The 87978-nt window shown below is 69.6% G+C and carries 80 protein-coding genes, 5 tRNA genes, 1 other RNA gene and 3 pseudogenes (1 of these 89 cut by a window edge); 45 read left to right on the forward strand and 44 right to left on the reverse strand.

The features are described from left to right. Both ACIBAG_RS42175 and ACIBAG_RS42180 read left to right on the forward strand, forming a co-directional pair. On the forward strand, positions 1–627 hold the 3' portion of the coding sequence (locus ACIBAG_RS42175; RefSeq protein WP_399112975.1) for a Leu/Phe/Val dehydrogenase. 462 nt of this gene lie to the left of the window's left edge; the window shows 627 of its 1089 coding nt (coding positions 463–1089); the start codon falls outside the window, past its left edge; the stop codon is at positions 625–627. Between the two features lie 316 nt (positions 628–943). After that, positions 944–1192, forward strand: coding sequence for a DUF3073 domain-containing protein (locus tag ACIBAG_RS42180; RefSeq protein ID WP_031484400.1), 249 nt, complete (start codon positions 944–946; stop codon positions 1190–1192). Positions 1193–1277: 85 nt separating this feature from the next. On the opposite strand, the gene purM is transcribed toward ACIBAG_RS42180, so the two are convergent. The 9 genes from purM to purS all read right to left on the reverse strand — a co-directional run bounded on the left by purM (position 1278) and on the right by purS (position 10337). After that, on the reverse strand, positions 1278–2354 hold the full coding sequence (purM, locus tag ACIBAG_RS42185) for a phosphoribosylformylglycinamidine cyclo-ligase (protein WP_399112977.1): 1077 nt from the start codon (positions 2352–2354) through the stop codon (positions 1278–1280). A gap of 31 nt (positions 2355–2385) precedes the next feature. After that, positions 2386–3915 (reverse strand): amidophosphoribosyltransferase, encoded by a 1530-nt coding sequence (gene purF / locus ACIBAG_RS42190; protein ID WP_399112978.1) that lies wholly within the window; start codon positions 3913–3915, stop codon positions 2386–2388. Between the two features lie 61 nt (positions 3916–3976). Then, on the reverse strand, positions 3977–4750 hold the full coding sequence (locus ACIBAG_RS42195) for an META domain-containing protein (protein ID WP_399112980.1): 774 nt from the start codon (positions 4748–4750) through the stop codon (positions 3977–3979). 71 nt (positions 4751–4821) lie between these two features. Continuing rightward, positions 4822–5619, reverse strand: a complete 798-nt coding sequence (locus tag ACIBAG_RS42200) for a sterol carrier family protein (RefSeq protein ID WP_399112982.1) — start codon at positions 5617–5619, stop codon at positions 4822–4824. Between the two features lie 9 nt (positions 5620–5628). Next, positions 5629–6462, reverse strand: coding sequence for a M23 family metallopeptidase (locus tag ACIBAG_RS42205; protein ID WP_399112984.1), 834 nt, complete (start codon positions 6460–6462; stop codon positions 5629–5631). A gap of 32 nt (positions 6463–6494) precedes the next feature. Beyond that, positions 6495–6995, reverse strand: coding sequence for an ArsR/SmtB family transcription factor (locus ACIBAG_RS42210; RefSeq protein WP_399112985.1), 501 nt, complete (start codon positions 6993–6995; stop codon positions 6495–6497). 122 nt (positions 6996–7117) lie between these two features. Beyond that, positions 7118–9376, reverse strand: coding sequence for a phosphoribosylformylglycinamidine synthase subunit PurL (gene purL, locus ACIBAG_RS42215; RefSeq protein WP_399112987.1), 2259 nt, complete (start codon positions 9374–9376; stop codon positions 7118–7120). After that, entirely contained in the window at positions 9373–10077 is a 705-nt protein-coding gene (gene purQ / locus ACIBAG_RS42220) for a phosphoribosylformylglycinamidine synthase subunit PurQ (protein WP_399112989.1), read from the reverse strand. The genes purL and purQ overlap by 4 nt, the downstream gene beginning before the upstream one ends. Continuing rightward, positions 10074–10337: a phosphoribosylformylglycinamidine synthase subunit PurS gene (purS, locus tag ACIBAG_RS42225; protein ID WP_399112990.1), complete on the reverse strand. Its 264-nt coding sequence runs from the start codon at positions 10335–10337 to the stop codon at positions 10074–10076. Before purS ends, purQ begins: the two co-directional genes overlap by 4 nt. A 279-nt stretch (positions 10338–10616) precedes the next feature. Between purS and ACIBAG_RS42230 the strand changes: the two genes are divergently transcribed. From ACIBAG_RS42230 to ACIBAG_RS42265, 8 genes are all read left to right on the forward strand, one after another. Next, positions 10617–10934 carry an Lsr2 family protein gene (locus ACIBAG_RS42230; protein ID WP_398811952.1) on the forward strand — a complete coding sequence of 106 codons (318 nt, stop codon included), beginning with the start codon at positions 10617–10619 and terminating at the stop codon, positions 10932–10934. A 131-nt stretch (positions 10935–11065) separates the two neighbouring features. After that, positions 11066–11137, forward strand: a tRNA-Gly gene (locus ACIBAG_RS42235). A gap of 80 nt (positions 11138–11217) precedes the next feature. Next, a tRNA-Gly gene (locus ACIBAG_RS42240) sits at positions 11218–11290 on the forward strand. A gap of 127 nt (positions 11291–11417) precedes the next feature. Next, entirely contained in the window at positions 11418–12380 is a 963-nt protein-coding gene (locus ACIBAG_RS42245) for an ABC transporter ATP-binding protein (RefSeq protein ID WP_399112992.1), read from the forward strand. Continuing rightward, the gene (locus ACIBAG_RS42250; RefSeq protein WP_399112994.1) at positions 12377–13153 is read left to right on the forward strand and encodes an ABC transporter permease; all 777 of its coding nucleotides are present in this window, start codon (positions 12377–12379) and stop codon (positions 13151–13153) included. The genes ACIBAG_RS42245 and ACIBAG_RS42250 overlap by 4 nt, the downstream gene beginning before the upstream one ends. Before the next feature lie 18 nt (positions 13154–13171). Next, complete coding sequence (locus ACIBAG_RS42255; protein ID WP_399112997.1) at positions 13172–14404, forward strand: sensor histidine kinase; 1233 nt, start codon at positions 13172–13174, stop codon at positions 14402–14404. Further along, complete coding sequence (locus ACIBAG_RS42260) at positions 14401–15027, forward strand: response regulator (protein WP_399112998.1); 627 nt, start codon at positions 14401–14403, stop codon at positions 15025–15027. Before ACIBAG_RS42255 ends, ACIBAG_RS42260 begins: the two co-directional genes overlap by 4 nt. Positions 15028–15050: 23 nt before the next feature. Next, positions 15051–15126: transfer RNA gene (locus ACIBAG_RS42265), tRNA-Gly, on the forward strand. Between the two features lie 111 nt (positions 15127–15237). Here ACIBAG_RS42265 and ACIBAG_RS42270 read toward each other — a convergent pair. The 6 genes from ACIBAG_RS42270 to ffs all read right to left on the reverse strand — a co-directional run bounded on the left by ACIBAG_RS42270 (position 15238) and on the right by ffs (position 24631). Further along, the gene (locus ACIBAG_RS42270) at positions 15238–16137 is read right to left on the reverse strand and encodes a phosphoribosylaminoimidazolesuccinocarboxamide synthase (RefSeq protein ID WP_399112999.1); all 900 of its coding nucleotides are present in this window, start codon (positions 16135–16137) and stop codon (positions 15238–15240) included. A gap of 103 nt (positions 16138–16240) precedes the next feature. Continuing rightward, positions 16241–17734, reverse strand: a complete 1494-nt coding sequence (locus ACIBAG_RS42275) for a N,N-dimethylformamidase beta subunit family domain-containing protein (protein ID WP_399113001.1) — start codon at positions 17732–17734, stop codon at positions 16241–16243. A 236-nt stretch (positions 17735–17970) separates the two neighbouring features. Then, complete coding sequence (locus ACIBAG_RS42280) at positions 17971–19971, reverse strand: hypothetical protein (RefSeq protein WP_399113003.1); 2001 nt, start codon at positions 19969–19971, stop codon at positions 17971–17973. A gap of 384 nt (positions 19972–20355) precedes the next feature. Next, on the reverse strand, positions 20356–21606 hold the full coding sequence (gene purD, locus ACIBAG_RS42285) for a phosphoribosylamine--glycine ligase (protein ID WP_399113005.1): 1251 nt from the start codon (positions 21604–21606) through the stop codon (positions 20356–20358). Positions 21607–21830: 224 nt separating this feature from the next. Next, entirely contained in the window at positions 21831–24284 is a 2454-nt protein-coding gene (locus ACIBAG_RS42290) for a DNA polymerase III subunit gamma and tau (protein ID WP_399113007.1), read from the reverse strand. Positions 24285–24540: 256 nt separating this feature from the next. Then, positions 24541–24631: signal recognition particle sRNA small type (gene ffs / locus ACIBAG_RS42295), an RNA gene on the reverse strand. Between the two features lie 76 nt (positions 24632–24707). Between ffs and ACIBAG_RS42300 the strand changes: the two genes are divergently transcribed. The 3 genes from ACIBAG_RS42300 (at position 24708) to ACIBAG_RS42310 (ending at position 27707) form a co-directional block, all read left to right on the forward strand. Continuing rightward, positions 24708–24792, forward strand: a tRNA-Ser gene (locus tag ACIBAG_RS42300). 922 nt (positions 24793–25714) lie between these two features. After that, positions 25715–26560, forward strand: coding sequence for a hypothetical protein (locus ACIBAG_RS42305; protein ID WP_399113009.1), 846 nt, complete (start codon positions 25715–25717; stop codon positions 26558–26560). Between the two features lie 310 nt (positions 26561–26870). Continuing rightward, positions 26871–27707, forward strand: a complete 837-nt coding sequence (locus tag ACIBAG_RS42310; RefSeq protein WP_399113099.1) for a helix-turn-helix domain-containing protein — start codon at positions 26871–26873, stop codon at positions 27705–27707. Positions 27708–27855: 148 nt separating this feature from the next. On the opposite strand, the gene ACIBAG_RS42315 is transcribed toward ACIBAG_RS42310, so the two are convergent. The 3 genes and pseudogenes from ACIBAG_RS42315 to ACIBAG_RS42325 form a co-directional block, all read right to left on the reverse strand. After that, positions 27856–28041, reverse strand: a complete 186-nt coding sequence (locus tag ACIBAG_RS42315; RefSeq protein WP_399113010.1) for a hypothetical protein — start codon at positions 28039–28041, stop codon at positions 27856–27858. Positions 28042–28131: 90 nt separating this feature from the next. Then, on the reverse strand, positions 28132–28710 hold the full coding sequence (locus ACIBAG_RS42320; protein ID WP_399113012.1) for a hypothetical protein: 579 nt from the start codon (positions 28708–28710) through the stop codon (positions 28132–28134). 541 nt (positions 28711–29251) lie between these two features. Beyond that, positions 29252–29360, reverse strand: a pseudogene (locus ACIBAG_RS42325) (transposase); the annotation flags it as partial. A gap of 147 nt (positions 29361–29507) precedes the next feature. Here ACIBAG_RS42325 and ACIBAG_RS42330 point away from each other — a divergent pair. The 4 genes and pseudogenes from ACIBAG_RS42330 (at position 29508) to ACIBAG_RS42345 (ending at position 34477) form a co-directional block, all read left to right on the forward strand. After that, positions 29508–30269, forward strand: a complete 762-nt coding sequence (locus ACIBAG_RS42330) for a hypothetical protein (RefSeq protein ID WP_399113014.1) — start codon at positions 29508–29510, stop codon at positions 30267–30269. Between the two features lie 128 nt (positions 30270–30397). Beyond that, positions 30398–33334, forward strand: a complete 2937-nt coding sequence (locus ACIBAG_RS42335) for a phosphotransferase (RefSeq protein WP_399113016.1) — start codon at positions 30398–30400, stop codon at positions 33332–33334. Positions 33335–33371: 37 nt separating this feature from the next. Next, positions 33372–33994: pseudogene (locus ACIBAG_RS42340) on the forward strand (IS5 family transposase); the annotation flags it as partial. After that, the gene (locus tag ACIBAG_RS42345; protein WP_399113101.1) at positions 33968–34477 is read left to right on the forward strand and encodes an SgcJ/EcaC family oxidoreductase; all 510 of its coding nucleotides are present in this window, start codon (positions 33968–33970) and stop codon (positions 34475–34477) included. The pseudogene ACIBAG_RS42340 and the gene ACIBAG_RS42345, both read left to right, overlap by 27 nt. A gap of 28 nt (positions 34478–34505) precedes the next feature. Here the strand turns inward: ACIBAG_RS42345 and ACIBAG_RS42350 are convergent, their stop codons facing one another. After that, positions 34506–34742 (reverse strand): hypothetical protein, encoded by a 237-nt coding sequence (locus tag ACIBAG_RS42350; RefSeq protein ID WP_399113018.1) that lies wholly within the window; start codon positions 34740–34742, stop codon positions 34506–34508. A 237-nt stretch (positions 34743–34979) separates the two neighbouring features. On the opposite strand from ACIBAG_RS42350, the gene ACIBAG_RS42355 reads away from it, so the two are divergent. The 3 genes from ACIBAG_RS42355 (at position 34980) to ACIBAG_RS42365 (ending at position 37888) form a co-directional block, all read left to right on the forward strand. After that, positions 34980–35774 (forward strand): polysaccharide deacetylase family protein, encoded by a 795-nt coding sequence (locus ACIBAG_RS42355; RefSeq protein ID WP_399113020.1) that lies wholly within the window; start codon positions 34980–34982, stop codon positions 35772–35774. A gap of 271 nt (positions 35775–36045) precedes the next feature. Beyond that, the gene (locus tag ACIBAG_RS42360; RefSeq protein WP_399113022.1) at positions 36046–37626 is read left to right on the forward strand and encodes an alpha/beta fold hydrolase; all 1581 of its coding nucleotides are present in this window, start codon (positions 36046–36048) and stop codon (positions 37624–37626) included. 43 nt (positions 37627–37669) lie between these two features. After that, positions 37670–37888: a hypothetical protein gene (locus ACIBAG_RS42365; protein WP_399113024.1), complete on the forward strand. Its 219-nt coding sequence runs from the start codon at positions 37670–37672 to the stop codon at positions 37886–37888. Between the two features lie 15 nt (positions 37889–37903). On the opposite strand, the gene ACIBAG_RS42370 is transcribed toward ACIBAG_RS42365, so the two are convergent. From ACIBAG_RS42370 to ACIBAG_RS42410, 9 genes are all read right to left on the reverse strand, one after another. Further along, a complete protein-coding gene (locus tag ACIBAG_RS42370) occupies positions 37904–39910 on the reverse strand; it encodes a beta-galactosidase (protein WP_399113026.1) in 2007 nt (668 codons plus the stop codon). Beyond that, positions 39907–41226, reverse strand: a complete 1320-nt coding sequence (locus ACIBAG_RS42375; protein WP_399113028.1) for a glycoside hydrolase family 36 protein — start codon at positions 41224–41226, stop codon at positions 39907–39909. The genes ACIBAG_RS42370 and ACIBAG_RS42375 overlap by 4 nt, the downstream gene beginning before the upstream one ends. A 27-nt stretch (positions 41227–41253) precedes the next feature. Beyond that, on the reverse strand, positions 41254–42141 hold the full coding sequence (locus ACIBAG_RS42380) for a carbohydrate ABC transporter permease (protein WP_399113030.1): 888 nt from the start codon (positions 42139–42141) through the stop codon (positions 41254–41256). Continuing rightward, entirely contained in the window at positions 42138–43115 is a 978-nt protein-coding gene (locus ACIBAG_RS42385) for a carbohydrate ABC transporter permease (protein ID WP_399113032.1), read from the reverse strand. Before ACIBAG_RS42385 ends, ACIBAG_RS42380 begins: the two co-directional genes overlap by 4 nt. Positions 43116–43120: 5 nt before the next feature. After that, positions 43121–44434: an ABC transporter substrate-binding protein gene (locus ACIBAG_RS42390; RefSeq protein ID WP_399113034.1), complete on the reverse strand. Its 1314-nt coding sequence runs from the start codon at positions 44432–44434 to the stop codon at positions 43121–43123. 222 nt (positions 44435–44656) lie between these two features. Beyond that, positions 44657–46483 (reverse strand): copper resistance protein CopC, encoded by a 1827-nt coding sequence (locus ACIBAG_RS42395; protein ID WP_399113036.1) that lies wholly within the window; start codon positions 46481–46483, stop codon positions 44657–44659. A 213-nt stretch (positions 46484–46696) separates the two neighbouring features. Further along, positions 46697–47170, reverse strand: a complete 474-nt coding sequence (locus tag ACIBAG_RS42400; RefSeq protein ID WP_399113103.1) for a cupin domain-containing protein — start codon at positions 47168–47170, stop codon at positions 46697–46699. Positions 47171–47175: 5 nt separating this feature from the next. After that, positions 47176–47799 carry a GNAT family N-acetyltransferase gene (locus ACIBAG_RS42405; RefSeq protein ID WP_399113037.1) on the reverse strand — a complete coding sequence of 208 codons (624 nt, stop codon included), beginning with the start codon at positions 47797–47799 and terminating at the stop codon, positions 47176–47178. Continuing rightward, on the reverse strand, positions 47792–49891 hold the full coding sequence (locus tag ACIBAG_RS42410) for a penicillin acylase family protein (protein WP_399113105.1): 2100 nt from the start codon (positions 49889–49891) through the stop codon (positions 47792–47794). The genes ACIBAG_RS42405 and ACIBAG_RS42410 overlap by 8 nt, the downstream gene beginning before the upstream one ends. A 78-nt stretch (positions 49892–49969) precedes the next feature. Here ACIBAG_RS42410 and ACIBAG_RS42415 point away from each other — a divergent pair, with 78 nt between their 5' ends. The 5 genes from ACIBAG_RS42415 (at position 49970) to ACIBAG_RS42435 (ending at position 52831) form a co-directional block, all read left to right on the forward strand. Next, positions 49970–50692: a siderophore-interacting protein gene (locus tag ACIBAG_RS42415; protein ID WP_399113039.1), complete on the forward strand. Its 723-nt coding sequence runs from the start codon at positions 49970–49972 to the stop codon at positions 50690–50692. 76 nt (positions 50693–50768) lie between these two features. Beyond that, positions 50769–51353, forward strand: a complete 585-nt coding sequence (locus tag ACIBAG_RS42420; protein WP_399113041.1) for an HhH-GPD-type base excision DNA repair protein — start codon at positions 50769–50771, stop codon at positions 51351–51353. A gap of 204 nt (positions 51354–51557) precedes the next feature. Further along, positions 51558–52229, forward strand: a complete 672-nt coding sequence (locus tag ACIBAG_RS42425) for an HdeD family acid-resistance protein (RefSeq protein WP_399113043.1) — start codon at positions 51558–51560, stop codon at positions 52227–52229. Positions 52230–52315: 86 nt separating this feature from the next. Next, entirely contained in the window at positions 52316–52651 is a 336-nt protein-coding gene (locus ACIBAG_RS42430) for a hypothetical protein (protein ID WP_399113044.1), read from the forward strand. A gap of 54 nt (positions 52652–52705) precedes the next feature. Continuing rightward, on the forward strand, positions 52706–52831 hold the full coding sequence (locus tag ACIBAG_RS42435; protein ID WP_399113046.1) for a hypothetical protein: 126 nt from the start codon (positions 52706–52708) through the stop codon (positions 52829–52831). A gap of 62 nt (positions 52832–52893) precedes the next feature. On the opposite strand, the gene ACIBAG_RS42440 is transcribed toward ACIBAG_RS42435, so the two are convergent. Continuing rightward, the gene (locus ACIBAG_RS42440) at positions 52894–54552 is read right to left on the reverse strand and encodes a helicase HerA-like domain-containing protein (protein ID WP_399113048.1); all 1659 of its coding nucleotides are present in this window, start codon (positions 54550–54552) and stop codon (positions 52894–52896) included. Between the two features lie 551 nt (positions 54553–55103). On the opposite strand from ACIBAG_RS42440, the gene ACIBAG_RS42445 reads away from it, so the two are divergent. Next, a complete protein-coding gene (locus ACIBAG_RS42445; RefSeq protein WP_003999914.1) occupies positions 55104–55400 on the forward strand; it encodes a type II toxin-antitoxin system VapB family antitoxin in 297 nt (98 codons plus the stop codon). A gap of 207 nt (positions 55401–55607) precedes the next feature. Beyond that, a complete protein-coding gene (locus ACIBAG_RS42450; protein ID WP_399113107.1) occupies positions 55608–56225 on the forward strand; it encodes a LytR C-terminal domain-containing protein in 618 nt (205 codons plus the stop codon). Positions 56226–56394: 169 nt separating this feature from the next. On the opposite strand, the gene upp is transcribed toward ACIBAG_RS42450, so the two are convergent. Continuing rightward, on the reverse strand, positions 56395–57030 hold the full coding sequence (gene upp, locus ACIBAG_RS42455; protein WP_399113050.1) for a uracil phosphoribosyltransferase: 636 nt from the start codon (positions 57028–57030) through the stop codon (positions 56395–56397). A 138-nt stretch (positions 57031–57168) separates the two neighbouring features. Here upp and ACIBAG_RS42460 point away from each other — a divergent pair, with 138 nt between their 5' ends. The 9 genes from ACIBAG_RS42460 to ACIBAG_RS42500 all read left to right on the forward strand — a co-directional run bounded on the left by ACIBAG_RS42460 (position 57169) and on the right by ACIBAG_RS42500 (position 62731). Then, positions 57169–57390 carry a hypothetical protein gene (locus ACIBAG_RS42460; RefSeq protein WP_399113051.1) on the forward strand — a complete coding sequence of 74 codons (222 nt, stop codon included), beginning with the start codon at positions 57169–57171 and terminating at the stop codon, positions 57388–57390. 316 nt (positions 57391–57706) lie between these two features. Further along, positions 57707–58237 carry a hypothetical protein gene (locus ACIBAG_RS42465; RefSeq protein ID WP_399113109.1) on the forward strand — a complete coding sequence of 177 codons (531 nt, stop codon included), beginning with the start codon at positions 57707–57709 and terminating at the stop codon, positions 58235–58237. 110 nt (positions 58238–58347) lie between these two features. Further along, entirely contained in the window at positions 58348–58830 is a 483-nt protein-coding gene (locus ACIBAG_RS42470) for a nucleoside deaminase (protein ID WP_399113111.1), read from the forward strand. Positions 58831–58941: 111 nt separating this feature from the next. After that, positions 58942–59026, forward strand: a tRNA-Ser gene (locus tag ACIBAG_RS42475). Between the two features lie 170 nt (positions 59027–59196). Beyond that, positions 59197–59376 carry a hypothetical protein gene (locus tag ACIBAG_RS42480; RefSeq protein WP_031484308.1) on the forward strand — a complete coding sequence of 60 codons (180 nt, stop codon included), beginning with the start codon at positions 59197–59199 and terminating at the stop codon, positions 59374–59376. After that, complete coding sequence (locus ACIBAG_RS42485; RefSeq protein WP_399113052.1) at positions 59373–59666, forward strand: Dabb family protein; 294 nt, start codon at positions 59373–59375, stop codon at positions 59664–59666. The genes ACIBAG_RS42480 and ACIBAG_RS42485 overlap by 4 nt, the downstream gene beginning before the upstream one ends. 176 nt (positions 59667–59842) lie before the next feature. Then, entirely contained in the window at positions 59843–60727 is an 885-nt protein-coding gene (locus tag ACIBAG_RS42490; protein ID WP_399113054.1) for an RNA polymerase sigma factor SigF, read from the forward strand. A gap of 268 nt (positions 60728–60995) precedes the next feature. After that, complete coding sequence (locus tag ACIBAG_RS42495) at positions 60996–61916, forward strand: RNA polymerase sigma factor SigF (protein WP_399113056.1); 921 nt, start codon at positions 60996–60998, stop codon at positions 61914–61916. A 56-nt stretch (positions 61917–61972) separates the two neighbouring features. After that, complete coding sequence (locus tag ACIBAG_RS42500) at positions 61973–62731, forward strand: hypothetical protein (RefSeq protein WP_399113058.1); 759 nt, start codon at positions 61973–61975, stop codon at positions 62729–62731. 45 nt (positions 62732–62776) lie between these two features. On the opposite strand, the gene ACIBAG_RS42505 is transcribed toward ACIBAG_RS42500, so the two are convergent. Then, on the reverse strand, positions 62777–62977 hold the full coding sequence (locus ACIBAG_RS42505) for a hypothetical protein (protein WP_399113060.1): 201 nt from the start codon (positions 62975–62977) through the stop codon (positions 62777–62779). A 206-nt stretch (positions 62978–63183) separates the two neighbouring features. Here ACIBAG_RS42505 and ACIBAG_RS42510 point away from each other — a divergent pair, with 206 nt between their 5' ends. The 6 genes from ACIBAG_RS42510 to ACIBAG_RS42535 all read left to right on the forward strand — a co-directional run bounded on the left by ACIBAG_RS42510 (position 63184) and on the right by ACIBAG_RS42535 (position 69387). Further along, on the forward strand, positions 63184–63633 hold the full coding sequence (locus tag ACIBAG_RS42510; protein WP_399113062.1) for a MarR family winged helix-turn-helix transcriptional regulator: 450 nt from the start codon (positions 63184–63186) through the stop codon (positions 63631–63633). A 77-nt stretch (positions 63634–63710) separates the two neighbouring features. After that, positions 63711–66212, forward strand: a complete 2502-nt coding sequence (locus tag ACIBAG_RS42515; RefSeq protein WP_399113064.1) for an MFS transporter — start codon at positions 63711–63713, stop codon at positions 66210–66212. 92 nt (positions 66213–66304) lie between these two features. Next, positions 66305–67129, forward strand: a complete 825-nt coding sequence (locus ACIBAG_RS42520; RefSeq protein ID WP_399113065.1) for a YceI family protein — start codon at positions 66305–66307, stop codon at positions 67127–67129. Positions 67130–67208: 79 nt separating this feature from the next. After that, positions 67209–67820 (forward strand): class I SAM-dependent methyltransferase, encoded by a 612-nt coding sequence (locus ACIBAG_RS42525; protein WP_399113067.1) that lies wholly within the window; start codon positions 67209–67211, stop codon positions 67818–67820. Next, on the forward strand, positions 67817–68836 hold the full coding sequence (locus ACIBAG_RS42530; RefSeq protein WP_399113068.1) for an HNH endonuclease: 1020 nt from the start codon (positions 67817–67819) through the stop codon (positions 68834–68836). Before ACIBAG_RS42525 ends, ACIBAG_RS42530 begins: the two co-directional genes overlap by 4 nt. Positions 68837–68916: 80 nt before the next feature. Further along, positions 68917–69387 (forward strand): PPOX class F420-dependent oxidoreductase, encoded by a 471-nt coding sequence (locus ACIBAG_RS42535; RefSeq protein ID WP_399113070.1) that lies wholly within the window; start codon positions 68917–68919, stop codon positions 69385–69387. A gap of 9 nt (positions 69388–69396) precedes the next feature. Here ACIBAG_RS42535 and ACIBAG_RS42540 read toward each other — a convergent pair whose 3' ends face one another. The 8 genes from ACIBAG_RS42540 to ACIBAG_RS42575 all read right to left on the reverse strand — a co-directional run bounded on the left by ACIBAG_RS42540 (position 69397) and on the right by ACIBAG_RS42575 (position 78633). Continuing rightward, positions 69397–70161, reverse strand: a complete 765-nt coding sequence (locus ACIBAG_RS42540; protein WP_399113071.1) for a TetR/AcrR family transcriptional regulator — start codon at positions 70159–70161, stop codon at positions 69397–69399. A 62-nt stretch (positions 70162–70223) separates the two neighbouring features. After that, positions 70224–71735, reverse strand: coding sequence for an MFS transporter (locus tag ACIBAG_RS42545; RefSeq protein ID WP_399113073.1), 1512 nt, complete (start codon positions 71733–71735; stop codon positions 70224–70226). Between the two features lie 102 nt (positions 71736–71837). Further along, positions 71838–74042: an ArnT family glycosyltransferase gene (locus tag ACIBAG_RS42550; protein WP_399113075.1), complete on the reverse strand. Its 2205-nt coding sequence runs from the start codon at positions 74040–74042 to the stop codon at positions 71838–71840. Continuing rightward, positions 74039–75502: a glycosyltransferase gene (locus ACIBAG_RS42555; RefSeq protein WP_399113077.1), complete on the reverse strand. Its 1464-nt coding sequence runs from the start codon at positions 75500–75502 to the stop codon at positions 74039–74041. Before ACIBAG_RS42555 ends, ACIBAG_RS42550 begins: the two co-directional genes overlap by 4 nt. Positions 75503–75516: 14 nt before the next feature. Then, entirely contained in the window at positions 75517–77136 is a 1620-nt protein-coding gene (locus tag ACIBAG_RS42560; protein WP_399113079.1) for an ATP-binding protein, read from the reverse strand. Then, positions 77133–77873 carry a response regulator transcription factor gene (locus tag ACIBAG_RS42565; protein WP_399113081.1) on the reverse strand — a complete coding sequence of 247 codons (741 nt, stop codon included), beginning with the start codon at positions 77871–77873 and terminating at the stop codon, positions 77133–77135. The genes ACIBAG_RS42560 and ACIBAG_RS42565 overlap by 4 nt, the downstream gene beginning before the upstream one ends. A gap of 162 nt (positions 77874–78035) precedes the next feature. Continuing rightward, on the reverse strand, positions 78036–78188 hold the full coding sequence (locus ACIBAG_RS42570) for a hypothetical protein (protein ID WP_399113083.1): 153 nt from the start codon (positions 78186–78188) through the stop codon (positions 78036–78038). Positions 78189–78195: 7 nt separating this feature from the next. Then, entirely contained in the window at positions 78196–78633 is a 438-nt protein-coding gene (locus ACIBAG_RS42575) for an ATP-binding protein (RefSeq protein WP_399113085.1), read from the reverse strand. Between the two features lie 268 nt (positions 78634–78901). Between ACIBAG_RS42575 and ACIBAG_RS42580 the strand changes: the two genes are divergently transcribed. Both ACIBAG_RS42580 and ACIBAG_RS42585 read left to right on the forward strand, forming a co-directional pair. After that, the gene (locus ACIBAG_RS42580; protein WP_399113086.1) at positions 78902–79741 is read left to right on the forward strand and encodes a helix-turn-helix domain-containing protein; all 840 of its coding nucleotides are present in this window, start codon (positions 78902–78904) and stop codon (positions 79739–79741) included. A 2-nt stretch (positions 79742–79743) separates the two neighbouring features. Further along, on the forward strand, positions 79744–79932 hold the full coding sequence (locus ACIBAG_RS42585) for a DUF397 domain-containing protein (RefSeq protein ID WP_399113088.1): 189 nt from the start codon (positions 79744–79746) through the stop codon (positions 79930–79932). Here ACIBAG_RS42585 and ACIBAG_RS42590 read toward each other — a convergent pair. Together ACIBAG_RS42590 and ACIBAG_RS42595 are read right to left on the reverse strand one after the other, a co-directional pair. Beyond that, a complete protein-coding gene (locus tag ACIBAG_RS42590; RefSeq protein WP_399113090.1) occupies positions 79918–80271 on the reverse strand; it encodes an antibiotic biosynthesis monooxygenase family protein in 354 nt (117 codons plus the stop codon). The genes ACIBAG_RS42585 and ACIBAG_RS42590 overlap by 15 nt on opposite strands. A 281-nt stretch (positions 80272–80552) precedes the next feature. After that, complete coding sequence (locus ACIBAG_RS42595; RefSeq protein ID WP_399113092.1) at positions 80553–81482, reverse strand: DUF1266 domain-containing protein; 930 nt, start codon at positions 81480–81482, stop codon at positions 80553–80555. Between the two features lie 48 nt (positions 81483–81530). Here ACIBAG_RS42595 and ACIBAG_RS42600 point away from each other — a divergent pair, with 48 nt between their 5' ends. Further along, on the forward strand, positions 81531–81950 hold the full coding sequence (locus ACIBAG_RS42600) for a hypothetical protein (RefSeq protein WP_399113093.1): 420 nt from the start codon (positions 81531–81533) through the stop codon (positions 81948–81950). 599 nt (positions 81951–82549) lie between these two features. On the opposite strand, the gene ACIBAG_RS42605 is transcribed toward ACIBAG_RS42600, so the two are convergent. The 3 genes and pseudogenes from ACIBAG_RS42605 to ACIBAG_RS42615 form a co-directional block, all read right to left on the reverse strand. Continuing rightward, positions 82550–83038 (reverse strand): hypothetical protein, encoded by a 489-nt coding sequence (locus tag ACIBAG_RS42605; protein ID WP_399113094.1) that lies wholly within the window; start codon positions 83036–83038, stop codon positions 82550–82552. Positions 83039–83171: 133 nt separating this feature from the next. After that, on the reverse strand, positions 83172–83633 hold the full coding sequence (locus tag ACIBAG_RS42610) for a hypothetical protein (protein ID WP_399113096.1): 462 nt from the start codon (positions 83631–83633) through the stop codon (positions 83172–83174). A 751-nt stretch (positions 83634–84384) separates the two neighbouring features. After that, a pseudogene (locus ACIBAG_RS42615) lies at positions 84385–87978 on the reverse strand (DUF6531 domain-containing protein); the annotation flags it as partial.

Consider the following 87978-nt stretch of genomic DNA (forward strand, 5'->3'; position numbering starts at 1 on the left):
TCCGTGCTCACCGCCTTCGGCGTCTACCAGGGCATGCGCGCCTCCGCCCAGCACCTGTGGGGCGACCCGTCGCTGCGCGGCCGCAAGGTCGGCATCGCGGGCGTCGGCAAGGTCGGCCACCACCTGGTGGAGCACCTGCGCGCGGAGGGCGCCGAGGTCGTCATCACGGACGTGCGCGAGGAGGCCGTCGGCCGGATCCTCGCCGCCCACCCGACGGGCGTCACGGCCGTCGCCGACACCGCGACCCTGATCCGCGTCGAAGGTCTCGACATCTACGCCCCCTGCGCGCTCGGCGGAGCCCTGAACGACGACACCGTGCCCGCGCTGACCGCCAAGATCGTCTGCGGGGCCGCCAACAACCAGCTCGAGCACCCGGGCGTCGAGAAGGACATCGCCGACCGCGGGATCCTCTACGCGCCCGACTACGTGGTGAACGCCGGCGGTGTCATCCAGGTCGCCGACGAACTGCACGGCTTCGACTTCGACCGGTGCAAGGCGAAGGCCGCGAAGATCTACGACACCACGCTGGCCATATTCGCACGTGCGAAGACGGACGGGATTCCGCCGGCCGCCGCGGCCGACCGGATCGCCGAGCAGCGGATGGCGGAGGCGCGCGGCGGGCGCTGACCCGGGGAACCGATCCAGCCGCAACCCCATAACACGGGTTTGGCCGGTACCCGCCGGTGGGCAGTTGGAGAGAACTCTCACTTCTACCGGCGGGTCGACCGCCGATAAGTGGTTAAAATCGCGGTTGACCAGCGAGGACAGGGCGCCTCGAAGGTCCTGGGCACACGCCTGTGCTGCGGGCGACGTACCGTATGGGCGCGGGCTCAGGTACCGTGGAAGCCCTACGGACCGGCCTCTCCACGGAGAGTCCGTTCCGGATCATGAACGCGTGTCAGACTCTGGGGCCGTCGAGCCCCGTCGTTGAGGGGGTCGAGCCATGGGGCGCGGCCGGGCCAAGGCCAAGCAGACGAAGGTCGCCCGCCAGCTGAAGTACAACAGCGGTGGGACGGACCTCTCACGCCTGGCTGAAGAGCTGGGCGCATCGACATCGAACCAGTCGCCGAACGGCGATCGCTTCGAGGACGATGAGCAGGACGACGATCTGTACTCCAAGTACGCCGACCTCTATGAGGACGACGACGAGGATCAGGACGAGGACCCCTCGGAGCAGCGTCGCGGCGCTTGACTTTGCATTGAGCACTCACCCGGTCGGTGACCTCGGTCACCGACCGGGTTCTGTGCTGCCTGCAAGTCCTCAGCCGGCGGCGCGCTTAATGTGAATACGTCCCGACGAGGGCCGCGCCCGTCTCGTGGTCGCCCCTGTCCGTGATCTCGCCCGCGACCCAGGCGTCCACGCCTCGGTCGGCCAGCGTCGCCAGCGCCACGTCCGTGGACTCCTCCGGCACGATCGCGATCATGCCGACGCCCATGTTCAGGGTCTTCTCCAGCTCCAGGCGCTCGACGGAGCCGGTCTTGCCGACGAGGTCGAAGATCGGGGCCGGGGTCCAGGTGGAGCGGTCGACGATCGCGTGGAGGTTGTCCGGGATCACCCGGGCCAGGTTCGCGGCCAGACCGCCACCCGTGACGTGGCTGAACGCGTGCACGTCCGTGGTGCGGGTGAGGGCCAGGCAGTCCAGCGAGTAGATCTTGGTCGGCTCGAGCAGCTCCTCGCCGAGGGTGCGGCCGAGGTCGTCGATCTGCGCGTCCAGGGCGAGACCGGCCTGGTTCAGCAGGACGTGCCGGACCAGCGAGTACCCGTTCGAGTGAAGGCCGGACGCCGCCATGGCGATCACCGTGTCACCCGTACGGATGCGATCGGCGCCCAGCAGCCGGTCGGCCTCCACGACGCCCGTACCGGCGCCGGCGACATCGAAGTCGTCCTCGCCCAGCAGACCCGGGTGCTCGGCCGTCTCGCCGCCCACCAGGGCGCAGCCGGCCAGCACACAGCCCTCCGCGATGCCCTTGACGATGGCGGCGACCCGCTCGGGGTGGACCTTGCCGACGCAGATGTAGTCGGTCATGAACAGCGGCTCGGCGCCGCACACCACGATGTCGTCCATGACCATGGCGACCAGGTCATGGCCGATGGTGTCGTAGACGCCCAGCTGGCGCGCGATGTCGACCTTGGTGCCGACGCCGTCGGTGGCGGACGCGAGCAGCGGGCGCTCGTAGCGCTTGAGGGCGGAGGCGTCGAAGAGGCCGGCGAAACCGCCGAGGCCGCCGAGGACCTCGGGGCGCTGGGTCTTCTTGACCCACTCCTTCATCAGCTCGACCGCGCGGTCGCCCGCCTCGATGTCGACGCCGGCAGCCGCGTAGGAAGCCCCGCCGGGCACAACAGTCTCAGACATTGCCTGGGATCTTTCGGGTTGGTTACGGGGCTTACGGGCGACGGATCGCGTCGACGGCAGCCGGGGCGGCCGTACCGGCCGCGAGCTCGGTCTCCAGGAGCTGCTTGCCGAGCAGCTCGGGATCCGGGAGCTCCATCGGGTACTCGCCGTCGAAGCAGGCGCGGCACAGGTTCGGCTTGGCGATGGTGGTCGCCTCGATCATGCCGTCGATGGAGATGTACGACAGGGAGTCGGCGCCGAGCGAGGTGCCGATCTCCTCGATGGTCATGCCGTTGGCGATGAGCTCGGCGCGGGTGGCGAAGTCGATGCCGAAGAAGCAGGGCCACTTCACGGGCGGCGAGGAGATCCGGATGTGGACCTCGGCCGCGCCCGCCTCGCGGAGCATGCGGACCAGGGCGCGCTGGGTGTTGCCGCGCACGATCGAGTCGTCGACGACGACCAGGCGCTTGCCCTTGATGACTTCCTTGAGCGGGTTCAGCTTCAGGCGGATGCCGAGCTGGCGGATGGTCTGCGAGGGCTGAATGAACGTACGGCCGACGTACGCGTTCTTCACCAGACCCGCACCGAACGGGATACCGCTCGCCTCCGCGTAGCCGATGGCGGCCGGGGTGCCGGACTCCGGGGTCGCTATGACCAGATCGGCCTCGACCGGGGCTTCCTTCGCCAGGCGGCGGCCCATCTCCACGCGGGAGAGGTAGACGTTCCGGCCGGCGATGTCGGTGTCCGGGCGGGCCAGGTACACATACTCGAAGACACAGCCCTTGGGCTTCGCTTCCGCGAATCGGGAGGTGCGAAGGCCATTCTCGTCGATGGCGACGAACTCGCCCGGCTCGATCTCGCGGACGAAGCTGGCGCCGACGATGTCGAGGGCGGCGGTCTCGGACGCGGCGACCCAGCCGCGCTCCAGGCGGCCGAGGACCAGCGGGCGGATGCCCTGCGGGTCGCGGGCGGCGTAGAGAGTGTGCTCGTCCATGAAGACGAGCGAGAAGGCGCCCTTGACCTGCGGGAGGACCTGGTGGGCGGCCTCCTCGATGGTCAGCGGCTTGCCGTCCTCGTCGACCTGGGCCGCGAGGAGCGCGGTCAGCAGGTCGGTGTCGTTGGTGGCCGCGACGCGCGGGGTGCGGCCGCCTTCCTGCTTGGGCAGGTCGGCGACCATCTCCGCGAGCTGGGCGGTGTTGACGAGGTTGCCGTTGTGGCCGAGCGCGATGGAGCCGTGCGCGGTGGCGCGGAACGTCGGCTGGGCGTTCTCCCACACGGAGGCGCCGGTGGTCGAGTAGCGGGCGTGACCCACCGCGATGTGACCCTGGAGCGAACCGAGCGAGGTCTCGTCGAAGACCTGGGAGACCAGTCCCATGTCCTTGAAGACGAGGATCTGGGAGCCGTTGCTGACCGCGATTCCCGCGGATTCCTGGCCCCGATGCTGGAGGGCGTAGAGCCCGAAGTACGTGAGCTTTGCGACCTCTTCACCCGGAGCCCAGACACCGAAGACGCCACACGCGTCCTGGGGGCCTTTCTCGCCGGGAAGCAGATCGTGATTGAGTCGACCGTCACCACGTGGCACGCCACCGAGTGTAGGCGAGATCGACCACTGGTCCGAATTGGGGATACGCGCCCGTAAAGGATCACTCGGCGGCGGCCGCGTTCACACGCTCGCCGTTTTCGCTGGTCAGAGTGAGATTGCGGTGTTCGAGCGTGTACTTCACCGTGCCGTCGAAGAGCTTCAGCAGGCTCTTCTCGGTATTCATGAGTGAGGTGTCGCACATCATTCGGGTGGTGGACGCGGTGCCGAGCGTGATACTGCCGTCGCTCACCGTCGCCGTGGCCCTCACCTTGTTGCAGCCGAGGCTGCCGCTGACCATTCCGGTCTTCTCGTCGAAGGTGAGGTGGGCCTTGCCGTCGGTGTCGGGGCTGGTGATGGTCCACTTCGTGCCCTTGAGGGGGGCGGCCTCCTGCTTGGTGAGGGCGACGCGGTCGCCGTCCGCGGTGGTGAGGGTGAGCTTGTCGCCCTTGACCTCGGCGGTGAGGTCGCCGTCGGAGAGGGTGCTGGCGAGGGTCGTCTCGAAGTTCGGGGGGACACCCTCGCAGGCCATCTCGGTCGCCCCCATCTTGTCGAAGGTGACGTGGCTGTCCTCGAAGGCGGCTTCGGCGCCGAAGGGGTTGCAGCCGAGGTTGCCCTCGACCTCGCCGCCGTCGGCGACACGCAGCCAGGCGCTGCTCGGAGCGGCGCTCTTCTTGCCGTCCACGGTGATGCCGTCGACGGCCCAGTGGACGCCGGTGACGGAGGCCGCGGCCCCCGCGCCGACGGTGTCGCTGCCCGCCTTCTCGTTGCCGCAGGCAACGGCGAGCGGGAGGAGGGTGAGTACGGCGAGAGCGGTCAGGCGCTGCGGTTTGTCCATGCCGAGTGTGTCCATGCCGGTGGGACGGGAGGGACACCGGACCGGTTCCGCTCGGTTCCGCTTGTCGCCCGTCACCCCATGAGCGGCAGCAGCCCGCCCAGGTCGGCCCGCTCCCCGCTGGCGCTCACCTTGGCCTCCGCGACGGCGTCCTGCCACGCCACCCGCCCGGTCGCGAGCCGGATCCAGGTCAGCGGGTCGGTCTCGACGACGTTGGGCGGGGTGCCCCGGGTGTGCCTCGGCCCCTCGACGCACTGCACTACGGCGTACGGCGGGATCCGCACCTCGGTGGAGCCGCCGGGTGCCTTCGCGGCGAGGGCGTCGGCGAGGAGCCGGGTGCAGGCGGCGAGGGCCTGGCGGTCGTACGGGATGTCGAGGCCGGGGACGGCGGCGTTCAGGTCGTCGGTGTGGACGACGAGTTCGACGGTGCGGGTGACCAGGTAGTCGGCGAGGGTCATGGCGCCGGTGCGGGCGGCGAGGAGGCGGTCGCCGGGGGCGGCCGCCAGCTTGCGCGTCAGGCGTTCCCCGACGCGGGCGTAGAGGGCGTCGAGGTCGGGGTTGGCCGCGGCGAGGTCCCGGGTGCCGTCGGCGATGTCCCCGGCGCGGGCGGCGGTGGCGAAGGGCCAGTCCAGGAGGGTGAGCTCGGCCTTCGCCGGTTCATCGCGGTCGAGATTGCGGCTGACGGTCTCCACGGCCATGGTCACGTGCGCGGCCAGGTCCCGTACGGTCCAGCCCTCCAGGCGGGTGGGGAGGGCGAGTTGCTCGTCGGTGAGGGTGTGCAGGGCCTGGCGTACGTTTCCGAACTGGGTGAGCACCGCGGTGCGGATCCTGTCGGGGTCGTAGGTGCGGGCACGCTTCTTGGCCGGGGACATGGCGGAAGCCTATGCGGGCTGCGGCCGCGCCGCGGGCGCCTCGAACGACTCGCCGTTGCGGGGGATGCCGAGACCGCGCCAGGTGAAGGGGAGGCCGCGGGCGGTGTCCGGATCGGGGCCGTCCATCAGCTGGAAGTGCACATGCGGCTCACTGGAGTTGCCGGAGTTCCCGCACCGGGCGAGCACCTGGCCGGCGCGCACGCGGTCGCCCTCGGCGACGGCGAGCGAGCCTCGGCTCAGGTGCGCGTAGAGAGCGTGGGTGCCGTCGCCGAGGTCGAGGACGAGGTGGTTGCCGACGATCCGCCGGACGCCGGCCATCTCGCGCACCGACCCCTCGACGAGCATCAGATACAGCAGCCCGGGCAGCGAGGTGCGGCTCAGATGGTCGCGCTGCCGGTCGTCGGCCCGTACGACCGTGCCGTCGGCCACCGCCAGCAGCGGGGCACCGAAGGCCGGGAAGTCGGAGCTCCGCCGGGCGAGCGGCCACAGCGCGCTGAACCCTGGGCGGGCGCCGGGCTCGGGCTCGGCGACGATGTCGATGGCGTAGGTCTGGCCGTAGGCGTGCGTGCCGTGGCTCGGGGTGCGGTCGGCCGGGCTGTTGAGCGCCGACCAGCGGCCGGTGACGGGCGGTTCGACCTCGATCGGCTCGCGTTCCTTGGGCGGGCCGTCTGGTGTGCGGCCGGTGCGGTTGACGACGGCGACGAGGGTGAACGCCAGCACCAGCGGCAGGAAGTTCCACCAGTGCGGATAGTCGAAGTGGAGCCAGGCGTCGGCGGTGATCACGGCGAAGAAGGCCATCAGCAGGAGCCGGAAGGCGATCATGGCGAGCTTGCGTGCGGACATGGTTTCCCCCTGTTTCGATGACTCTCGATGAGTTACGGCCGGGCCGCCGCCAGCGCCACCAGCAGCGGGACGACCCGCCCCGGCGGCACCTCGTAGCGACCGCGTCCGGTGGTGTGCAGCCAGCCCACGGCGGTGAGTTGGCGCAGGTGGTGGTAGATCTGGCCGGTCGTGCCGATCTGCTCCAGTTCGGCGAGCTCGGCCGCGGTGCGCCGGCCGCCGATGACCTCGCGGAGCAGCCGCAGCCGTACCGGATGGCCGAGCGCCGCGAAGACGTCGGCGGCCTCCGGCCAGTCGTCGTCGAGCAGGTCCTCGACGAACGCGGTCTGCTGCCAGGAGTACTGCTCCTCGGTCGGCAGCCGTACCGCGCCGGTGAACAGGACGCCCCCGTCCACGACGCCCGCCTGCGACAGCTGCTCCTTCAGGGTCTCCAGCGCCCAGAAATCCCCGTCGCCGACACGGGGAGCCGGCCGGTCGGCCGCTTCCAGTGCGGCGAATCGGCGTTCCAGGTCTGCGACTCGCTGTTCGAGGTCCACGACCCACAGATTACGGAACTACGTAATTACGTGCAACCGTGAGAGGCGGCGGTCGGTCCACCGCACGACGAAGCCCCCGCCCGGCGGACCGGACGGGGGCTTCGGAGCCGTAAGACCGCTGACTACTTGAGCAGCGCCGGGATCGTCGCCTCGTGCGCCTCGCGCAGTTCCTCCAGCGTGAGCGCGAACTCGCCCTGGAGGTCCACCGAGTCACCGTCGACAACACCGATCCGGGTGACCGGCAGGCCCCGCGCACCGCACATGTCGTTGAAGCGGACCTCCTCGGAGCGCGGCACGGCGACGACCGCGCGCCCCGCCGACTCGGAGAAGAGGAAGGTGAAGGCGTCCAGACCATCCGGGACGATCAGGCGCGCGCCCTTGCCGCCGAGCAGCGCCGACTCCACGACCGCCTGGATCAGGCCGCCGTCGGACAGGTCGTGCGCGGAGTCGATCATGCCGTCGCGGGAGGCGGAGATCAGGATCTCGGCGAGGAGCCGCTCGCGCTCCAGGTCGACCTTGGGCGGCAGACCGCCCAGGTGGTCATGGACCACTTGCGACCAGGCCGAACCGCCGAACTCCTCACGCGTGTCGCCGAGGAGGTACAGCAGCTGGCCCTCCTCCTGGAAGGCGACCGGCGTGCGCCGGGCCACGTCGTCGATGACGCCGAGGACCGCGACGACCGGGGTCGGGTGGATGGCCACCTCGCCCGTCTGGTTGTACAGCGAGACGTTGCCGCCGGTCACCGGGGTGCCCAGTTGCTGGCAGGCGTCGGCCAGGCCGCGGATGGCCTCCGCGAACTGCCACATCACCGCCGGGTCCTCGGGCGAGCCGAAGTTCAGGCAGTCGGAGACCGCGAGCGGCTTGGCGCCCGTCGTCGCCACATTGCGGTAGGCCTCGGCGAGGGCCAGCTGGGCGCCCGCGTACGGGTCCAGCTTGGCGTACCGGCCGTTGCCGTCGGTCGCGATGGCTACGCCGAGGCCGGTCTCCTCGTCGATGCGGATCATTCCGGAGTCCTCGGGCTGGGCGAGGACGGTGTTGCCCTGCACGAAGTGGTCGTACTGAGAGGTGATCCACTTCTTGGAGGCCTGGTTCGGGGAGGCCACCAGCTTCAGGACCTGGTCCTTCAGCTCCTCGCTCGTCCCCGGCCGGGGCAGCTTGTTCGCGTCGTCGGCCTGCAGCTCGTCCTGCCAGGACGGGCGGGCGTACGGGCGCTCGTAGACCGGGCCCTCGTGCGCCACGGTCCGCGGGTCGACGTCGACGATCTTGCCGCCGTGCCAGTAGATCTCCAGGCGGTCGCCGTCGGTCACCTCACCGATGACGGTGGCGATGACGTCCCACTTCTCGCAGATCTCCAGGAAGCGGTCGACCTTGCCGGGCTCGACGACCGCGCACATGCGTTCCTGCGACTCGCTCATGAGGATTTCCTCGGGCGAGAGCGTCGAGTCGCGCAGCGGGACGTCGTCCAGGGTGACGCGCATGCCGCCGGAGCCGTTCGAGGCCAGCTCGGACGTGGCGCAGGACAGACCCGCCGCACCCAGGTCCTGGATGCCGACGACCAGCTTCTCCTGGAAGGCCTCCAGGGTGCACTCGATGAGGAGCTTCTCCTGGAAGGGGTCGCCGACCTGGACGGCCGGGCGCTTCGAGGGCTTGGCGTCGTCGAAGGTCTCGGACGCGAGGATCGAGGCACCACCGATGCCGTCCCCACCGGTCCGGGCCCCGTACAGGATGACCTTGTTGCCCGCGCCGGACGCCTTCGCGAGGTGGATGTCCTCGTGCCGCATCACACCGATGGCACCCGCGTTGACCAGCGGGTTGCCCTGGTAGCAGGCGTCGAAGACGACCTCGCCGCCGATGTTCGGCAGGCCCAGGCAGTTGCCGTAGCCGCCGATGCCGGCGACGACGCCCGGCAGGACGCGCTTGGTGTCCGGGTGGTCCGGCGCGCCGAAACGCAGCGGGTCCACGACGGCGACCGGGCGCGCACCCATCGCGATGATGTCGCGCACGATGCCGCCGACGCCGGTCGCGGCGCCCTGGTAGGGCTCGACGTAGGAGGGGTGGTTGTGCGACTCGACCTTGAAGGTGACCGCGTAACCCTGGCCGACGTCGACCACGCCCGCGTTCTCACCGATGCCCACCAGCAGGGCGTCGCTCTGCGGGGCCTTCTTGCCGAACTGGCGGAGGTGGACCTTGGAGGACTTGTACGAGCAGTGCTCGGACCACATGACCGAGTACATGGCGAGCTCGGCGCCGGTCGGGCGGCGGCCCAGGATCTCGACGATCCGCTCGTACTCGTCCTTCTTCAGGCCGAGTTCGGCCCAGGGCAGCTCGACGTCGGGGGTCGCGGCCGCGTGCTCGACCGTGTCCAGAGGCGTCCGGCTCATGCGTTGACCAGCTTCTTGAGGATCGAGGTGAAGAACGGGAGGCCGTCGGTGCGGCCCGACCCGATGAGGGGCTCGACGGCGTGCTCCGGGTGCGGCATGAGGCCTACGACGTTGCCGGCCTCGTTGGTGATGCCGGCGATGTCGTTGAGCGAGCCGTTCGGGTTGCCGTATCCATCAGCGGCTTCGCCGCGGGCGAGGTACCGGAACGCGACCCGGCCCTCGGCCTCCAGCTTGTCCAGCGTGTACTGGTCGGCGACGTAGCGGCCGTCCATGTTCTTGAGCGGGATGCTGATCTCCTGACCCTGCTCATAGTCGCTGGTCCAGAAGGTGCTGGCGTTCTCCACCCGCAGCTTCTGGTCCTTGCAGATGAAGTGCAGATGGTCGTTGCCGAGCATCCCGCCCGGGAGGAGGTGGGCCTCGGTGAGGATCTGGAAGCCGTTGCAGATGCCGAGGACCGGCAGACCGGCCTTCGCCTGCTCGATGACCGTGTCCATCACCGGCGAGAAGCGGGCGATGGCCCCGGCGCGCAGATAGTCGCCGTACGAGAAACCGCCGCACAGCACCACGGCGTCGACCTGCTTGAGGTCCTTGTCCTTGTGCCACAGGGCAACCGGTTCGGCACCCGCGAGGCGGACCGCACGCTGCGTGTCCCGGTCGTCGAGAGAACCCGGGAAAGTGACGACGCCAATACGAGCGGTCACTTCGTGGCCTCCGCGACTTCCTCGACCCGGACGGTGAAGTCCTCGATCACGGTGTTGGCGAGGAAGGATTCCGCAAGATCGTGGATGCGGGCGAGCGTGGCCTCGTCGACCGGCCCGTCAACTTCCAGTTCGAATCGCTTTCCCTGACGTACGTCCGAGATGCCTTCGAAACCCAGCCGCGGCAGTGCGCGCTGCACCGCCTGGCCCTGGGGGTCGAGGATCTCCGGCTTGAGCATGACGTCGACTACGACGCGTGCCACGTGCACTCCCGGTGGTGTGGTGCTGAGCAGGTTCCTGCAGGTGGTTTCAGACTACCCGCACAAAATTTCTACGCGCGTCGACTTGTAGGAAACTACGTGATGGCCGTCACTGGCGGGGCCAAGGGCAGGGTTCGGCGAAAAGTTCCGGAAAAGATCCCGGATCGACACCCGATACCTATTGCGCTCGGACACGCGGAAGGATTTAGTCGAGCTTCACATCGCATTGTCGGGCACTGTACAAATGAATTGTCACCGTGCCGTACGAAGGGACCGATATTCGTGGCGCAGAAGGTCGTGGTCACGCTCTTTGACGACATCGACGGCTCAGAAGCGGCGGAAACGATCGCCTTCGGACTCGACGGCAAGTCGTACGAGATCGACCTGAATGAAGCCAATGCCAAGAAACTGCGTAAGGCGCTCGCGCCCTACGTGGAGGCCGGCCGCAAGCGGTCGAAGTCAGGCAAGGCGTACAAGCAGACCGAGGTCGCCCCGGACCCGGCGGCCGTCCGGGCCTGGGCACAGGCCAACAAGATGGAGGTGCCGGCGCGCGGCCGGATCCCCAAGAAGGTGTACGAGGCGTTCAGCGCGGCGCAGTGACGCCGACGGCCGGGTGGGTCAGGGCCCGTCAGCGGGCCCTGGCGACAACCGACTTGCGCTACCCCCCTGCCGATCAGCTAATGTCTGGGACACGCCGCCGGGCGGGGCAGAAAGCCCAGCTCGGGGAGCTTGCGGGTGTAGTTCAGTAGCAGAACATCCCCCTTCCAGGGGGAAGGCGCAGTGTGCAATTCCTGTCACCCGCTCTGCATCGCCGTACGAACCACTCATGTGGATCAGGTAGGCTGGTGCTCGCACCGATCAGTGAGAGCTGGTCGGGAGCAATGCGGACGTAGCTCAGTTGGTAGAGCGCAACCTTGCCAAGGTTGAGGTCGCGAGTTCGAGCCTCGTCGTCCGCTCTTGATACAAACCCCGGTCCTGTGGACCGGGGTTTTTCATGTACCCACGCGTCCGCCTGACATTTGTCATGCGGAGTGGTGACAGCGCGCACTGCTGCCGGGCCCGCGTCGCCGGGACGCTGAAGTCATGAACATCGACGAACACGAACACGTGATTGAGGTCAGTGACCTGCGGCGTGTGTACGGGGGCGGGTTCGAGGCGGTGCGGGGCGTCACCTTCTCCGTGGACCGCGGGGAGGTTTTCGCGCTGCTCGGCACCAATGGGGCGGGCAAGACGTCCACCGTCGAGTTGCTGGAGGGGCTCGCCCGGCCGGCCGGGGGAAGCGTGCGGGTGCTCGGGCACGATCCCTACGCCGAGCGGGACGTCGTACGGCCCCGGACCGGGGTGATGCTGCAGGAGGGCGGGTTTCCGTCCGAGCTGACCGTCGCCGAGACCGCGCGGATGTGGGCGGGGTGTGTGAGCGGGGCGCGGCCCGAGGGGGAGGTACTCGCGCTTGTGGGGCTGGCCGGTAAGGCCGGCGTACGGGTCAAGCAGTTGTCCGGGGGTGAGCGGCGGCGCCTCGACCTGGCGCTCGCGCTGATCGGGGATCCCGAGGTGCTGTTCCTGGACGAGCCGACGACCGGCCTTGACGCCGAAGGGCGCCGTGACACCTGGGAGTTGGTGCGGGAGCTGCGCGAGGCCGGTACGACCGTGCTGCTGACCACGCACTACCTGGAGGAGGCCGAGGAGCTCGCCGACCGGCTGGCGATCCTGCACGAGGGGCGGATCGCGGCCACCGGCACTCCGGCCGAGGTGACCGCGGCCCATCCGTCGCGCATCTCCTTCGAGCTACCCGAGGGCTACTTCCTGGGGGATCTGCCGCCGCTCGGTGAGCTGGGCGTGACCGGGCACCAGGTCGACGGGCGGGTCGTACGGCTGCGGACGCGTCAGATGCAGCGGGCGGCGACCAGGCTGCTGGTGTGGGCCGAGGGGGCCGGGGTCGAGCTGCGCGGGCTGGATGTGCGGTCGGCCTCGCTGGAGGAGGCGTTTTTGGGGATCGCGCGGGAGGCGGCCGGCGATTCCGTGGATGCGAAGGAGTACGCGGCATGAGCGGTACGGTCACCACCCCGGCGGGCCGGATGACGGCGCTGGCCCGCGCCGAGCTGACCCTGCTCGGGCGCAGCAGGGGAACCCTCGTCGCCGCCCTGTTCGTGCCGCTCGTGCTGCCGTTCAGCGTGTGGTCCGCGACCAAGGACATGGACCTCGAGAAGTCCGGCCTCACCGTCGGCACCGTCGTCCTGCCCGCCGCGATCGGTTTCTCGCTGCTCTTCGCGGTGTACGGCGCGCTCGTCGGCGTCTTCACCGCGCGGCGCGAGGAGCTCGTGCTCAAACGGCTGCGCACCGGTGAGCTGCGGGACACCGAGATCCTCGCCGGGTCGGCGCTGCCGGCGGTCGCCACGGGCCTTGTGCAGTCCCTCCTTCTGGCGGTCGGCTGCACGGTCCTCCTCGACGTCCCCGCACCCCGGGCCGCCCATCTCGCCGTACTGGCTCTGCTGCTGGGCCTCGTGCTGTGCGCCTCGCTCGCGGCGGTCACCTCGGCGTTCACCCGCACGACCGAGAGCGCCCAGGTCACCACGCTGCCGGTGATGCTGGTCTCGATGCTGGGCTCCGGCATGGCGATCCCGCTGGAGGTGCTGCCCGACCGGGTGGCGTCGGTGTGCGAACTGCTGCCGCTGTCGCCGGTGATCACGCTGGTGCGAGGCGGGTGGACCGGTGAGCTTTCGCTGTACGAGACGGTGGGCCCTGTCATGACCGCGCTGGCCTGGACGGCCCTGGGAGTGTTTGCTGTACGGCGGTGGTTCCGCTGGGAACCCAGGCGCTGACGTACGGGGAGCGGGAACATGCGCAGAGCGGGGGGATGGTGGCGGCGCAAGAGCACGCCGGCGAAGGTGGAGACGTACACCCGGGGTTCGTTCCACTCCTTCGCGGTGATCGAGGTGCTGGCGGTCGGACCGCCCATGGCCGGCGCGGTCGGTTCCCAGCTGGGCGGCTGGTTGGTGCTCATGGTGTGCGCGCACGCGGCGCTCTGCGCCCTGACCGTGTCACGGGCGCTGGACTGGGTGCGGGGTCGCCGTGAGCAGCCCGTCCGGCTGCTGTGGACGCTGGGTGCCGTCACCGCGGCGATCGCCGTCACGGCCCTCGTCATCTCCGAGCACGGTCCTGACGGTGACGACGTCGACTCCGCTGCGGGCGGGCTCTTCGGCGTCGTACTGATCTATGGGGCGGGCATCGTCGCGCTCGGGGTGCGCAGTCGGCGGCGCGTCTACGCGATCGTCGGGGGCTTCGCGGCGGGCGCCGGACTGGTGGGCTTCCCGCTGGGCGTGCCTGCCCCCGCCGCCCTGCTCAGCGTGCTTGCCGTGCTGGTCGGCGGCGGGTTCATGGCCTTCAGCGCCGTCTTCTCCGTCTGGCTCCTCAACGCCGTCTACGAACTCGACGAGGCCCGCGAGACCCGCGCCCGGCTCGCCGTCGCCGAGGAGCGGCTGCGGTTCGGGCGGGATCTGCACGACGTGATGGGGCGGAACCTGGCGGTCATCGCCCTGAAGAGCGAGCTCGCCGTGCAGCTGGCGCGGCGCGGGCGGCCCGAGGCCGTGGAGCAGATGATCGAGGTGCAGCGGATCGCGCAGGAGTCGCAGCGCGAGGTGCGGGACGTCGTGCGCGGATACCGGGAGGCCGACCTGGGGGTCGAACTCGCGGGCGCGCAAGGAGTGTTGACGGCGGCCGGGATCGAGTGCGAGGTGACCGGGGAGGCGGCCGGGCTGCCGGCCGGGGTGCAGTCGGCGCTGGCCTGGGTGGTGCGGGAGGCCACCACCAATGTGCTGCGGCACGGAGATGCCGGGCGGTGTCAGGTGGGAGTGCGGGTGTCCGAGGGGCGTGTGGTGCTGACGGTGGAGAACGACGGGGCTGCCGGAGCCTCCGACGGGGGTGGCGGCTCCGGGCTCGCCGGGCTGCGGGAGCGGCTGGCCGCGGTGGACGGCACGCTGGAGGCCGGCCGGGTCGGTGAAGGGAAGTTCCGGCTGGTGGCGCAGGTGCCGCTGGCGGGGGCTTCATCGGACGTGCGGGAGGTCGCCGCATGACCGACCGGACGACCGGGGCGGTACGGCTGCTGCTCGCCGACGACGAGCATCTGATCCGGGGCGCGCTCGCCACGCTGCTCTCGCTGGAGGACGATCTCGTGATCGTCGCCGAGGCGGCGAGCGGGACGGAGGCGCTCGCGATGGCACGGGCGCACGAACCGGACGTCGCCGTACTGGATCTTCAGATGCCCGGGGCGGACGGTGTGAAGGTCGCCACATCCCTGCGCGCCGAACTGCCCGGCTGCAAGGTGCTGATCGTGACCAGTCACGGCCGGCCCGGGCATCTGAAGCGGGCCCTTGCGGCGGGTGTGCGCGGGTTCGTCCCGAAGACCGTCAGCGCTCAGCGGCTCGCCGAGATCATCCGTACCGTGCACGCCGGAAACCGTTACGTCGACCCCGAGTTGGCCGCCGACGCGATCGCCGCCGGGGACTCGCCGCTGACCGCGCGGGAGGCCGAGGTGCTGGAACTGGCCGCCGACGGGGCGCCCGTCGCGGAGATCGCGGAGCGGGCGGCGCTGTCGCAGGGGACCGTGCGGAACTATCTGTCGTCCGCCGTCTCCAAGCTCGGGGCGGAGAACCGGCACGCCGCGGTGCGTCTCGCACGCGAGCGAGGTTGGGTATAGTTGCTCTCGCGCCACGGCGCAGTGCGGACGTAGCTCAGTTGGTAGAGCGCAACCTTGCCAAGGTTGAGGTCGCGAGTTCGAGCCTCGTCGTCCGCTCCAGTGCGAAGCCCCCGGTTCCGGCCGGGGGCTTTTGCGTTGCCTCCGGCCCGCTGTCGTCCGGGGGCTTTCGCGGTGGCCCCCGGACGTCCGTCGTCGCCGGGGGCTCTCGCGCTACGACCAGCTGGTGCCGGTCAGACGCTCGTACGCCTCCACGTACTTCGCCCGCGTCGCCTCCACGACCTCCTGCGGCAGCGGCGGCGGGGGCTGCTCGCTCTTCCTGTCCCAGCCGGACTCCGGCGAGGTCAGCCAGTCGCGGACGAACTGCTTGTCGTACGACGGCTGCGCGCGGCCCGGCTGCCACTGGTCGGCCGGCCAGAAGCGGGAGGAGTCCGGGGTGAGGACCTCGTCGGCGAGGACCAGCGTGTCCCCCTCGAAGCCGAACTCGAACTTCGTGTCGGCGAGGATGATGCCGCGATCGCGGGCGATGTCCCGGCCGCGGGAGTAGACGGCGAGGGTGGCCTGGCGCAGCCGGGCGGCGGTGTCGGCGCCGACCTGGCGGGCGACCTCCTCGTAGGAGACGTTCTCGTCGTGCTCGCCGACGGCCGCCTTGGTGGCCGGGGTGAAGATCGCGGCAGGCAGTTCGCTGCCGTCGACCAGGCCCTCGGGGAGGGCGAGGCCGCAGACGGTGCGGGACTCGTTGTACTCGACCAGGCCGGAGCCGGTGAGATAGCCGCGGGCCACGGCCTCGACCGGGACCATCTGCAGCGATTTGCACACGAGGGTGCGACCCGCCCAGTCGGCGGGGGCGCCGGCGGGCACCTCGGTGCTCAGGACGTGGTTGGGGATCAGGTCGGCGAGCTGATCGAACCACCACAGGGAGAGCTGGGTGAGGACGCGGCCCTTGTCCGGGATCTCGGTGGGGAGCACCCAGTCGTAGGCGGACATGCGGTCGCTGGCGACCATCACGAGGTCGCCCGCCTCGTTCTGGTACAGCTCGCGCACCTTGCCGGTGTGCAGGTGCACCAAGCCCGGAACCTGGATCGGCTCGGGCTTTTCTACGAATCCGGACACGGTTCCTCCCCGTGGTTCTGTCCAAGTGGAATCGATTCTCCCGTATGTCGGGGATCGGTCACGGACGGGGGTGGTTTCAGCAGGGCTCCGTCACGTTTGCGGTTCAGTCACGTTTGCAGATGCGGTCCAGGAGGTTCGCGGTGGCGCGCTGGACACGGGCGTCGACGTGGCCCGGGCGGTCCAGTGCCGGGGACCAGGCGAACGTTCCGGACGCGAAGACCAGGGCGCCGGAGGGGGCGCGGTAGAGAGACGTCTCCTGGTGGCGCAGGACGCCCTCCTTGTCGGTGTACGGGGAGTGCGCGAGCAGGATGCGCTCCTCGTGCTCGGGCAGCGGGGTGCGCGGGAAGTAGCGGTCGGCCTCGCCCGCGACCAGGCCCGCGATCTCGTCGCCCTCGTGGGCGCCGGTCGCCTCCCACAGCCAGTGGTCGGCGTTGCGGACGATCAGGGGGTGCGGCTCGGGGACCTGGCCCGCGTACTGGATGCCGATCACCTCCTGCTCGGGGCGGTCGATCTCCCGCCAGAGCACCGGGCGGCCGGGGCCCTGGCGTTTGCGGCAGGTCATCAGGCGGTCGGGGACGCCGGACGGGGAGGGCCCCAACTCGACCTGCCAGTACATGGAGTTGGCGGAGAGGAAGACGAGGGATGTGCCGTTCTCGCGGGCGAGCTCGACGGTGCGGCGCATGTTCGCCGACCAGTACTCGTCATGGCCGGGGAAGACCAAACCGCGGTAGCGGGTGGGGTCGACATGGCCGCCGTGCAGGTCGCGGGCGTCGGCGTAGGCGATGTCGTAGCCGTAGCGCTCCGCCCAGCGGATGAAATCGTAGGCATGGCCGACGTGCAGGGGCAGGCCCGCGCCCGCGTACGGGCGGTCGAAGGAGACGGTCGTGGCGGCGTCGGCCTCGCCGAGCAGCCGGCCGTCCTCGTCCCAGGCGTGGTAGAGGCTCGCGCCGGTACGGCCGTCCTCCGGGTAGAGGTTGTAGGCCTGCCAGGTGACGTCAGGGAGGAGCAGGAGCAGGTCGGCGGGGTGCTTGTCGCGGACGGTGAAGGGGATGTGGGAGCGGTAGCCGTCGGCGGTGGTGAGGACGGCCACGTACGCGCCGATGCTCCAGAAGCTCGGGACCTGCAGGCGCCAGGACAGCCACCAGTGGTGACAGGAGACCGTGCGGTCGGCGGTGAGCGGCGGCGGCTGGACGATGCCGGAGAGGCGGGGGCTGGTGGTGATCTTGGCGGCGCCGTCACCGCCGTAGTGGCCGATGCGGTAGATGTCGACGGCGAACTCCTGCGGCGGGTCGACCGTGATGTGGAAGTCGACGGCCTCACCGGGAGCCACCGCGCCGGTCGAGGTGAAGCCCTTGATCTGGCGGTGGACGTCGTCGGCGGAGCGCGGGCCTCCGGCGGAGCGCGGGCCGGGGACCCTTGGGGTGCCCGCCGTCGGGGGGTGGGCCTGGCCGTCGACGTACCAGGGGACGACCTGACCGGTGTCGTCGAAGTACGTCACATTGCCGCGCAGCCAGGGGACGGGGCCCTGACCGAAGGGGTCCGTCACGGCGTGCGCGAGTGCTCCCGACTCCCAGCGGCGGATCTGCTCCGATCCCATGGCCGTACCCCTCCCTCGTGCCCCCGTGGTGCCGCCCTGAGCGTTGTGGGTGATGCGGGCGGTTCTGCGCTTGCGGTTCCTGTCGCGTGGCGTGGGCGTTTCTGTGGCTGTCGTATGTCGTAAGCCCTTGCCATATGCGCTATCGATCCCAGCACATCACATTACGCACGCATCCTGTCACTATTCGTTGCGAATTGGCCGAAAGTGGAACCGGGGGCTCCGACCTGGTACGGACGTCAGACCAGGCGGACCGGCTTCTCCGGGCGTATCCCCGACTCCACCAGCCAGGCGCGCAGGGGCGCGGGGTCACCGTCCTCGATGAGGCTGAGGACCCTCGGAGTCAGGTCGGCCGCCCGCTCGCCGTCGATGAGGAGCGTGGGGCCGTCGAGCCAGTCCAGGCCGGGGGTGGCACCGGCGGTGTCCATCGCGGCGCAGCACACCATCGCCGTCACGTGGTCGGTGAGCAACTCGCGGGCGGTGCGGGGCGGCTGGAGCGGGAAGAGGGGGAGCGCGCCGATGTCCAGGAAGGTCGTGCCGAAGTCGGGGGATGCCTGCTGCTGGGCGGGGGGCGCGACTGTGGCGACTGTCGCTGCTTCCTCGCGGGCCAGTTCGGCGGTCAGGCCGGCGGCGAGGGCGGAGCTGCGTTCGGTCTCCTGGCCTTCGTCGTCCTCGGGGGGGACGTCTTCGGCCATGGACTCGTGGGAGGCTTTGGAAGGCTTTGGGGTGTTCAGGGGTTTTGAGGGCTGTGGAAGCTCGGAGGGCTGTGGAAGCTCGGAGGGCTGTGGAAGCTCGGAGGGCTCGGGAAGCTGGGAGGGCTGGACGGCTTCTGAAGGATGGATGGGCTCTGCAGGCCGGACAGGTCCTGAAGGCTGGACAGGTCCTGAAGGCTGGACAGGGGTGCCGGCGGCGGTGGGGCCGGGGGCTGTGGACGTCGGTGGGGTCGAGAGGTGGTCCAGGACTCGGGACAGGGTCGGACCGTCCGTATCCGGGGGCGGGCCGTCGGTGGTGCGACGGACGCCGAGGGTGTCGAGGACACGGTGGAGGCGGGCCGCGTCGGTACGCCATTTGCGGTCCACGACCTCCTCCGGGTACTCGTGCCAGTCCACCGGGGACCAGTCCGGGCCGGGCTCGGCGGGGCCGCCGTGGAAGAGGCGGGCGGCCAGGAGTGAGGCGGCCTCGTCGATCACACCGGGCTCTTCGAGCAGGTCACAGGCGGGTCGCTCGCCCAGCCGGGAGGCGAATCCCTCGGCCAGACGGTCCCGGCGGGACAGTTCGGTGAGCGCCGCGACGACGCCCGCGTCCAGCCGGGACGGCCAGCGGCCCATCCGCCAAGCGGGCAGCGCGACCCGGGTGAGCAGCCGGTCCCAGCCCGCGTACGCCAGTCCGACCTGTTCCTGGGCGACGATCCGCAGTCCGTAATCCACAGCCTGTGCACGCTCGGCCGCCGCGGCGGCCACCCCCCGCTCCATCTCGGCCGCGTGATCCCGGCAGCTGCGCAGCATGAGTCGCGCGACCCAGCCGATGCCCGCGCACACCGCCCGCGACCCCGGGCAGCGGCCACGCGTCGAGGCGACGGCGACGGCGGCGTCCAGGCCCCGGACGAAGCGCCGGGCCTGGGCTATGTCCGGGTGCGCCGAGGGTCCCGTACCGGCGACGACCGGGGCGAGGACCGCGCGCAGCTCGCCGACGCGCATCCACCACAGGAACGGGGAGCCGATGACGAGGACGGGGGCGGCGGGCGTACGGCGGTGGGTGCCGCGCGGGCTTCCACCGTGCAGGCCGTTCAGCCCGTCCTCGTCGCGTCCCTCGGCCGGCGGCGGGCCGTGGGACGGGTGCGTGCGGTCCTCCAGCCAGCTGTCGCAGTCCGGGGTGAGCGCTATCGCGGACGGGGCGGGGACGTCGAGGCGGTCGGCGAGGTCGCGCACCATCCGGTACAGGTCCGGGGCCTGTTCCTCGGCTATCGGGACCGTCGGGCTGACCGCGGGGCGGGCGCGGGCGACGACCAGGGCGATGCCGGCGGCGGCGAGCAGGACGAGGACGGCGAAGGGGGTCACCACCCAGCGGGCGGCATGCCAGCCAGGGCCGACGAAGTGGCCGGTGGAGGCGCCGACGAGCAGCACCACGGCGACCGCCGCGGGCAGCAGTGCCACGGCGAGCGCCCGACTGCGGATGCGCAGCACGGCGAGGGCACGGGCCCGCGCGGCCTGCGCACCCACCTCCACACCCATACCGGTCACGGCCGGACCTCACCCCCTCCGCGCTGCCCTGGCTGTCCGAACTGTCCTGGCTTTGCTCACTCCCCCACTGTGGCACCCACCACTGACATCGCAATGCCGGTGGGCCAAGTGCCGGAACGCTTGCGCCGCACCCTAGTTGGGGCTTCGACCCACGTCAGCCGGATGGGGCATCGGTCACTCGATGGAATGGCTTTGGGGAAAGGTGGATGACGGAAAGCGAGGATCAGGCCCCTGATCCGGGCGTCCCGGTCGGGCAGGACCCGGCATGGATCAGGCCCCGAATCCTGAGACGGATTCGGGGCCTTCGGGGTTTATCGAGGGCGGGGATTTACGGGAGCGCCCGGGGCATGGAAGGGAGCGCGAGCGGCCGCGGTACGCCCTCGGTTAAGCGCCCGCCGCCTTCGCCGCGATGTCCGTGCGGTGCTGGGAGCCGTCGAGCTTGATGCGGGCCACTGCCGTGTAGGCGCGGTCGCGGGCCTTGGCGAGGTTCTCGCCGGTCGCCGTGACGGACAGGACGCGGCCGCCGGCGCTCACGACCGCGTCGCCGTCGCGCTTGGTGCCCGCGTGCAGGACGTAGGCGTGCGGGGCGTCCTCGGCGGCCACCTCGTCGAGGCCGGTGATCGGGTCGCCGGTGCGCGGGGTGGCGGGGTAGTTGTGCGAGGCGACGACGACGGTGACCGCGGCGTCCTCGCTCCAGCGCAGGGGCGCCACGTCGGCGAGGTCGCCCTTGGCGGCGGCCAGCAGGACGCCGGCCAGCGGGGTCTGCAGGCGGGCCAGGACGACCTGGGTCTCGGGGTCGCCGAAGCGGGCGTTGAACTCGATCACCCGTACGCCGCGCGAGGTGATCGCCAGGCCGGCGTACAGCAGGCCGGAGAAGGGGGTGCCGCGGCGGTGCATCTCGTCGACGGTCGGCTGCAGGACCGTCTCCATGACCTCCTCGACCAGCTTCGGGTCGGCCCACGGCAGCGGCGAGTACGCGCCCATGCCGCCGGTGTTCGGGCCCTCGTCGCCGTCGAGCGCCCGCTTGAAGTCCTGGGCGGGCTGGAGGGGGACGACCGTCTCGCCGTCGGTGATGGCGAAGAGGGAGACCTCGGGGCCGTCGAGGTACTCCTCGATGACGACGCGCTCGCAGGAGTTGGCGTGCGCCCTGGCCGCCTCGATGTCGGCGGTCACGACGACGCCCTTGCCGGCGGCGAGGCCGTCGTCCTTGACGACGTACGGGGCGCCGAAGGCGTCGAGTGCCTCGTCGACCTCGGCGGGGGTCGTGCAGACGTAGGAGCGGGCGGTGGGCACGCCGGCCGCCGCCATCACGTCCTTGGCGAAGGCCTTGGAGCCCTCGATCTGCGCGGCCTCCTTGGAGGGCCCGAAGACCGGGATGCCCGCCTCGCGCACGGCGTCGGCGACCCCGGCGACGAGGGGCGCCTCCGGACCGACGACCACGAGGTCGGCGCCGAGCTCCGTGGCCAGCGCGGATACGGCCGTGCCGTCCAGGGCGTCGACCTGGTGCAGCTCGGCGACCTCGGCGATGCCGGCGTTGCCGGGAGCGCAGTGCAGCGCGGTGACGTCGGGGTCGAGGGACAGGGAGCGGCACAGGGCGTGTTCGCGGGCGCCGTTACCGATGACGAGGACCTTCACGGGGGTCAGCCTAACGGGGTTTTTGTGCGAGGCGCCGAGGGGCCGGGGGGTTGGTGACCTGTACGTTCCTCCAAGAGGTGGCCCGGCGCCGGGGCTGCCGTCCCGGGGGGCTCGCAGCCCCCAGACCCCGCTTCGGCCCTGAAGGGGCCTCGTCCCCGAGTAAGGGCCTCGCCCTCGAACGCCGGACGGGCTGAACTTGCTGAACCGGCATCGGCCCGGTCCCGCTACTCGTTCATGAACTCCTCGACCACCGTCGCCCCCAGCTCCCGCACGATCAGCTCGTGTCCGGACAGGGCCGACTCGTTGAGGTCGGGATCGTCGTCCTCGGGGACGTCGTCCTCGGGGGCGACATGCGTCGGTGGCTCGGGGGCGGCGGACGGCTGGGGAGCCGGGGTGGGCGCGGCGGACGGTGCCGCAGTCGCCGAGGCCGTGGGGGGCGGGGTGGGTGCCGTGGGCGTCGGCTGGGGCGGGGCCGGGCGCTGGGCGGTCGTACCGCCACCGCCGTAGCCACTGCTGCCGCCCGCGCCGTAACCGCCGGCGCCGCCTCCGCCGTAGCCACCGCCTCCGCCTCCGCCGAAGCCGGAGGAGCCGCCTGTCGGTGGGGCAGCCGCGCCTCCGCCCGACGGGTCGATGATCGCCTCGATCTTCCACTGGACGTTGAACTGCTCGGCCAGCGCCTGCCTCAGGACGTCCTCGCTGCCGCTGCTCGCGAAGTTGTCGCGCGCTCCGGCGTTGACGAAGCCGAGCTGGAGGGTGGTGCCGTCGAAGCCGGCCACCTGGGCGTTCTGGCTGAGCAGGATCCAGGTGAAGCGGCGGCGGTTCTTGACCGCCTCCAGGATGTTCGGCCAGAGCATGCGGGGGTCCAGGCCGCCGCTCGGGGGTGCGTAGGCGGGTTCCGCCCCTTGGGAAAGGGCGGGTGTGGGCACTGCCGGCTGGGCGGCGGGCGCGGGAGCCCCGCTCGGGGGGGTCGGGGGCTGGGCGCCGCCGCCCGCCGGGGTGGCCGTGGGCCAGCCGCCGGGGCGGCGTCCGCTGCCCGCGGGAGCGGCGGTGGGCCAGGCGCCGGGGGCGGAGGGCGGGGGCGGCGAAGGGCTCGCGGCGGCGGGAGCAGGGGCGGTGGGGGTCGGTGCGGGTGCGGGAGCAGGGGTTGGCGGGGTCTGGGGCGGCTGAGGCTGCCGGCCGCTCTGCGGCGCGCCGCCGGAAGCCGCCGGGGCGGAGGGCTGGGCGGGCGGGGAGGCGGGCTGGCCCAAGTGCGCGCCTTGGCCTGCGGGGCCCGCCGGGCCTGCCGGAGCCGCAGCGGTCGTACCGCCACCGCCAGGACCGCCGGGACCGCCGGGACCGCCAATGCCGGAGGCGGTCGGCGCACCCGCGCTCTGCCCCGCCCCGGGCGCCCCGGAAGCCCGTACGGCCGCCCGGGCCGCGGCGGCTCCGCCACCCGGTGGAACGGGCGCGGCGGCCGCACCATGGGCGTCCGGACCGGGCACGTACCCCATCGCGGGCATGCCGGCACCGGCCGAGAAGTTGACGCCCCGCTCCAGCCGGTCGAGCCGGGCCAGTACGGAACGCTCGTCCCCGTAGGCCGCCGGGAGCAGCACGCGCGCGCAGATCAGCTCCAGCTGGAGCCGGGGTGAGGTGGCGCCCCGCATCTCGGTCAGTCCCTCGTTGACGAGGTCGGCCGCGCGGCTCAGCTCGGCGGCGCCGAAGGTGCCGGCCTGGGCCTGCATGCGCTCCAGGACGTCGGCGGGGGCATCGATGAGCCCCTTCTCGGTGGCGTCCGGCACGGCGGCCAGGATCACCAGGTCCCGCAGCCGCTCCAGCAGGTCGGCGGCAAACCGCCGGGGATCGTTGCCCCCCTCGATGACACGGTCCACGACCTCGAAGGCGGCGGTTCCGTCACCCGTCGCGAAGGCTTCCACGACGGAGTCGAGCAGCGAACCGTCGGTGTACCCGAGCAGGGAGGTGGCCATGGCATACGTCACACCCTCCTCCCTCGCTCCGGCGAGCAGCTGGTCCATGACGGACATGGAGTCACGCACGGAGCCCTGGCCCGCGCGGACGACGAGCGGCAGCACGCCCTCTTCGACCGGGATGTTCTCGCGGCCGCAGACGTCGGCGAGGTAGTCGCGCAGGGTGCCCGGCGGAACGAGCCGGAAGGGGTAGTGATGGGTCCGCGAACGGATGGTCCCGATGACCTTCTCGGGCTCGGTGGTGGCGAAGATGAACTTCAGGTGCTCGGGCGGCTCCTCGACGACCTTCAGCAGCGCGTTGAAGCCGGCCGACGTGACCATGTGGGCCTCGTCGATGATGTAGATCTTGTACCGGCTGCTGGCCGGACCGAAGAAGGCCTTCTCGCGCAGCTCACGGGCGTCGTCCACACCACCGTGCGAGGCCGCGTCGATCTCGATGACGTCGATGGAACCGGGCCCGTTGCGGGCGAGGTCCCGGCACGACTGGCACTCCCCGCAGGGCGTCGGCGTGGGTCCCTGCTCGCAGTTCAGGCACCGCGCGAGGATCCGTGCGCTGGTCGTCTTGCCGCAGCCGCGCGGACCGCTGAACAGGTACGCGTGATTGACCCGGTTGTTCCGCAGCGCCTGCTGCAGCGGGTCGGTTACATGCTCCTGCCCGATGACCTCGGCGAACGACTCCGGGCGATAGCGGCGGTACAGCGCGAGAGACGACACGCATACGAGGTTATAGGCGCCCACTGACAACGCGGACCGGCCGGAGCGGGAGGGCCGGGAGGTCCCGGGAGGGCAAGGAGGGCCTGCAGGGCCCGGAGAGCCTGGAGGTCCTGGAGAGACTGGAGGTCCTGGAGAGACTGGAGGGCCTCGACAGTCTGCAGGGACTATCGAGCCAGAGGGGCCACGGGGTCAGGAGGCCGAGGGAGTCAGGAGGGCCCCGAGGAATCATGACGTGCTCGGTGGCAGCCGGGAAGCACAAGACCCCTCACGCACCCGCCAGAGCCAACCTACCCTTGCTGCCTTCCGGCCCTGGGGGAGTTCAGTCAGATAGCGCCGCGTGAGGGGCTGAGCCCCAGCCTACCCGATCGCCGGGCGCCCGAACGAGTTCGCTAGCACCCTCCAGCGTCATGTAATGTTTCCGGCGGAGGATTCGCCTAGAGGCCTAGGGCGCACGCTTGGAAAGCGTGTTGGGGGCAACCCCTCACGAGTTCGAATCTCGTATCCTCCGCAGCCGCCCACCTGGGCAAACGAAGGCTCCGACCAGATCTCGGTCGGAGCCTTCGTTGTTCTGTGGTGACAGTTCCCATGCTCCGTACACCACCCGCACGAGATCATGCTGGGCCGGCTGCCAGCGTGGCCGCGCAGGCTCAGGACCACAGGGAGAGGGCGGTGTCCGCACTGGCACTCTCGCCAGTCGTGGCGGGCAAGGCATTCGAGTAACTGCACGTCACGGTCGGTGACCACCTCCACCAGGACGGCCACCCGGATCTGCGGGAACGCCTCCCTGTCCGGGCCGGGGTGATGCCCGGACGCCCGAAAGCCTTCTTGTTCGCCAAACTGTCGGCCGCACCCCAGCACGTGCCGTCCAACGCCATCAGCCGCAGTCCGCGCCAGAGCACTCCCAGGGTCCGCTCATCGGCCAGCAGCCCGGCTGTGGCCGCGAAGCACCCCCTTCGACGCCTGCCCGACCTCCAGCGGCTCGTCAGGCACAACCTCATGAACAGCCCTGTTAATGGATGAGGTGACGTAATACCGGGACACTGCCCCCCGCGCTCAGAAGACCCGCGAGGACTGCCCCGGGCACCAGCGTGCCATTGAGGTAGCTCAGGCCGCCGACGGCCAAGCCGATGACGAACGCCACCAGGAGCACCACAGCGGTGTGTAGTGGCAGGAACGGCTTGGGGTCGGGCGGGTCCGGTGGTGCAACAGGTGCGGAACTCACGTTTGTCTCCTGTGCGTTGGTGTGTCTCGCAGACCGCTCCTACGTCCCGCCGGGCCCGGCAGCCCACGGAACTCCTCCAACCCGTATGCCTGCAATAAATCTTGGGAGGATCCGTGGGGTATGGCGCCGCTCTCTACCTACAAGGGGGGCGACGTAGGCAACCTCCTCCGCGTGAGAGAGAGCCGAAGACAAGCGGAGGGGAGAGGACATGCAGGGCGACGTCGCGGACGAGCAGTCCGCCGCAGCGCTCGCCCGGGACTTACAACCTCCAGAACACCGTGCGAAAAGCGATTTCAGCGCGCCGGTGTCCGAGGACGACCTGCGTCGAATGGACGTACGGCATGGACGGGTAGCCCAGCGGCTGCAGGCGAACGTCGACCGGAGGCTGAGGGACCGACAACTCGTTGTGGTACTGGCCCGCTGCGGCTTCCAGGGACAGGAGTACGACCACTTCGTCGAGGAGCTGGTTCGTTACGGGGTTTCAGTGCTGCGCGGCTGGATGCACTCCGGATACATCTTCCGGTTAGTGGCTGATCGCGGCTTCGGTCTTACACCGCACGAACTGGACCTGGAGGAACTGGCCTCGGACAGCGATCTTCGCGAGGACCTGGCGACGATGACCGTGGCGCGCGCTCTGCCTCCCTTCCGTCAGAGGGCCCTTGTAGAGGGCCGCTGGGCCTATGAAGGAGGCGCAAGCATCACCACATACTTCATGGGTGCCTGCCTGTATGCCTTCCCCAACGAGTTCCGCCGGCATCGCGCGACCAAGGAACGCCAACGTCGTGTACTGCAAGGGCAGCTGGCCGTCTACGAAGGTCCGGTCCATCCATTCAGCACTGCCGACGAGGTGGCGAGCAGGCAGCAGGTACTTGAGGAGCTGAGGGCCATCAAAGACCGGCGGACGCAGGCGGCGGTAGCTCTGACCGTGGATGGCTACACGCAGGAGGAAATCCGGGAGCTCCTCGACGAGAAGTCGGCCCGGGTCATCGAGGGCCTGCTGTATCGGTGGAGGAGGAAGGCACAGCGGCGTCAGGGGGGTGAGCAGTGTGGGTGACCAGAACCATGACTTCGAAGTGTTGCTCGAGAGTTCGTCTCTGGGCTCGCCCGCCGCCCAGCTTCTACGCGAGCGAACCTCCCGCAGTCAGGCCCGTGCCATTCGCAGGATCGGAGAACGGCGAACCGAGATCACCGATGATGGCGGGCGTGCAGACCCTCTCGTGGGTGTCTTCTGCAGCCGCGTGCCGGAGTCCGAAGTGCTCAGCGGACGGACGCCCACAGGCGCCGTCAAGGTCGCGGGTGCTGAAGAAGCGGCCGCGGGGCCCGGCACGGTTGTCCAGGACCTAGGTGCCGGACGGCCCGGTCCGGTGGTGCGGCGCATTCAGCTGGGGTCACAGCTGAGGCAGTTGCGTCTGGCCAGCGGAATCACCCTTCAGATGGCTAGTCACTCGTTGCGCGCCTCCGAAACGAAGGTGAGCCGGATGGAACTGGGCCGGGTCGGCTTCAAACGGTGGGATGTCGAGACCTTGCTGACGCTGTACGGCGTCGCAGACGAAGAAGTACGCGCAGCGATCTTGTCGATGGCCCAAGAGGCCAACGCCCCAGGTTGGTGGCAGCGATACTCCGACATCTTGCCCAACTGGTGGTCTACCTATCTGGGCCTGGAGAGCGCGGCTTCATTGATCCGCGCCTACGAAGTGCAGCATGTGCATGCGCTGCTGCAGACCGAGGAGTACGCGCACGTGGTGTGCCGGCAGTCGACGCCGGGTGCGGGACAGGCTGATGTGGATCGCCGGGTAGCACTGCGTCTGGAGCGGCAACAGGCTCTGATCGCCGATGATGCATGCGAACTCGAGGTCACTCTGGATGAGTCGACGCTGCGGCGCACGTACGGCAACCGGGCCGTGATGCGCAGGCAGCTCCAATATCTGCTCGACCTTTCCGAGCGGCCCAACGTGCGGCTACAAGTCATGCCCTTTCACTCGCCGGGGCATCCGGTCGCGTCCGGGCCTTTCACCCTGCTCAGCTTTTCTGAGGAGGGACTGCCGGACATTGTCTACGTGGAGCAGCTCACCAGCGCGCTTTATCTCGACAAGCCCGCAGACGTCGCCGAGTACGCGCAGGTCCATGGGGAGCTGCAGCGTGACAGCCCAGCTCCGCAAGGTAGCCGAGACCTACTGCGGAGCCTCCTCATGGCCGCCTAGGAGTGGTCGTCGAGTGTCACAGGCATATCGGCAGGCTGCGCGCGTCACTAACAGTGCATAGAGCGTCACAAGACGCGGCAAAACCGGCCCCCGCCAGTGCGGAGGCCGGCTCCAGGTACATCAGCGGATCACCAACCGGGGCAGGTGGTCAGCGACGCCTCCTTTCCCAGAGCCACGTGATCGCGGCCACCGTGGCACAACCGATCACCTGCTCCGCCTGGGTGCCGGCACCGGCGGAGTAGCCTGCGGCATAGCCGACAGCAACAGCCGCCACGAATACCTCAAGCCTCGGCGGACGCTCGCCTTCAGCCCGAAGCACACGCATACTGGACATGGTCCTTCTCCTCATTCGACGGGTTGGGCCATCCGCCGGAGCCCGGAGATCTGTGGAAGGTGACACGGGGTCCGGCGGAAGTCTTTGTACTCAGGAGTTTGTGCTGCTGTCGGCCTCCGCCAACTGGTCAGAGAGCTCGGAACTGATCAATTCGCCCAGCCGAATCGTCATGTCGCGGCGCTGTCCTTCGGACAGGCTACGGAAGGCACGCCATGCGAGTTCGACGCGCGAACTCGGGCGGTGCCCCATGGCAATCCAAGCCATCAGGAGTGACCTCTCAGTCGAGGAGAGATCTTCCAGCTTTCCCCAGACGGCTTCCGGATCAGGTGGGTTTCGGACCTGTAGTGGTTCCGCGAACCGCAGGCGTAGTTCCTCCGGCCTGCGTGGCGAACGCCGCGTGCCCGGCTCCCAGACAGGTTCGCCCGCACGCACAAAGCGGACTTCGTGAGGCGCCAGGGCCGGGTCATCCCGGTTGGTATCGAGCACCCACCCATGCGTTCGGAGGTCCCTGGTGCGCCTGTCGATCTGCGCGACGTTTGGGAACGCCCTTCGCAACTGATCCTTGGTGTAGACGTTCCCCTCGCCTACCTGCGTCATGAGCCATAGACCAGCGCGAACCATGCTTCCCATCTTCTCGTTCGTCCAGTCAGGCAGCTCGGGTTCCGACACTGGGCACACCTCCTTCCCTGATGACAGTAAACCACGTTCGGCGAACTTCGGCGGAGTCCGGCGGAGTTCGGCGAACTTTTCGGCGAACGTCGGCAAGTAGCCAAGACGGGCGAAGCCCGGCGGAGCCTCGACCTGTCGTCAACGCCCCGCCGGGCTTGTCAGTAGCACAGAAGACCTACGCCTACCCCGAGGTCAACGACGGCCGTCCCCGCAGCTCTTTCCAGTGGTCACCGGGCTGATCGACTCCGCCGACGCGGGATACGCGGCAACACTCGCACCGTGGCCGACAAAACAAACGTGCCGGGTGGAACCGGCCTTCCTCCGCAAAATGCCCCCAGGCCAGGAGAAAGGACGGCCGACCGCACCGGGCACATGCGGCTCCAGTTCTGGCGCTAGGTGCTCGCGCCTCGGACGACGCGGCAGGCCCGCCGCCTGGCAGCCGAGTTCGGGCCGGGCATGGATGCCCGCACCGCCTGGGCCATGGCACGGCTGGCACGGCACCCGGACGAGCTCCCCCTTGCGATGCGGCACACCTGAACGATGTTGCCCTGCTCCTTGTGGCTGGGGTGGTCCGTGCCGCCGAGACCGAAGTATCGCAGGGCGGTGAACTGGGCCTCGATGCGGTTGAGCCAGGAGCTGTTGATCTGAGTCTCCAGATTCTTGGAGGCGATGTGGAGTATGCGCCTGATCGTCCCCGAGGAGCAGGACACGGACCAGTCGCAGTCCGGGCGTTCGCTCACTGAGCGGTGCACGGCGTCGGTAAATTGGCGCGTAGACACCAGGCAGAGGGGGCCCCAGTGGTCGAGAAGATCGTCGGCGGGCTCATTCTGGCCCTGCTCACCTATGTGGGCCGTACCCTCTGGCAGAACCGGCGGCATCTGAAGCTGCTGCTGGTCCTTCTCACACCGAGGCGCCGGACACGGGTGTCAGTAGCCGTGCTGTTGCGGGTCCATGAGGAGGGTCAGTTCATCCTCTTCGCCACGCCTTCCCGCCCCGGCGCCTTTGGCCCGCCGGGCGGAGTGGTGAAATACCGTGAGACAGCCCATTCCGACCTGGAGCGGCTGGGCTTCGAACCCGAACAGCGCGACCGTGCCGTAATGCGGCTCGATCTGCGGGGCTTCCTTTCCGGCAGCGGGGTCCTCGCGTTCGCCCGCTGGCTGCACCGCGGGGACGGCCGGGAGCCAGCGACCGAGTGCCTGCGGCGTGAACTCATCGAGGAACTGGGTGAGGTCGGGCACGAGGAGCTGGAGGACCTCGCCCAAGCCGTGGCGTTCCAGCATGTCCGGCGCGTCATCGACGGCCCCATGAAGGTGGCGGGGGAGACATACCGACAGCTTCGGTTCCTGGAGGTGTATGACCTCCTGACGGATCGGCCCGAGGCCGAGGAACTGCGTTCCGCACTTGTCGCCCTCGCGAACGAGCAAACGGAGACTGGGGTCATCGGTGCCACCCGCAGGGAGATAGCGCTCGGCCGGGCGGGAGCCCATGTGGTGCTGCCGCAGTCAGCCTTCCTGGTCGGTGACCGGCGCTACCGCGAGGATCTCCACCCCGCGAGCTGACTCCGCGGGTGCTTTGTCCGAACTGATGGCGGCGGCTCCGCCGCTCTGCTGGGATATGGCGACCAAGACGTGCTCGACGTCAACAAGTCGTGCGCATGGATTTTGAGGGGGCGCAGGTGACCGGCGGTGTGACCAGGGAAGTTCTCCAGCACTCGGCAGACACGCTGGAGAGGGCGCTGGATGACGCGCTCCAGGCGATGCCGTCGCGGGAGGTGCACCTGCGCAAGGCGCGCGAGGGTCTACTCAGGACGCGCGAGCAACTCGCGAAAGGTTACCCGTACGTTCCCGGGTACCGCATCGCGAACGGCGCGTCGACCGTGGCCGAGTACTACATGCGGACGGACGTCGCACGAGCACGTGAATTACTCGAACTCGCCGTCTTGCTCCTGGAGTCCGAGCGGAACGACGACGGCCGGTACACACCGACGATCGAGAAATGCCAGGAGCGGCTGGAACAGCTCGGTCCGGTGCCCGCCCCGACTGTAGGGACAGCACCGGCACCAGGCCCCGGAGCGAGTTCCGGTCCGGCCTCCGCGGACCGGCTGCCGCAGCAGGCCCCCGCTCCAGGCGGCGGAGATAGCCCCGCCGTGGCGGTCTCCGCCGCCACGGCAGCGGTCGCCCCGGCCACGGTATCCGAGGGCGGCGCCACCTCAACGGCGGCAGCGGCGGCGGACGCCGGGGGCGGCGTCGCCGTCTCGGTGGCCGCCAGGGGCGAGACGGCCACCGTCGGCGTCGCGGCCTCCCGGTTCCCCTCGCAGATGAACACAACCCGGGATTGGGACACGCTCCTCGGAGACTGGCGGTCCGGCGAGCCGGACGAGGGCACGGTTCGGCAGCTGGCGGCGGAGCTGGGGGCGCGCATCACCGAACTGTTCGGCAAACACGCCTCCGTCCCCTCCGCGTCGCTCCTCCCGGTCCTCGAGGAGGACCTGCAGGAGCTGCCCGGCCTCCTCGCCTTCGTCTCCGTACCCGGCGACGACGCCCAGGCACTGCACCAGCGGGCCAAGGACGCACGCAGCACTTGCCGTTCGGAGATGCTGTCGTACGCCAAAGGCAACACGGTGGTCGACGTAGGGGCGTTGCGCCAGCATTGGCTGGCCAGCGCGCTCTGGAACTACGCCGTGGAAGGCCACTGGCACTCCAGCGGCTACCAGACCCTCGCCGATATCCTCGGCTATCTCCAGCTCATCCAGATCTCCTTCCGGTACCACGAGGCCAAGCGCGAACAGCTACTGGACGTCACCGAGACGGCGGTGCTGCTGGCACTCGGCGAGCTGCGCGACCCCGAGTTGAACCGCGTTCCGTACGTCTACGGCTGGCTGCGGCACGCCATCGGCATCCATCTACTCGTGGGCGGCCCCGACCCGACCGCCCCCAAGGAGCTGCGCTTCAACGAACTGATCCAGGACCCCAGATTCGCAGACCGGCACATCTATGCCGAGTACTGGGCGGCCCGGGTCCTCAACCGCTGGACCGAGGAGAACCAGCACCGCAGCAGCGTCGCGCTCACCCTGCTCAAGCTGTCCGGCTGGAAGGCCGACCGGCTGGACCGCCTGCTCGACCTGCTGTACTCCTCCACAGCCTACGGCGACACGGAGACCCCCGAGGAGCGGCAGGAGGCGCTCGCCTTCTGGCGCAAGGCGAGCCGGGACATGCTGGCCACGATCCGCATGGTGCGGGTCGCCAGGAACCCCTGGGACTCCGGTGGCGCCACGACCGCCGGCCTGCTGTCCATGGGCGACCAGGACGCGTCCGTACAGGTCTCTAACCGCCTGCTCCAGGGCATCGCCGCCGAGCTGGCCCCTGGCCCGCAGGGCACCATGGTCCAGGGCGCGCTGTTCGCCGGACGGCCCGTGCCGACCTTCCTCGCCCTCGACAGCTTCGGCCCGGTCGGTGTGCTGAAGATCGACGAGGTGGCCAAGGTACGAAGGGAGAAGGAGAACTTCGACCGGTTCGCGGAGGCGTATCTGCGGCCGGTGTACCGGGCAAGCAAGTGCGTCGTGGGCAGCACCACCATCGCCAACAGCAGCAACGGCGATCTCTACCAGGGCATCTTCACCTCTTACGTCTTCCGGCACCACGACGAACCGAGGACACTGCGGGATTGGGTGCGCACCGCGGACCCGGACGCGCTCCAGCCGGTCATCAAGGAAGTCTTCATGGACGCGCTCGGCCCGTGGCTAAGCCAGGCCCAGCGGACCATCGGCGACCTGCGAGGGGAGTATCCGGCCCTGCGTCCGGCCGCTTTCGAGCTGACCAGCTACGCGCCGGGCAAGAACGCGGAATCCGAGCTGGAACACTTCCGGTTGCCCGAGGTCGCCGACATCTTCGGCATCGACGGCGGACTGCCGTGGCGGCACCGCAGGCTCGGGCACCTGCTGGAGAACTCCGCGCTCGGCTCCAGCCCGTTCGCCGCCGCTCCCGGCTACGAGTCGGTCACGAACCCGCTGTGGCTGGTCGCCCACATGGCGGAGATTGGCGAGCGGGACGCCGGGACCGGCGCCCTCTTCGAACGGCTCCTGTACGACCGGCAGTACGGTGTCACGACGGCCTCCTATCTAACCTGTGTCTGCCACGGCGATCTCCACGGCGAGAACGTCCTGGCTAGCGGACCGGACGGCCGGCATCCCGATCTCTACGTCATCGACTTCGAGACCACCCACCAGGGGCACATCTGCAAGGACTTCGCTCGCCTCGAGTCCGCCCTGTGGTCACGGACGTTCTCCTGGAATCATGAGCAACTCCTCCAGGTGCGCTCCTGGTTCGTCGGGTCGCTGCGCGGCACGGCCATGTGGGAGCCGGACATCCCGGGTGACGTGGACCCCGACGTGCGGCGGGTGCTGCTGTGCATCGCACAGCTGCGCGCCATCCTCAAGGGCTGCGAACAGAAGAACTGGCCATTCGGCGAGGCCGAGTACCAGTGGGCCCTGCTGGCATCCCTGCTGCCGTTCGCCCGCTACCGCGACCACGAGGACCAGGTGAACCGGCACCTGCCCTTCCTGCTAGCGGCGGATGTCGCCGATGTGCTGGTGGAGCATGCCGAAGGCGCGGCCTCCGGCAGCTAGAGTGTGTCTCTTTGATCGGCTGGTCAGTTGATCGGATGTGTCCGTCCGGTTAGTGATCACTGATGCGATGTGGGACCGGATCGAGCCGCTGATGCCGGCCGATCCGGTCCGCGGACGGCGGTGGGCCGACCATCACCGAACCCTTGAGGCCATCGCTTGGAAGTACCGCACCTGCTCACCCTGGCGGGATCTGCCGGACGAGCTCGGCTCCTTCCAAACTGCCCACAAAAGGCTGTTCCGATGGGCCGTGGACGGCACTTGGGAACAGATCTTCGCCGCCGTCTTGTCAACAGCGGACGACGGCGACGATGTCGGCTGGACCGTCTCGGTGGACTCCACCGTCTGCCGAGCCCATCAGCACGCTGCTGGAGCCAGGAAAAAGGGGCGCCAGAAAGAAGCGAACCCGAAGACCACGGACTCGGACGGTCCCGAGGCGGTCTGAGCACGAAAGGCCACTTGGCCAGCGACAGCCATACGCGGCCGCTGGCCATCCGCGTCACCGCAGGCCAGGCGGGCGACGCACCAGCCTTTGACGCCGTCATGGCCGGCATCCGCGTTCCGCGAAGCGGGCCCGGAAGACCAAGGACCAGGCCGGATGCCGTCCTGGCCGACCGTGCGTATTCATCCCGCGCGATCAGGAGCCATCTTCGCCGGCGCGGGAAACCGAGATCCGCGAACTCTTCGAGGTACTGCAGGACCTGGACCGAAGGGGACTCCGCCGCGTTCGGGCGGCTGTTCACCAAGGACGCCGACTATGTGTCCTACGACGGCAGCTGGGCGGCCGGCGCGACGCGGCTGCAGGACAACCACGACAAGCTGTTCCGCGGTGTGATCGCCGGATCGGCGATGGTCGGCCGGATCGAGTCGCCGCGCTTCATCACCGATTCCGTGGCCGTGCTGGTGGGCAACGGATCGGTTCTCATGCCCTGGCGCAGCAAGCTGCCGAAGCGACGGCTGTCGCGGCAGATCATCGTCTGCGTCCGTACGCCGGACGGCTGGCGGATAGCGGCGATCCAGAACGGCCGGCAGCGACCGGTGACCATCCCGGAGCCGGACTCGATGCCATCGAAGATGTCACAGGCCCTGACGCGGCTGGCACAGCGCTTCGGCATTGGCCGAGCGCGCGAGATCGCACTGCCGTGACCGCATCGACCAGGGCCCGCCTCTCCGGTCACGATCGGAGCCAGAGGAGGAGTGCGGCGGCGGTGACGGTGACGGTGACGGTGCCCAGGAAGACGTATCCGCGCTCGGCATAGCGGGTGGCGACGAACCTGAACTGTTCAGGCCGCCCGCCGCCTGAACCCCGGCGCAGGCGGGCGGCCGCGTGGTCTTTCTTCTCCGGGACGCACCTGAGCTTCCGCCGTGCCTCGCGCGAGGTCCGGTGGGACGACTGCCGTCTCTTCGTCAAGTCGTTGTGCCAGCGAGCGACTTGACTCCTTGAGAGGGCCGAACGGCCAGGAGGGTTCTTTCACGACCGCGACCTCGACCGCTACCGCTACCGCTACCGCGACCCACCGGAGCACCCGCCGCCCATCGCCGCATCCCTGCGGAATTGTCCGTGATCGGTAACAGACGCATCCCTCGGCCGCTTTCCCCCCTCTTGCCGGACGCAGAGGCCCCACAGCGACGGCAAGGAACGGAAGACATGGTGCGAAGCGGCGGACGGGGATGGTACGGCAAGGTGCTCGCGGCGGCACTCGGGGTGACCGCGGTGGCCGCCCTGACCTCCCTCTGGGGCACGCAGCTGGGCGCCGGAGGGGGACGGCCCGGCCAGTCGGGCGTCTCGGCGGCTCCGTCCGAGCCGAACCCGCAGGCGCAGGGCCGCAAGGCCGCGCCGGTGGCGGCGGAGATCGCGCACGCCTCCGAGGGAGGTCCCCGCAGCGTCAACATCACCATCGACGACGGGCCCGACCCGGTCTGGACCCCGCAGGTGCTGCAGGTGCTGCGCGACAACGGCGTGAAGGCCACCTTCTGCATGGTGGGCACGCAGGCGAGCGCCCACCCGGACCTGGTCAAGGACGTGGTGGCGGCCGGGCACCGGCTCTGCGACCACACGGTCTCCCACGACGTCACCATGGACCGCCAGTCGGAGGCCTACCAGTCACAGCAGATACTCGACGCCGAGCGCATGATCACCGAGGCGTCCGGGGGTGTCCGCCCGATGTACTACCGGGCCCCGGGCGGTGCCTTCACCCCCCACAGCCGCGACCTCGCCGCGTCCCGTGGGATGCGCCCGCTCGGCTGGAACATCGACTCCAAGGACTTCGAGCGCGCCGGCACGGCGGCCATCGTCGCCACCGTCAAGAGCGAGATCTCCAACGGTCCGACCCTCCTCTTCCACGACGGAGGCGGCGACCGCTCCCAGACCGTGGCCGCCCTGCGCGAACTCCTGCCGTGGCTGAAGGAGCAGGGACACACCTTCGGCTTCCCCGTGCGCTGACCGCCGGACTGTGACAACGGCGTCTTCACGGCAATTCACGGCGCCTTCGACTGCTCAGCGCCTGGCGCCGGGCCCGAGCAAGAGCGAAAAGCAGAGCACTTGAGCAAGACGGCGCCGAGCCGGTCCTGGTTGTGCGACTTCGGGACCGTCCGGCGCGCCCGCCGTCCGTCCAGGGTCGGAGAGATTCCGTCCCCCTGGTGGATTCGCTCAACTCCTGTGCACGAAAAGGTTGATGGGTCTCATACGCATCAACCACAAGGACTTTCCCCACGTGCGCAGTAGTCGAATAGCCCTTTTCCTGGCGGCCGGTACGGTCGCCACGCTGGTTCCCGCACTCGCACCTGCCACGGCGTCCGCCGCGGGGAACCCCCTGAACCCGTACCTCCAGCAGCGGCCCGCGTGGCACCGCTGTGACAGTTCGACGCCGGCCACCTTCCAGTGCGCCACGATCAAGGTGCCGCTCGACTACAGCCGCCCGGGCGGCAAGAAGCTCGACCTCGCGATATCGAGGCTGCGGACGAGCGTCACGAGCGAGCGCCGTGGTGTGCTGCTGCTCAACCCGGGTGGCCCGGGCGGTACGGGCGTCGACCTGCCGCAGCTGATGGCGAGCGAGCTGCCGAAGTCCGTGAAGAACAAGTACGACCTCATAGGCTTCGACCCGCGAGGCATCGGCCAGAGCTCTCCCGTCGGCTGCGGACTGACCGACGGGGAGCAGAACTGGGAACGCGCGTACAAGGCCGAGACGTTCGCCAGGGACGTGAAGTGGGCCCGGACCGTCGCCGAGAAGTGCGACGCCAGGCAGGGCGCCAAGCTGCGCCACATCACCACCCGCAACACCGCCCGGGACATGGACGTGATCCGTGCCGTGCTCGGCGAGAAGAGGATCTCCTACCTGGGGTACTCGTACGGCACCTACCTCGGCGCGGTCTACACGCAGCTGTTCCCCAGGCGCACCGACCGCTTCGTGCTGGACAGCGCCGTCGACCCGGCCCGCGTCTGGCGCGGCATGATCCAGGTCTGGGCGGAGGGCACCGAGCCCGCCTTCACCAGGTGGACCGAGTGGACCGCACGCCGCGACTCCACGTACAAGCTGGGGAAGACTCCCGAGGCGGTCCGCAAGACCTTCTACGACCTCGTCGCCCGGGCCGACCGCAAGCCGATCGACCTCGACGGCACGAAGCTGACCGGCGACGACGTCCGCGCCGGCCTGCGTGCCACGTTCTTCAGCGTGCGCGAGGCCGCCGAGGCGGTCGTGGAGCTGAAGAAGGCCGCCGAGGGCCGCGCCCGGTCCGCCGCCCCGGAGTCCGGGACGCCCACGCCGGTTCCGCCGTCGTTCGCCCGAGCCGTGCCCGCGGACAACGGCAGCGCCGGCTTCTGGTCCGTCGTCTGCGCCGACACGCGCAACTGGCCGCGCGATCCCGAGCGGTACCGCGCCGACGCGATCCGGGACAAGGCCAGGTATCCGCTGTACGGCGACTTCGTCTCCAACATCATGCCGTGCGCGTTCTGGAAGCAGAACGGCGGTGAGGCGGCAACGAAGATCGACAACAAGGTTCGCGCGCTGATCCTGCAGAACGAGTGGGACTCGCAGACGCCGCTGACCAGTGGTCAGGGCCTGCGCCGGGTCATGAAGGGCTCGAAGATGGTCACCGTCGCCGGGGGCGTCGGACACGGCATCTACGGCACCAAGTCGTGCGCGGACAAGACGGCCACGGACTACCTGACCACCGGCAGGCTGCCGGCCACGGACATCACCTGCAAGGCCGCCCCGGCGGCGCGCGAGCGGGGCGGTGTCAACCCGCTGCCGCTGCCCACGCCGCCCGGGATCCCGGGCCTGGACAGCCGTTTCTGAGCCCGGGGCGCGGGATCGTAGGGAATCGTAGGGAATCACAGGAATGGAGCACGGGGTGCGTCGGCCGGCCGGCCTGATGATGGTGATCGCGGCCATGGGGTTCGCGTTCTGGTTGGCTCTCGGGCCGGCAGCCGACTGGGAAGGCTGGGTGAGGATCGTGCGCCTCGCCCTCGTGCTGAGCTGTTTCGGGGTGATCGGCCTTGGCGCGCGGCTGATCTACCCCGACAGGTCCGAGGACGAGCCGGGGCAGATCGGCGAGTGAACCGAAGCCGGTTCCTCAGTCCCCGCGCGGTTCGCGTACGACCGCCACATCCCCCGCCGGCACGCTGACCGACCCCGGCAGCGCCTTGCCCGTCAGCAGCTCCGTGGCGTCCTCGGCGACCGCGACGTGCGCGGGCCGGTCGGTGTGGTTGATCAGGAAGAGGTAGTCGGCGTCCGGGCCGCGCCGCAGGGCCGCCTCGACGCCCTGTGGGGTACCGCGTACCGGCTCGACGCCCGCCTCGCCGCGGATGCGGTCCAGCAACCCTGCCAGGGTCGCCGCATCCGGCTGCGTGGCGACGTACCAAGTGGCGCCCTCACCGAGCGAGTTGCGCGTGACCGCCGGGACACACGCCAGCGGGCCGGTGGTGTACGACGCGATCGACTCGGCGCCGGCCAGGCGCAGCCGCTCCGACCACAGCGTCCCCGTACCGCCACCGCTGAGACCGACCGTCTCGCCGGGCAGCAGCGGGAACAGCTCGTCGGAGCTGACGCCCAGCGCCTGACGGAACGCGCCCGGGTAACCGCCCAGCCGGACATGGCAGTTCTCGTCCACAGCCCCGCTGTGGAAGCCGACGGCCAGCGTGCCGCCCCGCTCCGCGAAGGCGGTCAGATTCCGGGCGCCCTCGTCGTCCACCAGGTACAGGCTCGGGGCCAGGACCAGGCGGTACGCCGACAGGTCCGCTTCCGGGCGTACGAAGTCCACCGCGACGCCCGCGCGCCACAGCGGCTCGTACCAGGCGCGGACCAGGTCCAGGAAGCGCAGCTCGGCGCTCGGCTGGGACGGGAGTTCCAGGGCCCAGCGGGCGTTCCAGTCCCAGACGATCGCCACCTCGGCCGTACCGACGCTGCCCCGCACCTCGGCCAGCGCCCGCAGGTCCGCGCCGAGTCGGACGACGTCCCGCCAGATCTGGCTGTCGGTGCCCGCGTGCGGCAGCATCGCCGAGTGCCACTGCTCGGCGCCCGCCTTCGCGGCCCGCCACTGGAAGTAGGCGATGCCGTCCGCGCCGCGCGCCACATGCGCGAGCGCGTTGCGCCGCAGCTCACCAGGACCCTTGGCCCGGTTCACCGGCTGCCAGTTCACCGCGCCCGTCGAGTGCTCCATCAGCAGCCAGGGCCCGCCCGCGAGGGAGCGGACCAGGTCGCCGCTGAGCGCGATGTCGATCTCGGACTCGGGGTCGGCGGACTGGAGGTAGTGGTCGTTGGAGACGATGTCCAGCTTCGGGGCCCAGCGCCAGTAGTCCAGCGCGTCGAAGTTGTACATCACCATGAAGTTGGTGGTGGCGGGGGTGGCGGGGGCCGCCTCCAGCAGGACCGCACGCTCCGCCTCGCACAGGGACAGCAGCGCGTCGCTGCAGAAGCGGCGCCAGTCCAGCTGGTGGGTGGGGTTCGGTACGGCGCCCGTGGCGCGGGGCGGGATGATCTCGTCCCAGTCGTAGTACCACTGGCTCCAGAAGGTGGTGCCCCAGGCGTCGTTGAGGGCGGCCAGGTCGTCGCCGTACTTCTCCCGCAGCCAGCGCCGGAAGGCCGCCGCGCTCTCGTCGCAGTAGCACTCGGCGTTGTGGCAGCCGTACTCGTTGTGCACGTGCCACATCACCACCGCCGGGTGGTCGGCGTAACGCCGGCCGAGTTCGCCCGCGATGCGCAGGGCCGCCTCGCGGTAGGCGGGGCTCGACGGGCAGAACGTCTGACGGCTGCCGTACGACAGCCCGCGGCCGTCCCGGTCCACCGGCAGCGCCTCGGGGTGGGCCTTGAAGAACCACGCCGGGGGTGCCGCCGTCGGGGTGGCCAGGTCGGCGGCGATGCCGTTGTCGTGGAGCAGGGCGAGGATCCGGTCGAGGCGCGAGAAGTCGTACTCGCCCTCGCGCGGCTCCAGCAGCGCCCACGAGAAGATGTTGACGCTGACCATGTTCACGCCCGCCTCGCGCATGAGGCGTACGTCCTCGGCCCAGACCTCCTCGGGCCACTGCTCGGGGTTGTAGTCACCGCCGTAGGCGAGGCCTTCCAGGGCGAGCTCGCGCTTCATCGGGCACCTCCGGACAGCAGCCGGCGCGTGGTCTCCACGCCCCACTCGTCCAGCGACAGCAGCCGGTCGCTGGACGCCATCAGGCCGCCCGTCGCCTCGACGTGCGCGGCCCACCGTTCCCGGGTCTCCACCGCGGGGCGGGCCATCAGGCAGTCGGGGTCGTTGATCCAGAGGCGGCCGTGCTGCCACTGGCGGCCGACGCCCGTGAACTCCGCGGGGTCCTGGCCGGGTTGGCTGTAGTCGTCGGCCTCGGGGCGGCGGTGCGGGGCCGTGTCGGGGCTGACCCGCATCGCGTCGAACAGGCCGACGGAGGCCAGCAGGGGCGCCCCGCAGCCCAGCAGGTAGGCGTCCTCGCCGATCGCCTCGCGGATCAGCCGGATGCCGGAGCGGTAAGCCTCCAGCGTGTCCACGTCCGCCTCGTGCCGTACGCCGTCCAGCGCGCCCGCGTAGAGGAAGTCCACCTTGAAGTAGTCGTAGCCCTCGGCACGCAGCGTCCGGAAGACCTCCGTCAGATACGCCGCCGCCTCGGGGTGCGTGGTGTCCAGGACGCGCAGGTCGTGGCCCCAGTTGCGGCCGGCGTGCGTGAAGTCGCCGTCGGCGGTGCGCACCAGCCACTCGGGGTGCTCGGCGGCCAGGTCGCTCGCCGGGTCGACGAGGAAGGGCGCCGTCCAGATGCCCGCCCGGCGGCCCCGCGCGCGGATGGCGTCCGCGATCCCGGCGCGGGAGCGGAAGCGGCCGGAGAGGGTGAGCCAGTCGCCGAGGGCCTTCTGGTAGCCGTCGTCGATCTGGACGACGTCGATGGGCAGGTCGAGGGTGTCCATCGCACGGAGGTTCTCGTGGATGTCGTCCTCGGTGACGGCGGTGAAGTACTCGTACCAGGAGCACCAGACCGTCGGGGCCGGGCGGGGGGCGGGCAGTTGGAGGCTGTCGGCCCACTCGCCCAGCACCGACCGGACGTCGGTTCCCGTCCACTCCTTCACCGGGCCGTCGGCGCTGACCTCCGCGACGGCGCCGTCCGTCACGACCAGCCGGATCGAGGGCACCTCACGGGTCGGGTCGACCGCCGCCCACAGGCGGACCGGTGAGCCGTCGCCGGGGTCGAGCGCCAGCAGGCCCTCGCCCTGGAAGGTGCCCTCGGGGACGGTGACACCCGGTCGGTAGCAGACCGTCGCCCAGTTGTCGTTGGTCGGGCGGTACGGCTTCTCGCCGAGGGCGTAGGCGCCGCTGGGGCTCCAGGACTGCCAGCCCTCCTCGTGGACACGGGCACGAGCCGGGTCCACGGGCACGGTGGCGACGGGGGTGAAGGGGTGGTGCACGGGTCGTTCTCTTTCGGAAAGGGGCCGTCAGCCCTTGTTGGCACCGAGCGTCAGACCGCTGACGAACTGCCGCTGCAGCACGAAGTAGACGATCAGCGTCGGGATCGCGGTCAGCAACGCACCCGCGGCGACCAGGTTCGGGTCCGTGAAGTACGCGCCGGAGAGGTTGTTCAGCGCCGAGGTGATCGGCATGTTCTCGCCGGTCGAGATCAGCACGAGGGCCCAGAAGAAGTCGTTGTAGATCCAGATGGACAGCAACGTCGCCAGGGCCGCCATCGCCGGCCGGCACAGCGGCAGCACGATCTGCCAGTACTGCCGCCACACCGAGGCGCCGTCCACCAGCGCGGCCTCGGTCAGCTCGTGCGGCAGGGTGCGCATGTAGTTGCTGAGCACGAAGGCGCAGAAGCCGGACTGGAACGCGATGTGGATCAGCACCAGGCCGAGCGCGGAGTCGTACAGCTTGCCGCTCATCGTGATGCCGGGCAGGTCGATCAGCAGGTACAGCCGGTACAGCGGGGTGATGATGACCTGCTGCGGGAGCAGGTTGCCCGCCGTGAAGACCAGCAGCAGCGCGAGGTTGACGCGGAAGTCGAAACGGCTGACGTAGAAGGCGACCATCGAGGACAGGAACAGCGTCAACAGCACCGCCGGGACGGCGATGATCATCGTGTTGACGAAGTAGTGGCTCATGTCCGACTGCGTGAACGCGTTCGTGAAGTTGTCGAAGTTCAGCGTGTCCGGCCAGGACACGTATCCCTTCTCACTCGTCTCCGCGTACGGCCGCATGGCCGAGTACAGCGCCCACAGCAGCGGCGCGAGCCACGCCAGTGCCGCGCCGGCGAGGAACAGGTGCAGCAGGATCCGGGCGGGGCGGACGGGGGCGCGCTTCTTCAGCGCGACGGTGCCGGTGCTCATGCGCGCCGCTCCTTCCGGAAGGTGGCCACCAGGTAGGGAATGATCACGACGAGCGAGATCAGCAGCAGCACGACCGCGATCGCGGAGCCGTACCCGATCCGGCTGGACTCGCCGATGATGTTGTTGGTGACCAGGATCGAGAGCAACTCGGTGCCCTCGGCGCCCTTGTTGAAGACGAAGACCAGGTCGAAGGCGCGCAGGGCCTCGATGATGGTGACGACCAGGACGACGGTGTTGGTGGGCCGCAGCGTCGGGAAGACGACGTTCTTGAACGTCTGCCACTCGTTGGCCCCGTCCAGCGCGGACGCCTCCCGCAGCGCGGGGTCGACGCCCTTCAGGCCGGCCAGGTACAGGATCATCATGTAGCCGGTGTGCCGCCAGGACGCGGCGACGAGGATCGCCCAGAGGTTGAGGTCCGGGTCGCCGATCCAGTCGATGTACTTACCCGGCTCGTTGGCCCCGATGAGGCTGTTGATCAGGCCGGTGTCGGGGTTGTAGACGAGCTGCCAGACGAAGCCGATGACGGCCATCGACATCACGACCGGCAGGAAGAACGCGGTCTGGTAGACGCGGCTGAAGCGGATCTTCTTGTCCAGCTGCACGGCCAGGAACAGACCGAGCGGCGTCGGGATCACGATCAGGACGACGAACCAGACGACGTTGTGCTGGACGGCGGGCCAGAACTGCGGGTTGTTGGTGAACAGTTCCTTGAAGTTCTCGAGCCCGACCCACTTGATCGAGTCGAAGCCGATGCCGTCCCAGGTGGTGAAGGCCAGCGCGACGGAGGCGAGGGCCGTCACCCAGACGAGGGCTATGTGCAGGATCGTGGGCAGACCCGCCATCAGACCGAGGGTGAGCCGGTCACGGCGGGTCAGCAGACGGCGGTGCCCCTGGGGCACCTTCTTGGCGGGGGCAGCGCCCGGAGGCGGCACAGTGGCCGCCTCCTGGGTCTCCTTGGTGATGTCCGTGGTCATGTGGATCAGCCGGACGCGAAGATCTGCTTCTTCTGGCGCTCGATCGACGACAGGATGCCGTCGACGCCCTTCGGGTCGCGGACGAACTTCTGCAGCGCGGGCTGCATCACCGTCGAGGTGAAGTCCGGCCGGCTGTCGCGGTCCATGAACTGGGTCAGGGACTTGGCACCGGCGATCATGTCGTACGCCTTCTTCTGCAGGGCGCTGTACGACGAGGTGTCGGCGCCGGTGGCGGCGTGGACGACGCTCGGGTCGGACTTGAGGTAGATGTCCTCGGCCTCGGTGGTGCCGAGGAACTCCAGGAGCTTGACGGCCTCGGTCTTGTTCTTCGGGCTCTTGCTCATCATGAAGCCGTCGGTCGGCGCCTCGACGGTGTCCTGGCCGTGGGCCGGGTCGATCTCCGGGAAGGCGAAGAAGTCGAGGTCCTCGAGGGCGGCCTTGTCGGTGAACTGCTGGGCCACGAAGGTGCCGAGGAGGTACATGCCGGCCTTCTTGGAGGCCAGCGTCTGGGCCGCGTCCTGCCAGGTGCGGCCCACGGCGCCCTCCTGGTGGTACGGGAGGATCTCGCTCCACAGGTCGAAGACCCTGCGCACCTTGGCGTCGGTCCAGGAGGCCTTGCCCGCCATCAGCTCGACGTGGAAGTCGTAGCCGTTCTGGCGGAAGTTGATCTGGTCGAAGGTGCCGAGCGCGGGCCAGGCGTCCTTGTCACCGAAGGCGATCGGGACGATGCCGTCCTTCTGCATCTGCTTGCACAGGGCGACGAAGTCGTCCCAGGTGGTGGGGACTTCGTAGCCCTTCTCCTGGAAGACGCTCTTCCGGTAGAAGATCGCCCACGGGTACGAGTACAGCGGTACGAAGTAGTACTTGCCGTCCTCGCCCTTGCTGAGCTTGTGCATCGCCTCGGGGAAGTTGCCCCCGATGGTCTTCCAGACGTCGTCGATCGGCGTGGCCAGTCCCTTGGCCGCGAAGAACTGCATCCGGTAGCCGGCGAACCAGGTGAACACGTCGTCCGGCGTGCCCTGGAGGTAGGAGTTGATCTGCTCCTGGAAGGTGTTGGAGTCCTTGGTGTTCACGTCGACCGTGATGCCGGACTTCTTCTTGTAGGCCGCGTAGATGTCCGCGAACGCCTTCTTCGGCACCGCGTCGGACGCCTTGGAGCCGAGCGTGACGGTCTTCGGGTCGCTCGCGGTCCCGCTCCCGCCGCAGGCGCTGAGCAGCGGAATGCCCGCGCCGAGAACGGCGGCGCCGCCTATGCCGCGCAGCAGGGTGCGGCGGCTGGGCGAGGGCAGGGACAGACCTGAGGGAGAGAGGTCGTGCATCTACGGCTCCTGAGGGCAGGGTTCGATCATGAGGGCCGGCTCGTCGAAGTCCGTCTTAACCGATCAGAAATCAACTTGACCGAACACGGTGGCGCAATAACAGCCGTATGTCAGGTCATGCGTCAAGAGATGTCGATCGCCGTTTCGGAAACGTGACCGATATCTCGAACCGATCTTGAACCCTCGTACGTCGCCTCCGTGACGAGACCCCGGAAGCGAGGGTCAGCGCACGACCACCGTGCGGGTCACGCTGACCTGGTCGACCTCCGACGTCCGGACGGTCACCTTCATCTCCCACTTCCCGGGGATGGGCAGGTTGAGGAAGCTGTTGGCCCAGTAGCCGCCCTTGTCGGTGAGCTCGGCGTCGAGGGGGCCGATGTCCTTGGCCGGGAGGGTGAAGGAGACGCGCAGCTCGGGGACGATCGAGACGCCTCCGTCGGGGCCGTAGACGAGGGCCTCGATGGAGTTGTCGCCGACCCGGCCCGGGTCGAGGGTGATCTGGACCTTGCCCCGGCCGCCGGGGGTCCCCACGTCGAACGGCACGGTGGTGACCGACGCGCCGACCACGGCGGGCGCCTGCGCCGCCGCCTCGGCCTGCGCCCGGCCGGGCAGGGTGCTGGTGAGGACCGTGGTGACCGCCAGCACGGCGGCACCGACCGCGACCTCGGCTAGGACGGAGCGGCGCAGGGCACGGCGGTGGGCGGGATCGGAGCCTGAACCTGCCTGTGCGGAGCCTGCGTGGGCGGAGGGCTCCGGTGCGCCGGAGGGCTCCGGCGAGGCGTCGGACGCGTTCGGCGGCGCGTCGGGCGACTCCGGCAACGACGGGCCGCCCACCGGCTCAGGCACCGGCGCGGAGACCTTCTCGCGTACGACCTCCCGTACGACCGCCTCCGCGTCCACCGTCGTCGTCGCCAGCCGTGCCGTCCAGCGGCGGGACACGGCAGCCGCCCCGAGGAGCACGGCCACCGCGGCCAGCTTGAGCATCAGGAGCCTGCCGTACGTCGTGCCGGTGAGCGCGTCCCAGGAGCCGAGGCCGCGCCAGGACTGGTAGGCGCCGGTGACGACGAGGACGGTCACGGAAGCGAACGCGAGGCGCGAGAAGCGGGTGACGGAGGCAGGGGTCAGGTGGGCGCGGTACAGGGTGACGAGCAGGGCCGTGAGGCCGCCCAGCCAGACCGCCGTGGCGAGCAGGTGCAGCGCGGCGGACGTCATCGCCGCCGGCACCTGGATGCCCGCCGAGGCGTGCTCACCGGCGGCCCAGGTCACGGCGAGGCCCACGGCGAGGACGGCGCCGGACCAGCCGTAGGGCCGGCGGCGCCCGGACAGCCGTAGGAGATAGCCGGCGGCCACCAGCAGGAGGGCGAGGCGGGCCACCAGGACGGCGCCCGGGCGGCTGGTCAGGGTGCGCGTGAGGGAGTCGGCGCTCAGCGCTCCCAGCGGGGCCTCACCCGCCTCGTACGGGCCGCGCAGCACCAGCAGGGCCAGGGTGGCGGCGAGGAGGGTCCACCAGCCGGTCCGCAGCAGCCGGCCGAGCACCGGGGCCTCCGGCGGCCGGCAGACCGCCATGAACGTCGCCGTGCCGATGAGCAGGGCGGCGGCGAGGTAGGCCAGATAGCGGGCGATGTTGTAGAGGCCCTTGGTCGCCGGGTCCTCGGTGGGGCCGGTGTCGACCGGGGCCATGGTGAGGGACCGTTTGCCGACGGAGAAGGTGAACGCGCCGGACACGGGGTGGCTGTCGGCCGAGACCACCCGCCAGGCGACGGTGTACGTCCCCTGCGCCAGCCTCGCGGGCAGCGTGACCCGCGCGGTGTCGGCGCCCTCCGCGGCGTGCTGCGGCTCGCCGGTGCGCAGGCGGCGACCGTCCGGGTCCAGGACGCGGAAGGAGTCCTCGAGCAGGCCGACGGACTCCGTGAAGCTCAGGGTGAGATGGCGGGGGGCCGACTTGAGGAGGCTTCCGTCCTCGGGGTCGGTGGAGCGGAGGGCGGCGTGGGCCGACGCGGATCCCGTGCCGCCGGCGAGGAACAGGACCAGCAGGGTGCCCAGCAGCACCAGCCGTTGAAGTCGCCGCCGGCCGTGCCGGGTCCGACAGCGGCTCCGCTGCGGGCGGTACCTCGGACGGGTTCGGTACCGCGGTTGTGGTCGGTCATCGCACCCCACGTCTGTCACATCTCCGTCGTCGGACTCGAGGCCTCGCGGATACATACGGACGCGGGGCGCGCCACGCTCACCCGGGGGCGACGCCGGGTTTCCCCGCCCCGCCGCTCACGGCCGGCACAGTGCCGCGATCCGCGCGGCCTCCGCCGGATAGCGCGCCGTCAGCTCCGCCGGCTCGCCGTGCTCGTAGCCCTCGTAGGTGAACCCCGGGGCCATCGTGCAGCCGAAGAAGGACCAGGACCCGCCGGCCACCACCCGCGCGCCCATCCAGGTACCGGCGGGCACGGTGAACTGGATGTGCTGGCCGTGCAGCACGTCGGGGCCGAGCACGGCGGTGCGGGAGGTGCCGTCGGGGGCGAGGAGCAGGAGTTCCAGGGGGTCGCCCAGGTAGAAGTGCCAGACCTCGTCGGACGGCAGACGGTGCAGGGCCGAGAAGTCGTCCGCGGTGAGCAGGACGACTATCGCGGTGCCCTGCGGCCGCCCGTCGCCGAGGTCGGGCCCCGCCCAGGTCTGCCGGAACAGCCCGCCCTCGCGCGGGATCGGCTCCAGGGCGTAGTGCGCGACGAGGTCTTCAGGGGTCACGTCGGTCACGACGGAAAGGCTACCGCCCGCTCCAGGAAAGCGAGTTGGGCGTCCTTGCGCGGAATGAACACCTCCGGGAGGTCCACCTCCGGCAGCACCACCGCCGGGCCCGCCGTGAAACCCTGCCTGAGGAAACGGGCGATGGCCTTCTCGTTGCGCACATCGGGGTCCACGACCACCCGCTGCCGGTCCAGGGTGAGGAAGAGGTACGACGTCATGACCGTCAGCAGCGCCGAGGTCCAGCCGGACCGCCCGCCCCCTGCCCCGGCGGGCGCCAGCAGCAGGTGGACGCCGATGTCGCCGGGCCGGACGGCGTAGCACTCACTGACGCGATCGGCCTCCGGCTCGTACGTCTGGAGCAGGGCGACCGGGTCGCAGTCCCGCAGGACCAGGAAGGCGTGGTGGGTGTCGAGGGTGTCCATGTGGGCGTAGATCTCGGCCACCTGCTCCCGGCTCAGGCCGTTCATGCCCCAGAAGGAGGCCCGCTCCTCGCTGACCCACCCATGGACGACGTCGGCGTCCGCGCGCGGGTCGAGGGGCCGGATCCGGACGGTGCCGAAGCCGTCGACGACCTGTTCGTGAACGGGCTCGCGGACGCCGGCGCGGACGGCCGGGGGCTGCTCAGACATCGGACTCCTTCATGAGTTCGAGCTTGGTGAAATCGGTGACGACCGGGACCAGGTCTCCCGCCAGCCACAAGGGGAGTTGGTCGCGGTGGTGCGGCGAACCGGGAATGCCGCAGGCGCCGAGCGGGACCACCCAGCGGCTGGCCTCCCGGTCGGCCAGGTCCCAGACGTAGCGGGCGGCCGGGCCGCGCGCGCTCAGGTCGGTGAGGCCGGGGACGGCCGAAGTGCACAGTACGCAGTCGTGGTCGCCGGAGAGACCGGGTGCGTCGTACGACGGGTCGGGGAGCGCCCGCCAGGGGGCCAGACGGTGGGTGTCGCCCCAGGTGCCCGCGGGCCGCTCAGCGGCCACCTCCTCCACCGCCGCACGGACGGTCCCGGCGCGGTCGACGCCGTACAACTCCTCGGCACGCAGGAGGTGTTCGAGAGCGAAGCCGACGCGCGGGAGCAGGGCCAGCCAGGGGAGGAGGACCTCCGGGTAGGGGGGCGGTGCGGACAGTGCGGCGAAGGCAGGGTGGGCGGCGAGGCGCCGTACGACGGCACTGCGCACCGCCGCGTACACGGCCGCGGCCTCGCTGCCCGCGTCCATGCGGCGGTCCCAGGCCAGGAGGGTCCGCCGGACCCGGGCGGCCTCGGGGGTGAGTCCGTCGAGGGAGCCCAGGAGGTCCAGCAGGGGTTCCGCGGACGCCAGCCGGGTGTCCATGTGGATCGCCGGCATGTCGGCGGCGGACCAGCGGGCCTTCTCCCCCAGCAGCGCCGTGATGCGGTCGGCGCGATGGGGCGGGGCGAACTCGACGCCCAGGGGGGTGGCGAGGCCCCGCTGATTGGCCATGGCGGCGATGCCGTCGGTGAGCCCGCCACGGGGCGTCTCGTGCCAGCCCTGCCAGTCGTGGCCGGGCTCCCAGGCGGCCACGAGCCGGGTGCGGTTGGCCGCGGAGCGCACCGGCACCCGGCCGGCCACCCGGTGCAGCAGTCCGCCCTCGGTGTCGGCGGCCTGGACGACGTTGACGGGCTCCGCCCACAGCTCGACGGCACGGTCGACGTCGGCGACCCGGCGGGCGCGGAGGAGGGGGAGGAGAGCGCTGAAGCCGAGGTCGGCGGTGACGCGGGGTGGGTAGCGGAGGGCAACGGCCGAGGGCTCACCGAAGAAACCTTCCTGCAGTGCCTCGGGAACCCCGTCCGGCCCTCCGATGATGACCGGCCCCCGCTCCGTCTCGATCACCTCGACCTCGACCGGCTCCTCCCCCGCGACCTCCACCACCTCGGTGTGCCGCGTGGCACGCCGCCAGACCCCGTCCGGGCCCAGGGCCTCCACACCCGCCCCGGTGCGCCGCAGCCGCTCCCGGTGCAGGTCCTGGTAGTCGGCCATGGCGTTGGTGATGGCCCAGGCGACCGTGCCGGTGTGGCCGAAGTGGGCGATGCCCGGAATGCCGGGGACGGCGAGACCGACGACGTCGAACTCGGGGCAGGACAGCTGGATCTGCTGGTAGACGCCGGGCTCCTCGATGAACCGATGGGGATCGCCCGCGATGATCGCGTGCCCGGTGACGGTCCGCTCGCCGCTCACCAGCCAGCCGTTGCTGCCGGAGGTGCCGGGCCCGTCGGTGGCGAACAGCCCGACCGCGTCCGCGCCGAGGTGCCGGACGACCTGCTCGCGCCAGAGCTTGGCCGGGAAGCCGGCGAACAGGATGTGGATGCCGAGCCAGACACCGAGAGGGGTCCAGGGTTCCCAGCGGCCGGGCTCGAGCCCGACCCGCGCGAACTCCGGCGTACGCCCCGCGCCCGCACCCAGGCCCTCGTTGACCCCGTCGACGTACGCCCGCACCCACCCCGCCGTCTCCGGGTCCCGTCTCTCCAGTTCGGCGAAGCACCGTCTCGCGGTGTCGTCGAGGCGGGCCCGTCTGACGAACCGGTCCCAGGGCAGGGCCTCGGCGCCGAGGAAGGACGCGGACGTGCCCCGCGCCCGGTGCCGTTCGACCTCCAGCTGCCAGGCCCGGTCGAGGGCGGTGACCCGGCCCTGGGCGCGGGCGAGTTCGGTCACGTCGGCCGCGCGGAGATGCGGAATGCCCCAGGCGTCGCGGTAGATCTCACCCGTCACCCTGTGTCCCTCCAATGCTTTAGGTTAGCCTTCCCTAAGTAATCTGGGCAGGAATCGTACGCGAAGGGTGAAGAAGCCATGGGGCAGGGGCACGGCTGGGAGGGCGCGGTCCTGAAGCTGCTGCGCGCGAAGGACTTCGTGTTCACGGTGACGGGCGCCGAGGACGTGACCTCGCACTACCGCCGGGTCCACCTCACGGACGGCGGCATGCTGGCGGCGACCGGCGTCCACCCCACCATGTGGGTCCGCCTGTGGTTCGACAACGCGGGCAAGCCCCACCAGCGGGCCTACACCCTGGTCGACCCGGACTCGGCGGCCGGCACCTTCAGCCTGGAGTTCGCCCTGCACGAGGGTGTCGCCAGCGACTGGGCACGCACGGCCGAGCCCGGCGACACGATCGAGGCGACCGTCCACGGCACGGGCTTCACCGACCCCGACCCGGCCCCCTCCCACGTCTTCGCCATCGCCGACACGGCCTCCCTCCCCGCCCTCAACTCCCTGCTCGACGCCCTGGACGCGGCCCCGGCGACGGTGTGGTTCGAGGGCGGCCAGGACGGCGGCCTCCCCTTCCGCACCGACCCCTCCCGCCACGACGTCCGCACCCTGCCGAGGCGCGATGCCGGCGCCCACCTGGTCGCCCAGGTGAAGGAAGCCCTCCCCGACCTCCTCAAGGGCACCCCGGACCCGTACGTCTGGATCGCCTGCGACACGACGACGACCCGGGCCCTCATCTCGTACGTCCGCAAGGAGCTGGGCCTGCCGAAGCAGCGGGTGAACGCGCTGGGTTACTGGCGCCCCTGACCGGCAGGGGCGCGAACCCCTTGCGCGCCCCTGCCCCCCGCGCGCGCAGGGACGGCCCACGCGGCATGATCGGGTCATGGACGTCACACTGCACCTCGCCCAGGACCCCGAGGCGGACGAACTCCTCGGCCGCAGCCCGCTCGCCGCGCTGGTCGGCATGCTGCTGGACCAGCAGGTTCCGATGGAGTGGGCGTTCAAGGGACCCCGTACGATCGCGGACCGGCTCGGCGCGGACGACCTGGACGCCCACGACATCGCCGCCCAGGATCCGGACGCCTTCTCGTCCCTGCTCTCGGAGAAGCCGGCCGTGCACCGCTACCCGGGGTCCATGGCCAAGCGGATCCAGCAGCTGTGCCAGTACCTCGTGGAGCACTACGACGGTGACGCCGAGCTCGTCTGGAAGGGCGTCGACGACGGCCGCGAACTGCTGCGCCGACTCCAGGACCTGCCCGGCTTCGGCAAGCAGAAGGCACAGATCTTCCTCGCCCTGCTCGGCAAGCAGCTGGGCGTGACGCCCCCGGGCTGGCAGGAGGCGGCCGGCGCCTACGGCGAACCCAAGTCCTTCCGCTCGGTCGCCGACATCACCGGTCCGGAGTCGCTGGCCAAGGTGCGCGCCCACAAGCAGGAGATGAAGGCGGCGGCGAAGGCAGCGGGGAAGTAGGGCACGTACCCCCGGCCCGGCCCCGACCCACAAACGCACCCGCAGGCGCTACGCGAACCCGCACCGAACCCGCACAGGCGCCGCAGGCATCACCGCGCACCCCCACCGCCCCGCAGCCGGCGCGCTCCTGCTCCACGCAGCGGCTGTCAGTCGACTGGCCCGCCCCAAATGGCGCCGCGACCGGCCTCGTTCCCAGCATGGAGCATGACCGAGGCACCGACCGGCCCTGCCGGGGGCCGCGACTACGACGACCGCCGGGTGCACGCCGGCCGCCCACCCGGACCAGGGACGGCCCACGAGCCCGAGCCGCCCCTCGAAGGCCCCCTGCACGCCCTCTCCCGCGCCGCCTGGCAGGTCGTCCTGCTCACCGGCGTCGCCTCCCTGACCCTGGGCGTCCTGATCCTGGTCTGGCCGGACGCCTCGCTCTTCGTATCCGGGGTCCTCTTCGGCCTCTACCTCCTGATCAGCGGCGTCTTCCAACTGGTCGCCGCCTTCGGCACGCACAAGACGACCTCCCTGCGGGTGCTGGCGTTCATCAGCGGCGCGCTGTCGGTCCTCCTCGGACTGTTCTGCTTCCGCCGTCCGATGCAGTCGATCCTGCTGCTCGCCCTGTGGATCGGCATCGGCTGGCTCATCCGCGGCATCACCCAGACCCTGGCCGCCGCCTCCGACAGGTCGATGCCGGCCCGAGGCTGGCAGATCCTCCTCGGCGTCGTCACCATCCTCGGCGGAATCGTGCTGATCGACTCCCCGATCGAGTCGGTCACCGTGCTCACACTGCTCGGCGGGTGGTGGCTGGTGGCGGTCGGCGTCGTAGAGATCGTCACCGGGTTCCGGATGCGGCAGCGGGCCCGCCAGGTCCCGCACAAGCTGTGATACGCGCCGCGCACCGGTACGCCGAGCGGGCGGATCTCCCGTCCGACGCGATGAACGCCGTACGTCGACCGGGGAGATGACCTCCCGTGAGCACCGCGCGCAACCTCCCGCACAGCCGCACCTGGCTGCGGGCCCTCGTGCTGCTGCTCGCCCTGCTGGTGCCGGGCGCGCACGCCCAGGCACACGCCGTGCCCGCGGTGCTCGGGGTCTCCGGCGAGGTCGCCGAGCACGACGTCCTCGACCCGGCCCTACGGCCACCGGTCCGCGCCGACCGGCGCGGCACCGTACGGCGGTGTGGTCCCGCACCCGCGCCCGCACCGTCGCCGATGCCGACGCCCGCCGTCCCGGTCCGCCTCCGCGACGCGCCCCCGCGTCCGCCGTACGTCCCGCACATCCTGCGCACCGTGGTCCTGCGCTGCTGACAGACCCCGCGACGAGGTCAGTCAGTACGACACAAGGAGCACAGGAGCACAGTCATGCCCACCGACCACTACGCAGTCCTGCGCGCCCTGCTGCGCGCCGAAGCCGTACGCAACACCCCGAAACCGCAAGCGAAGCAGCCGAAGCCGCAGCAGCCCCCGAAGACCCGGGAACGCGGCTGACACGGGCGCGGCGGAGGACCGGTCTCCCACGGGAGCCGACCCTCCGCCGCACCACCGAAGGTCTACCGCCTCCGCCGCGCCGTCCCGAAGATCGACCGGGTGATCTCGCGCCCGATCTGCGTGCCGATCGACCGAGCCAGGGACTTGAACATGCCGCTCCCGACGACCTGCTCGACGACCGAGGCCTGCTCCTTCTGCTCGGCCCTCTCCCCAGCCCTGCGCTCCCCGGCGGTAGCAGCCTCACGCATCTCGTCGGGCCCCTTGGCTCCCCGCATCTCGTCGGGCCCCTTCGCGCCACCCGACGCCCGCAGCCGCTCGTACGCCGACTCCCTGTCCACAGCCTGTGCATACCGCCCGTACAGCCCGGACGACGTCACCGCCCGCTCCAGCGCGCCCGCCTCGATCGGCCCCATCAGCGACTCCGGCGCCCGCAACCGGGTCGCGGCGACCGGCGTCGGCGCGCCCTTCTCGCTCAGCACGGTCACCACCGCCTCGCCGGTGGCGAGGCCGGTGAGGAGTTCCTCCAGGTCGTACGCCGAGTTGGGGAAGGTCCTCACCGTCGCCCTGAGCGCCTTCTGATCGTCCGGGGTGAACGCGCGCAGCGCGTGCTGGACACGGTTGCCGAGCTGGCCCAGCACCTCGGCGGGTACGTCCTTCGGGGTCTGCGTCACGAAGAAGACACCGACCCCTTTCGAGCGAATGAGGCGCACGGTCTGGCTGATCGCGTCCAGGAACGCCTCGGACGCGCCGTCGAACAGCAGATGCGCCTCGTCGAAGAAGAAGACCAGCTTCGGCTTGCCGGCGTCACCGACCTCGGGCAGATCGTGGAAGAGATCGGCGAGCAGCCACATCAGGAACGTGGAGAACAACCGCGGCCGGTCCTGTACGGCGGCCAGTTCGAGGACCGACACGACGCCCCGTCCGTCCGGTGCCGTCCGCAGGAACTCGGCCGTGTCGAACTCGGGCTCCCCGAAGAAGTCCGCCATGCCCTGCGCCTCGATAGCGGTGAGGGACCGCAGGATCACCCCGGCCGTGGCGGTGGAGAGCCCGCCGATGTTCTTCAGTTCCGCTTTGCCCTCGTCGGAGGTGAGGAAGGCGACGACGGCCCTGAGGTCCTTGAGGTCGACCAGCTCCAGGCCCTTGGTGTCGGCGTAGTGGAAGATCAGGCCGAGGGACTGCTCCTGGGTCCGGTTGAGCCGCAGGACCTTCGACAGCAGGACGGGACCGAAGCTGGTGATCGTCGCGCGTACGGGGATACCGTGACCGATGCCGCCGAGCGCGTGGAACTCGGCGGGGAAGCCGGTCCCGGCCCACCGCTGGTGGACCTCGGCGGCACGGGACCGCACCTTGTCGTTCGACTGCCCCGGCGCCGAGATCCCGGACAGGTCGCCCTTGATGTCCGCCAGGAACACGGGCACGCCCTGCGCCGACAGTTGCTCGGCGATCAGCTGGAGCGTCTTGGTCTTGCCGGTGCCGGTGGCGCCCGCGACCAGTCCGTGCCGGTTGAGCACGCTCAGCGGGATACGGATCTGCGCGTCGGGCAGGCACCGCCCGTCCCAGAGCAGGGCGCCGAGGTCGAGGGCGGGACCGGAGAAGGCGTACCCGGCGGCGATCTCCAGCGCCTCCCGCGGCAGCGCGGGAGCACTGCCGCGCCCCTCCGGGGCAACGGCCGGCGGCACGGTCCCGGAACCGGCCTTCCGCGCGCTCTCACGATCACTCATGTCGGGCCTCCGCTCGCATCCGCTCCGCTGTGTCTCCGCATGCCCGCCCTGCCACCACCCACCGCCGGCCCCGCCACGCCCGGACCACCGACCGACCACCACCGCACCCACCACGGGCCGGCCAACCGACGGCGACCCCGATCACCACACGGACCACCAGCCGACCACCACGCCGATCACCACACGGACCACCAGCCGACCACCACGCCGATCACCACACGGACCACCAGCCAACCGCCACGCCGATCACCACACGGACCACCACGCGGACCACCGATCCGCCCCGCGGCCCCATGGGATCCACCATCCAGCCCCATGCGCCGACCATTCGGCCCCATGCGCCGACCATTCGGCCGCCGACCACTGACCACCGACCACTGACCACCGACCACCGGCCGCCACCCGGCGTCCGTTCAGGCCCGTTCCGGCTTCCGATCCGGCCACGGTTCCCTCACACCTCGCCGCTTCGCCCCGATTTGCCCCGGCTTTTCCAGCGTCGCACTCCGTCGCCATGGCTGCGCCCGGAACGTCTTGACCGGTAGGCTTTCCGTGTGATCTTCAAGCGCATCGGAAACGGCCGGCCGTACCCCGACCACGGCCGGGAAAGCACCCGGCAGTGGGCGGACGTCGCGCCGCGCCCGGTCCGCCTCGATCAGCTCGTGACGACCAAGGGCCAGCTCGATCTGGAAACCCTGCTCGCCGAGGACTCGACGTTCTACGGCGACCTCTTCGCGCACGTCGTGAAGTGGCAGGGCGACCTGTATCTGGAGGACGGCCTGCACCGCGCCGTGCGCGCGGCGCTCCAGCAGCGTCAGGTGCTGCACGCGAGAGTCCTGGAACTGGACTGACGAACCGGCCGGATCCCGGACGGAGCCGAGTCGAGGCGGTCGAGGCGGTCGACGCGGGTCGGCGCGGGTCCGGAACGGGTCGACGCCCCCGCGCGTCAGCTTGTTGCCCCTTTCGGGTTGGACTGAGCCGTATCGAATGATCATCCGGTAGGCATCGCCGCCCGGGCGCACTACGCTGCGCCCATGAGCATGCTGACTCCCCCGGGCATGGGCGGCCAGTACCGGATCAGGGGGAACAAGTACCCGCGGATGCGCCGTCCCCGGCGGCGCGGCAGGCTCGTGGTCCTCGCCGTCGCCTCGGTCGCCGTACTCGGCATGCTCGGCTGGGGGACGCTGCAGCTCATCGACGTCTTCACCGGCAACGGCAGAAAGGCTTCAGCAGCCGGTCCCAAGGCCGACTGCGAGACCACGGTGGCCCCCTCGGCCGACGCGACGGCGCCCCTGCCCGAGCCGGGCGGGATCACGGTCAACGTCTTCAACGCCACCACCCGCAGCGGGCTCGCCAAGCAGACCGCGGACGAGCTGAAGAAGCGCGGGTTCAAGATCGGCGACGTGGGCAACGCGACCGAGGAGTTCGACAAGAAGGTCAAGGGCGCGGGGCTACTGCTCGGCCCGGCATCGTCGGAGAGCACCTCGCTGCCCGTCCTGGCCACCCAGCTCACCTCCGCCGAACGGCGCACCGACGCCGCCCGCAAGGGCAAGGCCGTGGACCTGATCATCGGCGACGCCTTCAAGGCGCTGACGAAGAAGAAGGACGCGGACAAGGCACTGGCCGCGCTGACCAACCCCGAGCCGACGCCCTCCGCTTCCGGGAATGCCTGCTGAGCGACGCCCCCCAGGGGTGCCGGGCTGTGTCGGCATGCGGCTCCGCCGCGATGGGGGTGCCCCTTGTTCGAGCGAACTCGAGCAACTCGGGGGAGCGACAAGCCACAACGGGCAAGCAGCCGACACACAGCCGCACCCCTACGGCGACTGGGCGTCGTTCTGTCCGCCCCTACTCGGCCGCCCCGTAAAGACGATCCCCCGCGTCCCCCAGCCCGGGAACGATGTACCCGTGCTCATTCAGGTGGTCGTCCACCGCAGCCGTCACCACCGTCACCGGCGTCCCCGCCAGCTCCCGCTCCATCAGCTCGACGCCCTCGGGCGCGGCCAGCAGCACCACGGCCGTCACATCGTCGGCGCCCCGCTTGATCAGCTCCTGGATCGCCGCGACCAGCGTGCCGCCCGTCGCGAGCATCGGGTCCAGGACGTACACCTGACGCCCGGAGAGGTCCTCCGGCATGCGCGTGGCGTACGTGGAGGCCTCGAGCGTCTCCTCGTTGCGGATCATGCCCAGGAAGCCCACCTCGGCGGTCGGCAGCAGCCGGACCATGCCGTCCAGCATGCCGAGCCCGGCCCGCAGGATCGGCACGACCAGGGGGCGCGGGTGGGAGAGCTTGACGCCGGTGGTGTCGGTGACCGGGGTCGTGATGTCGACCGCTTCGGTGCGCACGTCCCGCGTGGCCTCGTAGGCGAGCAGGGTGACCAGTTCGTCGGCGAGCCGGCGGAAGGTCGCGGAGTCGGTGCGCTGGTCGCGCAACGTGGTGAGCTTGTGGGCGACCAAGGGGTGGTCGACGACGTGGAGACGCATGTCCACAACAGTAACCGGGCCAGGTAGGCCCAGCGTCCTCACGCACCGCAAGCCCTGGGCCAGGACATCACCCGTGCGCTGGCATCAAACCGCCCATCGGAGGGAAAGTGGGAGAGACCTACCGGGGGTGGTGAGCCTATGCCTGAACCTGAGTCCCCAGCGGGCCCCGCGCAGGACACGCGGGACGCGCAGGACACGCAGGACACGCAGGCGGAGAGCGACGCCGCGCGCCGCCGGCGGCGCGCCCAGTTCCTGCGGGAGCTCGCCGAGGCCCGCGAACTGCGGGACCGCGTCCAGCCGCGCCGCGCCAAGGCGGCCCGCCTGCGGCACGCGATGCGCATGCGAACGTTCCGCTGGTAGGGCGAGCCGTAGGGCAAGATCGGCGGCTCTCGGGGGCATTGCGGCGGTGGGCGTGCGTGGACACCTGGAAAAGCCGCGTACGATCCGCACGTGGTGGCAACGAGTGCGCTGGTGAGTCCTTTACGGACGTGCTCGCGGAACCCCTCGGGCCCGCGCGATCAAAACTGCCGGACACAGGGAGCCGAAGACGTCCCCTGAACGCCTTGTTTCTGCCACGATTCCGAGTGGGTGGGGCTCGGACCCCGAGCCTCCCCACCCGCAACCTCCGCCGGGGGGAAGCCCAACCGGCACGCCTATGACCAGTGGGAGAGTCACGGTGTACTTCGCCGCACTGCTCGCGCGCACCGAAGACGGGTGGGAAGCGAGCGACACAGAGCTCGACGATGTGGAGACCCTGTCGGATCTGGCCGACCTGGCCCGTGAAGCCTCGCCCGAGGACGACACGGTGCTCGTGCTCATCGAGCAGGAGGACGCCTGGTTCGGCGTCGTCCGGATCGACGGCGAGGACGACCCTCGTATCTACGTCTCGGACGCCGCCGCCGCTGCCCGCAGCAGCTACGGCGAGATCCTGCTCACCGACGAACTGCTCGGCAGGGAGCCCGGCGACGACGACGCCGACCTGGACTCCCTGGACCTCGACGGCACCGAGGAGCCGGACGGCGACTCGGACGACGACGAGGACGGCGGCGCCGCCGAGGCGGTCCCGCACAGCCCCGTCGGCGACAGCGAGATCCTCGACGACCTCGGCGTCAGCGAGAAGGAGCTGAAGGCCCTGGACGCCGAGGACGCGCTCAGCGCGATCGCCGAGGCGCTGGGCGCCTCGGAGGTGCTGGAGACCGTCCGCTGACCTCGTTCGACCAGGGGCCGACGCCAGAGGTACCCGAGGCATCCGAAGAACCGGAAGCACCCGGGGTGCCCCCAGTGCCCGACCCCGTACGCGACCGCTGGCGGGCCACGATGCGGCTCGCCCTGGACGAGGCCGAACTGGCCGTCCGGGGCGGGGACGTCCCCGTCGGCGCCGTCGTGCTGTCCGCGGACGGTACGACCGTGCTGGGCGCCGGGCACAACGAGCGCGAGGCGACCGGCGATCCGACCGCGCACGCCGAGGTACTGGCGATCCGCAGGGCCGCGGCGAAGTTGAGAGGGGCGGCGCGAAGCGCCTCCGGCAAGGGCGGTGGTGGGCGACGGGCGGGCGAGTGGCGGCTGTCCGGTTGCACGCTCGTCGTCACGCTGGAGCCCTGCACGATGTGCGCGGGCGCGATCGTGCAGTCCCGGGTGGACCGGGTCGTCTACGGCGCCCGGGACGAGAAGGCCGGCGCGGCCGGCTCCCTCTGGGACGTCGTACGCGACCGGCGGCTCAACCATCGCCCCGAGGTCGTCGAGGGCGTGCTCGCCGAGGAGTGCGCCCGGCTCCTCACGGACTTCTTCCGGACCCGCTGACCGGACTCGGTGACCGGACCCGCTGACCGGACCCGGTGACCCGACTCCGCGATACGAGCTCGGCGAATACCGATTTCAGAGCAGGGCCCCCCGTGCTGTAAGGTCTCCCTCGGTAGCGTGTCCGAGCGGCCGAAGGAGCTCGCCTCGAAAGCGAGTGTGGCGCAAGTCACCGAGGGTTCAAATCCCTCCGCTACCGCTGAAGAAGGGCCCCGTCGACAGACGGGGCCCTTCGTGCTGTTGATCTCCCGAGAGGCGCGAAGGTTACACTCACCGCCGGTAACGCGGGGCTCTTTCGGCCCTTTCGACTCATTCGGCACAGCAGTCACAGCAGTCATGGCAGGCACAGCAGCCACAGGGGAGGCCGCGATGGCGGTGAATTCGAAGAAGGTCGCCGTCTACGTACTCGCGGTCTTCGTGCTCTACGTGATCATCACGGACCCGGCCAAGGCCGCGGACTACGTCCAGATAGGGTTCGAGGGCATCTCGGACGCAGCCAAGGCCATCGGCGACTTCATGACCTGGATCGCCAACGGAGGAGACTCATGATCCGCCACCTCGTCCTCTTCAAGCTCAACGAGGGCGTCGAGCGCGACGACCCGCGGGTCGTGGAGGGTGTGGAGGCCTTCCGCTCGCTGGAGGGCAGGATCCCCGAGATCCGGCACTGGGAGCTCGGCTGGAACATCAGCGACCGCCCCATCGCCTACGACTTCGCCATCAACTCCGCCTTCGAGGACACCGCCGCCCTGCGGGCGTACGGCGAGCACCCCGAGCACCAAGCGGGCGTCACCCTGTGGCGGGAGTTCGCCACCTGGGTGATCGCCGACTACGAATACTGAGCCGCGCCGCCCCGGATCCACCCTGGTCCGCCCGGATCACCCCGGAGCCCTCCGCCGTAACGGCGGGGGGCTTTCGCGTGTCTTACGCAGCTACCCACCTCCAACACGGGATTATGCGGTACTTGAACACAATGAACTGTCTTGTGATGCTATGACCGCTTTTGACCGATGAGTTGATGGATCACGAGGTGGAGTTGACCGTGCCGGCCAGTACTGCGCCTCAAGCCGCGAGCCCCCAGGCCCCAGGCCCGCAAGCTCCCAGCCAGGAGGACACCCCCACGGCCGCGCCACCCCGGTCCCGCGGAGCCGACACCCGGGCGCTCACCCAGGTGCTCTTCGGCGAGCTCAAGGAACTGAAGCCGGGCACGCCGGAGCACAACCGCGTGCGCGGGGCGCTCATCGAGGCGAACCTCCCGCTCGTGCGCTACGCGGCCGCCCGTTTTCGCTCCCGCAACGAGCCCATGGAGGACGTGATCCAGGTCGGCACCATCGGGCTCATCAACGCCATCGACCGTTTCGACCCGGACCGGGGCGTGCAGTTCCCGACGTTCGCGATGCCCACCGTCGTCGGCGAGATCAAGCGCTACTTCCGCGACAACGTCCGCACGGTCCACGTACCGCGCCGGCTGCACGAGCTGTGGGTCCAGGTCAACAGCGCGACGGAGGACCTGACCACCACCTTCGGGCGCACCCCGACGACCGCCGAGATCGCCGAGCGGCTGCGCATCACCGAGGACGAGGTGCTGTCCTGCATCGAGGCCGGACGGTCGTACCACGCCACCTCCCTGGAGGCCGCGCAGGAGGGCGACGGGCTGCCCGGACTGCTGGACCGGCTCGGCTACGAGGACCCCGCCCTGGACGGCGTGGAACACCGGGACCTCGTCCGGCACCTGCTGGTGCAACTCCCCGAACGCGAACAGAGAATCCTTCTCCTGCGGTACTACAGCAACCTCACCCAGTCGCAAATCAGTGCGGAACTCGGGGTCTCCCAGATGCACGTTTCGCGGCTACTCGCGCGTAGCTTCCAGCGGCTGCGTTCGGCGAACCGGATCGACGCGTAACCGCAAACAGGATCGAGCTATAACCGGCGCGAGCGAATCGCTCACCTGGGCGGATCCCGACAGTTCTGGACCGAAACACCGTCAGACCCCCTTTATCCAGGGCGGATTCGAGTCTCACATGTCGACATGTCACTACAGCGTGTTGCCGACATGTGACATTCTTCGGGAAGCGCGTTTGCCGTGGCTTCGGCTCCGGTATTCAGGTGAAGGCTGGCGTTCCTCGATCGGAGCGTTCGCCACGACCGTCCCGCGACCCAAAGGGGGTGGCATGTCCGCAGACCAGGGCAGCTCGAAGGTGCTCACGCTCGCGAAGAGCGAGTCCGCGCCCGACGCCGCGCTCGGCCCCATCGACGATGTGACGGCCCTGGCGGCCGCCGAGGCGCCGGCCCTCCCGGCCGCCGATGTCCCGGCCGTGCCGGCCACGGCGGACATCGACACCCGCACCCTGTCCCGCTCCCTGTTCCTGCGGCTCGCCGCCCTGGACGAGAACAGCCCCGAGCGTGCCTACGTCCGGGACACCCTGATCGAGCTCAACCTCCCCCTCGTGCGCTACGCGGCGGCCCGCTTCCGCTCGCGCAACGAGCCGATGGAGGACATCGTCCAGGTCGGCACCATCGGCCTGATCAAGGCGATCGACCGCTTCGACTGCGAACGGGGCGTGGAGTTCCCGACGTTCGCGATGCCGACGGTGGTCGGCGAGATCAAGCGGTTCTTCCGCGACACGTCCTGGTCGGTGCGCGTCCCGCGCCGCCTGCAGGAGCTGCGCCTGGCCCTCACCAAGGCCAGCGACGAACTCTCCCAGAAGCTGGACCGCTCCCCGACGGTCACCGAACTCGCCACCGTGCTGGGCGTCTCCGAGGAGGACGTCGTCGACGGCCTCGCGGTCGGCAACGCCTACACGGCCTCCTCGCTGGACTCCCCGGCCCCGGAGGACGACGGCGGCGAGGGCTCCCTGGCCGACCGGCTCGGCTACGAGGACAGCGCCCTGGAGGGCGTCGAGTACCGCGAGTCCCTCAAGCCGCTGCTGGCCAAACTGCCGCCCCGCGAGCGGCGGATCATCATGCTGCGCTTCTTCGCCAACATGACCCAGTCGCAGATCGGCGAGGAGGTCGGCATCTCCCAGATGCACGTCTCCCGGCTGCTGACCCGGACCCTGGCGCAGCTGCGGGAAGGCCTCATCTCCGACTGACCACCGCCTCGGCCCGACCCCTTCATATTTGACGGAGCGTCAGCCACCATGGCCGGATGCTCCGCCTGACATGGACGACCTCGACACATGGCCGTCGGTGCGCCCTGATCGGCGCGTCGGCGGCCGTCGTCTGCCTGGGCGCGGCGCTGGCCGCGTGCGGCGGCGGTGAGGGTGGTGGGGAGGGGTACGTCGCGACGGGTGCGGCGGGTGGGCCGCCGAGGGTCTCCGCTACGGCGGTCGCGCCTACGGGCGAGGTGACGCTGGTGCCGCTCGACGGACCCGGGAGCGGTGGCGGCCCGCCCGGAAGCGGTGGCGGTTCGAGCAACTCCCCCGGAGGGGAGGGGAGTCAGGAGCCGCGCTCCTCAGAACAGCCGGAGAGCGAGACAGAGGTGACGGCGCGCCCCGCCGGAACGCCGGGCGCCACCCCCGCCCCCGAGAGCACCCCGGCCGAATCCGCCACCCCGCCGACCGGTGCGCCCGCGCCCTCGGCGCCCGCGACACCCGGCGCGCCCGCGAACCTCACCGTGAGCGACCCCGTGCGGGAGCCCACGGACAAGCGCTGGTGCGAGAAGGTGACGCTCGGCTTCCACAACTCCGGCAGCACCGCCGTACGTTCGGGCACCGTCACCTTCGGCACCCACATCATCGGCGCGCTCGGCATCGACTGGGCGACGATCGAGTCGACCGAGGAGCTGCCGGTGCCGATCGGGGCCGGCGTACGGAAGGAGAAGACCTGGACGGTGTGCGTCGACGCCTGGCGCGTGCCGCTGGGCATGCACATCGAGACGCGGGACGTCACCGTCCGGTGGGAGTAGGGGACGGTACGGCCTGGTCTCCGACGGGAGCAGGAGACGTACGCCCTACTTGCCGAACGCCAGCCAGGCCACCGCCGCGAGGACGGCCACGGCGACGACGACGCCGAGGATCAGGCCGACGCGGGGGCCGCCGGAGGCGGAGGCCTGCTGCCGACCGCCCTGCGGGCCCTCGTCGACGAACGCGCGGAACATCTGGGTGCTGCCTGCGGGGTCGTGGTTGCCCTGGGGGTTCTGGGTGTTAGCCATGGCCCGAGACCCTAGCGAATCCGTCCGTTCGACCCAAGTGCGGGCCGCGGGCCTGCACAGGGGGTCACAGGACCCACCCCACCTGCACATTTACGGTCGCAATACTTGCCTTTGCCAACTTTTTGCGGCGCGATCGCCCCTATTTATTTGCCTGTAGCAACCAACCGCCCCTATGGTTGCCCTAAGCAACAAACACGGGAGGTGTGATGGCCGAGCAGGCGCAGTACGAGGAGCTGGTCCGCCAGTTCAGCGCCTTCGGCGCCGTGAAGCGGGAGATGGGACGGACGCTGCCGTCCGACTGCCCCTCCGGATCCGCCGCCGTACTGACGTTGCTGGCCCGCCATGGAGACATGCGCATGAGCAAGCTCGCCGAGCTGCTCGCCGTGGACATGTCGGTCACCAGCCGCCATGTCGCCCACGTCGCCGAGCGCGGCTGGATCGAGCGCTCCCCCGACCCGGCGGACAAGCGCAGCCGCATCCTCCGCCTCACCGCGGCAGGTGAGGACCGTGTCCGGGAGATGTCCCGGCGGACCACGCAACTGCTCGCCGAGCGGCTGAGCGACTGGACCGACGACGAGGTCGCCCAGCTCACCCGGCTCATGGCCCGGCTGAGGGCCAGCTTCGACGACTGCCGTACACCCGCGATCACCGAGTAAGAGCCAGCAGAGCCAGTAGGTCCTGTACAGCCAGTAGAGCCAGTAGAGCCAGTAGAGCCAGCAAGAGAAGGAAGCCCATGGCAACGACCACACCAGCCGGTGTGCGGGCCGCCCACGCCAAGCACGGGAGCGGGGCCGCGGCCGGCACTCCCATGACGCACCGGCAGATCATGGAAGCGCTGACCGGGCTGCTGCTCGGCATGTTCGTCGCGATCCTGTCGTCGACGATCGTCTCCAACGCCCTGCCCGACATCATCAAGGACCTCGGCGGCGGCCAGAGCGCCTACACCTGGGTGGTCACCGCGTCGCTGCTGGCAATGACCGCGTCGACACCCCTGTGGGGCAAGCTCGCCGACCTCTTCTCCAAGAAGCTGCTGATACAGCTGGCACTGGTCATCTTCGTGGCCGGTTCCGCGGCGGCGGGCCTGTCCCAGAACCCGGCCATGCTGATCACCTTCCGCGCGGTGCAGGGCATCGGCATGGGCGGTCTGTCCTCGCTGGCGCAGATCATCCTCGCGGCGATGATCTCCCCGCGTGAACGCGGCCGGTACAACGGCTACCTCGGCGCCACCTTCGCCACCGCGATGGTCGGCGGCCCGCTGGTCGGTGGCGTCATCACCGACACCGACTGGCTCGGCTGGCGCTGGTGCTTCTACGTCGGCGTGCCCTTCGCCGTCGTCGCCCTGATCGTGCTCCAGCGCACCCTGCACCTGCCGGTCGTCAGGCGGAAGGTCAAGGTCGACTGGGCGGGCGCCTTCTTCATCACCGCCGCGGTCTGCCTGCTGCTGATCTGGGTGACCTTCGCCGGTGACAAGTACGACTGGCTGTCCTGGCAGACGTACACGATGACGGGCGGCGCGCTCGCGCTGCTCCTGATCTTCGTCCTCGTCGAGTCCAGGGCGAGCGAGCCGATCGTCCCGCTGCGGCTGTTCCGCAACCGCACCATCACCCTCGCCTCGCTGGCCTCGCTGTTCGTCGGTATCGCGATGTTCGCGGGCACGATCTTCTTCAGCCAGTACTTCCAGCTGGCCCGCGACAAGTCGCCGACCATGTCCGGTGTCATGACGATCCCGATGATCGCCGGTCTGTTCGTCTCGTCGACCGTCTCCGGCCAGGTCATCACCCGCACCGGCCGCTGGAAGGCCTGGCTGCTGGCCGGCGGTGTGCTGGTGACCGCGGGCCTCGGGCTGCTGGGCACGATCCGCTACGACACCGAGTACTGGCACGTCGCGATCTTCATGGCCCTGCTGGGTCTCGGCGTCGGCATGATGATGCAGAACCTGGTCCTGGCCACGCAGAACCAGGTGGACCCGAGCGACCTGGGCGCCGCCAGTTCGGTGGTGAACTTCTTCCGCTCCCTCGGCGGTGCCATGGGCGTCTCGGCGCTCGGCGCGGTGCTCAGCCACCGCATCACCCACTACGCCGAGGAGGGCCTGGCCGAGCTCGGCGTGCGGGGTTCCGCCGGCCACGGCGAGATCCCGGACCTCGACGCCCTGCCGGCCCCGGTGCGCACGGTCATCGAGAGCGCGTACGGCCACGGAGTCGCCGACGTCTTCCTCTACGCCGCGCCGATCGCCTTCCTGGCCCTCCTCTTCGCCCTGTTCATCAAGGAGGTCCCGTTGAAGACGAAGGGCGCGCTGGCGCAGGCAGCCGAGCGGGAGGCTCCGGCGGCCGCGGAAGCTCCCGCGCCGGCTGCCGCGCAGGAGCGGGTCCCGAGTTGGGCCGCCACCTCCTCCGACACCGAGACCGCTGCCGACGGCACGCGGCAGCTCGCCGCCGTGGCCACGGTGGCGCGGCCCGAGGTGTCCGCCGGAGGCGGTGTCCCGGTGCGCGGCTTCGTGCGGGGCGCGGAGAGCGCACCCGTGCCCCAGGCCGCCGTCACGCTGATCTCGCTGGCCGGACGTCAGCTGGGCCGGTCGGTGGCGCAGGCCGACGGTTCGTACGCGGTGGACGCGCCGGGCGCCGGATCGTACGTCCTGATCGCCTCCGCCGACGGCTTCCAGCCGCAGGCCTCCACGATCGTCGTGAGCGGCGACGAGCCGGTGGCGTACGACATCCTTCTCAGCGGCACGAGCGGCCTGACCGGTGTCGTCCGGACGGCGCAGGGCGGGCTGCCGGTGAAGGACGCGATGGTGATCGTCACCGACGTGCGCGGCGACCTGCTGGCCACCGCCGCCACCGGTGAGCAGGGCGAGTTCGGCTTCGCCGAGCTGGTGCCGGGTGCGGTGACCGTCGCGGTGAACGCCGCCGGGTTCCGGCCGCGCGCCCTGCCCGTCGAGATCGCCGGCACCGGGGTCACCCGGATCGAGATCGACCTGGAGGCCGGCGCCCAGGTCCAGGGCGTCGTACGGGCACCGCACGGTCCACTGGCCGACGCGCGGGTCACCTTGGTCGACGCGGCGGGCAACGTCGTGGGCACGGCGACGACGGGTCCGGACGGGGCGTACGCCTTCACCGACCTGGACGGCGGCGAGTACACGGTCATCGCGACGGGCTACCCGCCGGTGGCGACGGCGCTGACCGTCACCGGTCGCGGCGTCGACGACCACGACATCCAACTCGCCCACCCCGGCGAGTAGCAGAACCCCGGCCCGTGGCGAGTGGCGCGCTCTGAGCGGACGTGCGCCGCCGCCACGGGCCGGTTTCCTTGAGCTTGTGAGGAGTACGTGAGATGGGACTGACCGCGAGGATCCGTACCCGGGACGGATGGGCCGTGTCGCACGCGGTCGTCACGGTGACGGACATGACCGGAGCGCAGGTGCTGCGGGCGGAGGCGGACGCGGAGGGCACGGTACGGGACGTGAACCCCCTGCCCCCGGGGCCGTACACCGTCATCGTCACCGCCGTCGGCTACGCCCCCGCCGCCGCGACCGCGATCGTGACGGCGAGCGGCCGCGCGGAGGTCGGCACGGTGACGCTGGCCCGCCAGGGCGGCACGGAACTGCCACCGCCGGGCCCGTGGACCATCGACCCGGCGCACTCCACGGTCGCCGCCGTCGCCCAGCACCTGGGCATCTCCAGCGTGCACGGCCGGTTCACGGAGTTCTCGGGCTCGATCGAGATCGCGCCGGACGATGTGGCCAAGTCGCGGGTGGAGGCGGTGATCCGGGCCGGTTCGATCGATACGGGGAACGGGATGCGGGACGGGCATCTGAAGTCGCCGGACTTCCTGGATGCGGAGAAGTACCCCGAGATCACCTACCGGTCGACGGGGCTCACGGCGGCTTCGGGGAGCGACCGCTGGACGGTCCATGGGGAGCTGGGCATGCACGGCGTCGTACGTCCGGTGGACCTCGACCTTGCTTACCTCGGCACGGGAGCCGACCCGTGGGGCGGGACTCGGGCGGCGTTCCGGGCGACGGCGGAGCTGCATCGGGACGACTTCGCCATGAACTACAACGAGGTCGTGCAGGCGGGGGTCGCAGCGATCGGGACGACGCTCAGGGTCGAGCTGGACATTCAGGCGGTGCAGGGGGAAGTGCTGCCGCAGGCGTGAGGCGTGGGCAGTGTGTCGCCGCTCTTCGGCAGGCAGGCGGGCGGCAGGCGTTGTCAGTGGCGGGCCTTACGGTTTTGGCATGGAGCGAACCTCAGGTGCAGGGGTGCAGGCCTATTACGCCGAGTCGGCAGAACAGCTGGGGCGTGTCTACGAGAGCATTTCGTTCGAGTCGGTGCATGAGGCGCTGCTGGACCTGCTTCCGGACGCACCAGCGCGGGCGCTCGACGTGGGTGCGGGGACCGGACGTGACGCGGCCGCGCTGGCGGAGCGCGGCTTCTCGGTCGACGCGGTGGAGCCGGTGGCGGAGCTGCGTCGGGTGGCCGCACGGCTTCACGCAGACGCGGCGGTGACCTGGCGAGAGGCCGAGCTCCCGGACCTCCACGGTGTCCAGGGACCGTACGACGTCGTCCTGTTGTCCGCCGTGTGGATGCACCTCCCGCCGGAGGAGCGTCCGGCCGCGATGCGGCGCCTGGCCGAGCTGCTTGCTCCGGGCGGCACGTTGCTGATCACGCTGCGCCGTGGCGAACCTCCCGCGGACCGGCGGATGTTCGACATCCCGCCGGAGGAGGTCGCCGGCCACGGAGCGGAGGCGGGGCTGACGCTCCTGCGGATCGTGGACGAGGGAGCCGATCGGCTCGGGAGGGAAGCCGTGCGCTGGAACTCCGTGGCGCTGCGGAGGAAACAGGGATGAGCGGAAGCAGCGCCTTCTACGCGCAGGATGCCTCCGCGCGTACCTCGTGGCGGCTGGCCGTGCTCATGGGCGCCAACTCCCGGACGTACAAGTTCTCGCTCGGGGCAGCGGTGCTCGACGCGGCAGGACGCGGGCAACGGGAGATCCCGCTCGCCGAACTCGCGGCTCCGTACGCGCTGGAGCTGGCGCGCCGTCTCGGCGACGCGCCCCAGGCTCCGGAGGGCGCGGCCCTGCGTGACTCGGACTTCCTCACCATCGCCAAGGAGGAGCGCGCCGGAACATTGGAGGCCGGGCAGCCGACCGAGCGACTGCTCGACGCCGCGACCCGGTCCATGCCGACCATGGTCATGCAGAAGTTCCACAACCTGCGGGGCGGCGTCCAGGTGCCCCACCGCTTCTTCGAGCTGACGGGCGACTCACGCAAGCGCGTGGTGCGTCTCACCGACGACGCACTGTGTGTCGCGCGATCGGAACAGGCTGTCGGCCTGCGGACGGAACTCGACGCTCGGTGGAGCATCGTCGAGAGCTCCTTCGCGGCGGGCGTGGGGCGCAGCCTCATCGAGGACGGCGTCGCCGTCGACTGGGACTCGCTCAGGCTCACCGACAAGAAACGGCGCCGCTCCGTCACCAGGGTCGCGGACGCGCTCATCGGGTTCCAGCACGGCCGCTGCCTCATATGCGACGAGGTCGTCTCCCCGGAGCAGGCGGTGGCGGTCGATCACGTCTTCCCCTTCGCCCTCATGCGGCGCCTGCACAGCGTGCGGGCCTGGGCCGGTCCCGACCTCGACGCGCTGTGGAACCTCGCTCCCGCCCACGCCGCCTGCAACGGCGGCAAGAGCGACCGCCTGCCCCTCCCCGTGGAGGTGCACCGGCTGGCCCTGCGGAACGAAGCGATCATGGGCTCTCCGCATCCGCTGAGGAAGACCCTTCAACTGAGCCTCCGGCATGCGCTCGGTGGCCGTCGGAGCACGTCCTGGCCCGACTTCCTCCAGGCAGTGGGGGACCTGGCCATCTGAGCTGGGAAGGCACCGGGCCGGCCGTGGGTACGCCCGCCAGGGTCACGCTGAACGGGGTGGTCAGCCCCTACGCTGAGCCCATGGCACCGAACATCGCGACCAACACCCGCGTCTCGCTCGAAGAGTTGCTGGACTTCGTACGGCCCCGGCACCGCGCCGTTCTCCTCACCCGGCGGTCCGACGGCAGCCCGCAGGCCTCGCCGCTGACCTGTGGGGTCGATGACTCGGGGCGGATCGTGATGTCCACGTATCCGGAGCGGGCCAAGACGCGGAACGCGAAGCGGGATGCGCGGGTGAGTGTCCTGGTCATCAGTGACGACTGGAACGGGCCCTGGGTGCAGGTCGACGGGACGGCGGAGGTCGTCGACTCGCCGGAGTCCGTGGAGCCGCTGGTCGAGTACTACCGGAACATCGCCGGGGAGCATCCGGACTGGGACGAGTACCGGCAGGCGATGGTCAAGCAGGGGAAGTCGATCATTCGGGTCACTCCCGAGAAGTGGGGACCGGTGGCCACCGGTGGGTTCCCGGCGCGGCTGGTTCAGGGGGACTGAGCGCCCCGCTCAGGTGGCGCTCCGCGCCACCATCGCCTCGATGCCCGCCACCAGCAGGTCCAGTGCGAACTCGAAGTCCCGTTGCCACATCTCCTCGACCGTGTCGCCGCCCCGGGCCTCCATGAGCTCCGCCGACTCCTGGACGATGTCGGCGGCCTCCGGGGACTGCGTCACCGTGCTCATGGCGTGGCGGAAGTAGTCGTCGGGGGTCATTCCGAAGGCCGCGCTACGGGCGATGAAATGGCCCTCGATCGTTCCGAAGCCGTACACGAACTGGAAGACGGCGGAGATGGCGGCGACCAGGCCGTGCGCGGGCAGCCCCGTCTTGCGGATGATCTGCTGCACGAGGCGGGAGAAGGCGAGGCTGTTCGGGCCGATGTTGACGTACGTGCCGATCAGCGGCGACAGCCACGGGTGGCGGACCAGCAGGTCGCGGTACATCCGGGCCAGAGCGCGAAGCTGGTCCCGCCAGTCCTCGTCCGCCTCCGCGTCGGGCAGCGTCAGTTCGCCGAACGCGGCGTCCAGGGCGAGTTCGAGGAGGTCGTCCTTGGTGTCGACGTACCAGTAGACGGACATCGCGGTCACGTTCATCTCGGCCGCCAGCCGCCGCATGGAGAACTTGGCCAGTCCTTCGGTGTCCAGCAGCCGGACGGTGGCCGCGGTGATGCGGTCGCGGTCGAGGCCTGAGGGTTGTCCCCCGCCTCGACCGCCACGCCGGGGTCTGCCCTCCAGCCAGACGCTGGTACGCCCCGCTTGCCCGGCTTCCCTCACCATGGCGCACCTTCCTGGACTCCGCCGACTGATCAAGATGCTAGGCGGCAACGTCCCCAAAGCTCTCAGGCGAACTCTGCCCGCTCAGCCCGCCGCAACAACGCCGCTGCGACCAACCCGCCGGCCAGCACAGCCACGGCACCGACCAACTGACTGGTCTCCAGGCCGGAGGCGAACGCGTCCATGATCCGCCCCTTGTCCGCCTCGCCGTCCGCCGATGCCAGCGCCGCCGGCAACGAACTCGCCGCCACCGGAACCAGCGCCGCGAAACGGGAGTTGAGGACCGCCCCGAGCACGGCGACCCCGAGACCGTTTCCGAACTCGGCCAGCGTGCCGTTGATCCCGGCGCCCACCCCTGCCTTCTCCGGAGGTATCGCACTCATGATCGCGTGTGCCATCGCCGGGTTGGCGATCGCGCAGCCGACCCCGATCAGCACCAACCCGAGCAATGTCCCGGCATAGCCGCCGGAGGCCAGCGTCGCGATGGACACCAGGCCCAGCGACATCATCACCATGCCCAGCGCGATGGACACGGGCATGCCCAGCTTCGCCGTCCACTTGGCCGACAGTCCCGAGAAGTTCAGTACGACCACCGTCAGGGCCAGCGGAGCCGTCCGCAGGCCGGCTTCCAGCGGGCCGTATCCGAGTACGAACTGCAGATGCTGCGTGAGCAGGAACAGCGCGCCGCCCATCCCGAAGACGATCAGTACGGCGCCCGCGACGGCGCCCGTGAAGCGGCGGTCCCTGAAGAAGTGCATGTCGAGCATGGGGTACGGGATACGGGTCTCCCAGTACACGAAGGCGGCCAGGACCGACACCGCCACCGCCGCCGTGAGCAGCACCCGGCCCGACGTCCAGCCGTGCTCGGGGCCGGAGATGATCGCGTACACCAGCGAGCTCATGCCGATGGTGGAGAGGAGGGCGCCGAGCAGGTCGGGGCGGTCGCCCCGGGGGTTCTTGGATTCCGGGACCAGGGCTACGACGGCCACCAGGCCCAGCGCCACCACCGGCAGGTTGATCAGGAAGATCGCGCCCCACCAGAAGTGGTCGAGCATGAAGCCGCCGACCAGCGGGCCGGCCGCGAAGCCGAGGGCGTTGACCGCGCTCCAGATGCCGATCGCCTTGGGCTGCTCCTGCGGGGAGAAGATCTGCATGGCGACCGCGAGTGTCGTGGTCAGGAGCAGTGCGCCGCCCACGCCCATGCCGGCCCGCGCGGCGATCAACTGGCCGGTCGTATCCGCAAGTCCGGCCACCAGCGAGCCCACGCCGAACAGGGCCAGGCCCGCCAGCAGCATCTTCTTGCGGCCGTAGCGGTCGGCGGCGCTGCCCGCCGTGAGCAGCAGGCCGGACTGGACGAGCGAGTACGCGTTGATCATCCACTGGATGTCGGAGGTGGCCGCGTTCAGCTCGCGGGTGAGCGAGGGGATGGCCACGTTCAGGACGGTGTTGTCGAGCAGCACGGTGAGCTGCGCGAGACAGATGACACCGAGGATCAGCCAGCGTTGGGGGTGACCGCCCGGCGACTGGGCATTCGGCTGCGGCTGGGCCGGGGCCTGTTCCTGGGGGGACGTCGTCATGTTGTACACCGTAGAACACTTCCTATACGGCGTACAACGGAGATACGGGAAGGGGGCGGTGGCTCCAGGCCCCCGCCCCTTCCGCCCCTTCGGATGAGACCGTCAGCTGTCGCTCTTCGGCTGCGTCAGGTCGTAGAACGTGGTGCCGTCGATCGTCACCGACTCGAAGTTCTCCTGGACCCAGGAGCTGATCTGCGAGGAGGTGCCGTTGCTGCTGCGGCCCATACCGCCACCGCTGCCGCTCGCGATGAAGTAGTGGATCTTGCCGTCCGCCACGTACTTCTTGAACTCGGCCAGCGTCGGGGACGGGTCGGTGCCGTTGAAGCCGCCGATCGCCATCACCGGGTCGCCGGTGGAGAGCTGGTAGCTCGCGGCGTTCTGGGCGCCGATCGCAGCGGCCATCCAGGTGTACGAGTCCGCGTTCTTCTCCAGCAGTTCCTTGGCCTCGTCGCCGACGCTGGCGCCGTTGAGCAGGCCGCCCATGCCGCCACCGCCGCCCATGCCGCCGCCGTCGCCGGTCTGACCGCCGGGCATGCCCTGGCCCTGGGTGCTGCCGTTGCCGTTCTGCTGGCCCTGCTGGTTGTTCTGGCCCTGCTGACCCGGCATGCCGCCGCCCGGGAAACCGTTGCCGTTCTGCTGGTTCTGCTGACCCTGCTGGTTCTGGCCGGGCATGCCGCCCCCGCCGGGACCGCCGCCCATGCCGCCGCCACCGCCGGGGCCGCCACGGCCGCCCGCGACCGCGGGACCCGCGGTGACGATCGAGCCGGTGTGGCCCTCGTTCACCGTGGTGAGGGTGTACGCGGCCGGACCGGCCAGCGCGGCCACGAGGCCCAACCCGACGACGCCCATGGTCAGTTGGCGACCGAGCTTCGAGGCGAAGATCAGGCCCAGGGCAGCCACCAGGCCGCCGACCAGCACGACCCACTTCAGCCAGGGCAGGTAGTCGGAGGAGCGGTTGAGCAGGACGTAACCCCACGCCGCGGTGGCCGTCATCGCGCCGGCCAGGGTGAGCGACGCCCACGCCTTGTCGCGCTTCTCCCAGAGCAGTGCCGCGCCCATGCCGATCAGCGGGGCGACGTAGGGGGCGAGGGCCACCGTGTAGTACTCGTGGAAGATGCCCTGCATGTAGCTGAAGACCACCATGGTGATCAGCAGTGAGCCGCCCCAGACCAGGAACGAACCGCGCGTCACCGAGGTGCGCCCGGCCTTGCGCGTGGCCACCAGGCCCGCGACCAGGAGGATCAGCGCGGCCGGGATCAGCCAGGAGATCTGGCCGCCGATGCTGGAGCTGAACAGCCGGTCCCAGCCGGTCTCGCCCCAGTTGCCACCGCCGTTGCCGCCACCGCCGCCGACGCTGCCGGTCTCCTCGCCGTTGAGCCGGCCCAGGCCGTTGTAGCCGAAGGTCAGCTCGAGGAAGGAGTTGTTCTGCGAGCCGCCGATGTACGGGCGGGATGAGGCGGGCCACAGTTCGACGATCGCGACCCACCAGCCGCCCGAGACGACGATCGCGGCGAGGCCGGCAGCCAGCTGGCCGATCCGCTTCTTGACCGTCACCGGGGCGCAGACGCCGTAGACGAGGGCGAGCGCGGGGAGGATCAGGAAGGCCTGCAGCGTCTTGGCGAGGAACGCGAAGCCGATCGCGACACCGGCCCACACCAGCCACTTGGTACGGCCGTCCTCCAGCCCCCGGATGACGAAGTAGCAGGCCACGGCCATCAGCAGGGCCAGCATCGCGTCCGGGTTGTTGAACCGGAACATCAGCGCCGCGACGGGGGTGAGCGCGAGCACGGCGCCCGCGATCAGACCGGCCGCGGGGCTGAAGCGACGGCGTACGGCCGCGTAGACCACGGCAACCGTGCCGACGCCCATGAGGACCTCGGGGAGCAGGATCGCCCACGAGCTGAGGCCGAAGAGGCGGACCGACAGGGCCATCGGCCACAGGGAGGCCGGGGGCTTGTCGACGGTGATGGCGTTGGCCGCGTCCAGCGAGCCGAAGAAGAAGGCCTTCCAGGACTGGCTGCCGGCCTGGACGGCCGCCGAGTAGAAGGAGTTGGCGTAGCCGGAGGCGCTGAGGTTGTAGAGGTAGAGGAGGAAGGCGGCGAGCAGGAGGCCGAGGAAGGCCGGGCGCGCCCAGCGCGGGTCCTCGGGGCGGCCGCGCCACAGCCGTCGTACGAAGGGCTGCTTGGGTTCAGCGGCGCCGGGCGTCGGTGCGGCCGGCGTGGGGGCCGGGGGTGGGCCCCAGGTGGCGGGACTCGTGCCTCTGTCGTCGGTCGCCGGGGTCGTCGTCCGGTCGTAGTGGATGGTCATCGGGAGTCCCTCGAGTCGGTGTCGTGCGGGCGCACCGGCTGGAGTTGCACGGTGGTGTCCCGCCAGGTGCCGTCCGCGGCTTCACCGGCGCGGAACTGTGCGGTGTCGTACGTGTACCGGGGCGTGCGCTGCGGCAGCGGGCCGTAGTTCTGCGGGTACGGCTGGGTGTAGTACGTCGGCGAGGACAGGGTGTGTGAGGCGACCACTGTCGACGGGGTGTCCTGCCGGTCAGGGAAGACCCACGCCCGGAAGAGCAGGAAGCGCAGCACGGTCGCCGCGAGGTTGGCGGCGATCAGCACCGCGAGCTCGGTGGAGTGCGCGGGGTCGCTGCTGGCCGCGTTCAGGGCGGCGAGCGAACCGCTGGTGAGGGCGAGTCCGATGCCGAAGACGACCAGGCCCTGCGCCTGGTGCCGTACGGCGCCACCACGGCCGCGCACTCCGAAGGTGAGGCGCCGGTTGGCCGCCGTGTTGGCGATCGCGGAGAGGAGCAGGGCGAGCGCGTTGGCGATCTGGGAGCCGGTGAAGACGCGGAAGCCGCTGTAGAGGAGCAAGTAGAAGAGGGTCGACAGGCCGCCGACGACGCAGAAGCCGACGAGTTGGCGAGCCAGGCCCTTGGGTACGTCCTCGATCTCGCGGTCGCGCGGGTCGTCACCGAAGGGCCGGGTGAGCCGGTCGAGTGGGAGCGAGCCTCCGGCCAGGGCCTTGCCGACCCGCCATACGCCCTTGAGGTCGTCGGTCGCCGTCTTCACGATGTGGACGGTGGAGTTGGGGTCGTCGACCCAGTCGACGGGGACTTCGTGGATACGGAGTCCGGCCCGCTCGGCGAGCACCAGCATCTCGGTGTCGAAGAACCAGCCGGTGTCCTCGACGAGGGGCAGGAGCACCTGCGCGACATCCCGCCGTATGGCCTTGAAGCCGCACTGGGCGTCCGAGAAGCGGGCCTGGAGCGAGCCGCGGAGTATGAGGTTGTACGCGCGGCTGATGAACTCCCGCTTGGGTCCGCGGACGACCCGGGAGCTCCGGGCGAGCCGGGAGCCGATCGCGAGGTCCGAGTGACCGGAGATCAGCGGCGCCACCAGCGGGAGCAGGGCGTTGAGGTCGGTGGACAGGTCCACGTCCATGTAGGCGAGGACCGGCGCGTCCGAGGCGGACCAGACGGTCCGCAGCGCCCGGCCGCGGCCCTTCTGCTCCAGCCGGAAGGCCCTGACCTCCGGGAGCTCCGCCTCCAGCCGCCGCGACACCTGGGGGGTGGAATCGGTCGACGCGTTGTCCGCGATCGTGATGCGGAACGCGTACGGGAACGTGCGCTTGAGGTGATCACGCAGTCTCAGCACACACGGCTGGAGGTCCTTCTCCTCGTTGTAGACGGGGATCACTACGTCCAGGACAGGCGTACCGGCGTCGCCGGCCGGGAGGGGCTCCCGCGCCGGCAGGGTGCCGGGAGAAGAGTCGGTTCGCATGGCACCGACTTTCGTCAGGCGCCCTGTTCCGCCCATGTGGTGACGCTGTGCTGTGCCTGTGAGTGCTGTTGCCAGCTCATTTCGGGGCTCGGCGCAGTCGGGAGCGCAGGCAGCTGCACGGTGAAAGCGGTGCGTCCGGGCACGCTGTCGACGGTCACGGCACCGCCGTGCGCGGTGGCCACGGCCTGCACGATCGCGAGGCCGAGGCCGGTCGAGCCGGTGGCACGGGTGCGTGCGGAGTCGCCTCGCGCGAACCGTTCGAAGACATGCGGGAGCAGGTCCGGTGGGATGCCGGGGCCGTTGTCTTCGACGTCCACGCACAGCCAGGGGCCCCGCTTTTGGACACGGGCGGTGACCGTCGTACCGGGTGGTGTGTGGTTGCGTGCGTTGCCGAGCAGGTTGACGAGGACCTGTTGGAGCCGGGCCGCGTCCGCCGAGACGAGCGCGGGCTCGTCGGGCAGGTCGAGGCGCCAGTTGTGGTCCATGCCGGCCGCGCGGGCGTCGCTGATGGTGTCCACGACGAGCGGGATGAGGTCGGTCTGCTCGAACTGGAGGGGCCGTCCGGCGTCCAGCCGGGCGAGCAGCAGCAGATCCTCCACGAGGAGGGTCATACGCCCGGCCTCGGACTCGATACGGCCGAGGGCGTGCTTGGTGTCCGGCCCGACCTCTTCTCTCCCGCGCCGGGTCAGCTCGGCGTACCCCCGGATGGAGGCGAGCGGCGTACGCAGCTCATGGCTGGCGTCGGCCACGAACTGCCGTACCCGCATCTCGCTCTGCTGGCGGGAGTGCAGGGCGCCGTGGACGTGGTCCAGCATGCGATTGAGCGCGGCGCCGACCTGGCCGACCTCGGTGTGCGGGTCGGTCTCGGACTCCGGGACGCGTTCGCTGAGGTTGACCTCGCCGGTGTGGAGGGGGAGTTCGGAGACCCGGGTGGCGGTGGCGGCGACTCGGCGGAGGGGGCGGGTGGCTACGCCGACTATGACGGTGCCGGCGATACCGGCGGCGACCAGGGCGGCGGCGGTGACGCTGGCCTCGATGAGCATGAGGGTGTTGAGGGTGCCGGTGACTTCCTCGGTGGGGAGGGCGACGTAATAGCTGCCGTTGTCGCCCGTCTTGTACTCGACGCGGTACTCGCCGAGGGAACCGAGGTCGACGGTGTGCTTCTTGCCGTCCTGGGAGGCACGGTTGAGCGCCTCGATCTCGGCCTCGGTGAGGTCGTTGGCCACTCTCCCGCTGTAGTCCGTGCTGTTCTCGGGGTCCTTCTCACCGATCTTGGCGTCGGTGATGCTGCCGTTCCGCACCTTGGCGATGATCGTGCCGGACGGCTGCGGACCCCGCGTGACGAAGTCCTCGAGGTTGAAGGTCGGGCGCTGCTTGGCGACCGCGCCGCTCGAGTTGAGGTCGCCGCCGGGAGGCCCACCGAAGCCGACCGCCCGACCGACGGCCTCGGTCAGCTTGTCGTCCAACTGGTCGTACAGATGGGACCGCAGCGCAAGCGTCGTCACCGTACCGATCACCGCGCACACGACAGCGATCAGCACCAGGGACGCGACGACGAGCCGCGTCCGCAGGGTGCGCGGCTGCCCCGCCCACCTCTGCCGCTTCTGCGCACGCGGTCGCCGTCGCCCGCTCATGACGCCGCGGGCTTGATCAGGTAACCGGCACCACGCCGGGTGTGGATCATCGGCTCACGACCGGCGTCGATCTTCCGACGCAGATAGGAGATGTAGAGCTCGACGACATTGGCCTGCCCGCCGAAGTCGTACGACCACACGCGGTCAAGTATCTGGGCCTTGCTGAGCACCCGCCGAGGATTCCGCATCAGGAACCGCAGCAGCTCGAACTCGGTGGCGGTGAGGTGGATGTTCTCCCCGGCCCGCGAGACCTCGTGGCTGTCCTCGTCCAGCGTCAGGTCACCGACGACGAGCACGGAGTCCGACTTCCGGTCGGCGGCACCGGAACGCCGGATGAGCCCACGCAGCCGGGCCACGACCTCCTCCAGGCTGAACGGCTTGGTGACGTAGTCGTCGCCACCGGCGGTGAGCCCGGCGATACGGTCCTCGACCGCGTCCTTGGCGGTCAGGAACAGCACCGGCACGTCCGGCAGCTCACGCCGCAGCCGCCCGAGGACGGTCAGCCCGTCCATGTCCGGCAGCATCATGTCCAGAACGACGGCGTCGGGCCGGAATTCCCGCGCGGTCTGAACGGCACCCGTGCCGTCCCCCGCACTCCGGATCTGCCACCCCTCATAGCGAAGGGCCATGGACAGCAGCTCGGTGATCGACAGCTCGTCGTCCACCACAAGCACTCGGACGGGGCTCCCGTCCGGCCTCAGCAGTTCGGTGCGCCCCTGGGGCGAGGTCGTGGTCATGCTGGAAACAATGTCGGGGCCCTCTTAGAACACGCTTTCCGCAACCTGTGAATCTCCTGAGAAACGCACAGGAGACTCTTAGGGGGCGTCTGGGTGGTCGATACGGGAGACTCACCGTGGGGGCGGGCGAAGCGGAGGGGTCTGCAGTGTGGAACCCGCAGGTCAGCCCTGAGTGTCGGGGCCGAAGTGGACCGGGATGCACTGGTCGTGCAGCCGCGCGCTGGCGGCCGTGAAGTCGGCGGGGGTGACGGCCGCACAGCGCACGTTCAGATCACAGACAACGACTGGGTGGGCGTCGGACCGTCGGCGGCTCATGTGAACACTACGCACTGACGCCCCGGTCGATGTCGAGTTCCGCCCAGACGGTCTTGCCCACGGTGAGTTTCTCGACCGCCCACCGATCGGCGTACGCATGGACGAGGAGGAGCCCGCGGCCGAACTGGTCGTCGGGGTCGGCGTTGCGGGCGGCTGGGAGCCGTTCTCCTCGCGGGTCACTGACGGCGACCCGGAGCGCCTTGCCAGTAAGGGAACTCTCGACGCGGAAGAGGCGATCCCTGAGGCAGCCGTGCAGTAAGGCGTTGGTGCACAACTCGCTTGCCAGTAGGGAGGCGGCGTCGGCGAGGCCGGGATGGCCCCAGGCGAGGGCGAGTTGGGCGACGTGTCTGCGGGCGAGGGGGATGTTGCGGGGGTACGGGGTGTAGCTGGCGGTGTCGTAGCGGTCGTAGGCCTTGGGGAGTGGGGGAGGGCAGGAGTCGGTCACGGGGTCCTCCGGAGATACGGGAGTTGGGGTGGCTCCGCCGCGCTACGTCCATGCAGGCAGCACGGTGCACTTCCACCAACCACTTCACTGCGTTGTTCCTTGAGCACTGAAAGTGGCGAAGCAGTGATCCGCCCGCAAGCAGTCTGGAAGAAATATATCTTGAGGTTCGGTTGCATCGTCCCGACCAGGGGCGAAAGACTGGCGGTGGATCTGGGAGGTAACGGCCGTGACTGCAGACGAGTTCAGACGCGGAGGCAGCGTTTCGACAGTGCTGGCACGCAAGTTGGGAGGTGAGTTGCTGCGCCTGCGAGAGAAGGCCGGCTTGACTCAGCCCCAGGCCGCGGAGGCGCTGTCGGCAACCGCAGCGAAAGTCGCGAAGATGGAACGGGGATGGGTGCCGCTCCGCGACCCGGACATCCGCGCGCTGTGCGAGCTGTACGGCACGACCGATCCAGACGCTGTGGGACGTCTACTGAGGCTCGCCCGCACGGACCGCGAACGTCGTAAGGCAAAGGGGTGGTGGAACCAGTACCCGGGGCTCCGATCCCTCGTGGAGTATGTGGCCCTCGAGGACATCGCGACCAACGTCCGAACGTGGCAGTCGGCCATCGTCCCCGGCCTGTTGCAGACCGCGGACTACGCCCGGGCGCTGGCTGTCGGAAACGGCTCTTGGGAAGACCCGGACGAGATCGAGCCGTTCGTCGAGTCGCGGATGACGCGGCAAGGCCGACTGAAGGCAGAGAACCCGCTGGAGTTGTGGGCTGTCGTTCACGAAGGAGCACTTCGCCAACTCGTTGGTGGGCGTGAGGTCATGCGGTCCCAACTCGGCCACTTGATCGACGTGTCGCGGCAGCCGAACGTGAAGCTCCAGGTCCTGCCGTTCCTGGCCGGTGCCCACCCGGGCATGACGAGCGCCTTCACCATCGTGTCGTTCGCGGAACCCGGCGCGATGGACGTGGTCTATATGGACACGACCTCGTCTACGCTGTGGCTGGAGAGCGGGGAGGACGCAGTTCGGCACAACGACACGTTCGAGCGGATCGCCCGTGGTGGGCTTGCTCCTCGCGATTCCACCGAGCTGATTGAACGCATCCGCAAGGAGCTGTGAGCGTGCCGCACTTCGAGTTCGTCAAGTCCAGCTACAGCGGCGGCAACGCGGGTCAGGAGTGCGTCGAAGTCGCCCGCAACACCCCCGGCGCCGTCGCTGTCCGAGACTCCAAGGACACGGACGGACCGATACTCCAGCTCATACCCGGCGCCTGGACGGCCTTCCTTCGCCTGGTTTCACATCACCGCTGAAGCGCCCTTGGGCGAGGGCGGCACGTCACCGGTCCCGTCGGCGTTTCCGCTACTCGCCCGCTCGAACCCCTTGCTGTGCTCGACCCTGGCGATGTGCAGCGAGTAGCTCTCGTACCAGTGCGCACGCCCGTACGCCTTGGCCGCGCGGTGCTCCGCGTGGTCCCGCCACTGCTCGATGCCGGCGAGGTCCCTGAAGTAGGCAACGGTGATCGAGAGACCGCCGGGGGTGCGGGCGGAGTCCTCGCCGAGGAACCCGGGGATCCCTTTCACAAGTTCGCCCATGCGCTGGGCGGTCGTGCCGTACCCATCGTCGCTCTCGGTGCGGAAGGAGCTGAACACGACGGCGTAGTAGGGAGGGTCGTAGGCAGGAACGGGAACAGACACTGGAACAACAGGTGCAATACGGTGATCGCTCATGTCACCTACGGTCGGCTCCCGCACCCCGCGGCGTCCAGGTTCCTTACCGAAAGGGATCCCGGAGGGATCCAACTCTTTACCCTCACCGTTCCTTCTGCTCGCAGTCCACGGACTCTGGCCTGCCTGCAGGCGGCATGCTTACCGAAAAGGGATGTTGAGCCAGGGGCTGCCCGGCTCCGACATCAGGATTCGATGGACGGTGATCATGTCCTGGACCAGCTGCCGAACTTGTCGTTGTCGAAGTGCAGACAGCGGCCGAGGATGAAGCCGACGGAAAACTCCTGCCAGGACTTGTAGCAGCGGGCCGCGCGGTGCCCAGCTTCAACGACGGCCGCCTCCGCCTCCGACAACTCGCAGTGGCGCGTGCTCAGTCCCCAGCGCGCCATGCATGACGCCCGGCCGAGGTCCCAGGCGTCGCCGGAGGTGACGCACTGGCTCTCGCCAAGAATTCCGTCGGCCCGCATACGGGCCTCGTAGCGGGTGATCCTGCCGATGATCTGCTGGACGCGATTGACCCGCGCCTCGGTCTCGGCCTCGGAGACGGGCGCGGTCCTGGTGACGCCGTCTGGGGTGAGCACGGTCCCGCCCTCCGCACGCGCGCGTAGGACCCGGCCGGCAGCAGCGAGCCAGTGGCCGGTCTCGACATGGCCGCCGAAGTCACGGGCGATGGCACGGCGCAGGCCGAGGGCGAACTCCCAGACCGAGTTGGCGCCTTCGGTGGCCAGCAACGCATGCAGCTGTGCCTGCCACTCCCGGTAGCTGGTGACGCCCCACGACTTGCGCAGCATCTGGCGCTCCATGCGATAGCCGTTGCCGTGGTAGGCCAGCGCGTTCCAAGGTCGACCGTGATGGACGATGATGTGGGCGCCGCAGGCCAGTCCGTGGGCCACAGGTCCGTGCAGCGGGCCACCCACACGCAGGGTCCGCAGCGCCGGCTGGTCCGACGGGCCGTCGCCCCGCTTGGAGTACTGCGCCCAGGTGTGCGAGTGCGGCGGCGCGGCAGGCAGGAACGCCTCACATGGACTGCCCGGATTGATGACGATCACCGCAGGAAAGTTGGGCCTCCAGTCCTGCGCGAAATGCCTGAGCTCTCTCCAGTCGAAGACGCGGTGCGGCTCGGGCGCGGGCAGCATGCCCTCGGTATATACCGCCCATATCCTGCCGTCGGGGACCCGGGGGTCATGCCCGAACACGAAGTAGGTGTTCAGAATTTTGGCCTCCGCCTTTTCCCGCAGGACCTCGAAGTACAGCCGGTTCCGCGCAAGCGTCGCGAAGTAGGCCGGCCAGCCCTCACAGGACTTGGCTTCGTAAAGCGTCTGCTCTACTTCGGTCGGTGGGGTCCAGGAGGATGGCGTGGGAAGGCCGAAGCCAGCGGGCGGTGGACCGAACGACATGAGAATATCTACCTCTTTATGCCCGCTGAAAAGTGGGCCTTTTTGCTTTCAGCTCAGGTGGGTCTCACCAAAGATGATGAGGTCGTCCATGCCCGGGTACCACAGGTCGTCAATTCGATCGAGAACCGCACTGTATGCAACTGTCGCAGCTATGCCGTCTGCGGGCCACGCGACAAGAACCTATTGGCCGACATCCTCGACTTTTGAACGCATGGCGCTACTCAAGTCGCCCGGATCAAATTCCGAGACGCCTAGGGAGATTTCCGCCTTCCTACGGAGCGCGATTAACCCCGCAAGGGATCCACCCACCACCTGGAGGAATTCATTGAAAATTTCCGAGCTTGCGCGAGACCCCATTGAGTCCAGCGTTTCTTTGAGATGTGGAGGCATTTAATATCCCTTTAGGTGATCTCGCGGGATAACTTTCCCTAGTTCCCTACGGTGACATTCCATGGCTACCCTGCCATGGCGGCCAGCCGATATACCGTTAGCCGGGGCGGAGGGGCTGTCTCCGGGAACCAGTTACGGGCACACGTACCCCTTCCTCGTTCCCCTAGGCCCTTTCGGTTGTGGACGCAAGCCACCATAATGAAACTCGGCCTCAATTCAGCCGATTGGTTTGCCAGGGAGGGCGTCAAGGCAGTCGAACAGATTGCGCACCATTCCCGAATCTAGCACTCTGCGATAGCGGCGCTTTTTTCGCGCACAAATCGATACTCGGCCGACAGAGTCCATCAAGTGATGTCCATTCCATCACTCACACTGCACGCATAAGCTGGATAGTGTCAGCAGAATTGTCGGCAGGGTCAATGCCAAAAATTTCGGTCCTCCAACGAGAGTTCGACAATCGCCTCATTCTGCACTTGCTCAAGGTCACGAATATAGGGTGCGACATTCGGATTCTTGGTGCAGAAAGTAACATTGGCTGTCATCGTGTCGTCGTTGACCCCACCCAATGAGAGGGAAATGTAAGCCATCACTTCCTGGTCACCGAAGTACTTACTGGCCTCACAAAGGGCGCCGAAAGCGTAAGAGAGGCACCTTCTAAGCAGAAGAGCTGTTCGTTCTGGCTCGGCCGTAGGCATGTCGCAATCAACAATTCCTCGACCATTGATTGACGCTTCCTCCTGAAGTACGTCGAAATAGGTGTAGGTGACTTCCGGGATCAGCGCTGTCAGGACACGAGCTCCGTTTGGCGTGTACGACCACCCCGCTCTCTTGACCTCCAGGAACATGGCTGGAATGTCTTCATCTCCAAGGCTCGAAATTGGGAATTCAGTGAGCAGCTTGGACATTCTTTGATTTGTTCGCATGGTCATACTTCGCCGAGCGCTGCGAGCCCCTTTCTGATTGCCCCAGTAAATCCAGGCTTGCCGCCTACGGCCTTCTCGACCGAACGGACTCCCCAATCTGTATACCCGAGAAGGCTCACTGGTCCCCGATATTCCAGTTGAGCGGCAATTCCGCCTCACAGAAGACGCAGAAAAAATAGGAATCCTTCACCAGATTACGTTCGGCACAAGTGGGGCACAGGCGAAACGTAAAGGTTTCAGTAAAACCTGAAGGATGTTTAATTCCAAGACGTCTTAAGGAATACTCCACCGCCACCCAAGAATCGATGCCCGGGCAGTAGCCAGTCGAGTGATTATTTACGCTGGACACCTCCCATTCTCCCAAAGGTCTTGCGAAGGAGATTTCGCCCGCGCTCAAAACTGCTCCGCCTGCTGCACATGCGACGTGCTCGCTCCGGCGAGGCGCCAGTCGAAGAGTCCTGTCCAGATCAATCGTGAATGTGAATGGCTCGCCTTGATCGCCTTGCGGCTGAGCATTGATCCACGAGCCCAGTTCGCGAAGGGTGAAAATGCGGGCCCCCTCAGAACTGTCACCCACCTCCTCCTTTATGCTTTGAGGGCCAACATAGCGATACGATCTGAGCCTCGGAGCAGTCACTGCAATTCCTTCAGTGGTGCAGGAATACCGGATCCCCATGCCTGCCAGCCCGTGAAGAATAAATGCTCAGTCAAAACAGGACCGTATGGTCCAGTTGACACGCACGTACGGGCAATCTGTGCCAATTCTCTCAGAATGGACTCAATTCCCTGATCCTCCTGCGATTCAGGGAGCTTCGACCAGCAGCCAACCCAGGCAGCACTAGCCGGCTCGGTGGTCCGCACGCAGACCCAGACGCGTTCGGGTTGCTCGACGTCTCCGTGGAATATTTCCGCCATCATGCGAAAAGGGCCACCGAGAGGGACCTGGTTCATGCCGATCACCTCCGTATGGCAAATTCTATAAGAACACCGGGATCCATCTCTCCCGTACCTATTCTACGCACGATCTCCGCAGTTCGATGATGCCCGCCTGTAATGTGTATTTCAGATCCGGGATATTGAATTGAATCTTGAGGGCCCCAGTCCCGGAATCCGCTGATTGGGTCATCTCCCTGTGGTCCGCCGAACCGCAGCAAGTCATCATTGGACAGGTTTCTCACTCCTCCATGTCCAGCAACGTCTCCACCGTACATCTGTGCATCGGTGAGTGGATGACTTGCGATCCTGTGCTCTACCAACTCACCGGCGCGGACATAGAACCTGTCAAGGCTCGGGTGAACCGGTACCTCTGCAAGGTGGGCGTTAGGGGCACATGGTGCGAGCCCGAGCGGGTCGGTCCTGGTATGAGGGTTATGGACGTATGTCGTTGAGTTCGGTGCGGGTTCGAGACCCAGAGGATCGGGGGTGAGGTAGCGGGCGGTTTCTGGTTCGTAGTGGCGGAAGTAGTTGTAGTGGAGGCCGGTTTCGGGGTCGTAGTACTGGCCGGGGAAACGGAGAGGCGTGTAGGTGGTGCTGTTTGCGCCCCAGGCGGTGGTTCCCCACAGGGTGCTGCGCGTGCGCCAGGCGATGTCGCCATGCTCGTCGATGAGTTCGCTGGGGGTGCCGACAAGGTCGGTGATGATGGTGAAGAAGCGGGAGTCGATCTCGTCCTGTGAGGCGTCAGCTGCCGCGATGCGTTCCGTCTGGGAGATCGGGCTCAGGCCTCGGTGGTCCCAGGTGAGGGTGACCGGGTGGGGCAGGTCGGCAGACTCCGTGGTCTGTTCGCAGAGTGTGGTGCCGTCCCAGGTGAACGTCACCCGCTCGATGACCGTTTCGCCGTCGTCGGCGAGGCGGAGTTTGGCCGTGCGGCGGCCCAAGGGGTCGTAGGTGTAGTGCCAGCGGGTGCCGTCGGGGGTGGTGACGGCGGTGAGGCGGTCCTCGGTGTCCCACTCGTAGCGCCAGGTGTCCGGCTTGCGGGACAGGCGGGTCTTCTGGCGGAGGGTGATGCGGCCGAGGGCGTCGTGTTCGTAGCGGACGTTGCCCGCGCGGGTGATGCGGGTGCCCACGTAGTCGCGTGTGCCTACCGCCTCCTGGCCGGGGTGGTTGGCCGGCCAGGACGCCTGTGTCTGGTTGCCCGCCTCGTCGTAGGCGTACCGCTCCGTCCAGTCCGCCGCGTGCACCGCCGTCACCCGGCCTGCCGCGTCCAGGTCGAAGCGACGGGAGCCGGACAGGTGGTCGTCGATGCCGGTCAGGTTGCCGTCGGCTCGGTAGGTGTACGCCCGGGACTGGACCGTGCGCTCGCCAGCACCGGTCACCGTCTGGGACGTCAGGCGGCCGAGTTCGTCGAAGGCGTGCTGGAGGGTGACCGTCTCGCCGATGTGGCGGGTCAGTTCGCGGCCTGCCGCGTCGTAGGTGAAGTCGATGGCGCGGCCCGACGCCACCATGCCGGTGCGGCGGCCTGCCGCGTCGTACGACCACGTCGTCGTCGCGCCTGTTGGAGTCGTACGGCCTGTTCGGCGGCCCATCTCGTCGTACGTGTACGTCAGTTCACGGCCGTCGACCGTCTCCGATCGCACCCGTCCGACGCGGTCCCGCACCACCGTCAACGTCGTGCCGTCCGGGCTCGTCGCCTGGGCCAGTTGGTCTTTCGTGTCGTATGCGTACGTCGTTACACGGCCCGCCGCGTCCTTGCGGGTCACCCTGCCCAGTTCGTCACGTTCGAAGGTGACGGCCTCGCCGAGCGCGTTGGCACGGGCGGTCAAGCGACTTGCGGCGTCGTAGGTGTAGGTGAGCGTGCGGTCGTCGAAGTCCGTCTCCGCCACCAGGCGTCCGGCCGCGTCGTACTCGTAGCTCCAGGTCAGGCCCTGCGGGTTCGTGACCTTCGTCAGGTTTAGTTCGGTGTCGTGGGCGAACTCGTAGCGGACGCCGTCCGGGCCCGTGCGGGCCGTCATCAGGTCGAAGTGGGTCTATTCGTAGTGGGAGACGGCGCCCATGGCGTCGGTGTGGCTGGTGCAGTTGCCTTCGCCGTCGTAGGTCCAGGATTCCGTGGTGCCGTCGGGGGCCGTGCGGCGGGAGGGGCGGCCCTCGACCGTCCATTCCAGGCGGGTCACCGCGCCTGTCGGGTCCGTGATCGTGACAGGGCGGCCGAAAGTGTCTCGTTCGTAGCGGGTCACTGCCCCCAGCGGGTCCGTGATCTCCAGGGGGAGGCCTGCCGGGTTGCAGCGGACCGTGGTTGTCGCGCCTGTCGCGTCCGTGACCGTCGCCAGGTGGCCGCGGTCGTCGTAGGTGAAGTGGGTCGTGGTTCCGGACGCGTCGGTTACGGCCGTGCGGTTGCCGAAGGCGTCGTACTGCTGGGTGACATGGGTGCCGTCGGGGCCGGCTATGGAGACGGGCAGGCCCTGGTCGTTGTAGCCGATGCTGGTGTAGCGGCCGTCGGGGCGGATGGCCAGGACCGTGCGGCCTGCCTCGTCGTATGCGTGGCTGATCGTGCGGCCGAGGGGGTCGGTGATCGTCAGCGGGCGGTCGTAGTGGTCGTATGTGGTGTGGGTCGTGGCGCCGTCGGGGCCGGTCTCGGCGATCACCTGGAGGTCGTTGTTGACCTGGTAGTGGGTGCTGTGGCCCAGGGAGTTGGTCGCGGTGATCGTGCGGTGGCCGGTGGCCGGGTCGATGTCGCCGTAGGTGAAGGTGTTGCGCAGGTGGCCTGCGTCGCCCGATTGGGAGGTGCAGCGGCCCTCGTCGTCGTAGACGTAGTGGTAGGACGAGTTGTTGGTGTCGGTCCAGGCGGTTATGCGGCCCAGACCGTCGTTGGTGAAGCGGGTCGGGAGGCCGGAGGAGTTCGTCACTGCCGACAGGTGGCCCTGGTCGTCGTAGCCGAAGCGGACCAGTTCGGTGTCGCCGCCGTCGGCAGCCCCGTCGCCAGTCCCGTCGGCCAGGCGCAGGGCGGTTATTCGGTCCCCGGTCGTCTCGATCTTGAGGTGGTAGCCCGCCGAGTGCACGATCGCCGTCGGGGCGCCGCCGTCGTGGTCGTACTCGAAGGTGAGCCACTGGCCGGAGCGGTCGGTGATCTGTTCCAGCAGGGCGATGCCGTTGCCGTCGCCGCCCGGGGCCGCGAAGTACCAGGTGCGGCCGGAGGCGGGGTCGGTGACGGTGTAGTCGCCGTAGGCGTCGATGGTCAGGGGGTAGGGGGCTCCGGCCAGGGGGAGGGTGGGTACGCCGGGCGCGGGGTGCGGGTAGGCCAGGAGCGAGCCGTCCTCGCGGATGCAGATGACGCCCTCGGCGTCGATCTCCAGGCGCTGGTCGGCGGTGGAGGTCCACTTCGGGCCGAACCAGCGGCCCGCCTCGTAGGACGACTCGAACTGGCGGGTGAAGGCCAGCGGCAGTTTGGCGGGCAGGGTCACGTCGGTCTGCGGCAGTGACATCCGGCCGGTGGCCATGTCGATCGGGTCGCCGCCGAACAGCTTGCACCACAGTTGCCTGGCGGTGTTGCGGATCGATGTGGTCACGCTGTTGCGCGCCCCTGCCGTCGCCGCGCCCTTGGCAGCCCCCCGCGCCGCACCACGCGCCGCACCCGTGGCGCCCTTGCCACCGATCAGGTTCGAGGCGAGGTAGCCCATCGCGTCGGCCGGGTCATCGCCCCAGCCGCTGCCGATGATGGCCTTGGGCAGGCGTTCGGGATGGGCGGCGGTGCTCACCAGGCCGGCCAGCACCATGTTGGCGTTCTTCTCGTACTCACCGGGGTGGGTGAGGTTGTACGGGTCATACGGGTTGACCATGCGGACCAGCTGCACCGCGTCCGCGGCGCCCTTGAGGAAACCACCCACGACGTGGGCTTGGTTCAGCGTGGTGCTCACGACGGCGTCCACGACGTCGGCCTTCAGCCGTTCGGTGAACTCCGGCTTCGGCGGGGCCGTCTCCAGGGCGTCGGC

The organism is Streptomyces sp. NPDC051243 (genome assembly GCF_044455405.1).
Taxonomy (GTDB): Bacteria; Actinomycetota; Actinomycetes; order Streptomycetales; family Streptomycetaceae; genus Streptomyces.

Excerpts from the sequence above, each read along its gene's own strand:
- ACIBAG_RS42180 (WP_031484400.1), top strand. The coding sequence starts at position 944 with ATGGGGCGCGGCCGGGCCAAGGCCAAGCAGACGAAGGTCGCCCGCCAG.
- purM (WP_399112977.1), bottom strand. The coding sequence starts at position 2,354 with ATGTCTGAGACTGTTGTGCCCGGCGGGGCTTCCTACGCGGCTGCCGGC.
- ACIBAG_RS42195 (WP_399112980.1), bottom strand. The coding sequence starts at position 4,750 with ATGGACAAACCGCAGCGCCTGACCGCTCTCGCCGTACTCACCCTCCTC.
- ACIBAG_RS42200 (WP_399112982.1), bottom strand. The coding sequence starts at position 5,619 with ATGTCCCCGGCCAAGAAGCGTGCCCGCACCTACGACCCCGACAGGATC.
- ACIBAG_RS42205 (WP_399112984.1), bottom strand. The coding sequence starts at position 6,462 with ATGTCCGCACGCAAGCTCGCCATGATCGCCTTCCGGCTCCTGCTGATG.
- purL (WP_399112987.1), bottom strand. The coding sequence starts at position 9,376 with ATGAGCCGGACGCCTCTGGACACGGTCGAGCACGCGGCCGCGACCCCC.
- ACIBAG_RS42245 (WP_399112992.1), top strand. The coding sequence starts at position 11,418 with ATGAACATCGACGAACACGAACACGTGATTGAGGTCAGTGACCTGCGG.
- ACIBAG_RS42250 (WP_399112994.1), top strand. The coding sequence starts at position 12,377 with ATGAGCGGTACGGTCACCACCCCGGCGGGCCGGATGACGGCGCTGGCC.
- ACIBAG_RS42255 (WP_399112997.1), top strand. The coding sequence starts at position 13,172 with ATGCGCAGAGCGGGGGGATGGTGGCGGCGCAAGAGCACGCCGGCGAAG.
- ACIBAG_RS42260 (WP_399112998.1), top strand. The coding sequence starts at position 14,401 with ATGACCGACCGGACGACCGGGGCGGTACGGCTGCTGCTCGCCGACGAC.
- ACIBAG_RS42275 (WP_399113001.1), bottom strand. The coding sequence starts at position 17,734 with ATGGGATCGGAGCAGATCCGCCGCTGGGAGTCGGGAGCACTCGCGCAC.
- ACIBAG_RS42305 (WP_399113009.1), top strand. The coding sequence starts at position 25,715 with ATGCAGGGCGACGTCGCGGACGAGCAGTCCGCCGCAGCGCTCGCCCGG.
- ACIBAG_RS42315 (WP_399113010.1), bottom strand. The coding sequence starts at position 28,041 with ATGTCCAGTATGCGTGTGCTTCGGGCTGAAGGCGAGCGTCCGCCGAGG.
- ACIBAG_RS42355 (WP_399113020.1), top strand. The coding sequence starts at position 34,980 with ATGGTGCGAAGCGGCGGACGGGGATGGTACGGCAAGGTGCTCGCGGCG.
- ACIBAG_RS42365 (WP_399113024.1), top strand. The coding sequence starts at position 37,670 with ATGGAGCACGGGGTGCGTCGGCCGGCCGGCCTGATGATGGTGATCGCG.
- ACIBAG_RS42370 (WP_399113026.1), bottom strand. The coding sequence starts at position 39,910 with ATGAAGCGCGAGCTCGCCCTGGAAGGCCTCGCCTACGGCGGTGACTAC.
- ACIBAG_RS42380 (WP_399113030.1), bottom strand. The coding sequence starts at position 42,141 with ATGAGCACCGGCACCGTCGCGCTGAAGAAGCGCGCCCCCGTCCGCCCC.
- ACIBAG_RS42385 (WP_399113032.1), bottom strand. The coding sequence starts at position 43,115 with ATGACCACGGACATCACCAAGGAGACCCAGGAGGCGGCCACTGTGCCG.
- ACIBAG_RS42390 (WP_399113034.1), bottom strand. The coding sequence starts at position 44,434 with ATGCACGACCTCTCTCCCTCAGGTCTGTCCCTGCCCTCGCCCAGCCGC.
- ACIBAG_RS42405 (WP_399113037.1), bottom strand. The coding sequence starts at position 47,799 with ATGTCTGAGCAGCCCCCGGCCGTCCGCGCCGGCGTCCGCGAGCCCGTT.
- ACIBAG_RS42415 (WP_399113039.1), top strand. The coding sequence starts at position 49,970 with ATGGGGCAGGGGCACGGCTGGGAGGGCGCGGTCCTGAAGCTGCTGCGC.
- ACIBAG_RS42420 (WP_399113041.1), top strand. The coding sequence starts at position 50,769 with ATGGACGTCACACTGCACCTCGCCCAGGACCCCGAGGCGGACGAACTC.
- ACIBAG_RS42425 (WP_399113043.1), top strand. The coding sequence starts at position 51,558 with ATGACCGAGGCACCGACCGGCCCTGCCGGGGGCCGCGACTACGACGAC.
- ACIBAG_RS42435 (WP_399113046.1), top strand. The coding sequence starts at position 52,706 with ATGCCCACCGACCACTACGCAGTCCTGCGCGCCCTGCTGCGCGCCGAA.
- ACIBAG_RS42440 (WP_399113048.1), bottom strand. The coding sequence starts at position 54,552 with ATGAGTGATCGTGAGAGCGCGCGGAAGGCCGGTTCCGGGACCGTGCCG.
- ACIBAG_RS42450 (WP_399113107.1), top strand. The coding sequence starts at position 55,608 with ATGGGCGGCCAGTACCGGATCAGGGGGAACAAGTACCCGCGGATGCGC.
- upp (WP_399113050.1), bottom strand. The coding sequence starts at position 57,030 with ATGCGTCTCCACGTCGTCGACCACCCCTTGGTCGCCCACAAGCTCACC.
- ACIBAG_RS42460 (WP_399113051.1), top strand. The coding sequence starts at position 57,169 with ATGCCTGAACCTGAGTCCCCAGCGGGCCCCGCGCAGGACACGCGGGAC.
- ACIBAG_RS42470 (WP_399113111.1), top strand. The coding sequence starts at position 58,348 with ATGCGGCTCGCCCTGGACGAGGCCGAACTGGCCGTCCGGGGCGGGGAC.
- ACIBAG_RS42480 (WP_031484308.1), top strand. The coding sequence starts at position 59,197 with ATGGCGGTGAATTCGAAGAAGGTCGCCGTCTACGTACTCGCGGTCTTC.
- ACIBAG_RS42485 (WP_399113052.1), top strand. The coding sequence starts at position 59,373 with ATGATCCGCCACCTCGTCCTCTTCAAGCTCAACGAGGGCGTCGAGCGC.
- ACIBAG_RS42490 (WP_399113054.1), top strand. The coding sequence starts at position 59,843 with ATGGATCACGAGGTGGAGTTGACCGTGCCGGCCAGTACTGCGCCTCAA.
- ACIBAG_RS42495 (WP_399113056.1), top strand. The coding sequence starts at position 60,996 with ATGTCCGCAGACCAGGGCAGCTCGAAGGTGCTCACGCTCGCGAAGAGC.
- ACIBAG_RS42500 (WP_399113058.1), top strand. The coding sequence starts at position 61,973 with ATGCTCCGCCTGACATGGACGACCTCGACACATGGCCGTCGGTGCGCC.
- ACIBAG_RS42505 (WP_399113060.1), bottom strand. The coding sequence starts at position 62,977 with ATGGCTAACACCCAGAACCCCCAGGGCAACCACGACCCCGCAGGCAGC.
- ACIBAG_RS42510 (WP_399113062.1), top strand. The coding sequence starts at position 63,184 with ATGGCCGAGCAGGCGCAGTACGAGGAGCTGGTCCGCCAGTTCAGCGCC.
- ACIBAG_RS42515 (WP_399113064.1), top strand. The coding sequence starts at position 63,711 with ATGGCAACGACCACACCAGCCGGTGTGCGGGCCGCCCACGCCAAGCAC.
- ACIBAG_RS42520 (WP_399113065.1), top strand. The coding sequence starts at position 66,305 with ATGGGACTGACCGCGAGGATCCGTACCCGGGACGGATGGGCCGTGTCG.
- ACIBAG_RS42525 (WP_399113067.1), top strand. The coding sequence starts at position 67,209 with ATGGAGCGAACCTCAGGTGCAGGGGTGCAGGCCTATTACGCCGAGTCG.
- ACIBAG_RS42530 (WP_399113068.1), top strand. The coding sequence starts at position 67,817 with ATGAGCGGAAGCAGCGCCTTCTACGCGCAGGATGCCTCCGCGCGTACC.
- ACIBAG_RS42535 (WP_399113070.1), top strand. The coding sequence starts at position 68,917 with ATGGCACCGAACATCGCGACCAACACCCGCGTCTCGCTCGAAGAGTTG.
- ACIBAG_RS42540 (WP_399113071.1), bottom strand. The coding sequence starts at position 70,161 with ATGGTGAGGGAAGCCGGGCAAGCGGGGCGTACCAGCGTCTGGCTGGAG.
- ACIBAG_RS42545 (WP_399113073.1), bottom strand. The coding sequence starts at position 71,735 with ATGACGACGTCCCCCCAGGAACAGGCCCCGGCCCAGCCGCAGCCGAAT.
- ACIBAG_RS42550 (WP_399113075.1), bottom strand. The coding sequence starts at position 74,042 with ATGACCATCCACTACGACCGGACGACGACCCCGGCGACCGACGACAGA.
- ACIBAG_RS42555 (WP_399113077.1), bottom strand. The coding sequence starts at position 75,502 with ATGCGAACCGACTCTTCTCCCGGCACCCTGCCGGCGCGGGAGCCCCTC.
- ACIBAG_RS42560 (WP_399113079.1), bottom strand. The coding sequence starts at position 77,136 with ATGAGCGGGCGACGGCGACCGCGTGCGCAGAAGCGGCAGAGGTGGGCG.
- ACIBAG_RS42565 (WP_399113081.1), bottom strand. The coding sequence starts at position 77,873 with ATGACCACGACCTCGCCCCAGGGGCGCACCGAACTGCTGAGGCCGGAC.
- ACIBAG_RS42570 (WP_399113083.1), bottom strand. The coding sequence starts at position 78,188 with ATGAGCCGCCGACGGTCCGACGCCCACCCAGTCGTTGTCTGTGATCTG.
- ACIBAG_RS42595 (WP_399113092.1), bottom strand. The coding sequence starts at position 81,482 with ATGCTGCCCGCGCCCGAGCCGCACCGCGTCTTCGACTGGAGAGAGCTC.
- ACIBAG_RS42600 (WP_399113093.1), top strand. The coding sequence starts at position 81,531 with ATGCCCGAACACGAAGTAGGTGTTCAGAATTTTGGCCTCCGCCTTTTC.
- ACIBAG_RS42605 (WP_399113094.1), bottom strand. The coding sequence starts at position 83,038 with ATGTCCAAGCTGCTCACTGAATTCCCAATTTCGAGCCTTGGAGATGAA.